At 71.4% G+C, this 112519-nt stretch carries 100 protein-coding genes, 1 tRNA gene and 1 pseudogene (2 of these 102 cut by a window edge); 46 read left to right on the top strand and 56 right to left on the bottom strand.

All coding sequences use genetic code 11. The features are described 5' to 3' along the window. The 4 genes in view from GXW74_RS10505 to GXW74_RS10490 are tightly spaced (at most 55 nt apart) and all read right to left on the bottom strand, a layout consistent with a single transcriptional unit that may run on beyond the window. Positions 1–985 carry the 5' portion of an FAS1-like dehydratase domain-containing protein gene (locus GXW74_RS10505; RefSeq protein ID WP_211846449.1) on the bottom strand. The gene continues 218 nt to the left of window position 1, outside the view, so the window shows 985 of its 1203 coding nt (coding positions 1–985); the start codon lies at positions 983–985; its stop codon lies off the left edge, out of view. Between the two features lie 45 nt (positions 986–1030). Further along, on the bottom strand, positions 1031–1924 hold the full coding sequence (locus GXW74_RS10500; RefSeq protein ID WP_211846448.1) for a succinate--CoA ligase subunit alpha: 894 nt from the start codon (positions 1922–1924) through the stop codon (positions 1031–1033). Then, on the bottom strand, positions 1921–3060 hold the full coding sequence (locus GXW74_RS10495) for an ATP-grasp domain-containing protein (RefSeq protein ID WP_211846447.1): 1140 nt from the start codon (positions 3058–3060) through the stop codon (positions 1921–1923). The genes GXW74_RS10500 and GXW74_RS10495 overlap by 4 nt, the downstream gene beginning before the upstream one ends. 55 nt (positions 3061–3115) lie before the next feature. Further along, positions 3116–3958, bottom strand: a complete 843-nt coding sequence (locus tag GXW74_RS10490; protein WP_272877261.1) for a Bug family tripartite tricarboxylate transporter substrate binding protein — start codon at positions 3956–3958, stop codon at positions 3116–3118. Positions 3959–4405: 447 nt separating this feature from the next. Here GXW74_RS10490 and GXW74_RS27970 point away from each other — a divergent pair. Beyond that, positions 4406–4829: pseudogene (locus tag GXW74_RS27970) on the top strand (transposase); the annotation flags it as partial. A 257-nt stretch (positions 4830–5086) separates the two neighbouring features. Here the strand turns inward: GXW74_RS27970 and GXW74_RS10475 are convergent. The 3 genes from GXW74_RS10475 to GXW74_RS10465 all read right to left on the bottom strand — a co-directional run bounded on the left by GXW74_RS10475 (position 5087) and on the right by GXW74_RS10465 (position 8132). Continuing rightward, positions 5087–6289: a GMC family oxidoreductase gene (locus GXW74_RS10475; RefSeq protein WP_211846444.1), complete on the bottom strand. Its 1203-nt coding sequence runs from the start codon at positions 6287–6289 to the stop codon at positions 5087–5089. Continuing rightward, the gene (locus GXW74_RS10470) at positions 6286–7146 is read right to left on the bottom strand and encodes a TauD/TfdA dioxygenase family protein (RefSeq protein ID WP_211846443.1); all 861 of its coding nucleotides are present in this window, start codon (positions 7144–7146) and stop codon (positions 6286–6288) included. The genes GXW74_RS10475 and GXW74_RS10470 overlap by 4 nt, the downstream gene beginning before the upstream one ends. Positions 7147–7226: 80 nt before the next feature. Beyond that, a complete protein-coding gene (locus GXW74_RS10465) occupies positions 7227–8132 on the bottom strand; it encodes a LysR family transcriptional regulator (RefSeq protein ID WP_211846442.1) in 906 nt (301 codons plus the stop codon). Positions 8133–8281: 149 nt separating this feature from the next. On the opposite strand from GXW74_RS10465, the gene GXW74_RS10460 reads away from it, so the two are divergent. From GXW74_RS10460 to GXW74_RS10440, 6 genes are all read left to right on the top strand, one after another. Beyond that, positions 8282–9991, top strand: a complete 1710-nt coding sequence (locus GXW74_RS10460; protein WP_211846441.1) for a cation:proton antiporter domain-containing protein — start codon at positions 8282–8284, stop codon at positions 9989–9991. A 25-nt stretch (positions 9992–10016) separates the two neighbouring features. Beyond that, the gene (locus GXW74_RS10455; RefSeq protein WP_211846440.1) at positions 10017–10724 is read left to right on the top strand and encodes a hypothetical protein; all 708 of its coding nucleotides are present in this window, start codon (positions 10017–10019) and stop codon (positions 10722–10724) included. A 166-nt stretch (positions 10725–10890) separates the two neighbouring features. After that, a complete protein-coding gene (locus tag GXW74_RS28820; RefSeq protein WP_456306974.1) occupies positions 10891–11307 on the top strand; it encodes a DksA/TraR family C4-type zinc finger protein in 417 nt (138 codons plus the stop codon). Between the two features lie 384 nt (positions 11308–11691). Continuing rightward, on the top strand, positions 11692–11817 hold the full coding sequence (locus tag GXW74_RS28365; RefSeq protein ID WP_272877259.1) for a hypothetical protein: 126 nt from the start codon (positions 11692–11694) through the stop codon (positions 11815–11817). 5 nt (positions 11818–11822) lie between these two features. Beyond that, on the top strand, positions 11823–12383 hold the full coding sequence (locus GXW74_RS10445) for a PAS domain-containing protein (protein ID WP_211846438.1): 561 nt from the start codon (positions 11823–11825) through the stop codon (positions 12381–12383). Beyond that, entirely contained in the window at positions 12362–12889 is a 528-nt protein-coding gene (locus tag GXW74_RS10440) for an MBL fold metallo-hydrolase (protein ID WP_211846437.1), read from the top strand. The genes GXW74_RS10445 and GXW74_RS10440 overlap by 22 nt, the downstream gene beginning before the upstream one ends. On the opposite strand, the gene GXW74_RS10435 is transcribed toward GXW74_RS10440, so the two are convergent. Continuing rightward, the gene (locus tag GXW74_RS10435) at positions 12849–13526 is read right to left on the bottom strand and encodes a TetR/AcrR family transcriptional regulator (protein WP_211846436.1); all 678 of its coding nucleotides are present in this window, start codon (positions 13524–13526) and stop codon (positions 12849–12851) included. The genes GXW74_RS10440 and GXW74_RS10435 overlap by 41 nt on opposite strands. Positions 13527–13676: 150 nt before the next feature. Here GXW74_RS10435 and GXW74_RS10430 point away from each other — a divergent pair, with 150 nt between their 5' ends. From GXW74_RS10430 to GXW74_RS10410, 5 genes are read left to right on the top strand one after another with little or no spacing between them, the layout of a single operon-like run. Further along, entirely contained in the window at positions 13677–14666 is a 990-nt protein-coding gene (locus GXW74_RS10430; RefSeq protein ID WP_211846435.1) for a Bug family tripartite tricarboxylate transporter substrate binding protein, read from the top strand. Positions 14667–14699: 33 nt separating this feature from the next. Next, on the top strand, positions 14700–15890 hold the full coding sequence (locus tag GXW74_RS10425; protein WP_211846434.1) for a M24 family metallopeptidase: 1191 nt from the start codon (positions 14700–14702) through the stop codon (positions 15888–15890). Between the two features lie 2 nt (positions 15891–15892). Further along, positions 15893–16384, top strand: coding sequence for a GAF domain-containing protein (locus GXW74_RS10420; protein ID WP_211846433.1), 492 nt, complete (start codon positions 15893–15895; stop codon positions 16382–16384). Beyond that, the gene (locus tag GXW74_RS10415; RefSeq protein WP_211846432.1) at positions 16381–17352 is read left to right on the top strand and encodes a Bug family tripartite tricarboxylate transporter substrate binding protein; all 972 of its coding nucleotides are present in this window, start codon (positions 16381–16383) and stop codon (positions 17350–17352) included. Before GXW74_RS10420 ends, GXW74_RS10415 begins: the two co-directional genes overlap by 4 nt. A gap of 35 nt (positions 17353–17387) precedes the next feature. Further along, positions 17388–18377, top strand: coding sequence for a Bug family tripartite tricarboxylate transporter substrate binding protein (locus GXW74_RS10410; protein ID WP_211846431.1), 990 nt, complete (start codon positions 17388–17390; stop codon positions 18375–18377). A 290-nt stretch (positions 18378–18667) separates the two neighbouring features. Here the strand turns inward: GXW74_RS10410 and GXW74_RS10405 are convergent, their stop codons facing one another. Continuing rightward, positions 18668–19690, bottom strand: coding sequence for an LLM class flavin-dependent oxidoreductase (locus tag GXW74_RS10405; RefSeq protein ID WP_211846430.1), 1023 nt, complete (start codon positions 19688–19690; stop codon positions 18668–18670). A gap of 402 nt (positions 19691–20092) precedes the next feature. Here GXW74_RS10405 and GXW74_RS10400 point away from each other — a divergent pair, with 402 nt between their 5' ends. From GXW74_RS10400 to cysG, 10 genes are all read left to right on the top strand, one after another. After that, entirely contained in the window at positions 20093–20662 is a 570-nt protein-coding gene (locus GXW74_RS10400) for an ANTAR domain-containing response regulator (protein ID WP_338148197.1), read from the top strand. A 238-nt stretch (positions 20663–20900) separates the two neighbouring features. Further along, complete coding sequence (locus GXW74_RS10395) at positions 20901–22052, top strand: CmpA/NrtA family ABC transporter substrate-binding protein (RefSeq protein WP_211846429.1); 1152 nt, start codon at positions 20901–20903, stop codon at positions 22050–22052. After that, positions 22049–23311, top strand: coding sequence for a CmpA/NrtA family ABC transporter substrate-binding protein (locus GXW74_RS10390; RefSeq protein WP_211846428.1), 1263 nt, complete (start codon positions 22049–22051; stop codon positions 23309–23311). Before GXW74_RS10395 ends, GXW74_RS10390 begins: the two co-directional genes overlap by 4 nt. Before the next feature lie 4 nt (positions 23312–23315). Next, positions 23316–24206, top strand: coding sequence for a nitrate ABC transporter permease (ntrB, locus tag GXW74_RS10385; RefSeq protein ID WP_211846427.1), 891 nt, complete (start codon positions 23316–23318; stop codon positions 24204–24206). A 14-nt stretch (positions 24207–24220) separates the two neighbouring features. Next, a complete protein-coding gene (locus GXW74_RS10380; protein ID WP_211846426.1) occupies positions 24221–25012 on the top strand; it encodes an ABC transporter ATP-binding protein in 792 nt (263 codons plus the stop codon). Then, on the top strand, positions 25009–26223 hold the full coding sequence (locus GXW74_RS10375; protein WP_211846425.1) for an NAD(P)/FAD-dependent oxidoreductase: 1215 nt from the start codon (positions 25009–25011) through the stop codon (positions 26221–26223). The genes GXW74_RS10380 and GXW74_RS10375 overlap by 4 nt, the downstream gene beginning before the upstream one ends. Beyond that, positions 26223–27956, top strand: a complete 1734-nt coding sequence (locus GXW74_RS10370) for a NirA family protein (RefSeq protein ID WP_211846424.1) — start codon at positions 26223–26225, stop codon at positions 27954–27956. The genes GXW74_RS10375 and GXW74_RS10370 overlap by 1 nt, the downstream gene beginning before the upstream one ends. After that, positions 27953–29512 carry a sulfite reductase subunit alpha gene (locus tag GXW74_RS10365; RefSeq protein ID WP_211846423.1) on the top strand — a complete coding sequence of 520 codons (1560 nt, stop codon included), beginning with the start codon at positions 27953–27955 and terminating at the stop codon, positions 29510–29512. Before GXW74_RS10370 ends, GXW74_RS10365 begins: the two co-directional genes overlap by 4 nt. Beyond that, positions 29512–32157, top strand: a complete 2646-nt coding sequence (locus GXW74_RS10360) for a molybdopterin-dependent oxidoreductase (RefSeq protein WP_211846422.1) — start codon at positions 29512–29514, stop codon at positions 32155–32157. The genes GXW74_RS10365 and GXW74_RS10360 overlap by 1 nt, the downstream gene beginning before the upstream one ends. A 1-nt stretch (position 32158) precedes the next feature. Further along, a complete protein-coding gene (cysG, locus tag GXW74_RS10355; protein ID WP_211846421.1) occupies positions 32159–33487 on the top strand; it encodes a siroheme synthase CysG in 1329 nt (442 codons plus the stop codon). Between the two features lie 251 nt (positions 33488–33738). On the opposite strand, the gene GXW74_RS10350 is transcribed toward cysG, so the two are convergent. After that, positions 33739–35073 carry an NAD(P)/FAD-dependent oxidoreductase gene (locus GXW74_RS10350; RefSeq protein ID WP_211846420.1) on the bottom strand — a complete coding sequence of 445 codons (1335 nt, stop codon included), beginning with the start codon at positions 35071–35073 and terminating at the stop codon, positions 33739–33741. A 413-nt stretch (positions 35074–35486) separates the two neighbouring features. Between GXW74_RS10350 and GXW74_RS10345 the strand changes: the two genes are divergently transcribed. The 4 genes from GXW74_RS10345 (at position 35487) to GXW74_RS10330 (ending at position 39342) form a co-directional block, all read left to right on the top strand. Beyond that, complete coding sequence (locus GXW74_RS10345) at positions 35487–36287, top strand: YggS family pyridoxal phosphate-dependent enzyme (protein WP_211846419.1); 801 nt, start codon at positions 35487–35489, stop codon at positions 36285–36287. Between the two features lie 364 nt (positions 36288–36651). Continuing rightward, on the top strand, positions 36652–37689 hold the full coding sequence (locus tag GXW74_RS10340; protein ID WP_211846418.1) for a histone deacetylase family protein: 1038 nt from the start codon (positions 36652–36654) through the stop codon (positions 37687–37689). Then, positions 37686–38600, top strand: coding sequence for an aminotransferase class IV (locus GXW74_RS10335; RefSeq protein ID WP_211846417.1), 915 nt, complete (start codon positions 37686–37688; stop codon positions 38598–38600). Before GXW74_RS10340 ends, GXW74_RS10335 begins: the two co-directional genes overlap by 4 nt. A gap of 79 nt (positions 38601–38679) precedes the next feature. Beyond that, positions 38680–39342, top strand: coding sequence for a TetR/AcrR family transcriptional regulator (locus GXW74_RS10330; RefSeq protein ID WP_246523155.1), 663 nt, complete (start codon positions 38680–38682; stop codon positions 39340–39342). Between the two features lie 469 nt (positions 39343–39811). Here the strand turns inward: GXW74_RS10330 and GXW74_RS10325 are convergent, their stop codons facing one another. The 6 genes from GXW74_RS10325 to GXW74_RS10300 form a co-directional block, all read right to left on the bottom strand. Continuing rightward, complete coding sequence (locus GXW74_RS10325; RefSeq protein ID WP_211846416.1) at positions 39812–41389, bottom strand: ABC transporter substrate-binding protein; 1578 nt, start codon at positions 41387–41389, stop codon at positions 39812–39814. A 32-nt stretch (positions 41390–41421) separates the two neighbouring features. Beyond that, positions 41422–42840: an amidase gene (locus GXW74_RS10320; protein ID WP_211846415.1), complete on the bottom strand. Its 1419-nt coding sequence runs from the start codon at positions 42838–42840 to the stop codon at positions 41422–41424. A gap of 385 nt (positions 42841–43225) precedes the next feature. Beyond that, positions 43226–43945: an HAD-IA family hydrolase gene (locus GXW74_RS10315; protein ID WP_211846414.1), complete on the bottom strand. Its 720-nt coding sequence runs from the start codon at positions 43943–43945 to the stop codon at positions 43226–43228. 136 nt (positions 43946–44081) lie between these two features. After that, entirely contained in the window at positions 44082–44573 is a 492-nt protein-coding gene (locus GXW74_RS10310) for an Lrp/AsnC family transcriptional regulator (protein ID WP_211846413.1), read from the bottom strand. A gap of 67 nt (positions 44574–44640) precedes the next feature. Beyond that, on the bottom strand, positions 44641–45567 hold the full coding sequence (locus GXW74_RS10305) for a 2-hydroxyacid dehydrogenase (protein WP_211846412.1): 927 nt from the start codon (positions 45565–45567) through the stop codon (positions 44641–44643). Beyond that, entirely contained in the window at positions 45567–46421 is an 855-nt protein-coding gene (locus GXW74_RS10300) for a GNAT family N-acetyltransferase (protein ID WP_211846411.1), read from the bottom strand. The genes GXW74_RS10305 and GXW74_RS10300 overlap by 1 nt, the downstream gene beginning before the upstream one ends. 223 nt (positions 46422–46644) lie before the next feature. On the opposite strand from GXW74_RS10300, the gene GXW74_RS10295 reads away from it, so the two are divergent. Both GXW74_RS10295 and GXW74_RS10290 read left to right on the top strand, forming a co-directional pair. Next, on the top strand, positions 46645–47313 hold the full coding sequence (locus GXW74_RS10295) for a haloacid dehalogenase type II (RefSeq protein WP_211846410.1): 669 nt from the start codon (positions 46645–46647) through the stop codon (positions 47311–47313). 7 nt (positions 47314–47320) lie between these two features. Next, positions 47321–48598, top strand: a complete 1278-nt coding sequence (locus tag GXW74_RS10290; protein ID WP_211846409.1) for an NAD(P)/FAD-dependent oxidoreductase — start codon at positions 47321–47323, stop codon at positions 48596–48598. Here the strand turns inward: GXW74_RS10290 and GXW74_RS10285 are convergent. From GXW74_RS10285 to GXW74_RS10245, 9 genes are all read right to left on the bottom strand, one after another. Further along, positions 48579–50384, bottom strand: a complete 1806-nt coding sequence (locus GXW74_RS10285; RefSeq protein ID WP_211846408.1) for an ABC transporter ATP-binding protein — start codon at positions 50382–50384, stop codon at positions 48579–48581. The two genes, GXW74_RS10290 and GXW74_RS10285, sit on opposite strands and share 20 nt — an antisense overlap. Continuing rightward, positions 50384–51208, bottom strand: coding sequence for an ABC transporter permease (locus GXW74_RS10280; RefSeq protein ID WP_211846407.1), 825 nt, complete (start codon positions 51206–51208; stop codon positions 50384–50386). The genes GXW74_RS10285 and GXW74_RS10280 overlap by 1 nt, the downstream gene beginning before the upstream one ends. Next, the gene (locus GXW74_RS10275; protein ID WP_211846406.1) at positions 51205–52149 is read right to left on the bottom strand and encodes an ABC transporter permease; all 945 of its coding nucleotides are present in this window, start codon (positions 52147–52149) and stop codon (positions 51205–51207) included. Before GXW74_RS10275 ends, GXW74_RS10280 begins: the two co-directional genes overlap by 4 nt. A gap of 18 nt (positions 52150–52167) precedes the next feature. Next, on the bottom strand, positions 52168–53790 hold the full coding sequence (locus GXW74_RS10270; protein WP_246523153.1) for an ABC transporter substrate-binding protein: 1623 nt from the start codon (positions 53788–53790) through the stop codon (positions 52168–52170). 57 nt (positions 53791–53847) lie between these two features. Beyond that, complete coding sequence (gene gabT / locus GXW74_RS10265) at positions 53848–55140, bottom strand: 4-aminobutyrate--2-oxoglutarate transaminase (RefSeq protein WP_211846405.1); 1293 nt, start codon at positions 55138–55140, stop codon at positions 53848–53850. Positions 55141–55269: 129 nt separating this feature from the next. Further along, positions 55270–56259 carry a Bug family tripartite tricarboxylate transporter substrate binding protein gene (locus tag GXW74_RS10260; RefSeq protein WP_211846404.1) on the bottom strand — a complete coding sequence of 330 codons (990 nt, stop codon included), beginning with the start codon at positions 56257–56259 and terminating at the stop codon, positions 55270–55272. Beyond that, positions 56256–57392 carry an NAD(P)/FAD-dependent oxidoreductase gene (locus GXW74_RS10255; RefSeq protein WP_211846403.1) on the bottom strand — a complete coding sequence of 379 codons (1137 nt, stop codon included), beginning with the start codon at positions 57390–57392 and terminating at the stop codon, positions 56256–56258. Before GXW74_RS10255 ends, GXW74_RS10260 begins: the two co-directional genes overlap by 4 nt. Then, on the bottom strand, positions 57389–58753 hold the full coding sequence (locus tag GXW74_RS10250) for an FAD/NAD(P)-dependent oxidoreductase (protein ID WP_211846402.1): 1365 nt from the start codon (positions 58751–58753) through the stop codon (positions 57389–57391). Before GXW74_RS10250 ends, GXW74_RS10255 begins: the two co-directional genes overlap by 4 nt. Continuing rightward, positions 58738–59037, bottom strand: coding sequence for a (2Fe-2S)-binding protein (locus GXW74_RS10245; RefSeq protein WP_211846401.1), 300 nt, complete (start codon positions 59035–59037; stop codon positions 58738–58740). The genes GXW74_RS10250 and GXW74_RS10245 overlap by 16 nt, the downstream gene beginning before the upstream one ends. 117 nt (positions 59038–59154) lie before the next feature. Here GXW74_RS10245 and GXW74_RS10240 point away from each other — a divergent pair, with 117 nt between their 5' ends. From GXW74_RS10240 to GXW74_RS10230, 3 genes are all read left to right on the top strand, one after another. Then, the gene (locus GXW74_RS10240) at positions 59155–60075 is read left to right on the top strand and encodes a LysR family transcriptional regulator (protein ID WP_211846400.1); all 921 of its coding nucleotides are present in this window, start codon (positions 59155–59157) and stop codon (positions 60073–60075) included. A gap of 90 nt (positions 60076–60165) precedes the next feature. Next, positions 60166–62208 carry a hydantoinase/oxoprolinase family protein gene (locus tag GXW74_RS10235; protein ID WP_211846399.1) on the top strand — a complete coding sequence of 681 codons (2043 nt, stop codon included), beginning with the start codon at positions 60166–60168 and terminating at the stop codon, positions 62206–62208. A 5-nt stretch (positions 62209–62213) separates the two neighbouring features. Next, positions 62214–64187, top strand: coding sequence for a hydantoinase B/oxoprolinase family protein (locus GXW74_RS10230; RefSeq protein WP_211846398.1), 1974 nt, complete (start codon positions 62214–62216; stop codon positions 64185–64187). 516 nt (positions 64188–64703) lie between these two features. Here GXW74_RS10230 and GXW74_RS10225 read toward each other — a convergent pair. From GXW74_RS10225 to GXW74_RS10175, 11 genes are all read right to left on the bottom strand, one after another. Next, positions 64704–65186: an RNA pyrophosphohydrolase gene (locus GXW74_RS10225; protein WP_211846397.1), complete on the bottom strand. Its 483-nt coding sequence runs from the start codon at positions 65184–65186 to the stop codon at positions 64704–64706. Continuing rightward, entirely contained in the window at positions 65183–65971 is a 789-nt protein-coding gene (locus GXW74_RS10220; RefSeq protein ID WP_211846396.1) for a divergent polysaccharide deacetylase family protein, read from the bottom strand. Before GXW74_RS10220 ends, GXW74_RS10225 begins: the two co-directional genes overlap by 4 nt. 479 nt (positions 65972–66450) lie before the next feature. Next, the gene (locus GXW74_RS10215; protein WP_211846395.1) at positions 66451–67851 is read right to left on the bottom strand and encodes a S41 family peptidase; all 1401 of its coding nucleotides are present in this window, start codon (positions 67849–67851) and stop codon (positions 66451–66453) included. 125 nt (positions 67852–67976) lie between these two features. Beyond that, positions 67977–69305 carry a murein hydrolase activator EnvC family protein gene (locus GXW74_RS28620; protein WP_211846394.1) on the bottom strand — a complete coding sequence of 443 codons (1329 nt, stop codon included), beginning with the start codon at positions 69303–69305 and terminating at the stop codon, positions 67977–67979. A 70-nt stretch (positions 69306–69375) separates the two neighbouring features. Further along, entirely contained in the window at positions 69376–70935 is a 1560-nt protein-coding gene (gpmI, locus tag GXW74_RS10205) for a 2,3-bisphosphoglycerate-independent phosphoglycerate mutase (RefSeq protein WP_246523151.1), read from the bottom strand. Positions 70936–71014: 79 nt separating this feature from the next. Then, positions 71015–71446: a 23S rRNA (pseudouridine(1915)-N(3))-methyltransferase RlmH gene (locus GXW74_RS10200; RefSeq protein WP_211846393.1), complete on the bottom strand. Its 432-nt coding sequence runs from the start codon at positions 71444–71446 to the stop codon at positions 71015–71017. A gap of 19 nt (positions 71447–71465) precedes the next feature. Beyond that, complete coding sequence (rsfS, locus tag GXW74_RS28615) at positions 71466–72206, bottom strand: ribosome silencing factor (protein WP_338148196.1); 741 nt, start codon at positions 72204–72206, stop codon at positions 71466–71468. A gap of 155 nt (positions 72207–72361) precedes the next feature. Next, the gene (locus GXW74_RS10190) at positions 72362–72988 is read right to left on the bottom strand and encodes a nicotinate-nucleotide adenylyltransferase (protein WP_211846392.1); all 627 of its coding nucleotides are present in this window, start codon (positions 72986–72988) and stop codon (positions 72362–72364) included. Further along, on the bottom strand, positions 72985–73836 hold the full coding sequence (locus GXW74_RS10185; protein WP_211846391.1) for a 2-keto-4-pentenoate hydratase: 852 nt from the start codon (positions 73834–73836) through the stop codon (positions 72985–72987). The genes GXW74_RS10190 and GXW74_RS10185 overlap by 4 nt, the downstream gene beginning before the upstream one ends. A 61-nt stretch (positions 73837–73897) precedes the next feature. Beyond that, on the bottom strand, positions 73898–74701 hold the full coding sequence (locus tag GXW74_RS10180; RefSeq protein WP_211846390.1) for a hypothetical protein: 804 nt from the start codon (positions 74699–74701) through the stop codon (positions 73898–73900). Between the two features lie 77 nt (positions 74702–74778). Continuing rightward, positions 74779–76044, bottom strand: coding sequence for a glutamate-5-semialdehyde dehydrogenase (locus GXW74_RS10175; protein ID WP_408903865.1), 1266 nt, complete (start codon positions 76042–76044; stop codon positions 74779–74781). 232 nt (positions 76045–76276) lie between these two features. Here GXW74_RS10175 and GXW74_RS10170 point away from each other — a divergent pair, with 232 nt between their 5' ends. Next, complete coding sequence (locus GXW74_RS10170) at positions 76277–76591, top strand: hypothetical protein (protein ID WP_211846388.1); 315 nt, start codon at positions 76277–76279, stop codon at positions 76589–76591. Positions 76592–76598: 7 nt separating this feature from the next. Here GXW74_RS10170 and proB read toward each other — a convergent pair whose 3' ends face one another. From proB to rplU, 4 genes are all read right to left on the bottom strand, one after another. Next, complete coding sequence (gene proB / locus GXW74_RS10165; protein ID WP_211846387.1) at positions 76599–77726, bottom strand: glutamate 5-kinase; 1128 nt, start codon at positions 77724–77726, stop codon at positions 76599–76601. Between the two features lie 34 nt (positions 77727–77760). Beyond that, positions 77761–78765, bottom strand: coding sequence for a GTPase ObgE (gene obgE, locus GXW74_RS10160; protein ID WP_211846386.1), 1005 nt, complete (start codon positions 78763–78765; stop codon positions 77761–77763). A gap of 70 nt (positions 78766–78835) precedes the next feature. Further along, entirely contained in the window at positions 78836–79105 is a 270-nt protein-coding gene (rpmA, locus tag GXW74_RS10155; protein ID WP_211846385.1) for a 50S ribosomal protein L27, read from the bottom strand. 19 nt (positions 79106–79124) lie between these two features. After that, entirely contained in the window at positions 79125–79442 is a 318-nt protein-coding gene (gene rplU / locus GXW74_RS10150; protein ID WP_211846384.1) for a 50S ribosomal protein L21, read from the bottom strand. A 224-nt stretch (positions 79443–79666) separates the two neighbouring features. On the opposite strand from rplU, the gene GXW74_RS10145 reads away from it, so the two are divergent. From GXW74_RS10145 to GXW74_RS10130, 4 genes are all read left to right on the top strand, one after another. Then, positions 79667–79756, top strand: a tRNA-Ser gene (locus GXW74_RS10145). An 808-nt stretch (positions 79757–80564) separates the two neighbouring features. Further along, the gene (locus GXW74_RS10140) at positions 80565–81329 is read left to right on the top strand and encodes a Crp/Fnr family transcriptional regulator (RefSeq protein WP_211846383.1); all 765 of its coding nucleotides are present in this window, start codon (positions 80565–80567) and stop codon (positions 81327–81329) included. 54 nt (positions 81330–81383) lie between these two features. Next, the gene (locus GXW74_RS10135) at positions 81384–82340 is read left to right on the top strand and encodes a D-2-hydroxyacid dehydrogenase (protein WP_211846382.1); all 957 of its coding nucleotides are present in this window, start codon (positions 81384–81386) and stop codon (positions 82338–82340) included. Continuing rightward, positions 82340–83110: an SDR family NAD(P)-dependent oxidoreductase gene (locus tag GXW74_RS10130; RefSeq protein ID WP_211846381.1), complete on the top strand. Its 771-nt coding sequence runs from the start codon at positions 82340–82342 to the stop codon at positions 83108–83110. The genes GXW74_RS10135 and GXW74_RS10130 overlap by 1 nt, the downstream gene beginning before the upstream one ends. A 630-nt stretch (positions 83111–83740) precedes the next feature. Here GXW74_RS10130 and GXW74_RS10125 read toward each other — a convergent pair. After that, a complete protein-coding gene (locus GXW74_RS10125; protein WP_211846380.1) occupies positions 83741–84781 on the bottom strand; it encodes an amino acid ABC transporter substrate-binding protein in 1041 nt (346 codons plus the stop codon). A gap of 2 nt (positions 84782–84783) precedes the next feature. Between GXW74_RS10125 and GXW74_RS10120 the strand changes: the two genes are divergently transcribed. Further along, positions 84784–84948, top strand: a complete 165-nt coding sequence (locus GXW74_RS10120) for a hypothetical protein (protein WP_211846379.1) — start codon at positions 84784–84786, stop codon at positions 84946–84948. A gap of 160 nt (positions 84949–85108) precedes the next feature. Here the strand turns inward: GXW74_RS10120 and GXW74_RS10115 are convergent, their stop codons facing one another. Genes GXW74_RS10115 through GXW74_RS10105 form a run of 3 tightly spaced genes read right to left on the bottom strand, consistent with a single transcriptional unit; the run spans position 85109 to position 88753 of the window. Continuing rightward, the gene (locus GXW74_RS10115) at positions 85109–86641 is read right to left on the bottom strand and encodes a coiled-coil domain-containing protein (RefSeq protein WP_211846378.1); all 1533 of its coding nucleotides are present in this window, start codon (positions 86639–86641) and stop codon (positions 85109–85111) included. Continuing rightward, positions 86635–87570 (bottom strand): DUF6384 family protein, encoded by a 936-nt coding sequence (locus GXW74_RS10110; RefSeq protein WP_211846377.1) that lies wholly within the window; start codon positions 87568–87570, stop codon positions 86635–86637. Before GXW74_RS10110 ends, GXW74_RS10115 begins: the two co-directional genes overlap by 7 nt. After that, entirely contained in the window at positions 87563–88753 is a 1191-nt protein-coding gene (locus GXW74_RS10105) for a hypothetical protein (RefSeq protein WP_211846376.1), read from the bottom strand. Before GXW74_RS10105 ends, GXW74_RS10110 begins: the two co-directional genes overlap by 8 nt. A gap of 516 nt (positions 88754–89269) precedes the next feature. Between GXW74_RS10105 and GXW74_RS10100 the strand changes: the two genes are divergently transcribed. Then, complete coding sequence (locus GXW74_RS10100) at positions 89270–91102, top strand: ABC transporter ATP-binding protein/permease (RefSeq protein WP_211846375.1); 1833 nt, start codon at positions 89270–89272, stop codon at positions 91100–91102. Positions 91103–91332: 230 nt separating this feature from the next. On the opposite strand, the gene GXW74_RS10095 is transcribed toward GXW74_RS10100, so the two are convergent. The 6 genes from GXW74_RS10095 to GXW74_RS10070 form a co-directional block, all read right to left on the bottom strand. Further along, positions 91333–92412, bottom strand: coding sequence for a malate/lactate/ureidoglycolate dehydrogenase (locus tag GXW74_RS10095; RefSeq protein WP_211846374.1), 1080 nt, complete (start codon positions 92410–92412; stop codon positions 91333–91335). Positions 92413–92570: 158 nt separating this feature from the next. Beyond that, the gene (locus GXW74_RS10090; RefSeq protein WP_211846373.1) at positions 92571–93329 is read right to left on the bottom strand and encodes an SDR family oxidoreductase; all 759 of its coding nucleotides are present in this window, start codon (positions 93327–93329) and stop codon (positions 92571–92573) included. After that, a complete protein-coding gene (locus GXW74_RS10085; RefSeq protein ID WP_211846372.1) occupies positions 93330–94430 on the bottom strand; it encodes an ABC transporter ATP-binding protein in 1101 nt (366 codons plus the stop codon). A 6-nt stretch (positions 94431–94436) separates the two neighbouring features. Next, positions 94437–95333 carry a carbohydrate ABC transporter permease gene (locus GXW74_RS10080; protein ID WP_211846371.1) on the bottom strand — a complete coding sequence of 299 codons (897 nt, stop codon included), beginning with the start codon at positions 95331–95333 and terminating at the stop codon, positions 94437–94439. Next, the gene (locus tag GXW74_RS10075) at positions 95333–96274 is read right to left on the bottom strand and encodes a carbohydrate ABC transporter permease (RefSeq protein WP_211846370.1); all 942 of its coding nucleotides are present in this window, start codon (positions 96272–96274) and stop codon (positions 95333–95335) included. The genes GXW74_RS10080 and GXW74_RS10075 overlap by 1 nt, the downstream gene beginning before the upstream one ends. Before the next feature lie 76 nt (positions 96275–96350). Next, entirely contained in the window at positions 96351–97712 is a 1362-nt protein-coding gene (locus GXW74_RS10070; RefSeq protein ID WP_211846369.1) for an ABC transporter substrate-binding protein, read from the bottom strand. 169 nt (positions 97713–97881) lie between these two features. Between GXW74_RS10070 and GXW74_RS10065 the strand changes: the two genes are divergently transcribed. The 4 genes from GXW74_RS10065 (at position 97882) to GXW74_RS28610 (ending at position 102705) form a co-directional block, all read left to right on the top strand. Further along, positions 97882–99003 carry an NAD(P)/FAD-dependent oxidoreductase gene (locus tag GXW74_RS10065; protein ID WP_211846368.1) on the top strand — a complete coding sequence of 374 codons (1122 nt, stop codon included), beginning with the start codon at positions 97882–97884 and terminating at the stop codon, positions 99001–99003. Continuing rightward, positions 99000–99980, top strand: a complete 981-nt coding sequence (locus tag GXW74_RS10060) for a threonine ammonia-lyase (RefSeq protein ID WP_211846367.1) — start codon at positions 99000–99002, stop codon at positions 99978–99980. Before GXW74_RS10065 ends, GXW74_RS10060 begins: the two co-directional genes overlap by 4 nt. 137 nt (positions 99981–100117) lie before the next feature. Beyond that, entirely contained in the window at positions 100118–101107 is a 990-nt protein-coding gene (locus GXW74_RS10055; RefSeq protein WP_211846366.1) for a Bug family tripartite tricarboxylate transporter substrate binding protein, read from the top strand. Next, positions 101104–102705: a GMC family oxidoreductase gene (locus GXW74_RS28610; RefSeq protein ID WP_211846365.1), complete on the top strand. Its 1602-nt coding sequence runs from the start codon at positions 101104–101106 to the stop codon at positions 102703–102705. Before GXW74_RS10055 ends, GXW74_RS28610 begins: the two co-directional genes overlap by 4 nt. 150 nt (positions 102706–102855) lie before the next feature. Here the strand turns inward: GXW74_RS28610 and GXW74_RS10045 are convergent, their stop codons facing one another. The 4 genes from GXW74_RS10045 to hemC form a co-directional block, all read right to left on the bottom strand. Next, positions 102856–104124: a heme biosynthesis HemY N-terminal domain-containing protein gene (locus tag GXW74_RS10045; protein ID WP_211846364.1), complete on the bottom strand. Its 1269-nt coding sequence runs from the start codon at positions 104122–104124 to the stop codon at positions 102856–102858. 9 nt (positions 104125–104133) lie between these two features. Further along, on the bottom strand, positions 104134–105339 hold the full coding sequence (locus tag GXW74_RS10040; RefSeq protein WP_211846363.1) for a hypothetical protein: 1206 nt from the start codon (positions 105337–105339) through the stop codon (positions 104134–104136). A gap of 114 nt (positions 105340–105453) precedes the next feature. Further along, entirely contained in the window at positions 105454–106161 is a 708-nt protein-coding gene (locus GXW74_RS10035; protein ID WP_211846362.1) for a uroporphyrinogen-III synthase, read from the bottom strand. Between the two features lie 148 nt (positions 106162–106309). Continuing rightward, a complete protein-coding gene (hemC, locus tag GXW74_RS10030) occupies positions 106310–107296 on the bottom strand; it encodes a hydroxymethylbilane synthase (protein WP_211846361.1) in 987 nt (328 codons plus the stop codon). Positions 107297–107319: 23 nt separating this feature from the next. Here hemC and tsaD point away from each other — a divergent pair, with 23 nt between their 5' ends. From tsaD to GXW74_RS10010, 4 genes are all read left to right on the top strand, one after another. Further along, a complete protein-coding gene (gene tsaD / locus GXW74_RS10025; RefSeq protein ID WP_211846360.1) occupies positions 107320–108372 on the top strand; it encodes a tRNA (adenosine(37)-N6)-threonylcarbamoyltransferase complex transferase subunit TsaD in 1053 nt (350 codons plus the stop codon). Positions 108373–108388: 16 nt separating this feature from the next. Next, the gene (locus tag GXW74_RS10020; RefSeq protein WP_211846359.1) at positions 108389–108745 is read left to right on the top strand and encodes a hypothetical protein; all 357 of its coding nucleotides are present in this window, start codon (positions 108389–108391) and stop codon (positions 108743–108745) included. Between the two features lie 15 nt (positions 108746–108760). After that, complete coding sequence (locus GXW74_RS10015; RefSeq protein ID WP_211846358.1) at positions 108761–109585, top strand: 23S rRNA (adenine(2030)-N(6))-methyltransferase RlmJ; 825 nt, start codon at positions 108761–108763, stop codon at positions 109583–109585. A gap of 136 nt (positions 109586–109721) precedes the next feature. Next, positions 109722–110702, top strand: coding sequence for an NAD(P)H-dependent glycerol-3-phosphate dehydrogenase (locus GXW74_RS10010; RefSeq protein ID WP_211846357.1), 981 nt, complete (start codon positions 109722–109724; stop codon positions 110700–110702). A 1-nt stretch (position 110703) separates the two neighbouring features. Here GXW74_RS10010 and GXW74_RS10005 read toward each other — a convergent pair whose 3' ends face one another. Together GXW74_RS10005 and GXW74_RS10000 are read right to left on the bottom strand one after the other, a co-directional pair. Beyond that, a complete protein-coding gene (locus GXW74_RS10005; protein WP_211846356.1) occupies positions 110704–110979 on the bottom strand; it encodes a hypothetical protein in 276 nt (91 codons plus the stop codon). Between the two features lie 392 nt (positions 110980–111371). Beyond that, positions 111372–112519: the 3' portion of a Hint domain-containing protein gene (locus GXW74_RS10000; protein WP_211846355.1), read on the bottom strand. The gene runs 1750 nt beyond the window's last position; only the last 1148 of its 2898 coding nucleotides appear in the window; its start codon lies beyond the right edge, outside the window; it ends in the stop codon at positions 111372–111374.

Genomic DNA, 112519 nt, shown 5'->3' with positions numbered 1-112519 from the left:
TGAAGCGCCGCATCTCGCTGCGCACGCGCTTGAGGAAGGCGGCATCGCCCATCCAGTTGGTGACCAGGCTGCACATCCAGGCCGAGCGCTGCGGACCGTAGTCGTAGGTGCCGGGCACGCCGACCTCCTTCGCGACGGAGTCGCGATGGTGGCCGATGCCGGTGTATTCGATGCCGCCACCGGCCTCCGGGTTGCGGAAGAAGTGGCCGGGGTGCTTGACCGCGTTCTTCAGCACGACGCCATGGGTGTGGCCGCGGCCGCAGCCGACCAGGAAGCCCATCGTATCCATCAGGGACAGGGGGCCGCGGACGATCGGCGGCAGCTCCTCGCCGACCTGCACGTCCTCGAAATAGCGGACCAGATTGCCGCGGATGTTCTTCTCCTCATTGAGGATGGCATCGTCGAGGCGCTCGAACTCCTCCGGCGTGTATTCGTAGGGGACGATGTCCTTGTACTTGCCGGCGTCGCGCGCTGCCTTGCGCTCATGCCGCGTGCACCAGCCGAGGCCGCGGGCCAGCAGCTCGCCGCGCTGGTTGAAGTAGCTCGCCTCGACATACTGCATGACCAGGCGGCCGGAGAATTTGCTCTCCTTCTCCTCGACGCCCACCACGCGCTCGATCGCGTTCACCCGGTCGCCGGGGCGGATGTGGCGGAACAGTTCCCAGTCATTACCGGCGTAGAAGCCGTGAACGCCCGACAGGCCCCAGCGGGTGCGGCCGATCCAGCCGAAGGCCATGGGGAACATCGGATGCGCGAGCTGCATACCGTGGCGCGACAGGCGACCGTGCTCAAGGTCGCGGTAGAGCGGGTTCAGATCGCCGATGCCGTTGCACCAGTTGCGCAGCGTATCGGGCGTCGCGTCCTGCAGGTACGGCCCCTCGGGGCGCAGCTGCATGCCGATCATCTTGCGCGCCTCGGCGACGGCGTCGTCGGTGATGCGCCCCTCGGCGGGGCGATCCTGCATCGTGATCTCGGCGGTGGTCATGCGGGGCGGTTCCTCTCGTGATCGTCTTGGGTGCGGTGGTGACGGTCAGGCGGCGGGCGCGAGGCCCGCGCGGGCCAGGGATTCGGCGGCGGCGATAGGAAGCTGGTCGAGGCTGCGGGCCACGTTGACCCCGGCGGCGGCGAGCGCCTCAACCTTCGCCGCCCAGCTGTCGGCGTAGCCGCCGACCAGCGCGGCGGCGTGGCCCATCTTCTTGCCGGGTGGCGCCGTGCGACCGACGAGCAAGGCGGTGACGGGCTTGGCATCCAGACGCCGGGCGTAGTCAGCGACGGCGTATTCATCGGTGCCGCCGATCTCGCCGAGATAGACAATGGCCGCCGTCTCTGGGTCCTCGTGGAACATGGTCACGGCCTCGGCAGCGGTAACGCCCTTCACCGGGTCGCCTCCGATGCCGATCACAGTGGATTGCCCAACGCCGGCGCAGGAGAGACGGTAGGACGCCTCGTAGGACAGTGAGCCAGAACGCGAGATCAGCCCGACGGGGCCGGGGCGGAAGCAGAAGCTCGGCATGAAGCCCAGCTTCGCCTTGCCCGGGGATATCAAGCCGGGCGAGTTCGGCCCGACCAGCCAGGCGCCGCGCGCGCGAGCGGCGGCACGCATCTCCATGGCGTCGGCCACCGGCAGGCCGTCGCCAGGATAGGCGACGAGCTGGCAGTCGGCATCGATGGCCTCGAGCACAGCATCGAGGGCGAGTGGCGCCGGCACGTAGATGAGGGCGCAGTCGGCGCCGGTGTCGCACACCGCCTGCTCTGCCGAGCCGAAAATGGGTACGCCTTCGACCTCGGTGCCGCCGCGGCCGGGCACCACGCCGGCCACTACCTCGGTGCCTGAGGCGCGAAGGTCGCGGATGGAGAACGTGCCGAAGCGGCCGGTGATGCCGAAGATGACGACGCGCGCGCCAGCGCGAAGAAGGATGCTCATGCCCGGGCCTCCGGGGCCCGCGTACGGGCGACGACCTCGGCGACGGCCTCTTCGAGCGAGGCGTGGTTCACACGGCCGGCGGCGGCGAGGATCTCGGTCGCCGCCTCGCTGCCGGTGCCCTGCAGGCGGAGCACCACCGGCTTCGCCCCGGGCCCGCGGGCCTCAAGGATGCCGACGAGTGTGCGTGCGACGCGGTCGGTGTGCAGCCCACCACCGAACATGCTGACCAGGATGGCGCGGACACCGGGGTTGCGATCGAGCAGTTCGAAGGCCAGGCCGAAGCCGGCGGGGGTAGGGTTGCCGCTGGTGTCGAGGAAGCAGGCCGGGGCGCCGCCGGCGGCCGCAATCGCATCCATGGCAGCCATGGTCATGCCGGCGCCGCCGGAAATCAGCCCGACCTCACCTTCGAGCCAGACCAGCATCAGGCTGGCGTCCTGGCAGCGACGGACATCCTCGACTTCGCGCATGCGTTCGGAGACCAGGGCGGCCTCGAGCTCCAGGTGGCGGAAGGCCGCGGCGTCGTCGCGCACCACCTTCGCGTCGCCGAGGACCAGATTGCCGTCCTGGAGACGGATCAGCGGATTGATCTCAACGGTTGTGCAGTCTTGTGCCGCGGCGACCTGCAGCAGCCTGCGCGTCAGCGCGATGACGCGCTCGCGCACCGCGCGATCGGCTTCCACCGTTTCGAGCAGGCGGCGGAACTCATGGGCGCGGAAGTTACGCGGCAAGCCGAACTCGTAGCGAAGCGGCGGCGGACCGGCTTCGATCTCAACGCCGCCCTCGGGCGCGTAGAGAGCGACAAAACCGCCAGCGCGGCCATCCACGACCACGGAGAGGTACATCTCCCGCGCGATGGGCAACCAAGGCTCCAGCAGCACGCCCGATGGGAGCTCGCCCCCGAAGCGTGTGCCGAGAATGGCGGCCACGGCGGCCTCGGCCTCGGCGGGTCCGTCGCAGCGGCGGACTCCGCCCGCCTTGCCGCGGCCGCCGCTGCGGACCTGCGCCTTGGCAGCCAGGGGAAAGGTGAGCGACAGGCCAGCCACGCCGGCGGCGTCACTGACGAGGTGCGCACCGGCCGGGATCGGGAGACCCGATCCGGCCAACAACGCCTTGCCTTCGGCTTCGAGCATCAACATCGAGGTAGAATGCATTTTCCATTCTTTGAGTCAACAACGCTCTCCAGCGCTACCCTCAATCCCCTGGCTGCACGCCCGTCTCCCGCAGCAGCCGGCCCCATTTCTCGCCGTCGCGACGAATGAGGTCGCCGAGATGCGCTGGGCTGCCTTCCTGGCCTTCCGGCAGGCGGGCGCTGAGCTGAACGAGGCGCGACCTCACATCGCTGTCGGTCAGGGCGGCGGTGAGCGCCGCGTTCCAGGCCGCGGCCACAGCCGGTGAGGACGCGGCCGGCAGCACTACGCCGTTCCAGACCTCGAAATTCACGGCTGGCAGCCCGGCCTCAGCCGCCGTCGGCACGTTTGGCAAGCCAGGTAACCTGGCGCTGCCCGTGACGAAGAAGGCGCGCGCCATGCCTCCCTGCTGGTTCGTGATGGCACTCGCGGCCTGCTCGACCAGCATGTCCACCACGCCCGCCAGCAGGTCGTTCACAGCCGGCGCCCCGCCCCGATACGGGATTAGGTCGGCCCGCCCACCGACGGCCGCGAGGAACTGCAGCGCCCCGATATGGAGCGTCGAGCCGTTCCCCGAGGTCGCGACCTTGAGGCGACCTTCCTGCGCCCGCGCGATCAGGGCCGCCAGATCCGGGATCCCGGAGCGCGTCGAGACCAGCAGGGCCATCGGATTGGTGCAGACTAGACCGACCGGCACGAAATCGCGTTCGGCGTCGAACGGCATGTTCCGGAAGAGGTGCCGGTTGATGGCTAGTACGCCGACATGGGCCAATAGCGCAGTGTGGCCGTCCGCGCCGGCGCGGGCGACGCGGGCCGCGCCGATGTTGCCGCTGGCGCCGGCCGCGTTCTCGACGACCACCGGCTGAGAGAAGCGCTGCCTCATCGGCCCGGCGATTAGCCGCGCCATCAGGTCCGTGGTCCCGCCAGCGGCAAAAGGTACGACCAGTGTGATCGGCTTTGTCGGCTGCCAAGGTCGCAGAGGTTGAGCAGGTGCGGCGCGCGCGGCTCCGAAAGACGCGGCCGCAGCCGCCGCGAGGCCCCAAAGATCGCGCCGATTCGAAAACATCGATTTCCTCCTGTGCTGCTCCGCCGCGCGTCGAGCGCTCGCTGCGGACCGCGCGCTTCAGCATGCGCACAGAAGGTAGAATGCACAATGTACTATTCGAGTCGCCTCTGCGGCGTGGAGGCGCTCCGTCACCTTGGATGCCATCGAATTGACGGCGCACCTCAGTTCTGAGGGTCGCGCCGCGGCAAAACCGCTATGCAGGATGCGCGATCGGTGAACTCAAGAGCGCTCAGTTCCCCTACGCCGCGACCAGCGTCGTGCCGCTACCGAGGAAGGGGTCGAGAGCCACATGCCGGCGACGGCCACCGCCGCTTCGTCTCGACCTGGATCGGCGCCGCCTTTGCCGAGGCCGATGCCGAGGGGGCGAAGAGGCAATGGCGCACCGTCGCCGACCAACTCCGCCCCAGGGTGCCGAAGCTCGCCGCCCTGATGGACCAGGCTGAGGAGGGCGTGCTGGCGTTCATGGCGCTCCCCAGGGACCACCGCGCCAAGATCCACTCCACCAACCCGCTGGAATGAGTGGTCTGCGATCAAGCGCCGCACCGACGTGGTCGGCATCTTTCCCAAAGAGGAAGCCGTCACTCGCCTGCTCGGTGCTATCCTGAACGAGCAGAATGACGAATGAGCCGTGCAGCCCCGCTCCATGAGCCCTGAGACGCTCGCCCCCATCAGCGATGCTCCCAACGTCAGCCTGCCCGCCGTGGCAATCTAACCCCGGCTCATACCCGCTCAGGTGACCAGCGCGCTCCTACACCATCACCACGGACACGGCCGCTACCGCGAACGGCGGGCGGCTCCCAAGCAATTCCTGGCAGCCGAATTCCCTGCGTGCCGTGCACTGTTCCCTGCAACGCGCTTGGAAATTCCCTGTTCGGGTCCGTAGGGAAATGCCGCGGAACTCCAGGATATCTGCGCACTACAGTTGCGACGGCGCCCCCGGATCGGACCATCTGGCGCCGATTTCCCTGTTCATTCCCTGCAGAACAGGGAAATCAGGCTAGCAGGCGGCAGAGAGGGGTTCGCGGGAGACTGCGACCACAACCACGCAGTCGCGGTGTCGCAGACGATTTCCGGGTCGGCGTGGCCGGCCTGCGAAAGGCCCGCCTTTGCTGCCAGACACGCGAGGCCAATGCGTGAATCGTACCTGAGAGACGCCCGTCCGCCGGCCCCAGCCGAGGAAACGCGGGGCCTGTCTCTCGGGGCCATTTCGGCATGTACGGATGGTGCCTGATGCCTCCGTCTGCAGAGTGCCGTAGGATTGGCCCCCCCCGCGGCTCCGGTACGTCTGATGTGGTAGGGCGGGTGTTGAATGCAGGCGGGCTGCTGTCCTCGCAGTGGCGCCCGCGACAGCGCCGCCGGGCCGAGGCCCGAGACCTGCAGCAGGTGCGGTGTCCCGATCGCGCCCGCGGCCAGCACGATGTCGCCCTTCGCATGCGCCGTCAGCGTGCAGCCGTCACGGGTGAAGGTGATGCCGGTGGCACGCCCCGCGGCCGTCTCGATGCGCAGCACCGTCGCGCCGGTGACGATACGCAGATTGGCGCGGCGACGTACCGGTGCGAGAAAGGCGCTCGCCGCGCTGAAGCGGCTGCCGCGGCGGATGCTGCGCTGGTAGGTGAAGACGCCCTCCTGCGCCGCGCCGTTGTAGTCCGGGTTGCGCGCCAGGCCGCATTCGGCGCCGCCCTCCAGGAAGTCGGCGACGATCGGATGCAACGCGGGGATGTCGGAGACATGCTGCGGCCCGCCGGCGCCGCGGTGCGCATCGTCGCGGCAGTCCTCAAGGCTGCGGAAATGCGGCAGCACATCCGCATGCGACCAGCCCCGGCAACCCGCCTGCGCCCAATCGTCGAAATCCCGCGCCGATCCGCGCACCCAGAGATGCCCGTTGATCGCCGAGGACCCGCCGAGCACCCGCCCGCGTGGCGTATGGATCGCCCGCCCGTCCACGCCAGGGCCGGGCTCGGTGACAAAGTTCCAGTTGAAGCGCGGATCGCGGAAGGTCTTGAGAAAGCCCGCCGGCACACGGAGGTACGGATGCTGTGCTTCCCCGCCGGCTTCCAGCAGCAGCACGCGGCGGCGCGGATCGGCCGAAAGGCGGTTGGCCAGCACGCAGCCGGCGCTGCCCGTGCCGGCGATGATGTGGTCCCAGTCGCCATCAAAAGTCTCCGCCGTCATGCCGCCACGGCGATGGTCGGTGCCGTGCCGGCGACGCAGGTGCGCACCATGGTGCGGCGTTCCGTCGTCGTCGCGAAGGGGGTCGCCCGATGCAGCACGGCACGATTGTCCCACATGACCAGGTCATGCGGCCGCCATTTGTGCGCGTAGGTGAAGGCAGGCTGCGTCGCCTGCGCCATCAGCCGATCGATCAGCGCGCGCGACTCCGCCTCGCCCATCCCCTCGATGCTGCGGGCATGCGCGCCGAGATACAGGGCCGGGCCATATGGGTTCTCCTCGAGCACCAGCGCCTGGCGCACCGGCGGGTGCTGGCGGCGTTCGGCCTCGGTCACCAGCGCCGGATCGACGCGGCTGCGCGACCAGCCGAAGTCATGGATGGCGACGCGACCCCGCAAGGCGTCCTGCTCGGCCCGGTCGAGCGCCGCGAAGGCCGTGCGCATGGAGGCGAATTCGGTATCCCCGCCGGCCGAAGGAATCTCCCGGGCCGACAGCAGCGAGGCCCGCGCCGGCACCGGCTTGAAGGAGGAATCATGGTGCCAGAACCGGTTCGCCTTGTTGTTCAGCACCTGCTTGTCGGTCGGCGGCGTGATCGCGCCGTCCTGGCCGATATTGGAGAGAATGATCACCGGGCTCCCGGCCCCGGGTGCGCCGGGACGGGTGCGTTCGAGCGGCCCGAACCCCTCGCTGAAGGCGATCTGCGCCGCGTCGTCGATCCGCTGGTCGGGAAAGACCAGCACCGAGAAGCGGTCGAGCGCATGGCGCAGCGCGGCCAACGTCGTCGCGTCGACGCCGCGGGCGATGTCGATGCCGGTGATGCGGGCGCCGAGAACGGGGGTGAGCGGGGTTGTCTCGATCATGGGGGCGTTTCCTCCTGCCCCCACCTTGGCGGCGCATCGCATTGCGGCGCCAGCCGGCATCTTCGCAAAACACTCTGCCGTCAGGCGGCAGGATCCGCGACGGCGAGCAGATGCGCGACGAAGGCCGCGATCTTGGCCGGAAGCCGATCGGCGCGGAGATGCACGGCGTGGATCTCGGCCTGGTAGGGGCCGGGCCAGGCAGGAAATCCGGGCAGCAGTGCCGTCAGGCGGTCGGCCGCGACATCGTCACCGACCATCCATTCGGGCAGCAGCACCAGGCCCATGCCATCCAGCGCGGCCTGGCGCAGCGCCTCCCCGCTGTTGGAGCGGAACGGCCCGGACACCGTGACCTCCCGCCGCGCGCCGTCGGCGGTGGTGAATACCCAGACCGGCGCCTCATCGGCCTCGCGATAGGTCAGGCAGGGGTGCTGCAGCACGGCGTCGGGCGAGGCCGGAGCGCCGTGCCTTGCGATGTAGCCGGGGCTGGCACACAGGATGCGCCGGCCCGATGCCAGCCGGTACCCGGTGAACGACTTTCCCGCCGGCAGACCCAGGCGGATCACCAGGTCCACCCCATGCGCGGGCACCAGCCCGGTCTGCTCGGTCAGCTCCAGATCGATCTCCACCCGCGGATGCGCGGCGCGGAAGCCGGCGAGATGCGGCACCACATGGCGCAGCGAATAGGAGCGCCGCGCGACGATGCGTAGCGTGCCGGTCGCTTCCTCGTGCATCTCGCGCGCCTCGACCATGGCGGCGTCGAGGCCCTCGAGCAGGGGCATGATGCGGGCGGCCAGGCGCCGCCCCGCTTCGGTCGGCGCGACATGGCGCGTCGTGCGGTCGAACAGCCGCAGCGCGAGGTCGTCCTCCAATTCGCGCAGCGCCCGCGACGCTGCTGTCGCCGACAGCCCGAGCGAGCGCCCCGCCGCGGCGATGCCGCCGCGATCGAGAGTCCGCAGGAAGAGCCGCAGCGCGGTCAGCCGGTCCATCGCGCAACGCTACGGCGGCCGCGCCTGCCCCGGAAGCAGGGTTGATCGCGACGCGGGCCCGACAGAAGCGCCTGCACCTCTGCTAAGGTGCATCCTTGTGCGGTGATAACCGGGGACAGCCTGCGATGGCCGACCACCTCATCCTCGAGATGCTCGTCATCGCCGCCGCCTCCTTCGTGGTCGTCGCCGCGCTCGTGCGGCTGAGCTTCTCGCCGATCATCGGCTACCTGACGGCGGGGCTGCTGGTCGGTCCGCATGGCTTCAACCTCCTGGGTGCCACCGAGGGCATCCGCTTTCTCGGCGAACTCGGCGTTGCCCTGCTGATGTTCATCGTCGGGCTGGAGTTCTCGCTGCCGCGCATGATCGCGGCGCGCACGGTGGTGTTCGGCCTGGGAGGCCTGCAGGTCGTCGCGACGACCGCGCTTGCCGCGACGGTGGCCTGGTTCGCGGGCGCCGGCTGGGTCGCCGCCCTCGTGCTCGGCGCCGCGGCCGCGATGTCCTCGACCGCCATCGCCGCCAAGCAGCTGTCCGACCAGGATGAGCTGAACAGCCGGCACGGCCGCATCGCGCTCGGAATCCTGCTGTTCCAGGACCTCGCCACGCTGCCGGTGCTCGTGGTGGTGGACGCACTGCACGGGAGAGGCGGCGAGGCTGACACGCTTCAGGGGGTGACGCGAAGCGCCGTTGCCGTCGTGCTCTTCGTCGCCACGGCCCTGCTGGCCCGCCGCGCGCTCGCCCGTGCCATCGAATGGGTTGCCGGCACCAGGTCCAACGAGCTGTTTCAGCTGGTGACACTCCTGCTGATCCTGGCCTCGGCCCATGCCGCGCACGTGGCCGGGCTGTCGCTGCCCATCGCGGCCTTCCTTGCGGGCATGCTGGTCGGCGAAAGCGATTTCCGCCACCAGGTCGAGGACGAGATCCGCCCCTTCCGCGATATGCTGCTCGGCCTCTTTTTCCTTACCGTCGGCATGTCGCTCGATCCTGGCGCGATCACCGCGAGCCCGCTGCTCGTGCTGGGCGCGGTGCTGCTGCTGGTCGGCTCGAAGGCGCTGATCGTCTTCGCCGTGGCGCGGATCGCCGGGTGGGCGGCGGCGCCTGCGCTGCGCGCCGGCCTGGTGCTCGCTCACGGGGGTGAGTTCGCGCTGCTGATCGTCGCCCAGGCGCTTGCGGCCGGGCTGCTTGATGCCGCGGCGGGTCAGCTCGTCCTCGTCACCGTCGCGCTCAGCATGGTGATAGCGCCCCTCCTCATACAGCGAAGCGGCCAGGTCGCCGCGCTCCTGGGCTGGGCCGAGGCCCGCACCAAAATCGACGAGGCCGCCATCGCCGAGTCCTGCGCGGGGCTTTCGGGCCACGCCGTCGTGTGCGGGTATGGTCGGGTCGGGCGCCTGGTGGCGGCAGCGCTCAGGGCGAGCGCCGTGCCCTACGTCGTGATCGAGCGGGACGTCGAGCGTCTGCGCCTGGCCCAGGAGCACGGCCACCGCGCCGTGTTCGGCGACGCCACGCGGCTCTCCATCCTGCGGGCCGTCGCCGTCGGGCGCGCGCGGATCGTTGCGACGACCCTGCCCGAGCACCCCACCGAGCGACTCCTGCGCCGCCTCCGGATCGCCGCGCCCAGGGTGCCGGCCATCGTGAGCACCGACGACGCCGTCGGGCTGCGGCCGCTCATCGAGGCCGGCGCGTCGCGCATCCTGCCGGAGAACCTCGCCGCGGGCCTGGCGCTTGCGGAGGAAGTGCTGATTGCGCTCGGCCTCCCCACGGACGAGATCGCGGCACGCATCACGGAGGTCCGCACCGGGTTGAACCCGGAGCTGCTCGGCCTGCCACGGCCGCCAGCGGACCACGCGACGGCACTGCCCTGATCATGCTGGGGCACCGGCTCGCCGCATGCAGCCGGAAAGCCTGTCCCCGCCTTGGCCGGGCAGCGACGCAATTTATTCCGGCAGCCGTGCCGCGCCGGGTTTGTCCGGTGCTAGGCTGCGCGCTGTCCGCCATCTCGATATTGCATGCAAGCTGCGCTGCCGGATCGCGCTGATCGCCGATCCGCAGTGTCGGGTGAGGAGGGCGAGCGAAGAACCGACAACCGGGAGTGCGGGCATGAGCGCAGATCGACCGCAGGCCGCCGCGCTCCTCGAGCGCTACCGGGTCGCGGCCTCCGGCACGCTCCGGACGACACGCAATGCCTGGCCGATGATGACCATCTACGAGCGGTTCGAACAGGTGGTGTGCCCAGCGCGATGCCTTCGGCGCCCTGACCTTCGCCATTGGACGACGACCAAGGCGCGCTCGATCGCCCGTGCGAGATCGCCCAGATGGTCGGGGATGTCGATCCTGCCGGCGCGTTCCAGCGCCAATCAGGGCCTGAGGTTCAGCAACCTCTCAGGGTCCACCCTGGCTGCAATCGCCATGCTCGAGGCTGGTGCCGTCAGGCTGACCCGCGTCCACTACCGCCTGAAGCAGGTCAATGAGCGCCTGGTGAACGCGTTCCGCGTCGATACGGCTCTCGGTCCATGCGGCGACCAGCACCTCCCGAGCAGCGACGATCACCTTGTTGGCAAGATCTGGCACCAGAGCAGCATCGGCTGCGTTCATTGATCGATCGTCGTAGATGAGACTCTCGAAGCACATCTTCGGCAAACGGGGATGCTCCCCGGCCAAACCAAGATTCCCCGCCCTCGGGGATCGGCCGGACGGTGTTGGTCTTGTCAGCAGCGGTCTAAGCTGGAAATCGACGATCCCCGGCGGTGCCGCAGCCTGAGGAATGCTTGTATCGGGATGCCTTGAGGCCCGATCGGCTTCGTTGGCACTGACCCTCGGCTCGAAGACGCATGGACGGGACACGACCCCATCGAGATTGAATGGTGCCGCTGCAAGACCATATGTCTTCCGAGCGAAAGCAACCTCGAGACGGACGATGGCAACGGGGTGGGCTCCTGACGGGGCGGTACAAACCCAGATCGAGGACACGGTGACAGACGGCGTGCTTCGCGCACGCGCGGCGATCCCAAGTGGCGCGAGCCAGACGCATTGCGTCGAATGCGGCGAGGAGATCCCCGAAGCGCGGCGCCGGGCAATCCCCGGCGTGCGAACATGCGTGCGGTGTCAGGCTGAGCGCGATCGACGCCCGGTGACTTTCGGAATCAACCGGCGCGGCAGCAAGGACAGCCAGCTCAAGTAGATCCTGGTCCGTCGGGCGGAGGACAGTGCCGTCGCTGCCCAGTCGCCAGGTCTCACAAGAGTGCTGAACTGAAGGACCTCAGCCACCCGTCGCGCCAGTGCGACGCGGGATGGTGAGCCATTCACCGCGTTCAGAAGCTTCGGGCTTGTCGTCCTCGAAGCGTGCGAAGACGCGATCCTTGTCGTCCATCCGCGGCACCAGGACGAAGGTCGCTCGCCGTGCGCAGGAGTCCGTCCCTCGGCATCCGGCACGCCCCGCCGCAGGTACGTCCGGGCCGTCTGCCGCCCACCGAATACCACGCCAAAGCCGCGGCAAAGGGTGACTTGCGCCTACCCGCGTCCAGGAAAATCAGTCAAGCTTTGTCGTTGGGGCAGGAGGGTAGCCATGGCCGGTGTCGCCCGGTTTCTGACGGGCGGCGGTGAGATGGGCGCCCGGGTGCAGGCGCATGACTGGGCCAAATCGCCGCTGGGCCCGACCGAAACCTGGCCGCAATCCCTGCGACCTCCCTGAGCATCATGTGGAACGCCGGCTTCCCGGGTTACCTGGCCGGGGGTGCGGAGCTCATCAGCCTCCATAACGATGCCTATCTGCCGATCCTCGGGAGCAAGCCGAATGCCCTGGGTCGGCCCCTTCAGGACGTCTGGTCCGAGTCCCGGGACATCGTCGGACCCATCGTGGCGCTTGCACTCGCCGGTAAAGGCAGTTCCTTGGAAGACCAGCCAATCGTCATGGAGCGCGATGGCCGCGGCGATGCGGGTTGGTGGACCTTCTCCTGCTTGCCGGTCCGCGACGAGACGGGCGACGTCGGTGGCGTTCTGTGCGTGCTGCTCGAGACCAAGGACCGGCGTCTTGCTGAGCGGCGGCTCCGCTTCCAGATCGACCTGGGCGAACGCCTGCACGGCTTGATCGAGCCGCGCGAGATCATGGCAGCCTCGGCAGAGCTTCTCGGGAGCTGCCTCGGCGTGGGCCGCGCCGGATGCCCCGATGCCCGTGGACCACTTCGTCTGGGCTATGGTGAACGAGGAAGCTGCACCATTCCTTCGAAGCGGAAGGCGTGGCGGGCATCGTCTGCATGATCTATCCGGGCCGCGCCGGGTTCTGCACGGGCGATGCCCACCTCACGCCCGCCATCTCCCTGCGCGCGATCGGCCGACATTCCATGGGGCTGCAGTGCGTCCGGGTGAACCCTGTGCGCGGTCGCGTCGTGCTCGCCTCCGACGTCACGCACTCGAACGGGCGCGTGGAGACCGGCCGGCCCCATGCGACCGCCTTTCACCTCGGCGCCATGCTGGAGCACCTCGACCACCTGCGCGCCATCGGGCCGAGCGCGCATCACATCGTCCCAGGCCACGATCCCGAGGGGATGTGCCGCAATCCGTCCGCACCAGTGTTCGACGGCACCGCCGTGGAACTGCACCGCAGCTCGGGCGGTTCATCGATTGGGGCAGAGGGTGGCGCACATGGCGGCAGGCGATCAGATGCCGTCAGCCGCTATCCGCCACCGTTGGCACCGTGGCAAGTCTCGAACAGGCGGAGGGGCTTCAGCGAACGGTGGTGTCGTCGGGCCGTTCCAGCGCGATGACCTTGCTCGCAAGTTCGATCCACGCGTCGAGAATGGCGTCGTTGACATCGTCGCTGCGATTGAAGCTGGTGTGGATCGCCATGCCGCGCAGCAGGCAGAGAGTCATGTGCTGGAACTGCTCCTCCTTCCTGACATCGGGAAAGCGGAGGATCTGGTGCCATCGGAGATTTCGCTGGCTCGCCGGCGAATCGAGCGCCCGGCGCAGCCTTTCGCCGAGCTCCTTGTCCACACGCGCGGCCAGCATCAGCTCCAGCGCAGCGATGTAACTCGGCTTGCTGAAGATCTCCCGCCATACGAAGCGCAGGTAGACCTCGAAGGGAACGTCGCGCAGGTCAGTTCCGCCGAAGGCCTCCTGCCGCGCCTCCTCCCAGTTCTGGAGCAGGTGCTCGAAGGCGGCGACCAGCATGTCGGCCTTGGTGGCGAAATGGTGCGTTTGCGCCCCGCGCGAGACACCGGCGCGCGCCGCGATCATGGACGTCGTGAGGGATTCGTAGCCGACCTCGCACAGCACATCCAAAGCAGCCTGGCAGAGGCGCCGACGCATCTCGGCCGACCGACGCGCCTGCTTGCCTGTGGCGGGCTCCCCCTGCGCCGCGAGGTGCGCGTCGGGCGCGTTCTTCGCCGGGGTCCTGTCCATCCGCTGCCGTCTTCCAGTTGTCGCGGCTCGGCGCGCTGCGATGCGCCGGCCGAGGTTAGGTAGGTTCGCGCCGGCTGGATGTTGACTCAAAATCCCAAACAGTCCAGCCTGTTTTTATCTAAAAGACACAGGGCGGAAGGACTCAGCACCATGAACAGGCGTGAGTTGGGCCGGCTCCTTGCCGGCACCGTCGCGGCCGTCGGCACGAGCAGCAGCCGTCCGGCCATCGCCCAGGTCAGGCAAGGCTTTCCGCACCAGCCAGTCCGCCTGGTCGTCCCGCTCGCCGCCGGCACCCTGACCGACATCATCGCGCGGCTGCTCGCCGAGCCCATGGCGCGCGACCTCGGACAACCCGTCGTCGTCGAGAACCGCGGCGGGGCCAACGGCAACATCGCCGCGGCCTACCTGAAGCAGCAGCGTCCGGATGGGCATGCGGTGATGCTCGCCGGCGTGTCGATGTTCGCCTTCAACCCCTTCCTCTACCCGAACCTGCCCTATGATCCGGCGCGCGACTTCACCTACGTCGCACCCGTCGTGAACACGCCCTTCATGCTGGTCGCGAGCCGGCAGATCGGCATCACCTCCGTCGCCCAGTTCCTTGAGCGGGCAAGGGCGCGGCCGGGCGAGATGACCTACGCCAGTGCCGGCAACGGCAATTCGACGCACCTGGCGATGGAGATGGTGGCCGACGCGGCGAATATCCGGCTCACCCATGTGCCCTACAGCTCGGTCTCGCCGCTCAACAGCCTGATCTCGGGCGAAACGGATTCGATGCTCAGCGTGCTGGGCAGCCTGATCCCGCATGTCCGCGCCGGTGCCGTCGTGCCGCTGGCCGTCCTGCTGGAGGCACGCGCGCCCGACCTGCCCGATGTGCCCACGCTCCGCGCCGAGGGCGTGGAGACGCCGACCATGCCGGGCTGGTACGCGCTCGTGGGGCCCGCCGGCATGGCCGAGGAGGCGACGCTGCGCGTGAACGCCGCGCTGCAGGCCGCGCTGCGGGATCCGGCGGTCCGCCGGCGGCTGCGTGAACTCCACCTCGACCCGATCGAGGGCAGCCCCGCGACGATCCGCGAGAGCTTCGAGCGCGACAGCGCCGTCTGGGGTGGCTTCATCCAGCGCCGCGGCCTGCGTCTCGGCTGACCATCCCGAACATCGACCAAGGAGCACGCCGTCATGGCCGTCCTCAGCACTGCCGTTCGCGACTATCGCCTCGGCGTCATGCATGCCGTGATGGATCGCGAAGGCTACGACGCCCTCGCCTTCACCCAGGCCGACTTCTTCCAGTTCGCGACCAACTTCGCGACGGACGTGCAGACCTGGGAACGCCCGATCGTCTGCGTGGTGCCGCGCAATGGCACGCCCTTCGCTATCCTGAACGAACTCTCCACCAATCACTGGCGCTTCGGCATCGAGGCGGGGAAGCTCTGGGTCACGGATGTGGAGTTCTATGCCGAGCATCCGCGCCTGACCCGCCGCGTGCCGCTCGCGCCGCAATGGCCGGAAATGGTGGCCGACCGGCTGCGCCGCGCCGGCCTGGCCCGCGCGCGCATCGGCACCGATGCGCCCGGCGGCATGCTGGGTCGCGCGGCGTCGCTGCTGCCTCACCTGAAGCTGGAGGGCGCCACGGCCGCCTGCCGCAGCCTGCGTTGGGTGAAGCACCCCGAGGAAATCCAGCTCCTCCGCGAGATCGCCGCGCTCACCGACTGGGTGCAGGACCGCTATCGCGAGGCGATCCGCCCCGGCCGGTTGGTGCAGGAGATGGACATGGCCATGGCCGCAGCCATGGCCGAGGAATCCGCCCGCCGCTTCCCCGGCGAGCACCTCGAGATCCTGCGCTGCTGGACGCTGTCGGGCCCCGCGAGCTGCGCGCCGCATGGCGATGGCCGCTCCTCCGGCCAGCGCATCGAGAAGGGCGACGGCCTCGTCAACATCGTCATCCCGCGCGTGAACGGGCTCGTGGTGGAGAACGAGCGCACCTGGTTCTGCGGCAAGCCCGGACAGCGCCAGGCATTCCTGTTCGAAACCGCGCGGGCGGCGAACGAGGCGGCGTGCGAGGCTGCGATCACGGGGCGGCCCGTCTGCGGCATCGATGCCGCCGCCCAGGCCGTCATCGAGCGCGCCGGCTGCGCGGATCTCATCCTTCACCGCACCGGGCACGGGATGGGTACGCTCGGCCACGAGTTCCCTGAGGACATGGCCTTCAACACGCGCCCGCTGCTCGAGAACGAGGTCTACTCCGCCGAACCCGGCCTCTATGAATGGGGTCTGGGTGGCTTTCGCCACGACGACACCGTGGTGGTCGGCGCAAAGCCCGAGGTGCTGACGCGCGCGCCGAAGGACCTCGCCTCCCAGACCATCGCGTGACCATGGAAGCGTTGCGCCACGTCGCGGCCGCGCTTGCAGCACCCGGCCAACCCATGGCCGGGCTGGCGGCGCTCGATACGGCGCTCGCGAGCGCCGTCGGGCATCGCCTCTTCACCGTGCTGGTGCTGGACGAGGCGCGGGACGTCAGCCGGCGCTTCTACAGCAACCGCCCGGATGCCTATCCCGTCTCGGGCGAGAAGCCGATCCGTCGGGAGTCCGAATTCTACCGTCTCGTCGTCGAGCAGGGGGCGCCGCGCATCTGCCGGGACCGGGCCGACATCATTCGAGCCTTTCCCGACCATCCGCTGATTCTCTCCCTCGGCTGCGAGGGCGCGGTGAATGTGCCCGTGCACTGGGACGGCCGCACGCTCGGCGCCATCAACCTGCTGCACGACGCGGGGCACTACACCGAGGCACATCTTCCCGTACTCTCCGTCTTCGCCGCGCTGGCCGTGGCGCCCATCCTCCGCATCCTGGAAGGCAGAACCGCATGACCTCGCAGATCACGCGCCGCCGTGCCGGCGCGCTGCTGACCGCCCTCGCCGCCGCGCCAGCCCTCGCGCAGGAAAGCGCGCAGCCGCTGCGCGTCATCATTCCGCAGCCGCCCGGCGGCGCGACGGACATCCTCGCCCGCCTGCTGATCGAACCCCTGTCGCGCGAACTCGGCCGGCCGGTGGTCGTCGAGAACCGACCCGGGGCGAACGGCATCGTCTCGATCAACGCGCTGAAGGCGTCGCGGCCCGATGGCAGCGCCGTGCTGCTCGGTGGCGTCTCGATCTTCAGCTTCAACCCGAACCTCTACCCCAACCTGCCCTACGATCCCTGGCGCGACTTCAGCTGGATCGCGCCCATCGCCGACACCCCGTTCGTGATGGTCGCCGGCCGCAGGACCGGCATCACCACATTGGCGCAGTTCATCGAGCGCGCGCGCGCGGAGCCGGAGCGCGTCACCTTCGGCAGCGCCGGCATCGGCAATTCGACGCATGTGGCAATGGAGATGATCGCCGAGCGCGCCGGCATCCGCCTGACTCATGTCCCCTTCGCGGGCTCCGCCCCGGCGATCACCAGCATCATCGCCGGCGACACGGATTCCATGGTGAACCCGCTCGGCAGCACGCTGCCGATGATCCGCAGCGGCGGCGTGGTGCCGCTGGCGACGCTCGGGCGCGAACGCTCCCCGGCGCTGCCGGAGGTGCCGACGCTGCGCGAGGCCGGCCTCGCCGACGTGACCATGCCCGGCTGGTATGCCTTCGTCGGCCCCGCCGGCATGCCGGCGCCCGTGGTCGAGCGGCTCAACCTCGCCGTGCGCGCCGTGGTGGACAGCCCCGCCGTGACGCAGCGCCTGCGCGAAGCCGTGCTGGAGCCCGTCTCCACTTCCGCCGCCGCGATCCAGGAACGCGCGCGAGCGGACAGCGACACGATCGGCACCTTCATCCGGCGTCGTGGCATCAAGGTCGAATAGCCCCCCTCGCGGCAACCTCCTGAGGAAGCAAACGCATGACGATCTCCCGCCGCAGCCTCGGTCTCGCAACGCTCGCCGGTGCTGCAACGCCGGTGCTCGCGCACGCGCAATCGACCGCTCCCTGGCCGCAGGCCCGGCCGATCCGCTTCGTGGTGCCCTTCGCGCCAGGCGGCACCACCGACATCATCGCCCGGATCCTGACAGGCGAGATGTCCCGCCGCCTCGGGCAGACGATCCTGGTGGACAACCGGCCGGGTGCAGGCGCGACCCTCGGCACCGGCCAGGTCGCGCAGGCGGCGGCCGATGGCTACACCCTGGTGCTGTCCGTCATCAGCGCGATGGTGGTCGGCAAGGTGCTCTACGGCGACCGCGTGACCTGGGATCCCGACCGGGACTTCGCGCACATCGCCACCGTGATGAGCACGCCGTATCTGATCCTCGTACGTCCCGACTTCCCGGCGCGCACGCTGGACGAGCTCGTGGCGGTGGCGAAGCGCGACCCGAATGCGTTGAGCTACGGCAGTTCCGGCATCGGCTCCATGCCGCACCTCGTGATGATGCGCTTCCAGGCGGCCGCCGGCATCACCATGACCCATGTTCCCTATCGCGGCGCCGCGCAGATCGCGACCGACATCGCCGGTGGCGTGCTGCCGATGATGGTGGACAGCCTGACGGGCGCCAGCGCCAACATCCGCAGCGGCGCGCTGCGACCGCTGGCACACACCTGGCCCGAACGGATCCCCGCCTTCCCCGACATTCCGACCTTCCGTGAGCTCGGTTTCCCGGACCTGGTCGTGGATGGCTGGTCCGGCATCGCGGCGCCGGCACGCACGCCGCGCCCGATCCTGGAGCGGCTGGCGGCCGTGACGCGGGAATCGCTGGAGGCGCCCAATGTCGTCCGACGCTACGCGGAAACCGCGACGGCTCCTGGCCGCCTCTACCTCGACGATGCGCAGCGCTACGTGCGCGAGGAACTGGCGGCCTGGACGCCCATCATCCGGGCATCCGGCGCCTCGGTGGACTGAAGCAAGTGCCGCGGCTGGCGAAGAGCCACGCCGCGGCATCTCGGGGATCAGGTCGCGCACCGCGCCAACGGTCAGCCCAATGGCACGACCGATGATCCGCTGCCCCGGTGCCGCGCCGCCGCCGACACCGGATCAGCAGGCCGGGCGGTGGCGTTTCCTGCCGCTCCGCCTGCCTCATCGGCCAGGCTCGGCCGCATGGCCGCGGGGCAGGTGGGGCGGAGGCGCGCGAAACCAAGACCCCGATACCGTGCCCGCCGAAGGGCTCGCCGGCATCAGGATCCCGTCCGCGATCAGCGCCACCCGAGTTCCGGGGCAACGTATTTCAGGATGCCCTCGATGACGTGGGCGCAGTACGCGACGCCGAGCTGGTTCGGGATGGTCAGCAGAAGGGTGTCCGCCTCGGCGATCGCCTCGTCGGTGCGAAGCTCCCTGATCAGGAGCTCCGGCTCGGCGGCATAGCCACGGCCGAAGATGGCGCGGGTCTTCTCGTCGATGAAGCCGACCTGGTCCTGCTCGCTGCCGCCATGTCCGAAGTATGCGCGGTCGCGGTCGTCGAGCAGCGGAAAGATGCTGCGGCTGACTGACACGCGTGGGGCGCGGTCATGGCCGGCCTCCTTCCAGGCGTCCCGGTAGACGCGGATCTGCCTGGCCTGCTGGATATGGAAGGGCTCGCCGGTCTCGTCGTCCTTGAGGGTGGAACTCTGCAGGTTCATGCCGTGCCTGGCCGCCCAGACCGCCGTGGCATTGGAGCCGGAGCCCCACCAGATGCGCTCGCGCAGGCCTTCCGAATGGGGTTCCAGGCGCAACAGGCCGGGTGGGTTGGGGAACATCGGACGCGGGTTCGGCCTGGCAAAGCCCTGGCCGCGCAGCACCTCGAGAAAGACCTCGGCGTGGCGCCGGCCCATCTCCGCGTCGGTCTCGCCCTCGGCCGGGGCGTAGCCGAAATGTCGCCAGCCATCGATCACCTGCTCGGGCGAACCGCGGCTGAGGCCGAGTTGAAGGCGGCCGCCGCTGATGAGGTCGGCGGCGCCGGCATCCTCGGCCATGTAGAGCGGGTTCTCGTAACGCATGTCGATGACGGCGGTGCCGAGCTCGATGCGGCTGGTCTTCGCACCCATGGCGGCGAGGAGGGGAAAGGGGGAGGCAAGCTGGCGAGCAAAGTGGTGCACGCGGACATAGGCACCATCCGCGCCCAGTTCCTCCGCCGCGACAGCGAGGTCGACGGATTGCAGGAGGGCATCGGCGGCGGTGCGGGTGCCGGACTGGGGCGACGGCGTCCAGTGGCCGAAGGAGAGAAAGCCGATCTTCTTCATCGCGGGTCTGGTCCAACTGGGCGGGGTGTCGCCCGCCGGTGATCGTGGGGGGCCCGGGATCAACAATGGGCCGTGCTTGCGCGGGACCATGCGACCTGGGTCGCATCCACTCCAATCACCGGGGGCGATGATGGTTATGCCAAGGGGGCACCTTCCCCACGGAATCCGGGCGAAGCCGGTCGGCAATGGCGGCGGTGCCGCCATCTCCCGACACCGTCCGTCGGGGGAGGCAGCGCTGGGCCTGCGACCGGGCAGGAACGCGGCGCGCGGGATCTCAACCGTTGCGCGCAGGATTGATCCGATGCCGGCGGGTCGGTTTCCTGTACGCTCTCCCTTCCGCGGCCCCCCTGCCGCAGTGCACAATGGCACGGGAGAAACGCCGCGGCGAAACCCGACTGCGGAGTGCGTCACCTGCGGGTGCTGCTGGTCGATGCCGATGCCGAACGGGCCTCCGCTGTGCGGGCGGGCCTGGAAGCGGCTGGCTGCAAGGTCGTCGCCGTCTCCTCGGAGGTGGTCGACCTGACGCGGCGCGTGCGTGAGGCGGATGCCGAGGTCATCGTCTGCGACCTTGACGATCCGTCGCGCGACGCGCTGGAGAGCATGCACGCCCTCAACCGCGACGAGCCCCGCCCCGTCGTGGTGTTCGCCAGCCGCGGCGAGCCCGACCAGATCGAGGCAGCGCTCGAAGCCGGTGTCGCCGCCTATGTCGTCGAAGGCTTGGCCCCGGCCCGCGTCCGCCCGGTGCTGGAGGTCGCCATCCGTCGCTTCCGCGCCCACCAGGCACTGCGGGCGCAATTGGAGGAAGCGCAGGCGACCCTGGCGCAGCGCGTGGTGATCGAGCGCGCCAAGGGCGTCCTGATGCAGCGCCGCCGCCTGTCGGAGGAGGAGGCCTATCGCCTGCTCCGGCGCTGGGCAATGGATCGCGGCCGCCGTCTGGTCGATGTGGCGCAGGATTTCTTGCGCGATTTTTAGGCAATACGTTGAATGATGATGCACTTCATGTCTGGAATGCCGATTTCGCCTTATTAGTGGGCTATTTTCCGCTACCTCCTGGCGGCGCCTTTGGTGTGAATTGGTGACATCTCAGCGCTGGCTGAGGTCCGGCGGGGCACAACGGCGTGCCCATGCCGCGCCGCCCACCTCCTCATCCTGCGGTCCAATGGCGGTCCGCTCTCTCGGGGTCCAACCGACCCCGCCGGAGCTTGACCGCGTGGTTTCTCGCCCCGCCTCGAACACCCCGCTCGGCACTCCCGCGATCACACTCGCCCCGCGCACGTTGCGCTTCGGCTACGTCCCGCTCACCGATGCGGCGCCGCTGCTGGTGGCCGATGCGCTCGGCCTTTTCGCCAATGCCGGCGTGCGCGTCGCGCTGTCGCGGGAGGCCGCCTGGGCCGCGGTGCGGGACAAGCTGGCCTTCGGGGCGCTCGATGCCGCCCACCTGCTTGGCCCCGTGGCGATCGCGCTCGCCGCCGGCGCCGGCGGCTTCCGCCGCAGCCTGACGGTGACCGCCGGGCTGGCACGCAACGGCAACACCATCACCCTGTCCCACGCCTTGGCTTCGCAGATCGGGGCATTCGAGGCGCCGCTCGAACCGTCGCTCTTCGCCGCCGCCCTGCACCGCCGCGCCGAGGACGGGCTGCCCCCGCCGACCCTCGCCGTGGTCTTCCCGCATTCCTCGCACAACTACCTGTTGCGCCACTGGCTGGCGGCGGGCGGGCTCGACCCCGACCACGACGTGCGCCTGGTGGTGGTGCCGCCGCCGCAGATGGCCCGCGCCCTGGCCGAGGGCGCCATCGAGGGCTTCTGCGCCGGCGAGCCCTGGGGCAGCCAGGCCATTGCCGCCGGCGCCGGGCGCTTCGCGCTGGCCAGCGGCGACATCTGGCCGGATCATCCCGAGAAGGTGCTCGCCTTTGGCGAAGCCGCCGCGCAGCGCGACCGCGATGCGATGATCGCCGCGACGGCCGCCGTCATCGAGGCGGCACGCTGGCTCGATGAGCCCGCCAACCGCAACGCCGCGGTCGCCCTGCTGCAGGAACGCGCCTTTCCCGGCCTCGCGCCCGCCACCATCGCCGCCGCGCTGGCCGGGACGGTGGCGGCGGCACCGGGCGGCGCGCCACGACGCCTGGCCGCGCCCATGCGCTTCGCCGCCGCCTCCTGCCCCCGGGCGGAGGAGGCCGGCTGGTGGTTCGATGCCATGCGCCGCTGGGGCCACCTCGGCCCCGAAGCGTCGCGCCATGCCGCCCTGGCGCCCTGGCGGGCCGACCTTTGGCACGCCGCCGCCGCGCGGCTCGACCCGCCGCCGTTCATCGGCCGCGCCGCGACGTCCCCGCCTCAGCCAACATTCCAGGAGCCCGACGCATGACCGTGCCCCCCATCGGCCGCCGTGCCGCACTTGCCGGCACCGCCGCACTCTTCGCCGCCGCCCCGCGCGGCATCTTCGCCCAGGGATCCACCGTGCCCGAGGTCCGCAAGGCGTCGCTCGGCTACATCGCGCTGACCGACAGCGCGCCGCTGATCATCGCCAAGGAGAAGGGCTTCTTCGCCAAGCACGGCATGCCCGAGGTCGAGGTGGCGAAGCAGGCGAGCTGGGGCGCGACGCGCGACAACCTCGTCCTCGGCGGGGAACGCGGCGGCATCGACGGCGCGCACATCCTCACGCCCATGCCCTACCTGATCCACACCGGGCGCATCGTGCAGAACAACCAGCCGGTGCCGATGGCCATCCTGGCGCGGCTGAACACCAACGGCCAGGCGATCTCGGTGGCGAAGAAGCACCAGCCGCTGGGCGCACGGCTCGATGCCTCCCCACTGCGCGGGGCGCTGACCGCCGAGAGCAAGGTCGCCATGACCTTCCGCGGCGGCACCCACGATCTTTGGATCCGCTATTGGCTCGCCGCCGCCGGCATCGACCCGGACAAGGATGTGCAGACCATCGTCGTGCCGCCGCCGCAGATGGTCGCCAACATGCGCGTCGGCACCATGGACGCCTTCTGCGTGGGCGAACCGTGGAACGCACAGCTGGTGAACCAGAACCTCGGCTACTCGGCGCTCGTCACCGGGGAATTGTGGCGCGATCACCCCGAGAAGTCCTTCGCCATGCGCGCCGACTTCATCGCCAGGCACCCGCGCGCGGCCGAGGCGCTGACCGCAGCGGTGATCGAGGCCGCGCGCTGGTGCGACACCCCGGCCAACCGGCCCGAGCTCGCGCAGATCCTGGGCCGGCGCGCCTGGTTCAACGTGCCGGCCACCGACATCATCGGCCGCACCCAGGGCACCATCGACTATGGCGATGGCCGCCGCGTCGAGAACTCGCCGCTGGTGATGAAGTTCTGGAACGACCATGCCTCCTACCCCTTCCGCTCGCATGATCTCTGGTTCCTGACCGAGGACATCCGCTGGGGCGTTCTGCCGGAGGACACCGACACGACGAAGCTGATCGCCGAGGTGAACCAGGAGGCGATCTGGCGTGCCGCCGCCGCGCGCGCCGGCGTGCCGAATGCCGAGACACCCTCCTCCACCAGCCGCGGCCGCGAGGCCTTCTTCGACGGCAAGGTCTTCGACCCGGATGACCCCGCCGCCTATCTCGCCTCCCTCGCCATCACCAAGACGGCGCGGGCGTAAGGCGATGAACGCCGTCACCCCGCCCCCCGGCCTGGGCGCCGCACCCGCCGCCGCCAGCGTGGCGCAGGCCCTGCCGGCCGCGCCGTCGCGCATCATCGTGCGCCTGGTGCCGCACCTGCGCGGCCTGGCGGCGACGCTGCTGCCGCCGCTCATGGTCCTCGCCGCGCTGCTCGGCATCTGGGAATGGGCCGCCTCCGGCCCGGCCGCCACCCTGCCGCCTCCGTCCAAGGTCTGGGCGGACAGCGCGGAGCTGATCACCAACCCCTTCTACGACCGCGGCGGACTCGACAAGGGGCTCGGCCTGCACCTCGCCGCCAGCCTGCAGCGCGTCGCCGTCGGCTTCTCGCTCTCGGCCATCGTCGGCATCGCGCTTGGCATGCTGGTGGGCAGCTCGATGCTCGCCATGCGGGGGCTCGACCCGATTTTCCAGGTGCTGCGCACCGTGCCGCCGCTGGCTTGGCTGCCGCTGTCGCTGGCGGCCTTCCGCGAAGCGCAGCCGAGCGCGATCTTCGTCATCTTCATCACCGCGGTCTGGCCCATCATCATCAACACCGCGGTCGGGGTCCGCAACGTGCCGGCGGACTACCGCAATGTCGCGCGCGTCATCCGGCTTTCGCCGATCGACTGGTTCCTGCGCATCGTCGTGCCGGCGGCCGCGCCCTACATCTTCACGGGCCTGCGCATCGGCGTCGGGCTCTCCTGGCTCGCCATCATCGCCGCCGAGATGCTGATCGGCGGCGTCGGCATCGGCTTCTTCGTCTGGGATGCGTGGAACTCCTCCAACCTCTCGGACATCGTCGTGGCGCTCGTCTATGTCGGCCTCGTGGGCTTCGCGCTCGACCGCGCCATGGCGCTGGTCGGCCGCGCCGTCACGCGCGGCACCGCGGCGCAGTGAGAAGGAACGCCCCCATGGAACGCCCCTTCCTCGAGATCTCGCGCGTGTCGGTATCCTTCGGCGCCGCGGCCGTGCCCGTCCTGAACGGCGTCGACCTCAAGGTCCGGCAGGGCGAGTACGTCGCCGTCATCGGCCATTCGGGCTGCGGCAAGTCCACCTTGCTGAATGTCGTCGCCGGCCTGCTGCCCGCCACCCTCGGCGGCGTGCTCCTGGAAGGCCACGAGGTCCGGGACCCCGGCCCCGACCGCGCCGTGGTGTTCCAGAACCACAGCCTGCTGCCCTGGCTGACCTGCGCCGAGAATGTCCGCCTCGCCGTGGACCGCACGGTCGGCCGCGGCATGTCGCGCGCCGAGCGCGCCGAATGGACGCGCGAGAACCTCGCCCTGGTGCGCATGGAGGCCCATGCCGACAAGCGTCCGCACGAGATCTCCGGCGGCATGAAGCAGCGCGTCGGCATTGCCCGTGCCCTCGCCATGCGTCCCAAGGTGCTCCTGCTGGACGAACCGTTCGGTGCGCTCGACGCGCTGACGCGCGCGCATCTGCAGGACCAGGTGATGGCGATCCATGCGCGGCTCGGCACCACCGTCATGATGATCACCCACGACGTGGACGAGGCGGTCCTGCTCTCCGACCGCATCGTGATGATGACGAACGGCCCCAACGCCACCATCGGGGAAATCCTCGACATCGACCTGCCGCGCCCGCGCGACCGGCTGGCGCTGGCCTCCGACCCGCGCTTCCTCGCCGCGCGGGAATCGGTGCTGCGCTTCCTGCACGAGCGCCACGCCCTGCCGGCGGCGGCATGACCGTGGCGGGCCCGGCCATGCGCGTGCTCGTCATCGGCGCCGGCCCTGCCGGGATGCGCTGCGCCGAGCGCGCCGCGCAGGCCGGCCTGGAGGTCACGCTCGTCGGCGCCGAGGCGGCGCTGCCCTATGACCGTGTCGCCCTCGGCCGTGTGCTGTCCGGCGAGGCCGAGGTGCCGGCGCTGATCACGCACGACCTGCGGCGGCTGCGCGCGCTCGGCATCGGCTACCGGCCGGCGACGCCGATCGCGGCGCTGGATCGTGCGGCGCGCGTCGCGGTGACCGCGCGCGGTGAGGCCATCTCCTGGGACCGCGCGGTGATCGCCACAGGGTCGCGCGCCACCCGCCTGCCGCTGCCGGGCGCCGAGCTTCCCGGCGTCTTCGTCTATCGCACCATCGACGACGTCCGCGCCATCCACCGTGCGGCGGCAGGCGGCGCGCGGGCCGTGGTGATCGGCGGCGGCCTGCTCGGCCTGGAGGCCGCCGCCTCGCTCTCCGCCATCGGCGCGAAGGTGACGGTGGTACATGCCGTCGACTGGCCGATGGAGCGCCAGCTCGACGCCGCCGCGGGCGCGCTGCTGGCGCGGAGCCTCGGCGCCACGCGCGGCCTGCGCTTCGCCATGCCGGCGGCGACCACGGCCATAGAGGGCTCGGCCTGGGTTTCTGGCGTCCGCCTCGCCGATGGCCGGCGCATCGCCTGCGACATCGTGGTGATGGCCGTCGGCGTGCGTCCGGTGACGGAGCTGGCGCGCGATGCCGGGCTCGCCGTCGCGCGCGGCATCGTCGTCGACGACGCGATGCGCACCGACGACCCCGCCGTGCTCGCCATCGGCGAATGCGCCGAGCATCGCGGCGTCGTCTGCGGCCTGGTCGCACCCGCGCTCGCCATGGCCGAGGTCGCCGCCGCGACGCTCGCGGATGCCGAGGCGGTCTATGCGCCACGGCCCGATCCGACGGCACTGAAGGTCTCGGGCATCGCCGTCTGGTCGGCGGGCGAGGTGGCGCCCGCGGATGCCGAGGCGGTGACGCTCACCGACGAACAGGCCGGCCGGGCGCGCCGCCTGTGGCTGCGCGACGGGCGCCTGGTGGGCGCGGTGTTGTACGGCGACACGGCGGATTCGCCCTTCTACCTCGACCTGATCTCCTCCGGCCGGCCGGTCGCGCCGCATCGCGCGACGCTCGCCTTCGGTCCCGCCTTCCAGGACGCCGCGTGATGCACGACACCGCCTTCGACGTCACCCAGCAGGAATACCTCAAGGGCTTCATGGCCGGGGTCGAGGCGCGCCGCGGCAGCCTCGCGCCCGCAGGCGGCGGTGGCGGCGCACCGCCCGATGCGCTGCGCGCCGCACAGGATGCGGCCATCGCCGCCGGCGGCACATTGACGCCGCAGGAGCAGGCGAAGCGGGAGAAGCACCCGCTCGACCGCTGGGACGAGATCGCCACCCGCGCCGAGGCCGGCACCTTCCCCAAGCCGATCGACGACTTCCTGGGGCGTTTCCACGGGCTCTTCTTCGTCGGCCCGGCGCAGGACGCCTTCATGTGCCGGCTGCGCATCCCGGGCGGCATCCTGTCCTCCCACCAGGCCGACGGCATCGCCGCCATCGCCGAGGACTGCGCGGGCGGCTACGCCGACGTCACCACCCGTGCCAACCTGCAATTGCGCGAGATCCCGGCCACCAAGGGCGCGGAAGTGGTCATGCGCCTCGGTGACCTCGGCCTGCTGCCGCGCGGCACGGGGGCCGACAACGTCCGCAACATCACCGCAAGCCCGACCGCCGGCATCGACCCGGCCGAGCTGATCGACACGCGACCGATCCTGCGCGCGCTGCACCACCACATCCTTCACACGCGCGACCTTTTCGCCCTGCCGCGCAAGTTCAACATCTCGGTCAGCGGCGGCGGTGCGGTGGAGGTTCTGCAGGAGACCAACGACATCAGCCTGACCGCGGTGGAGACGGATCTCGGCCTGCGCTTCCGCCTGACGCTGGGCGGCATCTCCGGCCACCGGGACTTCGCGCGCGGCACCGGCGCGGTGGTGGCGCCGGACGAGGTGGTCCGCGTCTGCGACGCCATCCTGCGCGTCTTCATCGCCGAGGGCGACCGCACCGACCGGCGCAAGGCGCGGCTGAAATACGTGCTCGACCGCATGGGCGTCGAGGCCTTCCTCGGCCTGGTCGAGGCCCGGCTCGGACAGCCGCTGGAACGCATGGCGGAGGAGGCGATCCGCCCCGGCGCGCCGCCGGCCAAGCACGGCCATGTCGGCGTGCATGCGCAGCGCCAGCCGGGACTGTCCTACATCGGCGTGGTGACGCCGGTCGGGCGGCTCACGGCGATGCAGCTGCGCGGGCTGGCGGAGGTCGCGCGCCGCTTCGGCAGCGCCACGCTGCGGCTGACGGTGTGGCAGAACCTGCTCATCAGCGACATCCCCGAGCCACATGTGCCGGAGGCGCTGGCGGCGATCGCCGCGCTCGGCCTGACGCATGAGGCGAGCGCGCTGCGCGGCGGCCTGGTGGCCTGCACCGGCAATGCCGGCTGCAAGTTCGCCGCCAGCAACACCAAGCGCCACGCGGCACAGCTCGCCGACTACCTCGAGACGCGCATTTCGATCGATGCGCCGATCAACATCCACCTGACCGGCTGCCACCATTCCTGCGCGCAGCACTACGTCGCGGACATCGGTCTGCTCGGCGCCAAGGTCGAGCGCGGCGAGGACCTGCTCGAAGGCTACGACCTGCATGTCGGAGGCGGCGCGGGGCCGGAGCAGAAGATCGGCCGGATGATCGTGAAGGGTGTGGCGGCGGACGAGCTCGGCCCGGCCGTGCTCGCGCTGCTCACCGCCTGGATGGCGCAGCGCCGGCAGGGCGAATCCTTCCAGTCCTTCACCGCACGGCACGACGATGCGGCGCTCGCGGCCCTCGCCGCGGCACGCGAGGAGGCCTTCGCATGAATGCGATCATCCAGCAGGCCTTCCCGGGTGCTGCCCCCGTGCCGATCATCCCGGAGACCGCGCCCTTCACCCCGGCGCAGCGGGCCTGGCTGAATGGCTTCCTCGCCGGCCTCTATGGCGGCTCCGCCGGCCCTGCCAATGCCTCCGCCACGCCGCCTGCGCCGGCTGAGGATTTCCCCTGGCACGACCCTGCGCTCGAACTCGGCGAACGGCTCGCGCTGGCGGAAGGGCGACCGCTGCCGCGACGGCTGATGGCGGCGATGGCGCAGCTCGATTGCGGGCAATGCGGCTACCTATGCAAGACCTACGCCGAGGCCATCGCCTCCGGCGCCGAGAGCTCGCTGGCGCTGTGCGTGCCCGGTGCCAAGGCGACCCAGAAGGCGCTCAAGGCATTGCTGGCCGAGGCGCCGGCCGCCGTGGCGAAGCCGGCACCCTCGGCCCCCGCGAAGCCGGCGGGCGTGCCGGTCCGCTTCGTTTCCGCATCGCGCCTGACCGGCGCGGCCTCGGACAAGGACGTGCGCCACGTCGTGCTCGACCTGTCCGGCAGCGGCCTCGCCTACGAGCCAGGCGACAGCCTGTCCGTCGCGGCGCCGAACGACCCGGCGCTGGTGGCGGCGGTGATCGCAGCGCTGCGCGCCGATCCGGAGGCCGAGGTGCAGGCCGCCGGCGCCGCGCGCCCGCTGCGGGAGGCGCTGGCGCACCATCTCGACATCGCGCGCCCGCTGGACCGCACGCTCGACCTGCTCGCCGGGGCGGCGACGCATGCGCCGCACGCCGCGGCGCTGCGTGCGCTGGCCGATGGCGATGACGGCGCGCAGCCGGACAGCGCCGACCTGCTCGACCTGCTGGAGGCCTTCCCCTCCGCGCGGCCGCCGCTGCAGGCATTGCTCGACAGCCTGCCTGCGCTCAAGCCGCGGCTCTATTCCATCGCCTCCTCGCCGCTCGCCGTGCCGGACCGGGTCGATCTCTGCATCGGCGTGGTGCGGGAGGAACGGCGCGGGCGGTGGCGTGACGGCATCGCCTCGACGCATCTCGCCTACCGCGCGACGCCCGAGGCGCCGCTGATGGCGCAGGTGCAGACGAGCCATTTCCGCCTGCCGGCCGACGCCGCGACGCCGGTGATCATGGTCGGGCCGGGGACGGGCATCGCGCCCTTCCGCGCCTTCCTGCAGCACCGCGCCGCGCTCGGCCAGACGGGCCGGTCATGGCTGTTCTTCGGCGACCGCCACCGCGCGACGGATTTCCTGTTCGCCGACGAGATCGAGGGCTGGCGCGGCGCCGGCGTGCTGACGCGCCTGTCGCTCGCCTGGAGCCGTGACGGCCGGGCGAAGGACTACGTGCAGCACCGCATGGCGGAGGAAGCCGCGGACCTGTGGCGCTGGCTGCAGGACGGCGCCCATTTCTACGTCTGCGGCGATGCCTCCCGCATGGCGAAGGATGTCGACGCCGCGCTGCGCGCCATCGCGCGGTCCGAGGGCGGGCTCGACGCGGACCAGGCGCGCGACTGGATCGTCGCCCTGGCACGCCAGGGCCGCTACCAGCGGGATGTCTACTGATGGACGGCTCCCAGGCCCCGCGCCGGGGCGTCCGCACCACCTGCCCCTATTGCGGCGTCGGCTGCGGCGTGGTGGCGAGACCCGACGGCGCGGGCGGCACGGCGATCGCGGGCGATCCGCGGCACCCGGCCAATGGCGGGCGTCTGTGCAGCAAGGGCACGGCGCTGGGCGAGACGCTTGGGCTCGAGGACCGGCTGCTCCATCCCGAGATCGACGGCAGGCGTGCCTCCTGGGACGCCGCGCTCGATGCCGTGGCGGAGGGCTTCGCACGCGCGCTGGAGAGAGGCGGGCCGGAGAATGTCGCGCTCTACGTCTCCGGCCAGTTGCTGACCGAGGACTACTACGCCGCCAACAAGCTGGCGAAGGGCTTCCTCGGAACCGGCAACATCGACAGCAATTCCCGCCTCTGCATGGCGAGCGCGGTGGCCGCGCATCGCCGCGCCTTCGGCGAGGACGTGGTGCCCGGCATCTACGAGGACCTGGAGCAGGCCGACCTGGTGGTGCTGGTAGGCTCCAACCTCGCCTGGTGCCATCCGGTGCTGCACCAGCGCCTGCTGGCGGCGAAGGCGGCGCGGCCCGGGCTGCGCATCCATGTGGTCGACCCGCGCCGCACCGCGACCTGCGGCAGCGCGGAGCTGCACCTGCCGCTCCGCCCTGGCTCCGACGTCGCGCTCTTCGCCGCCCTGCTGGTGCATCTGCACGAGCACGGCCATGCCGACACGGCCTGGCTCGCCGCGCATACGGAGGGTGCCGGGGCCGCGCTCGCCGCCGCGCGCCCCATCGCCGCGCAGGCAGCCGCGCTGACCTCGCTCGATCCCGCGCTGATCGCGCGCTTCTGCGCCGAATGGGCCGCGGCACCGCGCGTCGTCACGCTGTGGAGCCAGGGCGTCAACCAGAGCAGCGCCGGCACCGACAAGGCCAGCGCGATCATCAACTGCCACCTGCTGACCGGGCGCATCGGCAAGCCCGGATGCGGCCCCTTCAGCATCACCGGCCAGCCCAATGCGATGGGCGGGCGGGAGGTCGGCGCGCTCGCCAACATGCTGGCCGGCCATCTGGACTGGGACCAGCCGGGGGAGGCCGCTGCGCTGGCCGGCTACTGGGGTGCACCGCGGCTCGCGCAGCGGCCAGGGCTGAAGGCGGTGGAGATGTTCCGCGCACTGGGCGATGGCCGCATCGGCGCGATGTGGGTGATGGCGACCAACCCCGCCATGTCCCTGCCCGAAGGTGAGGCGGTGCGCGCCGCGCTCGCCGCCGCCCCGTTCCTGGTGGTCTCGGAAACCACGCGGCGCTCCGACACCGCGCGCTACGCCCATGTGCGCCTGCCCGCACTCGCCTGGGGGGAGAAGGACGGCACCGTCACCAACAGCGAGCGTGTGATCAGCCGCCAGCGCACCTTCCTGCCGGCGCCGGGCGAGGCGCGGCCCGACTGGTGGATCGTGGCGCAGGTGGCGGCGCGCCTCGGCCATGGCGCGGCCTTCGCCTGGGACGGGCCGGCCGCCATCTTCCGGGAACATGCCGCGGTGACGGGCCTCGCCCGCCCGGCAGCGCGAGCCTTCGACATCTCGGGCCTCGCGGGGCTCGATGACGCCCACTATGCCGCGATGCCGCCGACGCGCTGGCCCGTGCCCGAAGCGGGTCCGGGCACCGGCCGCTTCTTCGCCGGGGGCGGCTTCCCGGCGGGCCGGGCGCGGCTGGTGCCCACGCCCTTTCGCGCCCCCGCCGCCGCACCCGACGCTGACTTCCCGCTCCGCCTGCTGACCGGACGCCTGCGCGACCAGTGGCACAGCATGACGCGCACCGGCGCCGTGCCGCGCCTGATGGCGCATGTGCCGGAACCATGCCTGACTCTGCACCCGGAGGATGCGGGCACCCTGTCCGCCGGCGAACTCGTGGTGGCGGAGACGCCGACCGGCAGCGCGGTGCTGCGCCTGGCGCTGGATCAGGCGCAGCGCCGCGGCACCGCCTTCGCGCCGATGCACTGGACCGCCGAATTCGCCCCCGCGGCGCGGATCAACGGCACGCTGGCCGCGGTGACGGACCCGGTCAGCGGCCAACCGGAGCTGAAGCATGCGGCGTTGCGCGTGCGCGCCTACGCCGCCACCTGGCACGGCTTCCTGCTGGCCCCGCGACGCCTTGCGCCGGACCTCGCGCCCTGGTGCGCGATCGCGCCGCTCGAAGGCAGCGCCTGGCGGCACGAGTTGGCAGGCACCGGCACGCCGGCCGAAGCCTTCGCGCGGCTGTGCGCGTTGCTGGACGGGCCCGGCCTCCATTGGGCGCGGCTCGAGGATCCGGCAGCCGGGCTGTTCCGCGGTGCCGCACTGCTCGACGGATCCCTGGTCGGCATGGTCGCGGTGGCGCCTTCGGCCGACCTGCCGCCACGCGCCTGGGTCGGTATGCTCATGGCGAGCGGCGTGCTCGCCGCTGCGGATCGCGCCGCGCTGCTCGCCGGCAGACGGCCCGACGGCCCGCCACCCTCCCCGCTGGTCTGCGCCTGCCACGGCGTCACCGCGGCGGCGATCCGCGCCTGCGGCGCCGACAGCGTCGGGGCGGTCGGCGCCGCAACGCGCGCCGGCACGGGCTGCGGGTCCTGCCGGCCGGAGATCGCGGCGCTGCTCGCCGCACGCACGACGGAGCCCGCCTGAGATGCGCCACTTCCCCGCATTCCTGGAGCTGTCCGGCCGCATCGCCCTGGTACTCGGCAGCGGCGAGGTCGCCGAGCGCAAGGCCGAGCCGCTGCGCCGCGCCGGCGCCGCCATCCGCCACGCCGCGCTCTTCGCGCCGGAGCTGCTGGACGGCATCGCGCTCGCCATCGGGGCCGATGCGCCCGAGGCGGAGCTGCGTGCCCTCTCCACCGCGGCCCAGGCGCGCGGCATCCCGGTGAACATCGTGGATCGGCCGGAGCTGTGCTCCTTCATCATGCCGGCGATCGTGGACCGCGACCCGGTCACCATCGCCATCGCCACCGGTGGTGCGGCGCCGGTTCTGGCGCGCATGCTGCGCCAGCGGGTGGAGGCGGTGCTGCCGCCGGGCCTCGGCCGCCTCGCCGCGCTCGCACACAGGTTCAAGGACGCGGTGCGGCGCGCGCTGCCGGACCTCGCCGCGCGGCGCCGCTTCCTGGACCGCGTGCTGGCAGGGCCGGTCGCGGACCTCGCGCATGCCGGCCGCATGCGCGAGGCCGAGGCGGCCTTCGGCCGGGCCCTGGCCGGCAGCGACGCCACGCCGCCCGGCATGGTCCACCTGGTCGGCGCGGGGCCGGGCGCGGCGGACCTGTTGACGCTGCGCGCCCTGCGCCTGCTCGGCGAGGCGGACGTCATCGTGCATGATCGGCTGGTGCCGGAGGCGGTGCTCGACATGGCGCGCCGCGATGCGGAGCGCATCTTCGTCGGCAAGGCGCGCGCGAACCACTGCCTGCCGCAGGAGGAGATCAACGCCCTGCTGGTGCGCCTGGCGCGGCAGGGCAGGCGTGTGGTGCGGCTGAAGGGTGGCGACCCCTTCGTCTTCGGCCGCGGCGGAGAGGAGGCGGCGGCGCTCGCCGAGGCCGGCATCGCGCATGAGGTGGTGCCCGGCATCACCGCGGCGCTGGCCTGCGCGGCGGATGCCGGCATCCCGCTGACGCACCGCGATGCGTCGCGGGCCGTCACCTTCGTCACCGGGCACACGCGGGAGGGGCGGCTCGACCTCGATTTCGCGGCGCTGGCGCGGACGGGGCACACGCTCGCGGTCTACATGGGCCTGACGACCCTGCCGGCGCTGGAGGAAGGGTTGGTGGCGGCCGGCCTCGATCCCTCCACCCCCGCCGCGATCATCGAACGCGGCGGCACGCCGGGGATGCGCAGCCTGTGCGGGACGCTGGGCTCCATCGTTGCCGAGGCGCCCGCCTGGTCGAGTGGCGGACCGGCCCTGGTGCTGGTGGGAGAGGTGGTCGCGATGGGACGGACGCCGCACGCCTTCTCGGCCGCCTGCGCAACCTGACCGCGTGGGCGCCGTGTGGCGCAGCGCCGGCGCATTCCTCGGCGCCTTGCCCGGCGAACTCCGACGACCACGACACCCTGCTGACGGTGCCGCGCCGGCGATCGGCCGAACTGCCGAAGCCGGAGAGCCGCGCCAGCGCCTCCATCCCGACGAAGGGCGCGAACTCCGCCTTCGCCCGATGCAGCCCTTCCTTCAGCCGGGCGAGGCGAGCATCGATCTCCTCCCCCCTCGGCATCGGGGATGATCGCACCTCACGGCTCCTCCGGCGTGAGGCGCCACCCATCCAGCCGGTCACGAAGCTGGTAGGCGGTGCCGACCGCCGGCATGAACCAGGGATTGCCCGTGTAGAAGGGCCGTGTCGGGAAGGAGAGCCGCGCGAAGGCCGAGGGCCGATTGTCGCCGCCGAGGATCTGATGTGCAGCGGCCTTGCCGAGATGCGTCATTGTCACCACGCCACTGCCGTTGCAGGCCATGGCGTAGTGCACGCCCTCATGCACGCCGACATGCGGCATCATGTCGAAGGCGAAGGCGACATTGCCCTTCCAGGAATGCGTCAGCCGCACGCCGCGCAGATCCGGGATCAGGTGCGTCAGGAAGCGATGCAGCGTGGCGGCCGTTCGCCGGGTATCGGCATCGACGAAGCTCGCCCTGCCGCCGAACAGGATGCGCCGGCAGTCGGGCGAGGGGCGGAAGTAGTAGAGGATCTTCTTCGTGTCGCCATAGACGCGCAGCTTCGGCAGGGCGCGGCGCACGCGCTCCTCGCCGATCTCCTCCGTCGCGATCATGTAGCTCGCCACCGGCACCAGGCGGCGCCGGTGCCAGGGCATCGCCGTGCCGGTATAGCCATTGGTGCCGAGCATCAGATGCCGCGCGCGCAGGCGGCCGCGGCTGGTCTCCAGCACGAAGCCGCCATCGGCCTCGCGCTTGTAGGACAGCATCTCGACGCCGCTCGCCAGCGCCGCGCCTTGCGCTACCGCCGCACGCGCCAATGACCGCACATACTTCGCGGGATGCAGCGCGCCGGCACGCAGCAGCAGCATGCCGCCGTGATAGTGCGGCGTCGCGATCTCCTCCTGCACGCGCTCGCGCGGCAGGACGAAGGCCTCCTCCCCGCCGGCCTTGTTGATCATCTCGGCCCGGCGCTTCAGCCCGTCCATCGCCTTCGCCGCGTGCGCGCCGACGAAGCGGCCGCAACGCACATAGTCGCAGTCGAGGCCTTCGCGCTTCACCAATGCCTCGAAATCCTCGAAGGCCTGCTCGCCTTCCTCGGCCAGCTCGGCGACGAACTTCGCGCCGAAGGCCTCCTCCAGATCCGAACGCACCTTGCCCAGGCTGCCCGCGCCGCTCAGCGCGCCGCCATTGCGGGAGGAAGCGCCCCAGCCGATCGGCTCGCGATCCAGCACCAGCGCCTTCATGCCGTTGCGGCCGAGTTCCAATGCGGTGGAGAGGCCGGCGATGCCTCCACCGATCACCACGACCTCGGCGCTATCGGGCAATCGCGTCTCGGCGGGCGTGGGCGGCGCGGCCTCCCACCAGAATGGACGCTCCACGAAGCCGGGGGCGAAGGGCGTGCCTGTGTCGGTCATTTGAAGGCCGAGGCTGCCACGCCGCGTCGGCCCTGCCCATATCCATCCGACATGCGGGCGATGCCACCCGCATGACGCGGCAGCGCGCTTCGGATCCTGCCCGGCCGGGGATCGGACATCGCTTTGGATTCCGTGCTCGGACATGGTGCGGCCGAAGCTATGCCGCGCCTTCTCCGGCCCGATCAGGCGGCTGTCGAGGGTGATAGAGCCGCGACTGCCATGAGGCGGGTGATGCCGACCTCCGCGCCTCGCTCGCCCCCCCCCCGCCCGCGGGGAGCCCGTTTGGAAACGCGGCTCGCGGCGCGTCTCCGGCATCGGCCTGCGGGCCCTGGTGCCGGGCCGGGCTGATGCGATACTCCGCCGGCGCGGCCTTGCGGAGCACCCATTCGATGGACGAACGGCGGAACCCAGCCATGCAGGTCGAACGGCACGACACCGCGGCGGAGGCCATCCGCCTGCGCTTCGGCGACGATCCCCTCGACACGCTGCGGCAGAGGCTGGCGCGGGTGAACGACCGCATCGCCGCCGCCTGCCGGCGCGTCGGGCGTGATCCGGCCGATGTTCGCCTGCTGCCGATCACCAAGACCGTGCCGGCCGAAATCCTGCGCCTGGCCCATCAGGCGGGAATGTCGGCATTCGGCGAGAACAAGGTGCAGGAAGCGGTCGCGAAGCACGCGGTTCTTTCCGATCTGCCCGTGAGTTGGAGCGTGGTGGGGCATCTGCAAACCAACAAGGCCAGGTTCCTCAGCGGCTTCGCGTCGGAGTTCCATGCGCTCGACAGCCTGCGGCTGGCGGACTTGCTCGACCGCTTCTTCGGGGCGGCCGGGCGGACGCTCGATATCTATGTGCAGGTCAACACCTCGGGCGAGCAGAGCAAGTACGGCCTGCCTCCTGCCGATCTCCTGCCGTTTCTCGACGGGCTGGCACGGTTCCGCTCGCTCAGGCCACGGGGGCTGATGACGCTGGCGGTCCTTCATCCGGATCTCGCGCGCGTCCGTCCTTGCTTCGCGTTGCTTCGATCCCTGCGCGACCGGGCGCGCGCGCATCATCCGGGCATCGCCGAGCTCTCCATGGGCATGTCGGGTGACTTCGAAGCGGCGATCGAGGAAGGCGCGGACGTCGTCCGCGTTGGCCGATCCCTCTTCGGCGAGCGGCCGACACCGGCCGGGCACTACTGGCCGGGAGAGCCGGTGGAGTTGGGACCGCTCCAGTGATTCATCGGCGCGCGCCCTCCGGCGCGGGACTTGGGTTCCCTGCCGGTGGCGGCGCGCAACATGTCATCTGCCAAGCGGCGCGACAGCAGGACTCAGCCTGCGGGCTCGGCTCAGGAGGCGATGCTGAGGCGGAAGAAGGCGTGACTGCAAGGCTGGCGCCGCCGACCGGGCGTCTGACGCGGCATTCGTATCCGGCTGCGGCGCCGCGGACGGGACCGAGCGAACGGGGGCTGGCTCTTGCCCATGCCCGCATCGATGTAACTCGAATTTCCTTCAATTCAGATGGTGTTGATGGCGCGATGCCGGCCTGTCATCGTCATTGAATTCGAATTTTGACGACTATGAGCCAATCAGGATGCTGCCCATGCAGGTCCTTTTCTCCCCGCACCACGCCGGGCATCGACCCGGCCAGACCTTCCGGCATGGATGCCTGGTGCGGAACCGCGACCTGCCGGCGCGGGCGGACAACATCCTCACGGCGCTGCGTCAGGATGGTCACGCTCTGCTCGAGGCGCCCTGGCACGGGATGGCGCCGATCGCGGCGGTGGACACGCCGGAATACCTCGATTTCCTCAGGACCGCCTGGGGCGAATGGCGAAAGATCGAGGGCGCCTCGGAAGACGTCTTCCCCGACATCTTCCCGGTCCGCGGCATGGACAATGGCTATCCGGCCTCGATCGTCGGCCGCGCAGGCTACCACATGCACGACGCCTGGGCGCCGATCGGAGAGCACACATGGAAGGCGGCGATCGATGCGGCCAATCTCGCGGTCGAAGCCGCGGAGCGCGTCCTGAAGGGCGAGCACGCCGTCTATGCGCTGTGCCGCCCCTCCGGCCAGCATGCCTTCCCCGACATGGGCGGCGGCAACTGCTTCCTGAACAACGCCGCGATCGCCGCGCAGCATCTGCGTCAGGGCTTTGGCCGTGTCGCTCTGATCGACGTGGATGTCCATCACGGCAACGGCTCGCAGGGCGTCTTCTACCGTCGCGACGATGTCCTCTTCGTCTCGCTGCATCGCGACCCGATCGACTACCATCCCCATTTCGCCGGCCACGCGCAGGAACGCGGTGAGGGAACCGGCCTCGGCTACAACCTGAACCTGCCGCTGCCGGCGCGCTCGGGGGACGATGCCTTCCTCGCGGCGCTCGAGACCGCCTGCACACGGATCGCCGCCTTCGAGGCGGATGCGCTGGTCGTCTCCCTCGGCGTGGATGCGCATGAGGCCGACCCGATGGCCGGCCTTGCCGTCACCTACGACGGCTTCCGCCGCATCGGCGCGCGGCTCGCCGCGCTCGGCCTGCCCACGGTGCTCGCGCAGGAAGGCGGCTACAACATGGACACCATCGCGCGCTGCGTCGCCGGCACGCTTGCCGGCTTCGAGGGCAGGGAGGCAACGGCATGAACGCGATCGACGAACTGGCCGCCGTCAAGGGCGTCGCCTACATGGACGGGCGCTACATGCCGCTCGCCGAGGCCGCCGTCCCGATCGTCGATCGCGGCTTCCTGCGCTCCGATGTCACCTATGACGCGCTGCATGTCTGGAAGGGTCGCTTCTTCCGCCTGCAGGACCATATCGACCGCTTCCGCGCCTCCATCGCGGGGCTGCGCATGTCGCTGCCCCACACGGATGAGGAATTGCGCGGCATCCTGATGGAATGCGTCCGTCGCACCCGGCAGCGCGACGCATTCGTGATGGTGATATGCTCGCGCGGCGTTCAGCCGCCCGGCACGCGCGATCCGCGGCTCTGCCGCAACCGGCTCTACGTCTATGCCCAGCCCTTTCTCTGGATCGCCAACGAGGAACAGCGGCGCGACGGCTTCCGCATGATCCTGTCGAAGACCCAGCGCATCCCGCCGGAATCGCTCGACCAGCGGATCAAGAACTTTCACTGGCTCGACCTGACCATGAGCCTCTTCGAGGCCTACGACCGCGACGCCGCGGTGACCGTCCTGCCGCTGGCGGACGGCACCGTGACCGAAGGGCCGGGCTTCAACATCTTCGTCGTCAAGGACGGCGCGCTCGCCACCCCGAACCGCGGCCTGTTCGAAGGCATAACGCGGCGCACCGTCATGGAGATCGCCGCCGACCTGCAACTGCGCTGCGAGGTGCGTCCGGTACGTGCCGAGGAGGTGGCGGCGGCCGACGAGATCTTCACCAGCACCACCGCCGGCGGCATCACACCCGTCACCTGGTACGAGGGCCGTCCGGTCGGCGACGGCAAGCCGGGAAAGCTCACCATGCGCATCCACGACCTCTACTGGCAACGCCACGAGTACGACGCGTTCTGTACGCCGGTGGCCTATCACGACTGATGCGTCCGGATTCACCGGCGTGCAGGATCGGCGCCGCTCGGAAGCCCGCCTGCGCGACGGGCATGAGGGGCCCTGAAGCATGAGCGAGGGTCCGCAGGACATGCCGAAGAAACCAGGCCCGCAACGCCAGGCGCGGGGCAGGCAGAGGATCGAGAAGATCCTGGATGCCGCGGATCAGGTGATCCAGCGGCAGGACGCCATCGAACTCAGCCTGCAGGAGGTCGCGCAGCAGGCACAGCTGCCGCCTGCCTCGCTCTACCACTACTTCCCGACCAGCCAGTCCCTGCTGATGGAACTGGCCCGGCGCTATCATGCGGCTTTCGAGGTGCTGGCGGCGCGCAGGATCGACCATGACCGGCTGACGCACTGGAGCGATCTTTGCGCCTTCCACGCCGATCTCTCGCTGCGCTTCTACCATGCGCATCCCGTCGCCATGCGGCTGTTCCTCGGGACGCAGGGCGGATGGGAAATCCGTGCGGCGGACCTCGCGACCAACCGGCGCATCGGCAGTCTCTACTACCGCAAGCTGGTCCAGCATTTCATCGTTGCCGAGAGCCGCGTGCTGGAGGACGCCTTCGACGTCTCGGTGACGATCTCGGACGCGATCTGGGCGCTCTCCTTCGCACGCAGCGGCGCCGTGGAACCCAGGATGGCGGCCGAGGCGCTGCGCGCGCGGCTCGCCTATCTCCGTCTCTATGTCGGAGAATACGCCGAGAAGCGCGCGAGGCCGCTGGACGGCTGAGAACCGGTCCCGGAGGCTGGCCTGCGATGGCGGAGCGCACCACCGGCGCCTTCGCCCGGTCGATGGAGCATGACGCGGATCGCCCAGGCGGCGACAGGCGCCCTCCCGCGCCAAGACCGGCGGGGACAAGGGATCGACGGCCGACTGCACGCGACGGATTTCCGTCGGCATCGTCCCGGTCAGCACCATCTCCGGTGGCCGATCGCCAACCTGGAGACCCCGGTCAGCACCCTCGGACGGTCGGCAAGGCGCGCCGCCGCGCTCAGATCCTGCAGCGTCAGGATCACGAGCATCCCAACCTCCCGCGCAGGGCCGGCGTACCCCATGCGCGGATCCGGCCGGCCGGCGCGGTCTCGATGGCCGTTGCGCTGGCGGGGGTGAACATGGACCGCAGAGCGGTCAGCCCCCGCTCGGCAACAGGATGCCCGCAAGGATCGCCTGCGCATCGCGTGGGGGGGGGCGCCCCGCCTCACCCCTTGCGGATGTTATGGAACAGCGGGAAGCCGTTGAGCATGCCGGTGATGTTCCTGCGGAACGCGAAGGGCTGCATCCACGCCCCGGTCGGGATGTAGGGCACGTCCTGCCAGGCCTGGATCTGGATGTCGCGGGCGATACGCTGCTGGTCGGGAAGCGTCGCGGCATCCATGAACTCATCGCGCAGCGCCTCGATGCGCGCCGAGGTCGGCCAGCCGAATGGCCCGCTGCGCCCGAGCCCGCGCACATAGGATTGCGTCGCCGGCGAGGTTGCGATGATGCCGGGGATGTAGTTGCACCAGACGGACCAGCCGCCTCGGTCCAGCCCTTCCCGGTTGTTCAGCCGCGGCAGCACCGTGCCCCAGTCGAGCGCCTGGTAGTCGAGGTTGATGCCCACCTTGCGGAACATGTCGGCCGCGAGCTGGCTCATCGCATTCAGGGATGGCAGGTCGGTCGGCACGACGAAGACGACCCGCTCGCCACTGTAGCCAGCGGCCTCCAGATCGCGCTTCACCTTGTCGAGGCTGCGCGGCCCGGTCATCACTTCCAGCCCGGCATCGGTCGCAACCGGGCTGCCCGGCAGGAAGAAGCCGCAGCGGTCGTTCCACAGCGACCGCTCCTCCCCCATCACCGCCTGCATGTATTCGGTCTGGTGGACGCCGGCGAGGAAGGCACGGCGGATCGCCGCATTGTCGAAGGGCGGGACCAGGTGGTTGAAGCGGATCATGCCCATCAGCCCGCCGCGTTCCTTCGCCTCGACGCGGATGTCGCGGTGGCGGCGCAGCAGCGGCAGCAGGTCGGGCTGGGGCTGTTCCCACCAATCCACCTCGCCCGCCTGCAATGCGGCGGCGGCGGTGGCAGCATCGGGCAGCGTCACCCATTCGACGCGGTCGATGTGCACGAGCTTCGGTCCCGCGGCGAAGGAGGGCGTGCCCGAGGAGCGCGGCACATAGCCCGCGAACTTCTCATAAACGTTGCGCGAGCCGGCGACGCGCTCGGCGGCGATGTAGCGGAACGGGCCGGAGCCGACCATCTCCGTCACCTGCACATTCACCGGCGTCGAGGCGAGGCGCTCCGGCATCACCGGGCAGAAGGCGGAAGGCTTGGCGAGTGCTGCGGGCAGCAGCGGAAAGGGCTTCTTCAGCCGGAACTGGATCACCTTGTCCGAGGGGGCGGAGAGGTCCTCGGTCGCGGCGCGCAGCGTCTGGCCGAAGGCGTCGGTCTGCATCCAGCGGCTGATCGAGGCGACCGCGTCGCGGGCCAGCACGGGCGTGCCGTCATGGAAGCGCAGGCCGTCCCGCAGCGTCAGTTTCCAGGTCCTGCCGTCATTCTCGATGACGTGGCCCTCGACCATCTGCGGTTGCGGCATGAAGTCGTCATCGAGGCCATACAGCTGGTCGAAGACCAGGAAGCCGTGGTTGCGGGTGACGAGCCCGGTGGTGAAGACCGGATCGAGCAGCGCAAGATCGGCCTGCGGCACGAACCGCACCACCTTGCGCTGCTGCGCACCCGCCGGGACGGAGAGCGATGCGGCGCCGGCCGCTGCGGTGGCAAGGAAGTCACGACGCTTCATGGCACACACTCTCCGTGGATGATGGGGTTGAGCTACTGCGCGAGGGGTGGCCTGTGCTGGACCCAGGGCCGGGCTTCCTCGAAGGCGGCGGAGGCCTGCAGCACGCCGAGGTCGTCGAAGCGCCGGCCGACGATCTGCAGCCCGACCGGCAGGCCGGCGGGCGTGAAGCCGCAGGGGATGCTCGCCGCCGGGCTGCCGGACCAATTGAAGGGGTAGGAGAATTCCGCCCACATCAGCCAGTCCCACTCATGCTGCGGCCAGTGTTCCGGCTGCAGCCGGTCGGCAGGGAAGGCGGCGACGCTCACGGCAGGGGAGAGCAGGAAGTCGTAGCCCTCCATGAAGTCGTGGATCTGCTGGACGTAGTCGAAGCGACGCAGGCGCATCTGCATGAACTGCGGGGCGGTGAAGCCGGAAGCATATCTGATCATGGCGACAAATCCGGGATCCATCCGGCTCTCGAACTCCGGCAGGCTGTCGATCCGCCCGCTGAAGGTCGCCGGCCAGAAGAAGCGCGCGAGTTCCGGTCCGCGCGGTCCCCAGGCGGGTGTCACCTCCTCGACATGCGCACCCATCTCCTCGAAGGCCTCCACCGCGCGGGCCACGACGTCGGCCACCTCGGGATCGACGCGCGCATGGCCCAGGTCGCGCGTGAAGCCGATCCGCTTGCCCTTCATGCTCGCCGCCTTGAGCTGGCCAGCATAGTCCTGTGGCGGCGTCTCCAGGGACGTGTAGTCCCAGACATGCGGCCCGGCCATCGCCTGGGTCATCAGCGCGGCATCCTCCACCGTGCGCGCAAGCGGCCCGATATGGGTCGCAAGATCATTGTTCGACATCGGCCAGTTCGGCACGCGACCATGCGTGGGCTTCAGCCCATAGACGCCCGAGAAATGCGCAGGCATGCGGATCGACCCCGCCCCGTCGCCACCCTGGTGCAGCGGCCCGTAGCCGCAAGCGGCTGCGACGCCGGCGCCGGAGGAGGAAGCCCCCGCATTCAGCCCCTTGCCCCAGGGATTGTGCGTGATGCCGGAGATCGGCGCCTGGCTGACGCCCTTCCAGCCCCACTCGCCGGCCGAGGTCGTCTTGCCCATCATCATCCCGCCGGCATCGAGCAGCCGGCTGACGCAGGGCGCATCCACATCCGGGATGGTTCCCTGCAGGACCGCCGTGCCGAAATCCGTCTGCACGCCCTTGGTGTGCTGCAGGTCCTTGATGGTGACGGGAATGCCCTCCAGCAGCCGCGGCGTTCCTCTCTGCATGAACACCGCCTCGGACCGCCTGGCCGCCGCCATCGCCTGCTCCGGGGTCAGGCGCATCATGGCGTTCACCCTGGGCTCCACCCTCTCGATGCGGTCGAGCACCGCCTTGGCCACTTCCACCGGCGAGAGCTGCCGTGCCCGGTACAGCGCACCGAGGTCCCTGACGCCGAGATAGCCGATCTCATCGATGTCCATGGTCCAGCCCCTGCTCCTTCCTGCCATCTTCGGATCGCTCTCGCCGATCACGCAAATCCGGGGCCAATGGCGGACGCATCGCACCCATGCTGGCGCGCCGGCGCGATGATGCCCACCCGCCGCGCCGCCTCGTCTTCGATCGGCGGAGTCTTCGATCGGCGGAGGCGCCACGCGTCGCGTCGAGCTATGCCGGCCCGGCACGATGCAAGCACGGCGGCCGCAGACGCCCGACCGTGCAGCGAGATGCCGGATGCAGGTCCGGCGGTGGCCCGCGCCGCCTCGCCGACCGGACGGGCCGCGGGCGCCGCGCTTCCTCTGCCCCGGGGCATTCGACGGCGAACACCCCGCGGCACCACCGGATGCCATGGATGAACAACCGGAAGCGTCAGGTCCGCATCAGGAGGCCGCCCGCTTCAGCAAGCTCCGCAAGCTCGGCGAGGTTCGCGAGATGGTAGTCCGGTTCCGTCTGCCGCGCGGCGGTGATAGTGCCGCCCGAGCCCGCCAGGCCCTTGCGGCGTTCGATCCAGCACACCGTGTAGCCGAGCGCCTTGGCCACGCCGATGTCGTGGTACTGGCTCTGCGCGACATGCAGGATGTCGCGCTGCGCGTAGCCGTCTCGGCTGAGACGGCCGCGCGTGAAGGCGAAATACTGGGGGTCCGGCTTCTCGCACAATGCCTCGTCCACCGTGACCGTGTCGTGGAACGGGTTGCCGAGGCGCGGCGCCATCAGGTCGAGCGCCCAGCGCGCCGCATTCGTCATCGCCACCAGCTTGTAGCGGCGGCCAAGGCGGCGCAGCGCATCCACGGAATCGGCAAAGGGCGGCCAGTCGCGCGCGCTCTGGGCGAAGCCCCTGGCGATGGCTGGATCCCGGGGCAGGCCGAGTTGCGGGGCGATCGCTTCATAGACGCGCTCGAGATCGTCGGGGAAGCGCGAGGCCCCTTTCGTGCCGCGGGCGGCGCGGTAGGCGTCGAGGATGGCGCCGTCCGCCAGCTTCGCCGCGGCCTCCCCGCAGGTGCGGCGGAGATAGGCGAGCAGCCCGGTCTCGAAGTCGATGATCGTGCCGACGATATCGAAGGTGAGGACCTTCGGTTCGCGCTCTGCCATCTCGGTGCTCCCTCTCGGCTGCGGTGTCCAAGGACGAATCTGCGCGCGTCCGTGCGGCAGCCTCGCCGAGAAGGGCTCCGCTTCGCGGCGCATGATCCCGTATCGCCGGCCGGCGACGGCAGGATCGCCCGCCGCGTCAGGTCTCGAAGAACTTCTCGAGCGGATAGTGCCGCTTGACGAAGACCGACTTGATGACGACGTAGCTGAAGTATTTCTCGATGCCGATGTTGCGCGCCAGCAGCTCCTCGATGATCTCCTGGTAGTGCTGGATGCTGCGCGTGACGAACTTCAGCATGTAGTCGTAGCCGCCGCTGACCAGGTGGCATTCCAGCACCTCATCCACCGCGCGGATCGCGTTCTCGAAGCGCACGAAGTCCTGCATCCGGTGGTCGGCGAGCGTCACCTCGGTGAAGATGGACGTCGTGTCGCCAAGCTTGCGCAGCTGGATGTCCGCGCCGTAGCCGGTGATGTAGCCCGCCTTCTCCAGCCGCTTGACGCGCACGAGACATGGGCTGGCCGAAAGCCCCACCGCGTCGGCGAGTTCGACATTCGTCACCCGCGCATTCTTCTGCAGATGCACGAGGATGCGCAGATCGATACGGTCGAGCTTCGGCAGGCCCGGATCCATCGTCGTGAAGGTCCCTTGCGGTTCACGGTAGGATCTGCGGCAGGTCTGTGACAAGCGCCGTCGGCGCTCAATAGCCCAGGCGCCGGTCCACCAGGCCGACCAGCCCCTCGCCCCGCGCGTGCCGGTCGAGGTTTTCGAGAACGGCCTCCACCGCCGTTTCCGGCTGGGTCATGCTGGCCACGTGCGGCGTCAGCCAGATGCGCGGATGCGACCAGAAGGGATGCCCGGGGGGCAGCGGTTCGGGCTCCGCCACGTCCAGGATCGCGGCCGAGAGGCGCCCCGAACCGAGTGCATCCAGCAGATCCTGCTGCGCCAGGTGGCCGCCCCGCCCGGCATTCACCAGCGCCGCCCCTTCCGGCAGGTGCGCGAAGAGGTCACGGCGAAGAATGCCCCGCGTTTCCTCCGTCAGCGGCAGGAGACAGACGAGGATGTCGCAGCCCGCCAGGAAGGCAGGCAGTTCCGCCGCCCCCGCGTGGCACGTCACGCCGGGGATGACGCGGCGCGACCGGCCCCATCCCGACAGGGCGAAGCCGAAGGGCGCAAGTGCGGCGAGCACCGCGCGCCCCAGCTCGCCGAGTCCGAGCAGGCCGACCCGCCGCCGCGCCGCGGGGCGGACGCGGATGGGCTTCCAGACCTCCTCGCGTTGCTGCCCGAGATAGGCCGGAAGGTCGCGATGCAGAGCGAGCACCGACATCGTCACGTACTCGACCATGCCGCCGATGATGCCCGGCTCCACCATCCGTACGAGCGGCAGATGCGGCGGCAGCGCCGCGAGGTCGAACTGGTCCACCCCCGCGCCGACCGAGAAGACGACCTCGAGATTGGGGAAGCGCGTCGCGAGATCCGCGGGCGGCACCCAGGCGGCCAGGAAGCGGACCGCGGCCGGGTCGCCGGTCTCGGGCCAGACATGGAAGGGCAGGTCGGGGCGGCGTTCGGCGAACAGGCGCGCCCATTCCGCCCCGCGCACCGGATCCGCCTTGTAGAGAAACGCCATCAGCCGAACGCCTGGCTGACGAGGGCGAAGGAGCGCACGGCGGCCGGCGCCGGCGGCTGGCCGCGCACCATGCGCGTCGCATCGTCCACCGCAGGCAGCCCCGCCTCCTCCAGCCAGGCGGAGAGGGCGGAGTCCTCGGTGACGTCGATGCGGAGGAACTCCCCCTGCCGCTGGCCGAGCCAATGCGCGACGAGCAGCCGCGCCGCCTCGGGGTCCGGTGCGACGACCGGCCCGATGACCTTGCCGCGGCCGAAGCGCCGCAGCATGGCGAAGCCGCTCGCCACGCCGTCGCGGTCCAGCACGATTCCCTCCGCCTCCCCGATCAGCGCCTCGAGCAGGGGGCCGCGCGCCATCCCGGTCGCGGCGGCGTCGAGCGCGGTGAGCACCGCGAGGTCGGCGCGCCCCGCCGGGCGCAGGCGCTCGCCGGTGCGCGGCGCATGGAAGCCGACGCAGTAGGCCGCCCCCTGATGCTGCCGGATCGTCGCTACCGGCGCGAAGCCGAGCTTGCGATAGAGCGGTTCCCCCGCCTTCGTCGCATGAAGCTGGACTCCGCGTGTCCCGAGACGCGAGAGCATCGTCTCCATCAGCCGGCCGCCGAGACCGCGGCCCTGCATCTCCGGCGCCACGATGACCATGCCGAGCGTGCCCCAGCCCGGCCCGAAGGCCCAGCTCATGGCAGTGCCGACCAGGCGACGCCCGCTCTCGAGCGCGACACCTTCGCCCAGCGAGAGCGCGAAGTTCCAGTCCTCCAGCCGATGCGGCCAGGACAATGCTGCCGACAGCGCCTGCGCCGCCCCGAGATCGGCCGGATCCAGCGCCCGCATGATCGGTTGTCTGGCGTCGCGCTCCGTCATCCTCTTCCTCCGTCCGGCCGCACGAGCGTGGCCCGGGTCGCGAAGCATGGTCTTCCGAAGATCGGCGCGATTCGGGATATTCCACTTCGAAGGGGCAGGCAGCCGCTGCCGTCGCGCGGCGCGCAAACGGCAGGATCTGCCTCGCGCGACCCCGTGCAGCGCCTTCCCTGCGCCGGAGCACCGCCTAGCATGATGACCCCGTGCAGCCCAGCGAGGTTCCGCCATGTCCGAACTCCGGCCGAAATACGTCACCTTCGATTGCTACGGGACATTGACCTGGTTCCAGGTCGGCGAGGTGACGCGCGGCCTGATGGCCGACCGCATCCCCGCCGAGCGGATGCAGGACTTCCTCACCGACTACGGCTGGTACCGCTTCGATGAGGTGCTCGGCGCCTGGAAGCCCTATGTCGAGGTGCTCAAGGCCTCGCTGGAGCGCACCTGCAGGCGCCACGGTGTCCCGTTCCGCGAATCCGACGGCCAGGTGATCTACGACGCCGTGCCGACCTGGGGGCCGCATCCGGACGTGCCCGCGCCGCTGAAGCGCGTCGCCGCGCGCTATCCGCTCGTCATCCTCTCCAATGCCTCCGACGACCAGATCATGAGGAACGTGGCGCTGCTGGAAGCGCCCTTCCACAAGGTCTGCACGGCGCAGCAGGCGCAGGCCTACAAGCCCCGCATGCAGGCCTTCGAGTACATGTTCGATACGCTGGGATGCGGGCCGGAGGACGTGCTGCACGTCTCGGCGAGTTACCGCTACGACCTGGTCCCGGCCTATGGCCTGCGGGTGAAGCACAAGCTCTATGTGAACCGCGGCTACGAGCCCGCCATCCCCTATTACGGCGCGCACGAGACGACGACGATCGAAGGCCTGGCCAGCCTGCTCGGGGTGTGAGGCTCCGATGAAGCTTGCCTCCTACTGGCTCGAGACCGCCACGCCCTTCGCCGGCGCGGCGGCAGGCCCCATGGAGGGGCGCGCGGATGCCGTCGTCGTCGGCGGCGGCTTCACCGGCCTGTCGGCGGCGCTGGCGCTGGCGCGGCAGGGTGCCTCGGTCGTGGTGCTGGAAGCAGGGCGCGTCGCCGCCGGTGCCTCCGGCCGCAACGGCGGGCACGTCAACAACGGGACCTCGCACGACTTCGCGGCGCTCGCGGCGCGCTTCGGCACCGATCATGCCCGCGCCCTCTACCGCGCCTACGACGCCGCGGTGGACACGGTCGAACGCATCGTGCGGGAGGAGCAGATCCAGTGCGACTTCCGCCGCAGCGGCAAGATCAAGCTCGCGGCCAAGCCGGCGCACTACGACAAGCTCGCCCGCAGCTTCGAGATCCTGCACCGCGACTGCGATCCGGACACGGACCTCGTCCCGCGCGAGCGCATCCGCGAGGAGGTCGGATCCGACGCCTTCTTCGGCGGGCTGCTCTATCGCAAGAGCGCGATGATGCACATGGGCCGCTTCGGCGCGGGCCTGGCCGAGGCGGCCGCCCGGGCAGGGGCGCGCATCTTCGAGGATGCGCCGGTCACCGCGCTCACCCGGCGCAACGGCCATGCCCATGCCGTGACGACGGCGCGCGGCACGATCGAGGCGGCGCAGGTGCTGATCGCCACGGGTCCGAGCCGCGAAGGCCCCTTCGCCTGGTTCCGCCGCCGCATCGTGCCGGTCGGCAGCTTCATCGTCGTGACCGAGCCGCTGACCCCCGGCCAGCTCGACAGCATCATGCCGACGCGGCGCACGGCGACGACGACGAAGCATATCGGCAACTACTTCCGCATCTCGCCGGACGACCGGTTGATCTGGGGTGGCCGCGCGCGCTTCGCCATGTCCAACCCGACGGAGGACGCGAAGAGCGGCGACGTGCTGCGCGCGCAGTTGCGTGCGACCTTCCCGCAGCTCAAGGAGGTGCGGCTGGACTACTGCTGGGGCGGCCTGGTGGATATGACGGAAGACCGGCTGCCGCGCGCCGGAGAGCATGAGGGCCTCTTCTACGCCATGGGCCTGTCCGGGCACGGGGCGCAGATGTCCGTCCATCTCGGCCAGCAGATGGCGAAGGTGATCGCCGGCGATCCGACGGCCAACCCCTTCGGGAAGCTCGACTGGCCGGCGATCACCTTCAACTACGGCACGCCCTGGTTCCTGCCGCTGGTCGGCGCCTGGTACAGCCTCAAGGACCGCTTGGAATAGCGGCGCGCATCAGCTCCGCCTCCTCCCGGTGGCAGAGGATCTCCGCGCCCTTCGACAGCCTGCGCCGCGGCGGCGCGACGACGTCGCAGGTGCCCGGGATGGCCTGGCCGCAGCGCGGGAAGAAGGCGCAGGCGGGCTTCCTCGTATCCTGCGCTTCCGGCCCGCGCACGCTGCCACGCTCCTCGAGCCAGCCCTGGCGCAGTTCCGGCACCGAGGAGATCAGCAGTTCCGTGTAGGGATGCCAGGGCGCCTCCTGGATGCCGCGGCGGCTGCCGGCCTCCACGCGCGCGCCGGCATAGAGGACCATCACCTCGTCGCAGACGGAGCGCACCGTGTGCAGGTCGTGGCTGATGAACATGGTCGACAGCCCGAGTTCCCGCCGCAGCCCATCCATCAGGTCGAGGATCGCCGCACCCACCACCGTGTCGAGCGCCGAGGTGACCTCGTCGCAAAGGATGAGGTCGGGCTCGGCCGCGAGCGCGCGCGCCAGGTTCACCCGCTGCTTCTGCCCGCCCGAAAGCTCCCCCGGCTGTCGGTCGGCGAGCGCGGCCGGCAATTGCACGAGGTCAAGCAGGCGCTTCATGCGGCGGTCGCGTTCCGCACCTTTCGCGCCGTGGAAGAAGGTGATCGGGCGGCCAAGGATGCCCGCGACGCTGCGACGCGGGTTGAGCGCGGTGTCGGCGCTCTGGAACACCAGTTGGATGCGGCGAAGCTGCGCCGGTGTCCGCTGCGCGAGTGCGGGCGGCAGCGCCTTGCCGTCCAGCAGCACTTCCCCGCGCGCCGCGGGGAGCAGCCCGGCGATGACGCGCGCCAGCGTGCTCTTGCCGCTGCCGGACTCGCCGATGACGCCAAGGGAGGAGCCGCGACGGATGGTGAAGTCCACGTCGCGCAGGACGGGTACTGCCGGCAGGCCTCCCGAACCGCCGCGGCCGTAGCCGGCGAAGAGCCCCTTGACCGTCAGCAGCGGAGGCGCGTCCGGGGCGGCATCGGCGCCACGCGGCATGGGGGCGGCCGCGGCAAGCAGGCTCCTCGTGTAGGCGTTGCCGGGCGCGGCGAGGATGCGCGCGGTCGACCCGGTCTCCTGCATCTCGCCGTTGCGCAGGACCAGGATTCGGTCCGCCATCTGCGCCACCACGGCAAGGTCGTGCGAGACATAGACCGCCGTGGTGCCGCTGCCCTTCACCACCTGCTTGAAGGCGCGCAGCACCTCGATCTGGGTGGTGACGTCGAGCGCGGTGGTGGGCTCGTCGAGCACCACGAGCTCCGGCTCGGCGATCAGCGCCATGGCCGCCATGAGGCGCTGCAACTGCCCGCCCGAGACCTGGTGCGGGTAGCGCGCGCCGATGCCCTCCGGGTCCGGCAGGGCGAGGGAGCGGAAGAGGTCCACGGCGCGGCGTTCGGCGGCCTCTCGGCTCGCGGCGCCATGCAGCAGCGCCATCTCCGTCACCTGCGCCATGATGGTGCGGGATGGGTTGAACGCCGCCGCGGCGCTCTGCGCGACGTAGGACACGCGGCGACCACGGAATTCGCGCAACTCCCGCCTCGACAGCGCGAGCACGTCCGTCTCTCCCAGGCGGATGCTGCCGCCGGCGATGCGGCAGCCCGGCCGTGCATAGCCGAGCAGCGACAGCGCGATCGTCGTCTTGCCGGAACCGGATTCGCCGATGAGCGCCAGCACCTCCCCCTTCGCCAGCGAGAAGGAGGCATCGCGCACGATCGGCACTTCCTCCCCCGCCGCGTTGCGGGCGCGGACCTCGAGATTGCGGACTTCGAGCTGTGCGGCCATCAGCCGGCCTCGCCGCTGCGGCGGCCGCCGCTCAGCACGTCGATGGCGAGATTCACGCCGATGGTGAGCGAGGCGATGGCGAAGGCGGGCATCAGCACCGCGGGCGCGCCTTCGTGCAGCCCGGCCATGTTCTCCCGCACCAGCGAGCCCCAGTCGGCGTTCGGCGGCTGGACGCCGAGGCCGAGGAAGCTCATCCCGGCCAGCAGCAGCACGATGTAGACGAAGCGCAGGCCGAAATCCGCCAGCACCGGCCCGAGGATATTGGGGAGGATCTCCTCCCGCACCAGGTAGAGCGTTCCTTCGCCGCGCGCCCGCGCGACCGTGACGAAGTCCTGCGCATTGACCGTGACGGCAAGCGACCGCGCGATACGATAGGCGCCGGGCGTGTAGATGACGCCGGCCATCAGGATCAGCACCGGCACGGAGGACCCGAAGGCGGCGACGACGACGAGCGCGAACATCTTGCTCGGGATGGAGATGAGCGTGTCGAGGGTGCGGCTGATGATGCCGTCCACCCAGCCGCCCCAGACCGCGGCGCACATGCCGAGAAGCAGGCCCGAGCCGCTGGCGATCAGCGCGGCGATGAGCGCGACGCCGACCGTGTAGCGCGTGCCGTGCAGCACGCGGCTGAACATGTCGCGGCCCAGATAGTCGGTGCCGAAGGGGAACTGGGCGCTGACCGGCAGGAACACCTCCATGTCCACGATAGCTCCCGCTTCGTGCGGCGCGACCACGGAGCCGAACAGCGCCATCGCCACCCAGAAGACCAGGATGGCCAGGCCGACGATGCCCCCGGCGGAGAGGCGGCGCAGCACCCCGCTCATCGGTGGCGCAGCCGCGGGTTGGAGAGGATCGCCACGACATCCGCCGTGGTGACGAGCGCGAGATAGGCCGCGCAGAAGACCATGGCGCAGGCCTGCACCACCGGCAGGTCGCGCGTGGAGACCCCGTCCACCATGAGCTTGGCGATGCCCGGGTAGTTGAAGATGGTCTCGATGATGATGACGCCGCCCAGCAGGTAGGAAAGGCTGAGCGCGACCGCATTGGCGATCGGCCCGATGGCGTTCGGCAGCGCGTGGCGCAGCACCACGCGGAAGGGCCCGACACCCTTGAGCACCGCCATCTCCACATAGGGCGCCCGCAGCTGATCGATGATGGCCGCGCGCGTCATGCGCACCATCTGCGCGACGATGACGCAGCAGAGCGAAAAGACCGGCAGGGCGAACACGCGGAAGAACTGCCCGACGGAGGTGATGTCCGTCGCCGCCGACAGCGCCGAGAGCCAGCGCAGGTGGACGGCGAAGACGATCACCGCCGCGGTGGCGACCAGGAACTCCGGCACCGAGACGACGGACAGCGTCAGCATCGAGACCGCACGGTCATAGGTGCTGCCGCGCCACATCGCCGCCGTGATGCCGATGGCGAGCGCCAGCGGCACCGACACGGCAGCGGTGGCCGCCGCGAGCATCAGCGAGTTGGGCAGCCGCGACCCGATGAGCTGCGCCACCGGCACGTTGTTCGCCAGCGACCGGCCGAAATCGCCCGTCAGCAATCCGCCCAGCCAGTTCAGGTAGCGGAGATGCCCCGGCAGATCGAGGCCAAGCCGGGCGCGCAGTCCCTCCACCGTCTCCCGCGTCGCGGCCTGGCCGAGCAGTTCCTCCGCCGCATCGCCCGGGAGCAGGCTGGTGATGGCGAAGATCGCGAGCGAGACCAGCAGCAGCGAGACGATGCCGAGGCCGATGCGGGCGGCGACCAGCTTCAGCACGGGCGCCGCCCGTCCATGTCAGGAGTCCAGCCAGACATGCTGGGCGAAGTCGAAGCCCATCAGGTTGCCCACCGGGATGGCCCCGAGACCTTTCAGCCGGGAGGAGTGCCCGTCGAGCAGGCTCTGGAAGACCGGGATGCCGATGCCCGACTCGTTGTGGATCATCACCTGCATGTCGGCGTAGTGCTGGCGACGCTTGGCCTCGTCCGTCTCGGTCCGCGCCGCGACCAGCTTCTGGTCGAATTGCGGGTTGCGCCAGGCGCTTTCGTTCCACGCCGCGTCGGACTTGAAGAACAGGGTCAGCAGGATATCGGCCGAAGGCCGCGGGTTGATGGCGCCGAAGCCGATCGGATGCTTGAACCAGTGGTTCGACCAGTAGCCGTCCGAGGGCACGCGCCGCACCTCGAGGTTCATGCCGATGCGGCTGCCGGTCTGCTGCAGCACCTGCGCCATGTCGACCGAATTCGGCGCCGCCGGGGAACAGACCACCGGCAGCGTCGTGCTGCCGACGCCGGAGCGCTGGAAGTGGAAGCGCGCGCGGTCGAGGTCGAAGGGCCGCTGCGCCAGGCCCGGGAAGAAGAATCGGTTCGACGGGTCGATCGGCTGGTCGTTGCCGATCACGCCATAGTTGCGCAGGATGGCGGTGCGCATCTGCGCGCGGTCGAACATGTACTTCATCGCCAGGACGAAGTCGGGGTTGTTCCCCGGCGCCTGGTCGAGCCGCATGATCAGGTTGGTGTAGTAGCCGGACTTGGTCTCGAAGACCGAGTAGCCCTGGGTCTGCTGGATTCGGCGCACCGAGCGCGGATCGACGCCACCGATCAGTTGCACATCGCCCGAGAGCAGCGCGTTGACGCGCGCCTGCTCGTCCGGGATGCCGATGAACTCGACCTCGTCGAGGTAGGGCTTGCCGTTCTGCCAGTAGTTCGGGTTGCGCACGGAGATGGAGCGAACCCCCGGCTGGAATTCCCGGCAGAGGAAGGGCCCGGTGCCGATCGCGGTGGTGAAGTCCGTCGTGCCGGCCCTGATGATGTGGAAGTGGAAGGTGCCGAGCACGACGGGAAGGTCGGCGTTCGGCGCTTCGAGGGTGATCCTCACCTCCCGCGGGCCGGTGGCGACGATCTCGCTCATCTGCATCGCGAGCGAGCGCGCACGCGATGCCGTGGCGGGGTCCTTGTGGCGCGCGAGGGAGAAGACGACGTCCTCGGAGGTCAGCGGCTTGCCGTCGTGGAAGGTGACGCCGCTGCGCAGGCGGAAGGTCCAGACCTTCGCGGCTTCGTTGTCCCAGGATTCGGCAAGCGCGGGCTGCGGCGTCAGGCTGCCGTCCAGTGTCGTCAGGCCGTTGTAGAACATGTTGCAGCGCGCATAGTCGGTCGACAGCGACTGCTTGGCCGGATCGAGCGTGTCGGCCGTGGATGTCGATGTGCCGGAGACGCGGATCCGTCCGCCGCGCCTCGGCGCCTGGGCGGCCGCCTCCTTCGCCGTGCCGAGGACGCCACCGGCGGCCGCCGCGGCCATGCCGCCGGCGCCCAGCATCGCCATCAGCTCGCGCCGCGTGGCGCCGCGCCTGATCGCGTCCATCACCCGCGCGGTGTCGGCGGTGTCGAGCGCCGCGATCGGGTCATTCTTCGTGTTCGCCATCCCTGCCTCCTCTGTCGGTCCCGGCCTTGCGCCGGCTCCGTTACCTGAGCCGCGTCATCATGGAGCGGTCCTCGCCAGCGCGCGGTCGAGCATCTCCAGCCCCTCCCCGAGCTGCTCATCGGTCGTGACCAGCGGTGCCAGGAAGCGGACGACGTTGCGATGCACGCCGCACTTGATCACCAGCAGCCCTTCGTCCCGTGACGCGTCGATGATCCGCTGGGCCATGTCGGCATCGGGCTTGCGGGACCGGCGGTCGGCGACGATCTCGATCGCCAGCATGAAGCCGAGGCCGCGCACCTCCCCGATCGCCGCGTGGCGCTGCTGCAGCGCCTTGAGCCCCGCGCGCAGGCGCGCGCCCAGCACCTCGGCGCGGGCCAGCAGCCCGTCCTGCTCGAAGGCGTCGAGCACGCCGAGCGCGGCCGCGCAGGCGAGCCCGTTGCCGCCATAGGTGCCGCCCAGCCCGCCGGGTGCCGGCGCATCCATGATCTCCGCGCGCCCGACCACGCCCGAGAGCGGCAGGCCGCCGGCGAGGCTCTTGGCCACCGTGACCAGGTCGGGGAGCAGCCCCGCATGCTCGAAGGCGAAGAGGCGGCCGGTGCGGCCGAAGCCCGTCTGGATCTCATCCGCGATCAGCACGATGCCGTGCCGGCGCGCGATCGCCTGCAGCTCCTGCAGGAAGTCCGGCGGCGCGGGCAGGAAACCGCCATCGCCCTGCACCGGTTCGATGATGATCGCGGCGACGCGCTCCGGGGCGACCTCGGTGGCGAAGAGATCCTCCAGCGCGGCGAGCGCATCCGCGCTGTTCACCCCGCGATACGGGTTGGGGAAGGGCGTGTGGAACACCTCGGGCGCGAAGGGGCCGAAATTCTGGCGGTATGGCGCGCTCATGCCGGTCAGCGTGGTGCCGAGCAGCGTGCGGCCGTGGAAGGCGCCGCGGAAGGCGATGACGGCGGGGCGGTTGGTATGCGCACGCGCGATCTTGACCGCGTTCTCCACCGCCTCGGCGCCCGACGTGAAGAAGGCGGCCTTGCAGGCTTCGCCGCCGCCCACCAGCGCCGAGAGCCGCCGCGCGAGGTCGAGATAGGGCGGATAGGCCGCGACCTGGAAGGCCGCGTGGGTGATGCGACCGAGCTGGTCCTGCACCGCCTTCACCACGCGCGGGTGGTTGTGGCCGAGGTTGAGGACGCCGATGCCGCCGACGAAGTCGAGATAGCGGCGCCCGTCCACATCCCAGGCCTCGGCCCCCTGGGCGCGTTCCAGCACGACGGGGTGCGCGGTGAGCACGCCGCGCGGCACGTGGCGCGAGCGCTCCTCGATCAGCGTTGCCGTCCTGTCGCGCGTCTCGAGCATGGTGCCACCGGTCCTTCCTGGTCCGGAAAGCCTAGGGGGACGCTGTCGGCGCGATCCGCTTCAATGGCCCCCGCGCGTGGGAGAGTCACGTGTTGTGTGGCGTGTCGCCGGCAGAATCATCTGCCGCGCTCAATCGGCCTCGGCGCCGGAGGCTCTCACCAATGGCCCCCACAGCGCGGTTTCCGCCCGGACATAGGCGGCGAAGCGGTCCGGCCCGTAGCCTGGCATGGCGGGGGTGCCGAGCGCGGCAAGCCGCTCGGCGATCGTCGCGTCGGTCAGGGCGTGCTGCACCGCCGCCGCCATGCGGTCCTGGATCGGCCGTGGCGTCCCGGCGGGGCCGAACAGCCCGAACCATGAATAGGCCGGGTATTCCGGCACGCCGGCCTCCTTCATGGTCGGCACGTCCGGCATCACCGGGGAGCGCTGCTCCGAGGTGACGAAGAGGCAGCGCGCCGCACCGGACTGGTGGTGCGGCAGCAGCAGCCCCGTGATGTCGTGCATGAACTGGATCTGCCCGGCGACGAGGGCGGTGATGGTCTCAGCCCCGCTGCGGTAGGGCACGTGCAGCGCGCGCGCCCCGATGCGGGTGACGAAGTTCGCGCTGGCGAGATGCCCTGTCGCGCCGATGCCGTTGCTGCCGAACTGGTAGCGGTCGGGGCTGGCGCGCAGCGTGGCGATCAGCTGCTCGGCGGTGCCGACGTCCCAGCCGCGGGCGGTGACGGCGAGCACGAGCGGCACGAAGACCGTCGCGGCGATCGGCGCGAGGTCGCGCAGCGGATCATAGGGCAGGCGGCGGTACAGCGCGGCGGCGATGCCCGTCGAGGAGAGTGTCGCATGGACGAACACCGAGCCGTCGGGCGGCGCCTTCGCCACCATGTCGGTGCCGATGGTGCTGCCGGCGCCGGGGCGGTTCTCGATCACCAGCGGCTGGCCGAGGAAATCGGTCATCTTCGGCGCCAGCAGCCGCAGAGTCACGTCGGTGCCGCTGCCGGGGCCGAAGGGGATGACGATGCGCACCGGCTGGGTGGGCCAGGCGCCCTGGGCACGTGCCGGGCATACCAGCGCCGGCAGGGCGGCGGCGGCGAGCAGCGGACGGCGTCCGAATCCTGGGCTGGTCATCGCGTGTTTCCTTCGGCGGTCGCAAAGCGGGAGATGTGGAAGGGCTCGATCGGCACGCCCGTGCCGCCGGTGGCGATCAGCTCCGCCATGGTGGCGCCGACGCCGGGGCCGAGCTGGAAGCCGTGGCCGCAGAAGCCGAAGGCGTAGAAGAGGCCGGCGACCTTGGCGCTCGGCCCCATCACCGGGATGTCGTCCCGCATGTAGCCCTCGACGCCGCTCCAGCTGCGGATGACGGAGAGCGCGCGCATCGCGGGCAGCAGCCGGGCGACCTGCGGCAATTGCCGCAGCGTGTTCAGCGGATCGAGCCTGGCGCGCTTGGTGTCGAGCGAGGCCTCGCTGCGCACCCCGCCGCCGAAGACGATGTTCCCGCGCTTCACCTGGCGGAGGTAGACGCCTTCCTCGACCACCTCGCTGGCGATGCCCATGACCGGCTCGATCCGGTAGCGCACGGGCTCGGTGACCGCCATCTGCGGGCCGTGCGGGGTGATCGGCACCGGCTCGCCGAAGGCAGCGGCGAGCCGCCCGCCCCAGGCCCCGGCCGAGACCTGCAGCAGCGGCGCGCGGAAACGGCCGATGCTGGTCTCGACCAGGAAATCCTCGGCGGATTTCGTGATGGACAGGACCTCCGCATTCTCATGCACGATCGCGCCCTCGCGCCGCGCGGCACGCGCGAAGGCGGGGGCGGCCAGGCGCGGATTGGCGTGCCCGTCATGCGGCGAATAGGACGCCATCCGCGCCTCGGGCGACAGGAATGGGAAGCGCATGCGCAGCGCATTGCCGCTGACGAGCTCGAGCTCGAGGCCATGCGGCCGCGCTTCGCGCGCATAGGCTTCGAGCCGCGCGGCATCGGCCTCGCGAAAGGCGACGCGGATGTGCCCGCTCGGCAGGAACTCCGCGTCGTCGCCGATGAGGTCCGGCAGCCGTCCCCAGATCTCGCGCGACAGGTTCGCGAGCGGGAGTTGCGGCAGGAACCGCCCCTGGCGGCGGACATTGCCGAAATTCGTCCCGCTCGCGTGGCTGCCGACCAGGTCGCGTTCCAGCAGGACGACGGACAGGCCGCGCCGGCGGAGGAAGAATGCGGTCGCCGCCCCCATCAGCCCGCCGCCGACGATCGCGACATCGGCCGCGGTCATGGCGCCGCCTCGGTCAGCACGGGCAGCGGCTTGACCGGTGCCGCGCCGCGCAGCCTGCCGGCGGCCTCGATCGGCATGCCGCGCGCGGCGGCGAGGATCTCCGCCGCCGCCGGGCCGCACATCCTCCCCTGGCACCGCCCCATGCCGGTGCGCGAGAAGGCCTTGGCCCGGTTCACCTCCGGCGCGCCGTATTCGCCCCCGGCGCGGCGGAGCTCGCCGGCGGTGATCGCCTCGCAGCGGCAGACCAGCGCCTCGTCCGGCAGGGCGGCGGCGAGGTGCGCTGGCCAGGGGAAGGCGCGCTCCAGGCCGCGGCGGAAGCGCGTCATGGGCATGAGGCGGCGGCGCAGATGCACCATCTCCGCCTCATCCACCGCGACCCCGAGATCACGCAGCGCGGCGCAGGCGGCGAGCCGTCCGGCGAGCTCCGCCGCATCCGCGCCGCGCACCTGCGCGCCATCGCCGGCGAGATAGACGCCCTGGACGCTGGCGCGGCCGTCCTCATCCGTCACCGGCAGCCATTGCCGCGCGCCGGCATCGAAGGCGAAGTCGCAGCGGGCGAGGTCGGCGAGCTGCGTCTCGGACCGCAGCCCGTAGCCGAGGCCGACCGCATCGCAATCCGTGCGGCAATCCCGACCCGCCGCGTCGCGCCAGCGCAACGCGGCGACGCGGTCCTCGCCTTCGACGGCGATCGGCGTGACGCCGGTCGCGATGCGCACGCCTGCGCGCCGCAGCGCCATCGTGTAGGCGGCGCCACGCGCGACCAGCGCGGGCCGCGCCATCATCCATGGCAGGGCCGCGACGCGGCTCGCGAAGGGGCTGGTGTCGAGCACCGCCTGCACCGCGGCGCCCGCCTTCACGTACTGCCAGGCCACCAGGTAGAGCAGCGGCCCGGTGCCCAGGAAGACCGGCCGCGCGCCGATGGTGCAGGCCTGCGCCTTCAGCGCGATCTGCGCGCCGCCGAGGCTCGCCACGCCGGGCAGCGTCCAGCCGGGCAGCGGCATGACCCGGTCCGTGGCCCCGGTGGCGAGGATCAGCGCGGCATAGGGCAGGCTTTCGCCGCGGCCGGCGCTGTGGACCAGCAAGGCGCCGTCGCGCACGGCCCAGACCAGGGTCTCGGGCCGCCAGTCGAGGCGCGGGCGCAGCGCCTCCGCCGCCGCATGCAGCGCCGTCGCCTTGGCGGCCTCGGAGCCGTAGAGCGCCTCCGGCCCGCGGGTGAAGCCGGGCGGCTGGCGGCGGTAGATCTGGCCGCCGTCGCGCGCGCCTTCCTCGACCAGCACAGGGCACAGCCCGGCTTCGACGAGGCGTTCGGCGGCGCGGATGCCGGCCGGACCGGCCCCGACCACGACTACGGGCGCGGCCATGGCGCCCCCCGGGTGACCACGCGCATCCCGCTCGCGACCGGCGTCGAGCAGGCGCGCAGCCTTCCGCCCTCCTCGGTCCAGACCCAGCAATCCTGGCAGGCGCCCATCAGGCAGAAGCCGGCGCGCGGACCGTCGCCGAATTCGCTCTCGCGCAGCCGCGCGCCGGCGGTGAGCAACGCGACGAGCAGCGTGTCGCCCTCCAGCGCCGCCACCTCCGCACCGTCCACCACGATCCGCACGGCACTCCGGCCGGTCTCTCCGACGCGATGCAACAACCCTGTCATGGGGAAAGGCTCGTCGCCTGGTGCGCGCCCTGTCCAATCGGGTTTCGGCCGTGGTGTATAAGGCGAGCCTATCGGCCGGCATTGCAAAGGCCCGGCCCATCGGCGGAGGATCGCTGCATGAACGCCCGCCAGATCGAGGTCTTCCGCACCATCATGCGGCTCGGTACGCTGACCGGCGCGGCGCAGGCGCTCAACGTCTCCCAGCCCGCGCTGAGCCAGATGCTGCTGCATGCGGAGGACCGGCTCGGCTACAAGCTCTTCCGCCGCCTGCGCGGCCGCCTGGTGCCGACGCCCGAGGCGCTGCAACTCTACCCCGAGGCCGAGCGGCTGCACCGTGACCTTGAGAGCTTCCGCCGCTTCGCCACCGGCCTGCGCGACGGTGCGGCGGGCTCCGTGAGGCTTGCGGCCTCGGCGCCGCCCTCGCTGTCCTTCCTGCCCCGGGCGCTGAGGGATTTCCGCTCCGCCATGCCGGGGATGCGGCTCTCCGCCTTCGTCGTTCCCGTGCAGATCGCGACCGAGATGCTGGCGCGCGGCGATGCCGACCTCGGGGTCGCGATGAGCGACGTCTCGACGCCGCTGGTCCAGGCCGAGACGATCGGCCATGTCGAGACGGTCTGCGTGGTGCCGTCAGGACACCGCCTGGCGCGGCGCAAGGCGGTAACACCCGCGGAGCTGATGGAGGAGACGCTGATCTCCTACCGCCCGGACAGCCTGCCGGGACAGTTGCTCGATCAGGAGTTCGGGCGCGCCGGCCTGTCCTACCGCACGCAGGTGGAGATCGACGTGTCGATCATCGCCCTGTCCTTCGTGCAGCAGGGGATCGGCGTCGCACTGGTGGACGGGCTGATCCCCTGGGGAGGCCATCCCGGCCTGGTGGTGCGGCCCTTCCGCCCGGTGGTCCGGCTGCCGATCGCGGTGCTCACCGGCACGCGCAGGCCGCTGTCCCACCAGCAGGACCTGCTGCGCCGCGGGCTGCGTGCGGCCTTTGCCGCCTATGCGGCCGACCCCGCGGCCCGCGGGCTGCTGAGCCCGGCATAAGCGACCCTTATCCCTGGACGCCGATTTCCTCTTGGACATGGGGAGCGCGCGCAGGCGTGCTTGCACTGCACGGCTAAGGGAAAGCGGCGCATGGGCTGGCGCATCGGCGTCGATATCGGCGGGACTTTCATCGATTTCTGCGCGCTCGAGGAATCCTCCGGGCGGATGCATACGCTGAAGGTGCTGACCACGCCGGAGGAACCGGGCCGGGAGGTGCTGGAAGGCGTCGCGCTGCTGCAGGAGCGCCACGGCCTCGACCCTGCTTCGGTGACGGCCTTCGTGCACGGCACCACTGTCGGCATCAACACCGTCATCCAGCGCAAGGGCGCGCCGCTCGCGCTGGTGACGAATGCCGGCTTCGAGGACGTGGTGGAACTCGCCCGCCTGCGCATGCCCGAGATGTACAGCCTGTTCTGCGCGCGGCCCGAGCAGCTGATCCCGCGCGACCGCATCTTCGGCGTCGGCGGGCGCATCCTGTCCGATGGCTCGGAGGCGGAGCCGCTGGACGAGGAGGCCGTGCGCCAGGCCGCCGCGAAGGCACGCGCCGCGGGGGCGGAAGGGATCGTCGTCTCCTTCCTGCACGCCTACCGCAACCCGGCACACGAGCAGGCTGCGAAGGCCGTGCTGCGCGCCGCCGCGCCCGACCTCTTCGTCTTCTGCGCGGCCGAGATCTGGCCGGTGATCCGCGAATACGAGCGCACCACCACCGGCATCCTGAACGGCTACGTCCACCCGCGCGTCGATCGCTACCTCGGATCGCTGGAGCAGGCGCTGGCGGCGCGCGGCGTGCGCGCCACGCCGATGATCACCAAGTCGAATGGCGGCATCATGCGTGCGGGGCTGGGGCGCACGGCCTGCGTCTCCATGCTGCTGTCGGGCACCGCCTCGGGCGTGATGGGCGCGGCCTTCCTGGCGCGCAAGGCGGGCGTCGCGCGCGCGCTGACGCTCGACATCGGCGGCACCAGCGCGGATGTCGCGCTGATCCTGGATGGCGAACCGCAATTCGGCACCGGAGAGCTGATCGGCGAATTCCCGCTGCATGTGCCGAGCGTCTCGGTCTCCTCCATCGGCGACGGCGGCGGCTCGATCGCGACGGTGGACGGCTTCGGCATGCTGAAGGTCGGGCCGGAGAGCGCGGGGTCCACACCCGGCCCGGCCTGCTACGGGCGCGGCGGGGAGCATGCGACCATCACGGACGCCATGGCGGTGTGCGGCCTGCTCGGCCACGTGCCGCTCGCCTATGCCTCGGTCGCGATGGACCGCGCGAAGGCGGCGGCGGTGGTCGGCCGGCTCGCGGCGCAACTCGGGCGCAGCCTCGAGGAAACCGGCGAGGCCATCGTCGATGTCGCCATCTCCTCGATGTTCGCCGAGGTGAACAAGCTCGTCGCCCGCTACGGCGTCGATCTGCGCGACTTCACCCTGCTGCCCTTCGGCGGCGCCGGGCCGATGCTCGGCTGCCTGCTGGCGCGGGAGCTCGGCATCGGCCGGGTGATGATCCCGCGCCGCCCCGGCGTGGTCAGCGCGCTGGGCGGGCTGGTCGCGGACGCGAAGAACGACGTGGTGCGGACGCTCTTCCTCGACCTCGAGCCCGCCAACCTGCCGGCGCTGCGCCGGGCGCTCTCGGAACTGCGCGCCGAAGGCGAGCGCTGGTTGCGCGAGGACCAGCGCTTCGCAGGACCCGCCGCCATCCGGCTGACCGCCGACATGCGCTACCGCGGCCAGTCATTCGAGATCGAGGCGCCACTCGATCCGGCCTGGATCGAGGACGGCGACCTCCCTGCCCTGCTTGGCGCCTTCCACCGCCGGCACGACGCCATCTACGACTTCCACGACGCGGAGGCGGCGGTGCAGGTGGTGAATCTCCGCCTGGTGGTGATCGGCGCGACCGACCCGCCCGAGCTGCCGGAGGAGCCGCGCGTCGAGGGCGGGCCGATACCCGAACGCATGGTGCGCGCCTGGCTCGACGGCGCCTGGCGCGAGGTGCCGCTCTTCCTTCGGAGCTCGCTGCACCATGGCCACGCGTTCCACGGCCCCGCCATCGTCGCGCAGGAGGACTCGACGGCCTGCATTCCCGGCGGCTTCGCCGCGTCGGTGGACGCGCAGGGCAATCTCCATCTGACGGCCGAAGGTTGAGCGCCATGGACAAGGTCACGCTGCAGGTCTTCGCCAACCACGCCCGAGCGGCGGCCGAGAACATGGCCTACACGCTGTACCGCACGGCGCATTCCACCTTCGTCAAGGAGACGGAGGACTTCACCGTCCAGATCCTCGAGCCCGGCGGCACGGTCGCCGCCGTGCCGATGGATTTCGGCGCCACCTGGTATCCCGGGATCGACTACAGCGCGGCCATCGGCATGATCGGCGACTACGAGCCCGGCGACATCGGCTTCACCAACGATCCCTACAGCGGCTACCTCGCGACCCATGTGCCGGACCTGCACATGTGGAAGCCGATCTTCGAGGATGGCGAGATCCTCGCCTGGGCCTGCGGCCATATCCACAACACCGACATGGGCGGCGCGGTGCCGGCGAGCCTCTCGCGCTCCCTGACCGAGGTGCACCAGGAGGGCATCCGCTTTCCGCCGATGAAGATGGTCCGGCGCGGCGAGGTGAACGAGGAGGCGCTGCGCGTCATGCTGCTCAACGTGCGCAAGCCGGAGCAGAACCTCGGCGACCTCAAGGCCTTCACCGGCGCGCTGAACACCGGCGAGCGCAAGCTGCGCGCCATGGTCCGCAAGTTCGGCGTCGACGGCTTCCGCGCCGGACTCGCCGGCGTGCTCGACTACGCCGAGCACCAGGCGCGGGAGGTGCTGCGTTCCATCCCCGACGGGGAGTACAGCTTCTCGGACTATTGCGACGAGGACGGTCCGGACGGGAACCCGGTGCGCCTCGCGCTGCGGCTGGTCATCAAGGGCGACGAGGCGGTCCTCGACTTCACCGGCACGGATCCGCAACTGACCTCCGCGCTCAACGTGCCGACCGGCAGCCATCCGCGGCACACGCTGCTGCTGGTGGGCGTCTTCTACGTGCTCTACACGCTCAACCCGCAGATCCTGCTGAATGCGGGGCTGACGCGCCCCTTCACCTGCATCGTGCCGGAAGGCACGGCGCTGAACCCGCGCTTTCCCGCCGCCGTCGGCATGCGCAGCCTGACCTGCGCAAGGCTGCGCAGCCTGATCTTCGGCACCTTCGGCCTCGCGATACCGGAGCGCATGCCGGCCGCACCGGCGGGCAGTTCGTCGATCATGAACGTGATGACGACGGACAACCGCACGCAGCGCAGCGTGCTCGCGGCGATCAACCCCATCGTCGGCGGCGGCGGCGGGATGCCGACGCGGGACGGCACGAACGGCTCGGGCGCCGACAGCGCCTACCTCAAGAACACGCCGGTCGAGATCACCGAGACCGAGGTGCCGATCCGCATCCTGCGCTATGGGCTGATGCCAGACACGGGCGGCGCGGGGCGGTGGCGCGGCGGGCTCGCCACCGCGCTCGACTTCACCGTCTTCGCGCCGAACTCGCGCGTCACCGCGCGCAACCGGGACCGCTGCCGCTTCCGACCCTGGGGCATCCTTGGCGGCAAGGCGGGCGCGCCTTCCGATTTCGTTCTGAACCCCGGCACGGCACGGGAGAAGGTCCTGGGCAACATCGACCTGGTCACCATGGACCCGGGCGATGTGCTGCACATCCATTCCCCCGGCGGCGGCGGCCGCGGCGACCCGCTGGCACGGGAACCGGCGCGCGTGCTGCTCGATGTGAAGCGCGGCTATGTCTCGGCCGCGGCGGCGCAGCGCGACTACGGCGTGGTGCTGCGCGACGGCGCGGTGGACGAAGCGGGCACCGAGGCCTTGCGTGCCGCCCTCCGCGCCGCCTGCCCGGCCAACGGCGCGCATTTCGACTTCGGCCCCGAGCGGGAAGCCCATGAGCGGGTCTGGACGGCCGAGGGCTATGCAGCGATGACGGAGATCATGACCGCGCTGCCGACCCATTGGCGCTTCTTCGTCAAGACGCGGCTCTTCGCCATGCTGAAGGACCCGGCCGCCGACAGCGCCGCCGCCGTGCGCCACGCCTTCGGACGGCTGCGGGAGGACTATCCCGGCCTCGCCGCCTGATCGGTCGGCACTGGCTGCGCGCCGCCGCTGAAGGCGACGCGACGCTGCAGGGAGTGCTGGCCCAGGCCTGGGCCGGCAATCTCATGGACCTCATCTTCCGCGTCAGGACTGGCTGCCATCACCGCCGGCCAAGAGCCTCAGGCGCCGGCGGTGGCCGTGCGGCGCGGCAATCCTGCCGCATGTCGTGGGTGCCGATGTCGGCGAGAGGCCATGCCCGGACGCGTTCCCAGCAGGCGCGGGGATGAACCACAATGGATGCACGCGGCCGGCGACGAGTCGGCCCCTTCTTCCCGGGCTTGGGGATCAAGCGCCCGCCCGGGCCGCGGTGACGATGCGCCCCTCGAAGTTGCGCGACATCGAGCAAGGGTCGGCAACGAGGGACACATCCCCTCGAACTCCCCGTCCCAAAGGCATGCGCTCTCCCGCCAAGGTGACTCAAGTATCGGCTTCCGGAGACCCTGCTCCCTTTGGCGGGATTAGTCCGCGAGGGGCGGCGCCCCTCTCGGCCGGCGCAGGCTACCCCGCGAAGCGCGCGAATTCCTGGGCGAGATCCTCATAGATCGCCCGCTTGAACTCCACGGCGAGCCCCGGCAGCTCCGCCAGCCTTACCCAGCGCCAGGCATCGAATTCCGGGTGCGGATCGAGATCGAGCCGGATATCCGCATCCGTCCCGAGGAAGCGCAGCGCGAACCATTTCTGCCGCTGCCCACGGTACTTGCCCCCGAGCGCCTTGCCGATCAGGTGCTCCGGCAGGTCGTAGGTCAGCCAGCGGGGGTGTTCCGCCAGGATCTCGGCTCGGGCGGTGCCGATCTCCTCTTCCAGTTCGCGGAAGACGGCAAAGGCGGGGTCCTCACCCGCGTCCATGCCGCCCTGCGGCAATTGCCAGCCGCCCGGCGCGCCTTCGGCATTGGGCAGGTCGGCGCGACGGGCGACCAGGATGAGCCCGGCGTCATTGAACAGCACGGCGCCGACGTTGTCGCGGTAGGGCAGGTTCTTCATGGCGCGGCAGGTCGTTGCGCAGGGGTGTCGGGGGTGGTCGCTTCGGGACGGCGGATCATCGCCGAAACCGGAGCCAGCACCAGCCCGCGCTGGTCGAGCGTGGCGGCCCAGGCAGCCAGACGCTCCACCAGCACCGGAGTCGCTGCCCCGGCCAGGCCGAGCGCGGCGCCGCGGTCGCGGGCGATCTGTTCGAGTTCCGCCAGCCGGCGTTCGATTTCGCCGCGCGTGCCGGCGGGCTCATCGAGGATGACGTCGATGCCGCGCCCCCAGGCGCGCGCCGGCGCCGCGGCGCCGGGCCGCGGATCGAGGTAGAGCAGCCCGCGGCGGAACAGCACGTCCTGCACGGGCCCGATCGTCTCGGGCAGGGCGGCGAAGCGTTCGCCCCGCATGCCGCCGATGGCGCCGATGGCGCCGACATAGCCCTGGCTGCGGGACAGCACCCAGTCGAGCAGGTCGAGGTTCTCGGCCATCGGCCGCCCGGTCAGCAGGGCGCGGTCGCCCGGGTCGTTCAGCGGGTAGCCGGCGGGCTCCATGGGAATGGAGATCAGCGTCTCCATGCCGCGTTCGCGCGCGCGTTCGGCCGCCTGGCCGGGGCGCGCGGCATAGGGGGACAGCGCCAGCGCGACGGCGGGTGGCAGGCGGCGGATGGCTTCCTCGGTCTGGGTCGCGGAAAGGCCGACATCGGCGACGACGATGCCGATGCGCGGGCGCGTGTCGCGGCGGTCGAAATCCCGTCCATACGCGCGGATGGAGGTCCGCCCCTCAGGCCCCAGTCGCGGCAGCATGCCATGCCGCCCCTGGTCCAGCAGGGCGGGATCGGGTGGCGGTATGGGACGATCGGCGGCGCGGCTCGGCAGGCTGGCCGAGGCGAGGGGCGGAGGCTCGGGCGCGGCCGGCGCCGAGACGACGGGGGCCGGCGGTGATGGCGCGCCTGCGGCCGGCGCCGGGGGGGGCGGCGTGGCGGCTGCCGGTGCCGCCGGCGCGGTGGCCATGGAATCGCCGGACGGCGAGGCTCCGTTCCTCGCCGCGTCGGCCACGGGAGGCAATTGGGGTGCGCCAATACGCGACGGCTCGGCCGACGGCCGCGTTGCCTCCGTGACCGTGGCCGGCGCTTCCGCTGGTACCTGAGAGGTCGAAACCTCCGGCGGCCCGAGTTCGTTCAGCCGCAGCACCGTCCCACCCGTTGCGAGCAGCACGACCGCCCAGAACGCTCCGAGCGCCCGCCAACCCGGCACGCGCATGCGTCGTGGCGCCTTGTCGCCGCTCAGCGCGCGGCGCGCCGCTGCGGATTCGGCACCGCGGCCATGCTGCGCAGCAGCGACAGCGCCTGCTGCAACTGGTGGTCGGTCTCCGGCTTGGTTGGGTCGAAGGCCGCAGCGCCTTCGGCGGGCTGGCGCTGCACACGCTCGACCAGCCCGGCCGGCAGGTTCAGCGGCGGCAGCGGCGGCGGGGCGGCCTGCTGCTGCTGCTGCTGCTGCTGCCCGCCATTGTCGTTGCGCAGCGCACGCCGCAGGTCGGCCTCCCGCTCGCGTCGCGCGACCGCGGCGGTGGCCGTGTCCTCCCGCGTCGCCAGCACCTCGATGTCCGGCTCGATGCCGGTCGCCTGGATGGAGCGGCCCGACGGCGTGTAGTAGCGCGCCGTGGTCAGGCGGATCGCGCCATTGCCCGGGATGGGCATGACGGTCTGCACGCTGCCCTTGCCGAAGGACTTCACGCCCATGACGATGGCGCGGCGATGGTCCTGCAGCGCGCCGGCGACGATCTCGCTGGCGGATGCCGAGCCGGCATTGATGAGCACCACCATCGGCAGGCCCTGGGCGATGTCGCCGGCGCGCGCGTTCCAGCGCTGCGCGTCCTCCTGCCGCCGGGCGCGGGTCGAGACGATCTCGCCCTGCTCGAGGAAGTCGTCCGAGACCTGAACCGCCTGGTCGAGAAGCCCGCCGGGATTGTTGCGCAGGTCGAGCACGATGCCGCGCAGGTTGTTGCCGCCCTGCTGGCGGAGCTGCTGCATGGCGCGGCGCAGCCCGGCCTCGGTCTGCTCGTTGAAAGAGGTCAGGCGGATGTAGCCGATATCGCCGCCTTCCAGCCGGAAGCGCACCACCTGCGGGCGGATGACGTCGCGCGTGATGGACAGCTCGATCGGCCGGTCGGCGCCTTCGCGCCGGATCGTCAGGCGGATCGAGGTGCCGCGTTCCCCGCGCATCTGCTCGACCGCTTCCTGCAGCGAGAGGCCCTGCACGGAATTGCCGTTGAGGTGGGTGATCAGGTCGCCCGGCTTCACCCCGGCGCGTGCCGCCGGCGTATCGTCGATGGGCGAGATGACCTTGATGTATCCGCCTTCCTGCGTGACCTCGATGCCGAGGCCGCCGAACTCGCCGCGTGTCTGTACCTGCATGTCGCGGTACATGCGCGGGTTCATGTAGGAGGAATGCGGATCGAGGCCGGTGAGCATGCCCTGGATGGCATTCTCGATGGCGTCGCGGTCATTCACCGGCTCGACATATTCGGCGCGGATGCGCTCGAACACGTCGCCGAACAGGTTCAGAAGGCGGTAGGTTTCTGCCCGCCCGCCGTCCTGCGCCCATGCGGCGACCATCGGACCGACCACGATGCCTGCCGCGAAGGCCGCGCCCACAGCCGCGAACGTCCCGCTCCTGCGCCGCATCCGAATTCCTTCCTTTCCCATCCCGGACGCCACAGGCCCCGGCGAGGTGTTGCACTCTACAGCCCATCGCGGCCGGGCGTGCAGCCCGAAACCGCGCAGAAACACGGCCGTTACCTTCCGGGAACCTATCCGGTCCCGGCACGACCCGCGCCGAGCCAGGGCCGTGGGTCCACCGTATGCCCGTCCCGCCGGAGTTCGAGATAGAGCCGCCCCCGGCTGCCCTCCCCCTCGCCGACCACGCCGACCGGTTCCCCGGCCAGCAGCCTGGCCCCCGTCGCGGCATCCAGCCGCCCGAGTCCTGCCAGGACCACATGGTGCCCGTCGGCGCATTCGACAATCAGCAGAAGGCCATAACTTCGGAAAGGACCGCTGAACACTACCCGGCCGGCGCAGGGGCTCACCACCCGCGCGCCCGCGGGGGCGGCGATGGTCTGGCCGCGCGCCACGCCGCCCTCCGCCTGGTCCCCATAGGCACGGACGACCCGCCCCGCCACCGGCAGCACCCGTGTCCCGGCCGGCGCGGCGGCCACCGCCGGCGTCTGCGATGGCGGGGGCGGTGGCTCCGGGGTTGGGCGGCCGGCGCGGCGGGCGGCGCGTTCCTCGCGCGCCCGGGCGGCCGCCTCGGTCCTTTCCCGGGCGGCCTCGGCGGCCGCTTCGCGGGCGCGTTCCCGCTCCAGCCGGGTCAGCATCTCGGCGAGGTCGGCGGCGCGCGCGAGCGCGGCCTGCGCGCGGCGGCCGGCTTCACGCTCGGCCTGGCGCGCCTCGGCCTCCCGCATGCGGGCGGCGGCAATCTCCGCATCCAGCGCGCGGGCGGAGGCCAGCGCATCCTCCCGCGCAGCGGCGACCACCGCCGCCTCGGCCGCAGCGATGCGGGCGCGGCGGGAGGCCTCCTCATCCGCAGCGCGCAGCGCCTCCATCTCCCGGCGCACCTGGCGGGCGATCCCCTGGAGCACGAGCACGCCGCGCAGGGCCTCCTCGGGCGATACCGGCACGGCGAGCAGCGTCTCCGCCGGCCAGAGCGACAGGCGGCGCATCACCGGCATCATCGGGGCGAGGGTCGCGGCCTGGCGCGCGGCATCGTCGCGCGCGGCGATCGCGGCGGTGACGGCCTCGCGCTCGCGCTCCTGCGCGGCATCGAGGATGGCCTCGGCGCGTTGCACGCGCTCGGCCATGGCGACGCGCTGGCGGGCCAGGCCGCGCTCCAACTCGGCAGCCTCCTGCGCGAGGCGGCCGGCCTCGGCGGCGGCGGCACGCTCGGCCTCGGCGGCGCGGCGGGCGTCCTGGACGGATTCGCGGGTGGGCTGGGCGTGGGCGGGGAAGGCGAGCAGGGTGAGGAGGAAGAACAGGGGGGCTCTTCCCCCCTGGCCCCCCGCCGAGGGCTTAAGGCCCTCGGAACCCCCGACTTTGTGGTGGGAAGGCGGGGAGAGGCAGCGCTCGTCAGGGCGGGGGGGCACGGCCAAGTGACGGGGGCCCGGGGGCCTTTCGGCCCCCGGCGGGGGTCCTAGGGGGCGGAGCCCCCTAGCCTTACTCCGCCGCCACCGCCGCACGCGTCGTCCGCAGCAGCGACTGCCCTGTCATCGCCGCCGGCTGGGCCACGCCGAGCAGCGCGAGCAGCGTCGGCGCGATGTCCGCAAGTCGGCCATCGGCCAGACTCGTACCCTCTGGCGCCCCAAGCAGCATGGCCGGCACCGGGTTGGTGGTGTGCGCCGTGTGCGGCCCGCCGGTGGCGGGGTCCCGCATCATCTCGGCATTGCCGTGGTCGGCGGTGACGAAGAGTGCGCCGCCGGCGGCGCGGATCGCCTCGGCAATGCGGCCGAGGCCGGTGTCCACCGCTTCCACCGCCTTGGTCGCTGCCGCGAGGCTGCCGGTGTGCCCGACCATGTCGGCATTGGCATAGTTCAGCACGATCAGGTCATAGGCGCCGGAGGCGATGGCGGCGACCGCCCTGTCGGTCAGTTCGGGCGCCGACATCTCCGGCTGCAGGTCGTAGGTCGCGACCTTGGGCGAAGGGACCAGGATACGGTCCTCGCCGGGGAAAGGCGTCTCCTCGCCACCGTTCAGGAAGTAGGTGACGTGCGGGTACTTCTCCGTCTCCGCCATCCGGAGCTGCCTGAGCCCCGCGGCCGCGACGACGGCGCCGAGGATGTCCGCCATCGACTGCGGGGCGAACAACGTGGCGAGGCGGGCATTCAGCGCCTCGCTGTATTCGGTCATGCCGGCGGCGGCGGCGAAGCGGACCTCGCGCTTGCGGACGAAGCCGCTGAAGCCGGGGTCGAGGAAGGCGGTGAGGAGCTGCCGCACGCGGTCGGCGCGGAAGTTGAAGCAGAGCAGCGCGTCGCCATCGCGCATGCCGGCATAGTCGCCGATCACGGTGGCGGGGATGAATTCGTCCGACTTGCCGGCTTCATGGGCGGCGGCAATGGCGGCCTGTGCGGTCGCCGCGCGCGCGCCCTCGCCCGAAGCCATGGCATCATAGGCTTGGCTGACGCGGTCCCAGCGGTTGTCACGGTCCATCGCGAAGTAGCGGCCGATCACGGTCGCGATGCGCACGCCCGGCAGCGGGGCGATGTCGGATTCGAACTTCGCGAGGAAGTCCGGCGCCGCCTTGGGGGCGGTGTCGCGGCCATCGGTCAGGGCATGGATCGCCACCGTGATGCCGGCGGCGGACAGGATGCGCGCGAGCGCCACCGCATGGTCCTGGTGCGCATGCACCCCGCCGGGGGAGAGCAGGCCTACCAGGTGGCAGGTGCCGCCGGAGGCCTTGAGCGCCGCGATCAGCCCGGTCAGCGCCGGCAGGGCCGCGATCGACCCGTCGGCGATGGCGCTGCCGATGCGCGGCAGGTCCTGCATCACCACCCGGCCGGCGCCGATATTGAGGTGCCCGACCTCCGAATTGCCCATCTGCCCGTCCGGCAGGCCGACATCGCCGCCGGAGGTGCGCAGGAAGGCATGCGGGCAGGAGGACCACAGCGCATCGAAGGCCGGGGTGCGGGCCTGGCGCACGGCGTTGTCCGCCGTGTCCTCACGCCAGCCCCAGCCGTCGAGGATGACGAGCATGACGGGACGGGGGCGGCTGGCGGACATGGCGGGTTCCTCGGTCTCGGGGCGGGATAGCCCCCGGCGGAGGTCCGCCGCAAGGCCGTGCCGCGCCTGCTGCCCGGCGCTATGGCCGCCAGGCGCGATGGTAGGGATGGTTCCGGCGGATCGCCTGCGCCCGGTAGAGCTGTTCCGCCAGCATCCCCCGCACCAGGAAATGCGGCCAGGTCATCGGGCCGAGGGCGATCCGCCGGTCCGCCCGCGCCAGCACGGCGGGGTCGAGCCCCTCCGCACCGCCGATCAGGAAGCAGGGCGTGCGGCCGGAATCGTCCCACCGCGAGAGCATGGCCGCGAAAGCCTCGCTGTCCGGCGCGTCACCGCCGAGGTCGAGCGCGACGGCCATTGCATCCGTCGGCAGGGCGGCGAGCAGCGCGGCGCCTTCCCGGCGCCGCACCTCCGCCGCGCTGCCGCGGGCCTCGGGGATTTCCGTCACCTCGGGCGGTGGGCGGAGGCGGGCGGCATAGTGCGCGTAGAGCGCCGCCTCCGGTCCCGGCTTCATCCGCCCGACGGCGATGATCCTAACCGCGCGGGGCGTCGGTCGGGCCCCCGGCCGGCGGGCTCTCCGGGCCCCACATGCGCTCGAGCCGGTAGAGTTCGCGCGACTCGGGGCGGAAGAGGTGGATCACCAGGTCGCCAGCATCGATCAGCACCCAGTCGGGCGAGGACTGGATAGCATCGCGACGCAGCGACAGCCCGGCCTTGCCCAGCGCCTCATCGAGGTGCGTCGCCATCGCCTGGAGCTGCCGCTCGACCTTGCCGGTGGCGATGATCAGGCGGTCCGCATAGTCGGCGCGGCCGGTGACGTCGAGCAAGATGATGTTCTCGGCCTTGTCGTCCTCGAGGCTCTTCATCGCCGCCTCGACCAGCAGGGCCAGGCGATCCGGGGTGAGCTTCTCCCGCTTCTTCGAACGGGCCGGGCGCGGGGCGGCGGGCGCGGCGGCGGCGCGCGGCTTCGCCGAGGCCTTGGCCTTGGCCGTCGCGGCAGGCTTCGCCTTCACGGCGGCCGTCGCCTTCGCGGGCGGTGCGGCCTTGGCCTTGGCGGCGGTCTTCGGCGCGACGCTGGCCTTCGGCTTCGCGGGTGCCTTGGTCTTCGGGGCCGGCGCGGCCTTGGCCTTGGTGGCCGTCTTCGGCGCGACGCTGGCCTTCGGCTTCGCCGCGGCCTCCGCCTTGGTCGCCGTGGCCGGCTTCGCCTTTCCGGCCGCCGCGACCTTGGTCCTGGTGGCAGCCTTCGGCGCGGCCGCGGCCTTCGGCTTCGCCACGGCCTTCGACCTGGCCGCCGGTGCGGCCTTCGTCGTCTTGGCGGCCGGCTTTGCGGCCTTGGCCGCCGGCTTCGCCGCCTTGCGCGTGGCTGTCTTCGGCGCCGTGGCCTTCGCCTTCGGTGCCGTCTTCGTTTCGGTTGTCTTCGGCGTGCGGGCTATGGCCCCCTCCTCTCGCCCGTGTGGTCATCGGCCTTCGCAGCGCGGATGGCGCTGGCCGATGCAGCATGCTCCCGCGCCGGAACCAAGCACCAAGCCGCGTGTGGCGCAAAGGATTCCGTCAGGACACCCCCCGGTGCCCGGCGGTACCGCCGCAGCACCTGCGCCGCCCGGCCCGCCAGCGCGCGGCGTGTCCAGCCCGGCCGCGGCAGCACCGCGAGCGCCGCGTCGCGTGCGATGCCTCGCCAACCTTTCCAGCGCGGCAATTGCACCAGGTTGTCGGCGCCGATGACGAAGACGAAGCGCGCCCGGGGAAAGCGGCGCCGCAGCGCAGCGAGCGTGTCGGCCGTGTAGCGCGTGCCGAGGGCATGCTCGATGTCGGTCGCGATGATCCGCCGCCCGTCCGCGATCCGCTGCGCCGAGGCCAGGCGCGCGGCGAGCGGCGCCATGCCGGCCACCGGCTTCAACGGATTGCCCGGCGAGACCATCAGCCAGATCTGGTCCAGCCGCAGCGCCCGTCGCGCCATGCGCGCCACATGCGCGTGGCCATCATGCGCCGGGTTGAAGGAGCCGCCGAGCAGCCCGATGCGGACTGCGCGCGAATCGCCGAAGCGGGCAGGTGTCACCGTGTGCGGACACTCACGCTGACGGGCTGCGCGGCGAGCCCCTCGTACCGCACCGTGTAGGTCCGGCCGGGTTCGAGCGGCATCGTCGGCGAATAGCCGGCGACCGAGATCACCTGCCCCGCCTCCAGCCGCCGCCCTGCACGGGCCAGGTCCTCGACCAGGAAGGCGACGACGTTCAGCGGATGGCCGAGCGCGGCGGTGCCCGGGGTCCGCGCGCGTTCCTGCCCGCGGTCGTCCACCATGGTCACGGTCATGTTCGCGAGCCGGTCGGCGAAGGCCTGGCTGGCCTCGACCGGGATCGGCGTGCCGACCACGCCGAGCCGCGCGCCGACATTGATCGCCAGCAGGTTCGGCCCGTCGAAGCCGCCCGAGAGCACCAGGTCCGGCAGCTCGATGTAGGGGATCACCGCGTCGAGGTGGCGGAGGATGGCGACATGGTCGCGCCCGGCGCCGTTGATGCCCCCGTCGCGCACCCGCACGAGGAAATCCGATTCGATGACCGGCACGGCGCCGAAGCGGGCCGGGATCTCGGCGCCGTCGCGCAGGCTGACGCTGCTTTCCAGCAGCACGCCGCGCACCGGATGGCTCACGCCGAAGCGCTGCTGCACCGGCGCGCTGGTGAGCCCGACCTTGTAGCCGACCGGCGCCCCCCAGCTCCGCCGCAGCAGCGCGACCAGGCGGTCCTGCGCGCAGAAGCCGTCCTCGAGCGAGGTCATGCCGGTGAAGGCGGGGCTCGGCCGGTTGTCGACCAGCGCTTCCGCGACGCGTCCGACCGCCGCCTCGTCCGGGCAGGCGGCCTGGGCGGTGACCGGCAGGGCAAGCAGGGCGGCGAGCAGGGGTGCGCGCATGGTTCGTTCCTCCGCGATGCGGCGATGCTACCGGCGGCGCGGCCCGGGCGGGAAGGGTGCCTCAGCGGAACGCCACGCTGACCGCGCCAAGACCGGCGACGGAGAGCCGCCAGGTCTCTCCCGCGCGCGGCGCGAAGGGCGCCGGGGCAGCGAGCAGCGCGACATGCTCCCCCGCGCGCAGCGGTCGTCCTTCGGCGGCGAGCTCACGTGCGAGCTGCGCCAGGAGGTCGAGCGCCGGCGCGGCGAGGCCAAGCGCGGAAAGGCTTGCCACCACGCTGCCATCTGCCTGCAGTGTCGCATCGGCGGCGAGCGCCGCGGCATCGGTCACCGGCATGGCGGCGCCGACCACGCCGAGCCGCAGCCCGAGATTGCCGGCGATCCGCGCCATGGTGCCGCCGCCCTCCGGCATCGCCGCCAGGTCGAGCAGTGCCAGGTACGGGCCGGCCGCTTCGACATGCGCAAGCATGGCGGCGGGCGCGGCGGCCTCGATCCCATCCCGTCCGAGGCGCAGCAGAAGGCCGGGGGCGACCGCCGGGCGGGCGCCGAAGCGGGCATCCATCGTCGCGCCCGAGCGCTCGCGCAGCGTCGCGTGGAAGAGGGCGCCGCGCAGCGGTGGCGTCGCCTCGCCGGCGATCGCGAAGCCCTCCACGTCGCCCCAGGGCTGGGCGAGGGTCGCCACCAGCCGGTCTCGCGCGCAGAGCGCCTCGGCCAGGGTCGTGACGCCGAAGGGTGCGGGCACGCGGCGTTCGATCAGCGCCTGGCCGAAGCGCGCGACGGTCGCCATGTCCGGGCAGGCGGCGAGGGCCGGCGCCTGCACGAGGAAGGGCGCGCCGGCGGCGGCGAGGCGAAGGAGCCTGGCGTTCATTCGGTCGACCTCCTCCTTCGCTCGACAGGGCGGCCGCCGATAGCCGGCGGCGCGCCCTCGTCGCATCGGCGCGGCGGTCAGGGGCGCGTCTGGCCGGTCCCGATGACGTGGTAGCGATAGGTGCAGAGCTGCTCCACGCCCACCGGCCCGCGCGCATGCAGGCGGCCGGTGGCGATGCCGATCTCGGCGCCGAAGCCGAATTCGCCGCCGTCGCAGAATTGCGTCGAGGCATTCCACAGCCCGACGGCGGAATCGATGCCGTCGAGGAAGGCTCGCGCCGCGGCTTCGTCCTGCGTGACGATCGCTTCCGTGTGCTCGCTGCCGTAGCGGCGGATATGCGCGACGGCGTCCTGCACGCCGTCCACCACCTTCACCGAGAGGGTGGCGTCGAGCCATTCGGTGGCGAAATCCTGCTCCGTCGCGGGCGGCAGGTCGGCGACGATGGCGCGGGCGCGTTCGTCGGCGCGGAAGTCGCAGCCGAGCGAACGCAGGTCGGCGATCAGCAGCGGCAGCAGCGCGGGCGCGATGGCATTGTCGATCAGCAGCGTCTCGGTCGCGCCGCAGACGCCGGTGCGGCGCATCTTGGCGTTGGCGAGGATGCTGCGCGCCATGTCGGCATCGGCGGCCGCATGGATGTAGGTGTGGCAGAGGCCCTCGGCATGCGCGAGCACCGGCACGCGCGCTTCCTCCATCACGCGCGTCACCAGCCCCTTGCCGCCGCGCGGCACGATCAGGTCGATCAGGCCGGAGGCGCGCAGCATGGCGCCGACGAACGCGCGGTCTGCGGTGCGGGCAACCTGCACCGCCTCCTCCGGCAGGCCGGCGGCGCGCAGGCCTTCGACCAGGCAGGCATGGATGGCGGTGGCGGAGCGCGTGCTCTCCGAGCCGCCGCGCAGGATCACCGCATTGCCGGATTTGAGGCACAGCGCGGCGGCATCCGCCGTCACGTTCGGTCGGCTTTCGAAGATCATGCCGATGACGCCGAGGGGCTGGGCGATGCGGCGGATCGTGAGGCCGTTGGGCCGCGTCCATTCGGCCAGCACGCGGCCGACGGGGTCGGGCAGAGCGGCTACTTCCTCCAGCCCTGTCGCCATCGCCTCGATGCGGCCGGGCGTCAGGGTGAGGCGATCGCGGAAGGCGGCGCTCAGCTCGGGCGCGGCTTCGAGGTCCGCCGCATTGGCGGCGAGCACAGTCTCGATCCGGGCCCGCAATGCGGCGGCGGCGGCGTGCAGCGCGGCGTTCTTCGCCGGCGCCGGGGCGCGCGCGATCGTGCCGGCGGCGGCGCGGGCGGCGCGGGCGGCGGTCTCGAGCTGGCGGGCGGCGTCCTGGGCGATGGCGTTCACGAGGGGGTCCTCCTGCCATGGAGGCTTATCGCGGCTGCGGGGCTGGGGGAAGCGGAAGCTCGCGGGCGGGGCGGACGCCGTGGTCCTGGGCGGCGCGGAGGCCACCATTCGCGATGCGCATCACGACCATTCGCCCCGGCAGTTGGAAGGCGGGGCGTAACCCGCCCACCTGGGCTGGCGAAGTGATGGGCACGACGAATTCCCGTCACGCAGCACAAAAGGAGATGCCATCATGGCGCACTTCGCCACTCGTATCGCCGCGGCCGCGTTCCTCGGTTTCGCCGGCATCCAGGGCGCGTCGGCCTACGAGACGATCGACACCGCGCTGCCCTACGTTGCGGGCGGCGGCGAGAACCGCACCGTCGCCTACATCGGCATGCCGCGCGGCGTCCCGGTGGATGGCCGCGTCGTCGTCACCGGCAGCGGCGAGAACATCTCGGTCCGGCCCATCGATCCGCCCACCCCGGCACCGCAGACCTACATCGCGGTGATCGAAGGCTCGGGCGAGAACCAGTCCGTGCGGCACATCCCGGTGCCGCGGGGCTGACCAGCGCCTACAGCAGGACGAGATCATCCCGGTGGATGATCTCGTCCCGGCCACGCCAGCCGAGGAGCGATTCCAGCTCCTCGCTGCGATGGCCGGCGATCAGGCGCGCGGCCTCGGCATCATAGGCCGACAGGCCGCGCGCCAGTTCGCGGCCTTCCTCGTCGCGCACGCTGACGGGATCGCCGCGCGAGAAGTCGCCCTGCACGCCGCGCACGCCCGCCGGCAGCAGGGAGGAACCACGCCCGAGCGCGCGTGCCGCCCCCGCATCCACCACCAGCGCGCCGAGCGGCGCGAGGCTGCCCGCGATCCAGCGCTTGCGCGCGGTGCGTCCTTCCGGCGTGGGCAGGAACCAGGTGCTGCGCGCGCCATCGACCAGCGCGGCCAGCGGATTGTCCCGCTTGCCGAGTGCGATCGCCATGGCGCAGCCCGCACCGGTCGCGATGCGCGCGGCGATCAGCTTGGTGCGCATGCCGCCCGAGGAATAGCCGGGCGGCGGTTCGCCCCCCATGGCCATGATGTCGTCGGTGATGCGGTCCACCACCGGGATATGCTCGGCCTGCGGGTCCTTGCGCGGGTCGGCGGTGTAGAGGCCGTCGATGTCCGACAGCAGCACCAGCGCATCGGCGCTGATCATCTCCGCCACGCGGGCGGCGAGGCGGTCATTGTCGCCGAAGCGGATCTCCGCCGTCGCGACCGTGTCGTTCTCGTTGATGACCGGCACGCAGCCGAGGCTGAGCAGCGTCGCGATCGTCGCGCGCGCATTGAGGTAGCGACGGCGGTCCTCGGAATCCTCGAGGGTCAGCAGGAGCTGCGCGGCGTTCATGCCGTGCGCGCAGAGCGCTTCCTGCCAGGCACCGGCGAGGCGGATCTGGCCGACGGCGGCGGCGGCCTGCTTTTCCTCCAGCCGCAGCTTGCGGCGCGTCAGGCCGAGCGCGCGGCGCGCCAGCGCGATGGCGCCGGAGGAGACGAGCACGACTTCCGCGCCGCCTGCGCGCAGCGCCGCGACATCGGCAGCGACCGAGGACAGCCAGTCGGCACGCGGCATCGCCGTCTCTTCATCCACCACGAGGGCGGAGCCGATCTTGACGACGATGCGCTTGGCGCTGGCGAGGCTGGGGGCGGCCGGGTCGGACATGGGTGGCGCCTGTAGCACGCGGCGCGGTGCGCGTTCAGTCCCCGCGGCGATGCTCGGCGATCGTGTCGGCGAGCATGCGCAGCACCTCCGGCACGCCATCGCCCGTGGCGCCGCTGACGGCCAGCACCTTCTGCCCGCAGGCGCGTTCGAGCGCCTTGATGCGGGAGGCGCGGGCCTGCGGCGTCATCGCATCAGCCTTGTTCAGTGCGACGATCTCGCGCTTTTCCGTCAGGCCATGGCCGTAGCCGGCAAGCTCCTGGCGGATGGTGCGGTAGGCGCGGGCCGGGTCGGCCTGGGTGCCGTCGACCAGGTGCAGCAGCACGGCGCAGCGTTCGACATGGCCGAGGAAGCGGTCGCCGAGGCCGGCACCTTCATGCGCGCCTTCGATCAGGCCGGGGATGTCGGCGAGAACGAACTCCTCGGTGGCGTTGAGCCGCACCACACCGAGTTGCGGGTGCAGCGTGGTGAAGGGATAGTCGGCGATCTTCGGCCGCGCGGCCGAGACCGCGGCGAGGAAGGTGGACTTGCCGGCATTCGGCAGGCCGACCAGGCCGGCATCGGCGATCAGCTTCAGCCGCAGCCAGAGCCAGCGTTCTTCGCCCGGCCAGCCCTTGTCGGCGCGGCGGGGGGCGCGGTTGGTGCTGGTCTTGTAGTGCGCGTTGCCATAGCCGCCATCGCCGCCGCGCGCGACCACCACACGCTTGCCCGGGGCGTCGAGGTCGGCGAGCAGCGTTTCCTTGTCCTCGGCGAGGATCTGGGTGCCGACGGGGACCTTGAGGATGACGTCCTCGGAGCCCGCCCCGGTGCGGTCGGACCCGGCGCCGTTGCCGCCCTTGCGCGCCTTGAAATGCTGGGCGTAGCGGTAGTCGATCAGGGTGTTCAGCCCTTCGACCGCCTCGGCGACGACGTCGCCGCCCTTGCCGCCATTGCCGCCATCTGGGCCGCCGAACTCGATGAACTTCTCGCGCCGGAAGGCGACGACGCCGTCGCCGCCGTCGCCCGCCTTCACCCAGACCTTGGCTTCGTCGAGGAATTTCATGGTTCAGGGTGCCTGAAACGGAAACGGGGGCCGCGAGGCCCCCGCCAGCGCACGACGCGGGTGCGTGCGGCTACTCGGCGGCCTGGGCTGCCGGGACGACCGTGACGTGCACGCGGTCCTCGCCCTTGCGGACGAACCGAACGCGGCCGGAGACGGCGGCATGCAGGCTATGCTGGCGGCCGGCATAGACATTGTCGCCCGGGATCATCTTCGTGCCGCGCTGGGTCACGATGATGGAGCCGGCGTTGACGGTCTGGCCTCCGAACAGCTTCACGCCAAGGCGCTTGCCCTCGGAGTCGCGGCCGTTGCGGGACGAGCCGCCTGCCTTCTTGTGTGCCATGGCTTCTCTCCTTCGCCGCTCAGGCCGCGGTGATGGCGGCGATGCGCAGCACAGTCTGGTGCTGGCGGTGGCCGTTCTTGCGCCGGCTGTTCTGGCGACGGCGCTTCTTGAAGATGAGGACCTTGTCGCCGCGGTTCTGGGCCATGACCTCGGCGGTGACGGAGGCGCCGGCCACGGTGGGCGCACCGATGGTCAGGCCGGCCTCGGTCGCGACGGCGAGCACGTCGTTGAAGGTGATGGTGGTGCCCGGGGCAGCGTCCAGCTTCTCGACCGCCAGGGTGGCGTTCGGGGTGACACGGTACTGCTTGCCGCCGGTGCGGATCACTGCGTAGGTCATGACAGGTCCTGATGCCTTCCCGCCGCCCCGGGGGACCGGAAACGAACGGGCAAAACGCTTGCGGCGGAGCATGCACCCCGCCGGGAGCGGGGCGTATAGCGGCGGGCGGGGGCGGGCGTCAACGGGCGAGAGGGAGGATTCCCTCCTGAACCGGCCTCGGCCCGAATTGACTGCGGTGGGGCGTTGCCTCCGGGCCAGGTTGGCATTATAGGCGCGGACCCCGTGGAGAGGTGCCGGAGCGGTCGAACGGGTCGGTCTCGAAAACCGAAGTACGGGCAACTGTACCGTGGGTTCGAATCCCACCCTCTCCGCCAGTTGCCTGAGGCGTCCAGCTCTCCGTCAGACTGACCGTCGCGCCGAGTGGCAGGTTTCCTGGCGTTATCGGGGTGGACCTGGTGACCGGAGCGAGGCGGGCGGCGCTGAGGTCGCCCTCGAATGGCCGCATCTCTGCGGACCTGATCACTTGGCCGATCGAGTTCGGGACTCAGGATCGCAGGTCAGGAGCCGGTTTCAGCGCGTTCGGCATTTGCCTCGCTTCGCATGCCGCTGACCCGAAGTCCCTACCTTGGGAGCGAACCGCGAGGCGCGCTCCTTCTGAACGCCGAGCATGGGGCAGCAATCGGCCGTGGGAGGAGCCGGCAGCCTCCTCCCTGGGAAGGACGCCGTCACCATCGGCGCCCTCGATGCCATGGCGTCCGGTTCAGCACAGGGGGACCGGGGGCCAAGGCCCCCTGATCCGCAGAATGCCGGCGCGCCGCCACGCAGCCCTTCGGCCACCAGGCTCGGCATTCCTGCAACATTACCGGACAGGCCAAGCTTGGCCGGGCATTTTCCTCTTTTGTTCCATCGCAGTGACGTTGATTTCACGAAACACGCCGGGAGTGCAAGGATATGCGCGTGCGGCGAACGGAGACCTGATTGATGACACTGGAGGACGGTCAGGAGCGGCCCGCAGGGCCGGTGTGGCGAAAGTCCAGGGGCCGACGGATCCCGGACGACCACACCATGTGGATACGTCGCGCCAGGGTGCTCGTTCCGTGATTCCGGTCACTCGCAAGGATTCGGAAGTGGCGGCAGGTTCCGCCCCGCCGGCGCGCAAAGCCGTCGGCGTGGAGGTTGCCGATGCGCGCGATCCAGGACCCGGACTTCCCGCACCTCGTTTGGCTGCGACCGATCATGGCTGACCCCGTCCGCCCGCCGGCGCTGAACGACCTCGCCTTCTTCCGCGGTGGCGATGCGACGGCCATCGCCAAGGCCACCGCCGCGGCCCGCTGGCGCACGGTGGAACCCGGCCAGGTGGTGGTGGACGAGGACGAACCCTCCACCGACATCTTCTTCGTGGCGAGCGGCGCGGTGCGCGTGCAACTCCGCGCCGCCTCCGGCCGCGAGGTGCTGCTGAACGAATTCGGCCCGGGCGAGTTCTTCGGCGAGCTCGCCGCCATCGACGGCGCGCCGCGCGCGGCGAACGTCACCGCCGTGGCGCGCTCGCGCCTCTGCATCCTGCCGGCCCAGGCGTTCCTCGACTACATCTTCGCGACACCCGCGGCCTGCCACGGGCTGCTGAAGACGCTCGCCGGCAAGCTGCGCCTGCAGACGGAGCGCACGCTGGAACGGGAGGCGCTGCCGGTCCGACTGCGCCTCTTCTCCGAGTTGCTGCGCCTGTCGCGGCCGCGGACGGGGGCGCCCATGGAGCGCGTCGTCTCCCCGCCGCCGCCGCATCACGAACTCGCCGCCCGCATCGGCGCGCGGCGGGAAGTCGTCTCACGCGAGCTTTCGGAGATGACGCGCGAAGGCTGGCTGGCGCGCGACCGCCGCGCCATCCGCATCCTGCGCGTGGCCGAGATGCAGCGCCTGGTGGCGGCGGAGCTACGCGCGCCGGCGGCCTGATCTGGACGCATCCCCCGACCTGCCGCAGGCTTCGCGGCGGATGGAGGGAATGCCATGACCAAGCCGCTCTTGCTGCTGTGGACCGATGGGGCCGAGCCCTATGCGCGCGCGATCGCCGAGGCGGGCCTGTCGGATCGCCTGCGCGTGGAGATCGTGCCGCGCGCGGCGACGCCCGACGATGCACAACTGGCCGAGGCCGAGGCGCTGCTCTCCTGGGGGCCACCGCCGGGGACGCTGACGCGCATGCCGAAGCTGCGCTTCGTGCAGGCGCTGACGGCAGGGGTGGAGCACTGGCTGGCGCGTCCGGACCTGAAGGAGGAGCTGGCGCTCTCCTGCGCACGCGGCACGCATCGCGTTCAGATGCCGGAAAACATCCTCGGCGCGCTGTTCCACCTCACCAAGCCCTACGCCGCGATCGTAGCGGACAATGCGGCGAGGCGCTGGACGCGGCGTGTTTCCTCGACGCTCGCCGGGACGACGCTCGGCATCCTGGGCCTCGGCGCCATCGGGGCGGAGCTCGCGCGCAAGGCCGCGGCGCTCGAGATGCGCGTGATCGGCACCAAGCGCGGCCAGGCCGAGATCCCGCATGTGGCGCAGGTCTTCGGCCCCGAGGGCACCGACCAGGTGCTGGCGGAAAGCGACTTCGTCGTGCTGCTGCTGCCCGCGACGCCGGACACCGAGAACTTCATCAACGCCGCCCGGCTGGCGCGCATGAAGAAGTCCGCATGGCTGCTGAATTTCGGACGCGGCGCCCTGGTCCGGGACGAGGATCTCGTCGCCGCGGTGCATGCCGGCACCATCGCCGGCGCCGTGCTGGACGTCTTCCGCACCGAGCCGCTGCCGTCGAACCACCCCTTCTGGGGCGAGGAGAAGATCATGGTGCTGCCGCATATCGGCGGGTTGCACCCGCAGCGCGATTCCATGGTGGCCGAACTGCTGGTCGAGAACCTGCGCCGCTTCGTGGACGGCAGGCCTCTGACCCAGCTCGTCGACCGGAAGGCAGGCTACTGATGGCCTACGGGGCTTTCGACCTGGGCGGAAAGGTCGCGCTCGTCACCGGCGGCAATTCCGGCATCGGCCTCGGCATGGCGCAGGCGCTGGCGGAAGCCGGCGCGGACGTCGCGATCTGGGGCACCAACGCGGCGAAGAACGCGGAGGCTGTCGCGGCGCTCGCCGCAACCGGCGTGCGCACGCATGCGGAGGTCTGCGACGTCGGTGACGAGGCGGCGGTGGAGCGCGCCTTCGCGAATACGCTCACCGCACTCGGCCGCGTCGATGCCTGCTTCGCCAATGCCGGCACCTATGGGCGCAAGGGGAAGTTCGTCGACCTCGACAGCGCGGAATGGCACCGCGTGACGCGGGTGAACCTGGACGGCGCCTTCTACACGCTGCGCACCGCGGCGCGGCACATGGTGGAGCGCGGCGGCGGCGGATCGCTGGTCGGCACCGCCTCCCTCGCGGCGATCGAGGGCGCGGCGCACAACACGCACTACGCCGCGACCAAGGGCGCGATGGTCGCGGTCATCCGCGCCCTGGCAGTGGAACTCGCCCGCCACGGCATCCGCGCCAATGCGGTGCTGCCCGGCTGGATCGAAACGGCGATGACCGCCCGCAGCGTCGCCGACGAGAGGTTCGCGGGTGCGGTTCTGCCGCGCATCCCGGCGCGGCGCTGGGGGACGGGCGCCGACTTCGGCGGCATCGCCGTGTATCTGGCAAGCGATGCCTCCACCTATCACAGCGGAGACTGCCTGGTGATCGACGGCGGCTATTCGTTGTTCTGACGCCGGCCTCACACGGGCGCCGGCGATGACCCAAGCGTCGAGCGCCGACGCCCGACCTGCCATGCCGGCCAGCCTTTCGGCTGGCTCAGTATCATGCCAACGGCCCTTTGGACTGACCGCTGAGGGCGGAATTGCAGAGGCTGAGCCCCTCCATGCCACCCCGCCAAAGACCCGAGGCCTTTGGAAGCCATCATCTGCTGCCGCGCGGTTCAGACAGCCCAAACGCTTCGGGCGGGCTTCGTGCGCAAGGGCGGGTTTCGGCCCTGATCCTGACAGTGGCGCTCGGCGCCAAGTATCGGTTTCCAAAGGCCGTGGGCCTTTGGCGGGGAGAGCCCGAGAGGGGCAAAGCTCCTTTCGGTTCCACAGGTCAGGCAAACGGGCCATTGGTATCGGGCGCCGGGCGCAAACCTCCGGTTTGCCTGGCTTCGCCGGACCACCGGCGGGCCGCATTCCGAATCCCCAGTCACGTTGCAAGGCAAGGTGACCGGGTGTCCGTCGCGGCCTCGGCACGAGTCAAGAACTCGTGCCGCTCGTATCAGGGCCTCGGCTTCGCGCGCGGCCACCGCGCCGCGCCGTGCGCGGATGCCGTTCGCCTTGCCGGCGAAAGATCATCGCCGAGGTTCGGCGTCGTCAACGCACCGGCGGCGCATACATCAGGCCGCCGCGGTTCCACAGGTTGTTCACCCCCCGCTCGAGTCCGATCGGCGAACTGGGGCCGAGATGGCGCTCGAAAATCTCCCCGTAGTTCCCGACGGCGCGGATGGCATTGTAGGCCCAGCGACGGTCAAGGCCCATCGCCGGCCCGTGGTCGCCACTTTCACCAAGCAGCCGGCGGATCTCCGGATTGGTGCTCTGGAGCATCTGTTCGACATTGGCCTGGGTGATGCCGAGCTCCTCCGCGAGGATCAGCGCGTAGATGGTCCAGCGCATGATGTCGAACCATTGCGGGTCGCCCTTGCGCACGGCGGGCGTCAGCGGCTCCTTGCTGATGATGTCGGGCAGGATGATGTGCTCGCCGGCCGGCAGGCTGGTGCGGAAGGCCGCGAGCTGGCTGGCATCCAGCGTATAGGCGTCGCAACGGCCGGCGGTATAGGCCTTGCGCGTGTCCTCATTGCTCTCGAACACCAGCGGCTGGACGCGGATGTTGTTGGTGCGCGCCCAGTCGGCGAGGTTCAGCTCGTTGGTCGAGCCCGCCGTCGCGCAGACCGTCGCGCCGTCGAGCTGCGCCGCCCGCGTCACGCCGAGCGCGCGCCGGACGATGAAGCCCTGGCCGTCGTAGAAGGTCACGGGGCCGAACTGCAGGCCGGCATTCACCTCCCGCGAATGGGTCCAGGTGAAGGTGCGGGCGACGACGTCCACCTGGCCGGACTGCAGGGCCGGGATGCGTGCCTGGCTGGTCAGCACCGTCCAGCGTACCCTGCTGGGATCGCCAAGCACCGCCGCGGCGATGGCGCGGCAGATATCGGGATCGAGTCCGCGCTGCTCACCGCGGCTGTCCGGCACGCCGAAGCCGGGCGAGCCCTGGTTGGCGCTGCAATCCAGGATGTTCTTGGCGCGCACGGCGGCCAGGGTGGGCCCGGGCTGCGCGCCCTGGCCGAAGGCGGCGCTGGTCGGGAGCGTGGCGGCGACGGCCAGCGCGACGGCAATGCCGGTGTTTCGGAGAACCTGCATGGATGCTTGTCGTCCTGTCGATCGGGGGAAAGGACGCCATCGACGATGGGCGCCCGGCGGCAGGCATCGTCACCCGATTGTCGGGGATCGACAAGGCGCGGCCCGGCCGGCGGGCCGCGGCTGCGCCGCGTCATACCAACCGCCGCTATTCGCGGCCGCTGGCTTGAGCCTTTTCGAGCCCTCGGACGCCGGGGGCAAACCTCCGGTTTGCCTGGCTTCGCCGGATCGCCGGCGGGCGGCATTCCCGATCCCCAGTCACATTGCAAGGCAAGGTGACCGGGTGCCCGTCGCGGCCTCGGCACGAGGCAGGAACTCGTGCCGCTCGTATCAGACCGACCCGCCGGTGCGGAAGCCGCCGCCCGCGTCGCTCTTGCCGCCGGTGGCGAAGCCGCCGCCCGCATCGCTGGCGGCGCCCCAGCCGCCATCGTCCTTCGCTCCGCCACGGCCCGAGCGCTTGCCACCCCAGTCCGGCGCCGGATCGATGTTGCCCCAGGCGCCACCCGAATCGCCGGCCCAAGGCCCCGGCGCAGGCTTGCCCCAGGGGCCCGGCAACGACTTGCCCCAAGGCCCCGGCGTCGCCGTGCCCGTCATGCCGCCGGAGCGGCGCTCGCGCTCCATGCGGTCCCAGAAGCCGTCGCGCGACAGCACGCCACGCAGCACTTCCCCGACCAGCACGCCGACCAGGGCGCCGCTGGCGAAGCCCCAGTCGCTGCGCTCGACGCCGCGCCCGCGCATCTCGTGGCGCAGGGACTGCAGCTCCGTGAGGCGCCGGCGCGCGCCCTCCGCCTGGGCCTGGGCTTCCGCCAGCGCGCGCTCCAGGCGACCGCGCTCCGCGGCGGCGACCTCCAGCCGGGCGACGATCGCATCGTCGTCGCGCGTCGGCGTGCGGGCGGCCTCCTCGCGCAGCGTGCGGAGGGACCGCGCGCCGATCGCGGCTTCCAGCGCGCGGATCGCCTCCTGCGAGGCGGCGTCGTCGCCGGAGGCGAGTGCGCTGCGCTTCGCCTCCGCCGCGGCGAGCGCGGCCTGCGCAGCCTCGACCGCGTCCTCGGCGGCCTCCAGCAGCGCGGCCGGGGGCGCAGCGGCCTCCGCCGGCAGGCCGGCGAGCGACCGCCGCCGCTCCACCATCCCGCGTACCGCCGCATCGGCGGCCGCGCGCATGCGCTGCGCATGCGCCGTCATGTGGCCGGGCAGTTCGGCAAGCAGCGCGTAGGAACGCCGCGCCGGCTCGAACTCGATGAGCCGCGCGACCCAGCCGTCGATCATGCGCACCAGCGGGAAGGCACGATAACGGCCTGTGCCCCAGCCGCGGTCCCAGAGATAGGCGAAGAGCGGATCGGCCCGGTAGGGCCGGCCCTTCTCCTCGAAATCCTGCTGCGCGAAGGCCGCCTTCTGCTCGGCGTGCTGGGCGACGCGCTCGGCCTCCTCCGCCAGCGTGGCGAGGCGGCGGAACTCGGTGTCCTCACCGGCCCGGGCGTCCGCCGCCCGGAGCGCCGCGGCCTCGGCCTCCTGCGAGGCGCGCAGCCGCGCGGACTCGGCGTCGCGCTTCGCCTCGGCGGCGGCCAGCGCGTCACGCGCATCGAGGATGGCGCGCTGCGCCGCCTCCAGCGCGGCGGCGCGCTGGCGCAGGCTTTCCTTCACGCGCGCGCCGGCGGCATCCAGCGCGTCGACGGCGGCCTTGCCCTCGGCCATTTCGAGCAGCCGGAGGCGCGCCAGATCGCGCAGCGCCTCGGCCTCCTCCGTGCGCAGCCCTTCGCGGCGGGCAGCCAGGCGATCCATCTCGGCCTGCGAGGCGGAGGCCTCCCGCTGCGCCTCGGCCAGATGCGCGTCCATCTCCTGCAGGACGGCGACGCCGCTCACCATGACAGGATCGCCCCCCCGGTCGTCTGAACCGTCCATGTCGTTGCGAGCGACCCGGCCGCCTTCTGCCCGATGACGGGCTGGTCGACGATGCCGTCGGCGAGCTTGTCGCGGCGCACGCGCTCGAATTCCGCTTCCGGCACGCGCAGGCCCCAGCGGGAGACGCGTGCCGTGCGGCCGTCCTCCTCGCTGGTGACCGGCACCTCGACGGGCCGGCCGTCGCGGTCCACCGCCTCGACGATCAGGTAGTAGTTGCGGGCGCGAGGGTTCGCGGCCGGCACGCGCCAGACGGCGGATGGCTCGCCCGGGCGGTTGACGATGCGCACGGAATAGGCGGCGGCGAGCCGCGCGGCGAGGTCCGCCAGCGCGGTGCGGCGCGCCCGCGCCTCGGCAAGGTTGCCGGCGCGCGCGGCGGCTTCGCCCTCGGCCAGCAGCCGCGCGGCGTCGGCGCGCACGGCGGCCTCCTGCGTGCCGGCAAGGACGCGGTCGTGCTCGGCGCGCAGCGCGCGCGGCAGGTCCTGCTGCAACTCGCGCGTGATCGCGGCCGCCTCGCGCTGCCGCGGTGCGACAACGGTGAAGTGATAGACGCCCCAGAGGACGACGATGCCGCCGAGCCCGGCCAGCGCGAAGCGCACCCAGCGGCCGCGCGTCGCCCAGGCCTGGGCGAGGCTGCGCCGCCACCCCTCCCCCTTCGGCGTATAGGCGAAGCGCTGTTCCTCGAGCGCGGCGATGCCGGCGTCGAGGACATGGTCCGCGACCTCGATGCCCTGCGACTTGTAGATCTCGCGCAGGCGTTCGCGCAGGCGCGCCTGGCGGTCGGTGCCGGCAAGCTCGCGCTCGACCAGGCGATCGGCGTGGCGGATCGTGTCCACCACGTCCATCGCGAGCATCGTCTCGTCGAGCGCGGGCGCGCCCGCGGCGGGCTCAGGCATTCGTCTGGGCGACCACCGCGGCGCGCTGCGCGAGCTTCGCCATGCGCTGCTTGGCGTCTTCCACCGAGCGGCGGATCTCCTCGCTGTTCTGCGTCGCGGCGGTGCGCATCTCGTCGATGATCTCGAGCGAACGCTCCTGGTAGTTCACCACGGAATCCACCAGCTTCTTCACGGCATCGGCCTGGATGGTCGGACCATAGCCGGCCTTGAGCGCGGCTTCCTGCACCTTGCCGCCGATCTCGGCGAGCACTTCCAGCGACTGGTTCACGCCCGCCTTCATGCCCTCCAGCGTGCGGGTGCTCTCGTGCAGGCCGTGCATGCCGGTGAAGGAGGCGGTCAGCGCCGTCAGCACCGCCTCGTTGGTCGAGAAGAAGGAGACCGACTGCTGGTAGACGCGTTCCTTCGCCGTGGTGGTCTGCACCAGCCGGGCCATGATGACCTCGGAGGTGTTGTAGGAGACGGTCAGGTTGTCCGCGAGGTCCTTGGCGATCTGGTACTTGCCGTCCTCGGCCTGGAGGTGGCGCAGCGCCTCGTCGCGGGCGAGTTCCAGCTTGGCGCGCTCGGCGGGCTCCGCGGCCGCCGCGGCCTCGGCCGCCTTCACCGCCGCATCGGTCGCCGCCTTGGCGACGTTGAGGCGGCCCTCGCCGGTCTTCAGCACCTCGAGCGCCAGCACCTCGGCCTGCTTCAGCGCGCCGCGGAAGTCGCGATAGGCTTCCAGGATGGTGTGCTCGCGGTCGATGTTCTCCTTCGTGTCCTTCGAGACCTCGAGATAGGTGTCGCGGATCTTGTCGAAGCGGGATGCGATGTCGCCGCGCGTCGCCTTCTGCCAGATGTTGGACAGGCGCTCCATGGTGGAGATCTTGCCGTCCTCCATCTGCGCGACCATGGCGCGCGCATCGTCGCGGATGGAATTGAAGGCGGTGGTGATGGTCTGGTAGCGCTCGCCCACCTCCATGGCCTTGATCTGTTCGCGCACCACCTCGTTGAAGGTGGTCGCCTGGTTCAGCACGCGGGCGATCAGCGTCACGCGGTCCTGGTCCACCTCCATGATCTTGGAGAGCAGGCCGGTGATGGGGCTTTCCTCCGCGGAGGGCGTCGGCAGGGGCAGACCCAGATCGCGCAGCGCCCCCATCGCCTTGTCGAGGTAGCGCATAGGCTGCACGGTGACGGCGGTGTCGCTCATCCGGTCAATTCTCCTGCCCTGGTCTGGCCGCCCCAGTGATAGCGCGGCGGGGCTGCCGGAGTCAGCCGGTCATGTCACATCCGGGACATCCCTCGCGGGCACCTTCACGGAACCGCCATCTCCGCGCGATGCGGACCGCCGCGCCCCTTCGAGCCGGCACCCCTGCGGCACGCCGCCCCACCGCAGGCCCCGGCCTGTCGTCGATGCCACGGCCACGATCGGCCGGTCGGATGGTGGGCATGCGAACACTCCACGTCCTGCCGGCAGGAGGCCTTCGGCACGGCGGGCGGGGCCGCCCGCCAAGCACGCGCCGGCTCCTGCCCGCCGCAGGCGCCTCCGCCGGAGAAAGGCAAGGCGGGCTTTGCCTGCCCGGCGGTGGCAGTTCCGGGCTTGGAGTCCGCGCGCCGCCGGTCCACGTTGCGACGCTCTCGGTCCCGTCGGAAGAGGAGGCAGGATGCGGAGTCCGGCAATCGCCCCCGTCAGACCACGGGCCGTCACGGGGCGCGAGGTGCCAGCATGACGGCGACCTCCGGCGCTCCACGTCCGACACGCTTCTTCCGCGACTTCCTGCACCTCGCCGGTCCCTTCTGGCTGCACGGGCGGCAGCGGTGGTCGGCGCGCTTCTGGACCGCGGCGATGGCGCTGCTCTGCGCCGCGCAGGTCGCACTCGCCGTTCGCCTCAACTACTGGAGCGCCGACCTCTTCGACGCGCTGGACCGGCGGTCGATGGACCGCTTCATGACGCAGATCGGCATCTTCGCGCTGATCGTCGCCGGCAACGTCCTTGCCAACGCCGTTCACATGGTCGCGCGCCGGCGGGTCAACCTGGCCTGGCGGGACTGGCTGACACGCCGCGTCATCGCGGACTGGATGGTCGAGGCGCGCCACTACCAGGTCGCGGAGATCCCGGGCGACCACGACAATCCCGACGGCCGCATCGCCGAGGACATCCGCATCGCCACCGAATACGCCGTCGACCTCGCGCATACGCTGCTCTACGCGACACTGCTGCTGGTCACCTTCATCGACGTGCTGTGGCGTCTCTCCGGCTGGGTGACGCTGCTCGGCGTCGCCGTTCCGGGACACATGGTGGCGCTGTCGCTCACCTATGCGGTGGTCGGCTCGATGGTCGCCTTCCTGCTCGGCCGGCCGCTGGTGCGCGCGACCGACCTGCGCCAGACGCGCGAGGCGGATTTCCGCTTCGGCCTGGTGCGCGCACGCGAAACCGCCGAGCCGATCGCGCTGGCGCGCGGAGAAGCGCGGGAGCGCTCGCGCCTCGCCGTGCTGTTCGATGCCATCGGCCCGGCCTGGGCGGCGCAGACGCAGGGCCTCTCGCGCCTCACCGGCTTCGCCGCCGGCTACATCACGCTCGCGCCGGTCTTCCCGATCCTGGTGGCGACGCCGCGCTACATCGAGGGCGTGATCTCGCTCGGCGGGCTGATGCAGACCGCGCAGGCCTTCCAGCAGGTGACCGCCGCGCTCTCCTGGCCGGTGGACAACCTGCAGCGCATCGCCGAATGGCGTGCCTCCGTGGAGCGCGTGCTGGCACTCGAGGAGGGCATCCACACCGTCGCCGCGGAGGCCGCGCGCAGCGGACCGGACGCCATCGTGCTCGACCGCGCGTCCGGGCGCGGGCTCGGCGCGCGGGATCTCTGCGTCGCGGCGCCGGACGGCACGGCGCTGCTGTCCGGCATCACGCTGCACGTCGCGCCGGGCGAACGCGTCCTGGTGGACGGCGACCCCGAGGCCGCGCAGGCGCTGTTCCGCGTGCTTGCGGGCATCTGGCCCTGGGGCCAGGGCATCGTGGACCTGCCGCCGGAGGAGGATATCGCCACCGTGGGCGCACGGCCGCATCTGCCGGAGGGCACGCTGCACGATGCCCTCACCTTCCCCGCGCCTGCCTTGCGCCATTCGGCCGAGGACGCCGCCCGGGCCCTGTCGGCAGCGGGCCTCGCGAGCCTCGCTCCGCGCCTTGCGGAGTACGCGGACTGGGAGCGCGTGCTCGGCGTCGTCGAGATGCAGCGCCTCGCCTTCGCGCGCCTCCTGCTGCACCGGCCACGCTGGATCCTGCTCGGCGACACGACCGCGGCGCTGGAGCCGGCCGAGGCCGACCGGATGATCGACCTGCTGGCGGCGGAACTGCCGGAAGCGGGGGTACTCGTGCTCGGTCGGCATCCGGGTGCCGCGGAACGCTTCGCTCGCCGCCTCACCTTGCGCCGCCTGCCGGACGGGGAGGTCCTGCTGCACGAGATCCACGCGCGGAGGCAGGCCGCGCGGGAACCGCGCCGGCGTCCGCTGCCGCTGGTGGACTGGCTCCGCCAGGGCTACGAACACCGGAACACCTGGTGACTCATGCCCTCAAAGGCCGGGGCGCGAACCTCCGGTCTGCCTGGTTTCGCCGGACGATCGGCGGGCCGCGCCCGCCGCCTCCGCACGGGTCGGGAACGCGTGCCGCAGGCATCATGCCGGACCGCCAAGGCTTCGAGCCTTGACGACCCGACAGGGCGCCTGCGGCCGGCGGGGCGGCTGCGCGCAAAACAAGGACCCTGATACCGGGTCGGCCGAATGGCTGGCCGGTATCACACCGGGCTCGCGACCCCAAGCCGCGTCGCGGTGGCGAGGATGTTCGCCCAGGTATCCGCCGGCAGCGGCACGCCATTCGCCGTGCGGTCGGCGCGGCGCTGCGCCTCGGGTTCGCCCGGCAGCAGCACCGGCTGGGCCGGGTCCGCCGGGCGGCAGGCGGAGATCCATTCGGCATAGACGAGGCCCATGCGCTCGAACTCCGCCTGGGTGCCGAAATGCTTCGGCGAAAGGAAGATCGACAGCATGCCGTTGGCGATGCGCCCACGTTCATCAACCGGGCCACTGGTGCCGCCCGCCGTCAGGCAACCGGCCAGCATCTCGCACATGAAGGCGAGGCCCGACCCCTTGTGCTCGCCGAAGGCGCGGATCGCACCCTGGCCATTCGCGGGATTGCGTGGGCCAACAGCGTCGTAGGGGCCGTAGAGCGTGTGCGGGTCGGTGGAAAGCCGGCCATCAGGCTCGATGAGCGCGCCTTCCGGCAATTTCTTGCCGCCGCTCGAGGCCACCAGCACCTTGCCCTCCGCGACGAGCGAGGTCGCGAAATCCAGCACCAGCGGCTTGCCCGGCAGCGGCACGCCGATCGACACGGGGTTGGTGGAGAAGCGCCGTTCCACGCCGCCGAACGGCGCCACCAGCACGCTGCCCGCAACGTTGACGAAGTGGATGGAGATCAGCCCGGCCGCGATCGCCTGCTCGGCATAGTCGCCGACGCGGCCGATATGGCCCGCATTGCGCAGCGCGGTGATGCAGACGCCGTGCTGCAGCGCCCGGCCGATGCCCAGCGCCACCGCCTGCGGCGCCACGGTCTGGCCAAAGCCCCACTTGCCGTCGAGCACGGCGAAGGACCCGCCATCGGTGACCACGTCCGCCGTCTGGCCCTTGAGCACGAAGCCGGCCTCTAGCCACTCCACGTAGCGAGGCACGCGCACCACGCCGTGGCTGTCATGGCCGGCAAGATTCGCGCCGACGAGATGCGTCGCGATGCGGTCGGATTCCGCGGCACCGCAGCCGGCGGCGACGAAGACATCGCGCACAAGGGTGGTGAGCGCGTCGACAGGGATGTGCAGCATGTCCATGGGAGGGCGTCCTTGGAGAAGGAAAGAACGGCGGGAAGAGAACTTCCCCCCGAGCCCCCCAACCTTCTTTGGCACCTGGAGACCGACCTCCCCGGTCAGTTCCAAATTCCCAAAGAAGGGAGGGGGTTCGGGGGAGGTTCCCCTCCCCCGACCTCCGCCTACATCGCGGCGATCTTCTTCGCCTGCGGCGCCAGCAGGCGCATGTAGGTCGGCGTCACCAGCATCTCGGTGATGTTCGCCCGCGCCGGCATGGTGGCCACGAACACGGCCATCGCGGCGATGTCCTCCGGCTGCAGCAGGCGTTCGATTTCTTCCTGCGGCACGGGTTCGGGCCGGTTCTTGAGTATGTCGGTCGCCACTTCCCCCGGGCAGATGCAGCAGGAGCGGATGTTGTGGATCCCGTTCTCCTGGTTGATCGCCTGGGACAGCGCGACGAAGCCGTGCTTGGCCGCGGTGTAGCCTGGCCCCGAGAGGAAGGAGATGCCCTTCCCCGCCATGGATGCGATCTGGATCAGCTGCCCGCCGCCGCGCTTGCGCATGCCCGGCAGCACCGCGACGGAGGTGAGGAACGGCGCGGTCAGATTGCCGTCGACCAGGCTGCGGATCGCCTCCGGCGTGAGCTGGTGCAGATAGCGCTTCGGCAGGTTCACGCCGGCGTTGTTCACCAGGATGTCGGGACCACCGATGGTGGCTTCCACCTTCGCCAGCGCCGCGGCGACCTGCTGGTCATCCGTCAGGTCCGCCGGCACGATGATGGCGGCATCGCCGATCGCCTTCGCCGTCTCCTCGAGCGGCGCGGTGCGACGGCCTGTCAGAGCGACCTTCGCCCCTTCCTGCGCGAAGGCGATGGCGATGGCGCGGCCGATGCCGCTGCCCGCCCCGGTGACCCAGGCGGACTTACCTTCCAGGCGATTCATTCACAGCACCCTGTCGGTCGTGGGATCGATGAGGTGCATCTGATCCATGTGCGCGATGAGGCGCAAGGGTGCGCCCACCGATGCCGGCGTCGCGGGATCGAGGCGCGCGGAGATCTCCGCGCCGTCGAGCTTGAAATGCGCGAGCGTCTCCATGCCCATCGGCTCGATGACTTCAGGCGTCAGGGACAGCGGCGCGGGGTTGGTCTTGTCCGTCGGCTTGTCGTCGGTCAGGTGCTCGGGCCGGATGCCGAACAGCACCGGCTTGCCGGCGTGCTGGCGATAGCGCGCCGTGCGTGCTTCCGGCACGTCGAGCACGATCCCCTGCGGCAGTTGCAGCCGCAGAGCGCCGGATGCCTCCTCCAGCCGCGCCGGGATGAAGTTCATCGCCGGGCTGCCGATGAAGCCGGCGACGAACCTGGTCGCCGGGTTGTGGTAGAGTTCCTGCGGCGGGCCGACCTGCTCGATCACGCCGTGGTTCATCACCACCACCCGGTCGGCGAGCGTCATCGCCTCCACCTGGTCGTGGGTGACGTAGACCGTGGTGGTGTTGACGGTCTGATGGACCTTCTTGATCTCGGTGCGCATCTGCACGCGCAGCTTGGCATCGAGGTTCGACAGCGGCTCGTCGAACAGGAACACCTTGGGGTCGCGCACGATGGCGCGGCCCATCGCCACGCGCTGCCGCTGCCCGCCCGACAGCGCCTTGGGCTTGCGTTCGAGCAGCGGGGTGATGTCGAGGATGCGCGCCGCCTCCTTCACCCGCTTGTCGATCTCGGCCTTCGGGAACTTCCGCAGCGTCAGGCCGAAGGCCATGTTCTCGTAGACGCTCATGTGCGGGTAGAGCGCGTAGTTCTGGAACACCATGGCGATGTCGCGGTCGCGCGGCGGGATGTCGTTGACGATCGTGCCGCCGATCGCGATCTCACCGTCCGTGATCTCCTCCAGCCCCGCGATCATGCGCAGCGTGGTCGACTTGCCGCAGCCCGACGGCCCGACGAGGACCACGAATTCGTGGTCCGCGATCTCGAGGTCGATCCCCTTGACCGCCTGGACGTCGCCCTCATAGGCCTTGACGATCCTGCGAAGAGAAACCTGCGCCATGCGTGTTCAGCCCTTTGTCGCGCCGGCGGTCAGGCCGGCGATGTAGTAGTCCATGAGGAAGGCGTAGATGACGACGGGGGGAAGCGCCGCCATGAGCGCGCCCGCCATGATCTGGCCCCAGGCGAAGGTGTCCGCACGCACCAGCTGGGAGACGACGCCGATGGTCAGCGGCATGTTGTCCGGCGTGGTGACGAAGGCGGTGGGATAGACGAAGGCCGCCCAGGACACGGTGAAGGCGAAGATCGTCGCCGCGATGATGCCGGGCAGCGCCACCGGGATGAAGATCTTCAGCAGCATCTGCGGCCAGGATGCGCCGTCGATCAGCGCCGCCTCGTCCAGCTCCTTGGGGATGGAGGCGAAGTAGCCGATCATGATCCAGGTGCAGAAGGGCACCGTCAGCGTCGGATAGACCAGCACCAGCCCCCAGATCGAGTTCAGCAGCCCGAGCCCGCCGACGATCTGGTACAGCGGGATGAACAGCAGCGTGTCCGGCACCAGGTAGGTGAGGAAGACGCCCGTGGCCAGCACCTGGCTGCCCCAGAAGCGCATCCGCGCCAGCGCGAAGGCGGCGAGGATGGAGATCACCATCGTCAGCGCCACGACGCAGGCGGTGACGATGATGCTGTTCAGCATGAACTGGCGGAACAGCGGGTTCCCGAGGATCGCCCAGTAGTTCTCCAAGGTCGGGTCGCGCACCAGCCAGGGATTGCCGGCCATGCCCGCGATCTCGCCGCTCGTCTTCAGGCTGGTGATCAGCATGTAGAAGGGCGGGGCGAGGAAGATCACCGCAGCGAAGATGAGCGAGGCATAGGCGGTCCAGAGCGCCCAGCGCCTCTCGGCCCGCAGGCTGCCGGCCTTGTGGTAGATGCCGGGCGTGTCCCGGCCGGCGGTGGTCGCCGACATCACATCTGCTCCTTGTTGCGCCGTGTGACGCTGCGCAGCACGAAGAAGGCGCAGATCGCGAGGATAGGGAACATGAACAGCGACACCGCGGCGCCGCGCGGGATGTTCCCGGACAGGATGCCGACCTGGAAGGCGTAGGACGCGAAGACGTGCGTCAGGTCGCGCGGGCCGCCATTGGTCAGCACGCGCACGATGTCGTAGTTCGCGAAGGTGACGATCAGGCTGAACAGCACCGTGATGGAGATGATGTTCGCCATCATCGGCAGGGTCACGTAGCGCAGCCGCTGCCATGATGTCGCACCATCGATCGCCGCCGCCTCGTACAGCTGTTCCGGCACGGATTTCAGCGCGGCGAGGTACATGATCATGAAGAAGGGCGCGCCGATCCACACGTTCACCATGATGATGGCGATGCGCGCCCACCAGTGGTGACCGAGCCACGGCACCTCCGGCACGGAGATGATCGACAGCAGCCAATTGATCGAGGAGTAGGAGGGATCGAACATCCACCACCAGCCGAGGGTGGACAACGCCGGCGGTATCACCCAGGGCACCAGCAGCATGCCGCGCCACTTGCGCTGCCTGTTGTTGGGTATGTGATGCAGCATGTGCGCCAGCCAGAAGCCGATCGACGCCTTCAGCAGCACCGCCGTGATGGCGAAGAAGCAGGACTGGAACGCCACCATCCAGAAGGTTTCGCTCTCGAACAGCAGCTCGAAGTTCAGCGTCCCGGCGAAGGCCGTCATGCGCCTGTTGAGCATCGAGAGATAGATGCCGAAGGCCGCCGGATAGGCGACCAGGCCCACGATGACGACGAGCAGCGGCAGCGTCATCACGAAGGCGATGGTGGACCGCCGCCGCGCGAAGCGCTGCAAGGAATTCGCGCGACCCGCCGAGACTCCGGCGGTGCCGCTCATGGCCAGGCTGCCATCGGCTGCCATCGTGACCTCCCCCAGTTTCATGGGCCGGGCGGGCGGCCCGAGGCCGCCTGCCCGCGCCAGGTTCCGGCCGCCGGCCTCAGCCGCCGCGGCGGATGGTGTTCAGCTCGCGCTCGAGCCAGCCGAGCGCCTGATCCACCGTCTCGCCCGCCTGCGAGATGCGGGCGATGGTCTTGGTATTGAGGCCCTGCTGGTAGGCCTGCACGGCGTATTCGGCCGGCGCCGGCGCGAAGGCCACGGACGCCGTCGCATTGTGATGCGGCTTGATCGGGTAGTTGAAGATCGTCCCCGTCGGCGGCCCCTCATTCGCCCACACGGCGAAGTCGTTCATGCTGACGAAGGGCGGGATGTCGTAGCCGTTGGAGGTCGTGGTCATCTTCTCGGCGCTGGTCCGCTCGGACATGAACTCGAGCAGGGCCTTCGCCGCGGGCTTCACGCGGCTGAACGACCAGATCCCCCAGAAATACGGCAGGTAGGGCGTGAAGCGCCCCTCGGGCCCGGACGGCGGTGGCACGGTCCAGCACTTCTCCGCCACCTGCGGCGCGTCACGCTTGGCGACAGCCCAGGCCGAGGGCGGGTTGAAGATCAGCGCCGAGCGGCCGGAGATCAGCGCGCGGTTGTTGGCGCCGTCGTCCCAGGCCCAGACGTCATTGGGCAGGAAGCGCGACAGGCGCACCATGTACTCCACCGCCTGGCGGAGCTTGGCATTGCCCTGCACGGTGACGTTGCCGCGCGCATCCATCACGCTCGCGCCGTAGGCGGCGAAGACGCAACCCACCGTGTCCACCGCGTCCGAGAAGGACCCCATCGGAATGCCGAAGGGAACGCCCGCGGCGTGGCACTTCTCGGCCGCGGCCAGAAGGGTGTCCCAGGTCCAGTTTTCGGCGCCAGGACCGCGCTGATTGGCCGCCGGCCACATGGCGCGGATGTCGATGCCGGCATGCTGCTCCATCAGGTCGAAGCGAACGCAGGCCGGCTTGAACTGCGTGCCGGACACGGCGGGGATTGCCACCCACTTGCCGCCGATCTTGCCGAGATACTCCGCCGCCGCGTTCACCGGGCCGTACTTCTGCGTCAGGCGCCCCATGACATCATCGACCGGCTCCAGCATTTCAGCCTTCGAAGCCGGCTCCCAGGTCGGGAAGGACAGGATGTCGTGTCCGGAACGCGACTGCGCCTGGGCGGCGATGGTCAGCAGGTTCTGGTTGCCGACCGAGGTGATGAAGTCCACCTGCACATTGACGCGATTCCTGGTGCCCCATTCGGCGCAGAGTTCGCGGATCGCGTTGTTGCCGACCGGCACCCAGTGGTCCCAGAAGCCGCAGCGGATCGTCCCGCCGGTACCCTGCGCGTGCACCATCGGCGCACCGAGCGCGCCCGCCGCGAAAACCCCAGCCCCGTTGCGCAGCACCTGGCGCCGGGTGATCCCGTTCCTGGACATGCTTTCCCTTCCGTTCTCTCCCCGGGGCGAGCCTCGGATAGCGGGCCCGCTTGTCGGTAACCGGAAGGTTAGTCAGGGAAAAACCTGCATGGCAACCCGTTATGACCCTTAAGTAACCCATGGTAACCACGGCTTGCATGCCGCATGCACGCGCCGCAGGCTGCACATCATGGACCTTCAAGCCTTCGATGCCCTCGTCATCGGTGCCGGCATCGCCGGCGCCACCGCCGCCGCGCATCTTGCCGCCACGCGTCGCGTCGCCCTCCTGGAAGCGGAGGACAGCGCCGGCTATCACGCCACCGGCCGCTCCGCCGCGATCTGGATCCGCAACTACGGCAGCCCCGATGCGCGCATCCTGACCGCCGCCTCGCGCGCCTTCTTCGAGATGCCGCCCCCCGGCTTCGCCGAGGCACCGCTGATGCGCCCCCGCCCGGTCATCCATCTGGCGCCGCCCGGGCAGGTCGATCACCTGCGGGAGATGATCGCTGAGGGCGACGACATGGAGGAGATCGCGCTCGCCGAGGTCCGCGCCATGGTCCCGGCCCTGCGCGAGGGCTACGCCGCGATGGCCGCCGTCGAAGGGGACTGCTTCGACATCGACGTCGCCGCCATGCACCAGGGCTTCCTGCGCCAGGCGCGCGCGGCCGGCGGGACGCTGGCGCTGCGCCATCGCGCCGGACGCATCTGGCGGCAGAACGGCGTCTGGCATGCCGAAACTTCGGGCGGCGCCGTCTTCACCGCCCCCGTCATCGTCAACGCCGCCGGCGCCTGGGGCGACGAGGTGGCGCGCATCGCCGGGCTCGACCCGATCGGGCTGCAGCCCAAGCGCCGCACCGCCTGCATCGTCGATCCGGGCGACTACGACTGCGCCGAGTGGCCGCTCATCGGCGATGCCGGCCACACCTGGTACGCGCGGGCGGAGGCGCGACGGAAACTGATGGTCAGCCCGGCCGACGAGACCGAGAGCGCCCCCTGCGACGCGCAGCCGGACGAATACGACGTGGCGATCGCGGTGGACCGCATGCAGCAGGCGCTCGACATCCCGGTCTCCCGCATCGAGCACCGCTGGGCAGGCTTGCGCACCTTCACGCCGGATCGCGGCCTCGCCATCGGCGAGGGCATGGAAAGGGGCTTCTTCTGGATGGTCGGACAGGGTGGCTACGGCATGCAGACGGCACCGGCTGCAGGCGCGCTGCTCGCCGCGCTGGTGGCGGGCGAGGATCCCGGCGCGCTGGCCGCCGCCGTGCCGCTCTGCGACCCGAGGCGCTTCGCGCGGAGGGCGGCGGCATGACCGACACCCTGCCGACCTTCGAGGATGTCCGCGCCGCCGCGGCGCGCCTGGCCGGGCGCGTCCTGCACACGCCGATGCTGCGCCACCCTCTGCTTGACGAGATCACCGGCGCGACGGTGCTGGTGAAGCCGGAGCCGCTGCAGCGCACCGGGTCGTTCAAGCTGCGCGGCGCCACCAACGCGGCCCTGCTGATGTCCCGGCAGGAGCGGCACGGCGGCATCGTCACCCATTCCTCGGGCAATCATGGCCAGGCCTGCGCGGCTGCGGCGCACATGCTCGGCATGCGGGCGACCATCGCCATGCCGTCCGACGCGGCGGCGATCAAGGTCGCGGCGACGCGCCGCTGGGGGGCGGAGATCGTCCCCTTCGAACGCCACGGCGTCGACCGCGACGCGCTGGCGAGCGTGCTGGCAGCCGAGCGCGGCGCCACCATCATCCCGCCCTACGACCACCCGCACGTCGTCGCCGGCCAGGGCACCGCAGCGCTCGAATTGCTGGAGGATGCGGCGGCGCTCGGCCTGGTACCGGATGCCTTCGCGGTCTGCACCGGCGGCGGCGGCCTGACCGCGGGCAGCGTGCTCTCCCTCGAGGCGCTGGCGCCGAAGGCCGCGGTCTGGGCGGTGGAACCGGAGGGCTGGGACGACACCAGGCGCTCCCTCGACGCCGGCCATATCGTCGCCAATGGCGCGCCCGGCAGCGGGCTGTGCGACTCCCTGCTGTCGAAGCAGCCCGGTGCGCTGACCTTCGCCATCAACCACCGCCACCTGGCCGGTGGCGTGGTGGTGACGGAGGCCGAGGTGTTCCGCGCCATGCGCTTCGCCTTCGACCACCTGAAGGTGGTGGCCGAACCCGGCGGCGCGGTGGCGCTCGCCGCCGTGCTGGCCGGCAAGGTCGCGGCGAGGGGCGGAGTGATCGGCGTGCTGATCAGCGGCGGGAACGTCGATCCGGCGGTCTTCGCCCGGGCGCTCGCCGCCTGAGGGCCATTCGGGACTGACGGCACCGGACCGGGAATGCGCCGCGCGGCGCATTCCGAACATTCCCTGAGGCCCTTGCCGGCGCGCGGTTTCGGCGCTTCCCTGCAGGTTGAACGACAACCGCCCTGGGAAACGTCCGCATGCATCGTCGCAGCCTGATCGCCCTTGCCGTCCTCGCCGCGCCCGCCGTGGCGCGCGCGCAGTCCTTCCCCGACCGCACCATCACCCTGGTCAGCGGCTTCGCGCCGGGCGGCTCGACCGACATCACGGCACGGCTGCTGGCCGACCGCATGCAGGGCTTCCTCGGTCCGAACGGGCGGGTGGTGGTGGAGAACCGGCCCGGCGCCTCGGGCACCGTCGCCGCCGAATGGCTGCGCCGCCAGCCGGCCGACGGGCACGTGCTGATGCTGAACGAGGCCTCCTCCCACGCGCTGATCCCTCACGCCATGCAGGGCGGCACGCGCTACAATCCGATGGACGACTTCACCCATGTCGCCGTCGTCGCCAACGGCCCGCTGATCATGATCGCGAAGCCGGACTTCCCGGCGGCGAACGCGGAGGACGCGGTGCGGAAGCTGCGCGCGGGGCCGCAGGACGACCTGCCCTATGCTTCCTCGGGCGTCGGCTCCATCCCGCACTTCGCGGCCGAATCCATCGCCGTCTCGCTCGGCCTCGGCGGCAGGTTCGCCCATGTGCCCTACCGCTCCGGCGGGCTGATGGTGGAAAGCATCGCGCGCGGGGAAACCGCCTGGGGCGTGGCCGTGCTAGCCTCCGCCGCGGCGCAGGTGCGCGACAACCGCGTGCGCGGTATCGCCATCACGGGCCTCGATCGCTTCCCCGCCTTCCCGAACATCCCGACGCTCGCCGAATCCGGCATGCCCGGCTTCGACATCGGCAACTGGTTCGCCGTGGTGGGCCCGCCGCGCATGCCCGCGCCGGTGACCCAGGCGCTGAACCGCGCCATCAACAGCGCCCTGCGCGATCCGCAACTCGGCGAGCGCTTCCTCGTCGCCGGCATCACGCCTTATGCGCGGGCGAACACGCCGGCCGATGCGCGCGCCTTCTTCCAGGCGGAGCTCGACAAGTTCAAGGGCGTGGTCGAGCGCACCGGCGTGCGGATGGAAGCGTGACCGACACGAACACCGCCGACGTCGTCATCGTCGGCGGCGGGTCCGCCGGATGCATCGTGGCGGCGCGGCTGTCGGAGGACCCGTCCTGCCGCGTCGTGCTGCTGGAAGCCGGGCCGCCCGACCGCGACATCTGGATCAGCCTGCCGGCGGGCTATGCGAAGCTCTACGCCAGTCAGAAGTACGACTGGAACTACCAGACCGAGCCGGAGCCGAACCTCGGCGACCGGCGCATCCACTGGCCGCGCGGCAAGGTGCTGGGTGGGTCGGGCAGCGTGAACGGGCTGGTGTTCCTGCGCGGCTCGCCGCACGACTACGATCGCTGGGCACAGTCCGGTGCCACGGGCTGGTCCCATGAGGAAGTCGCGCCCGTCTTCCGCCGCATCGAGCACTGGGACGGCGCGCCCGATCCCGCCCGCGGCAGCGCCGGCGCCATCCATGTGCGCGAGCCGCGGCAGCTCGCCCCCGCCGCGGCCGCCTTCGTCGAGGCCTGCATCGCCGCCGGCCTGCCGCGCAATGCGGACTGGAACAACGGCCAGCCGATCGACGGCGCCGGGCCGGTGCAGCTCAACGTCAACGGCGGCACGCGATCCTCGACCGCGAAGGAATACCTCCGCCCTGCCATGACGCGCGGCAACCTGCGCGTGGAGACCGGCGTGCTGGCGACGCGCATCCTGGTCGAGAACGGCCGCGCCGTCGGCGTCGAGGCGCGGCAGAACGGCCGGCCCGTCACCTTCCGTGCCGCGCGCAGCGTGGTGTGCTCGGCCGGCGCGATCGAGACGCCGAAGCTGCTCATGCTGTCCGGGATCGGCGACGGCGCGGCGCTGCAGGCGCTCGGCATCCCCACGGTCCACCACGCCCCGGGGGTCGGAAAGAACCTCCAGGACCACCTGATCGCCAAATTCATCTACCGCTCGAAGCCTTGCGGCACATTGAACGAGATGCTGCTCTCGCCGTTCCGCAAGGCGAAGATGGGCCTCGACTACCTGCTCTCCCGCAAGGGGCCGCTCGCGATCGGCGCGGGGGAGGCCAACGCCTTCGCGCGCGTGACACCGGGCGCGGAGGAGGCCGAGGTGCAGTTCCTCTTCGTGAACTTCTCCACCTTCGACTACATGAAGGGCCTGCAGGACTTCCCCGGCTTCATGTTCAACTACGGCGTCTGCCGCCCGGACAGCCGAGGAGAGGTCTTCCTGAAATCCCCCGAGATGACGGAGAAGCCCGGCATCCGCGCCAACTACCTCGATCACCCGAACGACGTGCGGGTGATGCTGGGCGCGGCGCATCTCGCGCGCAGGATCGCCGCACAGGCACCGCTCGCCGCGTTGATCGAGGAGGAACTGCGCCCCGGCCCTGAGGCGGCGACCGACGAGGCGATCCTCGAGAACATCCGCGCCACCGCCGGCACCGTCTTCCATCCTTGCGGCACGGCGAAGATGGGCACGGACCCGATGGCGGTGCTGGACCCCGAGCTGCGCGTGCGCGGCATCGAGGGGCTGCGCGTGGCCGATGCCTCGGCCTTTCCGCTGATCCCTTCCCCCAACATCCAGCCGGCGGTGATGCTGGTGGCCGAGCGCGCGGCGGAATTCCTGCGACGCGGATAGACCGCGTTCCGAGAGGGGCCCTGCCCCTCTCGGGCTCACCCCGCCAAAGGCCGAAAGGCCTTTGGAAACCAATACTCGAGTTCACACGGATGCAGCGGACCGTGTCCCCTGCTGCGGGAGTTCGAGGGGGGGCGAAGCCCCCTCGGTCCTCTACCCCCGCGCCGGCACGCTCTCCGGTGCCGACCAGGCGATCCGCCCCACCGTCCCGCAGGCCGCGCATTCCGCCTTCCAGGCATTGTGCTCCGCCCCGCAGGCCGCGCAGCGCCAGCGCGGCGCACCCTGCGCATTCGCCGCCGCGCGCAGCCACTTGGCCTGGGCCGCGCGCGCATCGGCCGTGTCGCCGTGCTCCACTTCCTCGAGCTCGGCGAGCATCAGATAGCAGCGCCGGTCGGCCGAGCCGGCCGCCACCAGCGCCTCCAGCTCCGACCGCGCGCGCCCCGTGAGCCCGGCGTCGATCGCCGCACGCGCCATCAGCAACCGGCTCTCGGGATGTTCGCGGTTGCGGTGGATCAGGTCCTCCACCGCCTTCACCCGCGCCAACCGATCCTTCTCCCCAGCGATCCAGGCGGCGCCGACATCGGGATGCGGCGCCGCGAGCCAGGATTGCTCCAGCACCGCCCGCGCCCGCCGTGCCACGCCGGCGGCCGCGAGCCGCTTCGCATGCGCCAGCGCCGCCGGCGTGAAGGCGGGGTCCGCGGTGAAGGCCTGCTTTTCGAATTCGGCGGCGCGCGCCGCGTCCTCCTCCTGCATCGCGGCGGCGAGCGCCAGCGCCGCGCGCGGCCCGGCCGGAGGCGACAGGGCCAGCGCCTCCCGCCAGTCCTGGGTGCGCAGCGCGAGCACCTGCCGCTCCTCCCGCAGCCAGGCGGCGCCGGGGTGGACGGCCTCGGCCTCCTTCGCCAGGCGCTGCGCCGCCGCCCAGTCCTGCCGCTGCATCGCCTGGCGCAGAAGCCCGCGCAGGCCGAGGAAGCGCGCGTCGCCGCGGTCGGCGAGCTGCTTGAACACCGCCGCGGCGGCATCCTCCCGCCCGGCCAGGCGCTCCGCCTCGGCGGCGAGCAGCAATGTCTGCGGCGTATCGCCGAGCAGCACGCGCGCGCGCCGCACCTCGACGCGCGCGGCGTCCGGCGTGCCGGCGGCCAGCGCCACCAGGGCACGCGTCACCGCGGCATCGCCGTCGGACCTCCGCTGCTCGCGGCGCGCGGCGCGGCGGCGGGCCGGCAGGTGCCGCAGCCAGCGGAAGACCGACAGGACGCCGTGCAGGACGATGAAGGCGATGGCGAGTCCCATCATCGCGACGGGGAAGGTGATGCCGATCCAGACCTCGCCGACCTGGACCTCGACCGTCCCGCCGATGCGGGCGAGCCACAGCGCGAGGCCGGTGACGGCGCTGAGGGTGATGAGCAGCAGGAGCGCGCGACGCATGAGACGGCCTCAGCCCGCGGCCAGGGCGGCGAGCGCGGCGCGCGCCGCGGTCAGGGCGCGCGCCTGGGCAGCCCACGGGCGCATCGCCTCCTGCGCCGCCGGCGGCAGGCGGGACAGGCGCGCAAGGGCGCCATCGATATCGCCGGCCTCGACGGCGCGGCGCGCGGCTTCGATCTCGGCCGCGGCGGCGTCGCCCCAGACCACCTCCTGCCCTCGGCGCACGGTGACCAGGCCGGACAGGCGCGTGACGGCGGAATCCAGCACACCCTGGCCCTCGCGCGACGCCTCGCTGGCCGCACGGCCGGCGCGGGCCGCCTCCTCGAAGGCCAGGCGCAGCGCCGCCTCGGTCGGCGGCGCCGCCTCGGCGAAGCGCGCAAGCGCCGGCGCCACGGCGGGGAAGGCCGCGAGCGCGGTGCCGAGCGGCTGCCCGGCCTCGAGCCGCTGGCGCAGGGTCGCCAGGGCCGCCTGGCGCGCCGACCGCGCCTCCAGCGCCGCGATGCGGGCCTGGGCCTGTTCGAGCGCCGCGATGCGCATCATCAGCGCGGATTCGGAACCACGCAGGCGCTGCTCGAGCGCGCTGTTGGCGGCGGCGATGCGCTCCGCCTCGGCCCGCTCGGCGGCGGCGAGCCGCTCGGACACGCTGCGTGCCAGGTCCTCGTTGCGGCGGATCGACTCGGTATCACTGGCCTGCTGGCGGGTCGCGACGGCATCGAGCCGCTCGGAGAGGCGGTCGGCGCGCGTGGCAAGCGCGTCCACCGACGCACGCGGGGCGAAGGCGGCACTGTCCGGAATCGGGCGGGCGAGCGCCTCGGCGGCGCGGGCCTCCGCGGCGGTCAGCCGGGCAAGGATACCCTCGATCCGCTGCTCGACCGGGCGGAGGTCGCCGGCCGGAGGCAGGGCGGCGATGCGCCGCTCCAGCGCCGAGAGATCGGCCGGCGGACGGGATTCGAGGGCGGCAAGCCGCGCCTCCAGCGAATCGAGGTCGGCGCCGCGGCGCTGCTCGACGCCGGCGAGGCGCGACTCGAATCCCTCCAGCGCCGCGATCCGGCGTTCCAACGCGGCGACGGCGGCGGCGGTCGGGTTGGGCGGGGGCGCGGGGCGCGGCGTGGCCCAGAGCCAGGCCGCGGCCAGCACCAGCACCGCCCCGCCCGCAAGGAGCGGGATGGCGGCGGGGTCCAGGAACCGGCGGACGGGTGGGGTGGGCGTTTCGGTCATGCCGATCCTCATACAGCGACGCGGCGGCGCGGGCGGGACGTATAGCAACCAGCGCGGCGGATGGCGCCATCGCGGCACGATCACGGCCGCCCGATCGGTTGCCCCGGGGGCAGATCAGTTCGGCGGCGGTCCGAGAAGCCCCGGCAGCAGCGCAGGGTCCGGCCGCGGCGTGACCTCGATGGCGGACCAGGTCAAGGGCGACAGGGCGGCGGCGATGCGGGCGCTGATCGCCAGGGCGCGGATGCCTCGCGTCGCATCCGCGAGGCCGGCGCGGCGCAGCAGCGCGAGGGTGATGCGGACGCCGCGCGGCGAGGTGAAGAGCGCCGCCGCGACACGCCCCTGCGCCAGGGCGTCCATCGCCTCCGGGGGCAGGACATCGGCCGGAATGGCCTCGTAGACGACCCGCCGGACGACGCGGAAGCCGAGGGCGCGCAAGGCGGCGGCGAGCTCGGCCCCATAGCCGCGGCCGGTGGCGAGAAACAGCGGCCCGGCTGCCGGATCCAGCCGAGCGCCGACGAGGGCGGCGAGCGCCTCGGCGTCGCCCTCGGCAGCAGCGACGTTGGGAAAGCCGCGGGCACGGGCCTCGGCGGCGGTGCCGGCGCCAACGGCGAAGACCGGCATGGCCAGTGGCGGCAGGGCGCGGGCTGCGGCGCGGGAAGGCAGCAACAGGGCCTGGGCGGGGGGAAGCCCGGCCGGCGGGGTGGCGCGCAGGACCAGGGCGGGGGCGAGAAGCGGGCGCCAGCCGAGGGCGGCCACGGCAGCGGCGGTTTCGGCGGCGCCGGGGTCCGGGCGGGTGATCAGGACGGTGTCGGGCCTGGTCACTGCCGCAGGAAGGTCGGGGGAGGAGAACCTCCCCCGAACCCCCTCCCTTCTTTGGCCATTTCGGGGGGGCGCACCTGGCGCGCCGGATGCGGCCCTGGTGACCGACGGAAGAAGGAGGGGGTGCGGGGGAGTTTCCTCCCCCGCCCTACTACGCAAAGAGATCAGCGGGACCGTCCCGCCGAAGCGCCCGCCCCATCTCCGCGCCCAGCCGCACGGCATCGGCCGCCGGCCCTTCCTCCGTCCTGCGCAGCAGAAAGGACCCATCGGCCCGCGCGACCAGTCCGGTCAGCCGCAGCCGCCCGTCCGGCAGCATCCGTGCATGGCCGCCGATCGGCGTGCGGCAGGACCCGTCCAGCGCCGCGAGCAGCGCGCGTTCGGCCGAGGACACGGCGCGTGCCTCCGGATCCTCGATGGCGGCGAGGAGTTCGTGCAGTTCGGTGTCGTCGGCCCGCACGGTGACGCCGACGATGCCCTGGCCGGCGGCGGGGACCATCACCTCCGGATCGATGGCGACGCTGCCCGCGGGCTCCAGGCCCAGGCGGCGCAGGCCGGCGAGGGCGAGCAGGGTCGCCGCGGCCTCCCCCTCGGCCAGCTTGCGCATCCGCGTCTGCACGTTGCCCCGGAACATGACGACCTGGAGGTCGGGCCGCATGTGCAGCAACTGCGACTGCCGGCGGACCGAGGAAGTGCCGATGACGGCGCCCTTCGGCAAGGCGGCGAAGGGCTCGACGGGATCGCAGGGCGGCAGGCCCGGGCCGGGCAACAGGCAGTCCCGCGCATCCTCCCGCTTCAGGGTGCAGGCGAGGACGATGCCGGGCGGCATCTCGGTCTCGAGGTCCTTGAGCGAATGCACGGCGAAATCGACGCGGCCATCGAGCAGGGCCTCGTGGATCTCCTTCGCGAACAGTCCCTTGCCGCCGATCTCGGCGAGCTTGCGGTCCTGGATCCTGTCGCCCGAGGTGGCGATCGCATGCTCCTCGAAGGCCTTGGCGTCGCGCAGCACGGGGCAGAAGCGCGTCACGCGGTCGAGGAAGTCCCGCGTCTGCCACAGGGCGAGCGGCGAACCGCGGGTGCCGACGCGCAACGGCAGGGACCGGCGGTGCTGCGGGACAGAAGCGGGGTGGGCAGGCGACATGCCGCCGTCATAGAACCCCGCCCATGGACGCGGAAGGTGCGATGGGGCCGAGAGGGCCGGTGCTGGGGCTGGAGAGCAGCTGCGACGAAACCGCGGCCGCCGTCCTCGCGCCCGATGGCCGGATCCTGGCCGAGGCGGTGCTGAGCCAGGAGAGGGAGCACGCCGTCTTCGGCGGCGTGGTGCCGGAGATCGCCGCACGGGCGCACCTGGCCGCGCTGCCGGGGCTGACGGAGCGGGTGCTGGCGCGGGCCGGGCTCGGCTTCTGGGACCTCGCCGGGGTGGCGGCCACCTCCGGCCCCGGGCTGATTGGCGGGCTGATCGTCGGCGCCTGCTTCGGCAAGGGCGTGGCGATCGCCCACGGTCTGCCCTTCGTGGCGGTGAACCACCTGGAGGCGCATGCCCTGACCGCGCGGCTGCCCGGGCTGCTGGAGAGCGGCGCGCCGGCCTTCCCCTATCTGCTGCTGCTGGTCTCGGGTGGCCATTGCCAATGCGTCGCCGTGGAAGGCCTCGGCCGCTACCGCCGGCTCGGCTCCACGCTGGACGACGCGGTGGGGGAGGCCTTCGACAAGGCGGCGAAGCTGCTCGGCCTGCCCTGGCCCGGCGGGCCACACCTGGAACGGCTGGCAGCGCAGGGCGACGCGCGGGCCGTGCCGCTGCCGCGGCCGCTGCTCGGACGGCCAGGCTGCGACTTCTCCTTCAGCGGGCTGAAGACAGCGGTGGCGCGGGCGGTGGCGCAGGGGGCGGCATCGCCCGCCGACATCGCCGCTTCCTTCCAGGCCTCGGTTGCCGCAGTGCTTGCGGACCGCGCCCGCCACGCGCTGGAGATGCTGCCGGATGCGACCGGCATCGTCGTCGCCGGCGGCGTCGCGGCCAATGGTGCGGTGCGGGCGGCGCTCACGGGTGTCGCCGGCATGGCGGGCGTGCCGATGCTGGCGCCGCCGCTGCGCTACTGCACCGACAATGCCGTGATGGTCGCCTGGGCAGGGATCGAGCGGTTGCGCGCCGGCCTGGCCGATCCGCTCGGCCACAATCCACGGCCGCGCTGGCCCCTCGCCGAGTTGGCGCCGGCCGGCTGACAGGGAGAGACACCGCATGCGCGTCACCGCCGGCGAAATCCATCAGTTCGACGACGACGAAGGCTGGTTCCACCTGCCCGGGGCGCCGGAGGGGGTAACCGTGAAGGTCATCGCCAACTCCCTCGACCCCACCACGCGCCAGGGCGCGCGGGTGCAGATGCTGCGCCTTTCGCCCGGCACCGCATTGCCGGAAGCGCCGCTGACCACGGGAGACTACTGGCAGGAGTTCCTGCTGCTGCGCGGCGTGGTCGAGATCGCGGGCCAGGCGGAGCCGCTGCACGCGCCGGCGGCGCTGACCGTCGCGCATGGCGCGCGGCTGGCCACGCTGACCAGCGCCGGGGGCTGCCTGCTTGTGGAGGTGGCGCATTACTGAGAACGGCCGCCGCGCGTGAACTACCGCCACGCCTTCCATGCGGGCAATCACGCGGATTGCCTGAAGCACGCGCTGCTGCTCGTGCTGCTGGACGCGCTGCGCCGCAAGGACGCGCCCTTCGCCGTGCTCGACACCCATGCCGGGCGGGGAATCTACGACCTTGCGGCAGAGGAGGCCGCGCGCACCGGAGAGGCGGCGCGCGGCGCGCTCCGGCTGCAGGGCGTCACGGACGGGCCGCTCGCCCCCTTCGTCGCGGCGCTGCGCGCCCAGGGCTTCCCGGCGCGCTATCCGGGATCGCCCGCGCTGATCCGCGCCGCGCTGCGCCCCCAGGACCGGATGGCTTGCTGCGAGTTGCACCCCGAGGACCATGCCGCGCTGCGCGCGCTGTTCCGCGGCGACCGCCAGGTGGCGGTGCACCGACGCGACGCCTATGAGGCGATCCGCGCCCTCACTCCCTTCCCCGAACGCCGTGGCCTCGTGCTGATGGACCCGCCCTTCGAGGAGGAGGACGAGTTCGGCCGGCTCGCCGAGGCCGTGGTGGAGCTGAACCGGCGCTTCCGTGCCGGCCTCATCGCCGCCTGGTATCCGGTGAAGCATCGCGCGCCGGTGCGCGACTTCCACGATACGCTGCGCGCTTCCGGGGTGCGTGACGTCATCGCCGCCGAGCTGTGGCTGCGCGAGCCGACCGACCCGCGCCGGCTGAACGGCAGCGGCCTGCTGGTGGTCAATGCCCCCTTCGGCTTCGGGGCAGCGGCGCAGGACATTCTCGCCGCCCTGCTTGCCGCACTCGAGACCGAGGAAGGCGCCGGCATCGGCGTGACGCAGGTGGTGCCCGAATGAAACCCTCCCCGAACGGCCCCGAGGGCATCGAGCCCCGCATACCCTCATCGCCCCTGCCTGATTGCGAGGGCGAAATTCCAAAGAAGGAGGGGGGTGCAGGGGGGAGTTCCCTCCCCCCGGCCCCTATCATCGACCGATGACAAAGATCGCCGTCCTCGGCGCCGGTGCCTGGGGCACCGCGCTCGCCATCCAGGCGTCGCGCGCCGGCCGCGACGTGGCCCTCTGGGCTCGCGACCCTGCGCGCGCCGCCGCGATCGCCGCCGCACGCGAGAACACCCGCTACCTGCCCGGACATGCCCTGCCCGCTCCGGTGACCGTCACCGCCGATGCCGGGGCCGCGCTCGACGGCGCCGCCCTGGTGCTGATGGTGGTGCCTGCCCAGGCCCTCGGCCGCGTGCTGGCCGCGCTGCCGGCGTGCGGGTCGCCGGTCCTCGTCTGCGCCAAGGGCGTGGAGGCCACCACCCTGCGCCTGCCGCTGGAGGTCGTCGCGGCGGTCCGGCCGGGCCTCGTCGCCGGCGTGCTCTCCGGCCCCAATTTCGCGCATGAGGTCGCCGCCGGCCTGCCGGCTGCGTCGGTGGTCGCCGCCGAGGATGCGGATCTGCGCGCGGCGGGCCTGGCGCTGCTCGGAACGCCCGGCTTCCGGCTCTATGAGGGCGAGGATCCGATCGGCGCCGAGGTCGGTGGCGCGGCCAAGAACGTGATCGCCATTGCCGCCGGGGCGGTGATCGGCGCCGGGCTCGGCGAGAATGCCCGCGCGGCGCTGGTCACGCGCGGCCTGGCGGAGATGGCGCGGCTCGTGGTGGCGCTCGGCGGCCGGGCGGAGACGGCCTCGGGCCTCTCGGGCCTCGGCGATCTGCTGCTGACCTGCTCGGGGACGGGCAGCCGGAACATGTCGCTCGGCATGGCGCTCGGGCGCGGGGAGAGGCTGGCGGAGGTGCTGGCCGCGCGCGCCGGGGTGACGGAGGGGGTGGCGACCGCGCCGGCGCTGGTGGCGCGCGCCGCGACGGTCGGGGTGGAATTGCCGGTCTGCGCCGCAGTGGCGGACCTGGTTGCCGACCGCATCACGGTGCGGGAGGCGATGACCCGGCTGCTCGCGCGCCCGCTGCGCGCGGAATAGGTCAGGCGCTGCGTTCGAGTTCGAGCTCGTGCAGATTGCGCACGGCGGTCACGTAGCCGACCTCCGTGCCGCTGATCAGCGCCTCGTTCAACTGGCGCAGCAGGCGCTCAAGGTCGTCGGTGCGGCAGAGTTCGAGCGTCCCCGTCCCGGCCCGGTGAGTCGCCCGGTAGGACCCGTCGCCGAGGCGGTCGATCTCGATCGTGCTGGCGCAATGGGCCGCAGGTCGCAGCGTGATGATGACGTCCTCGGCCGGAGGGCCGGTTTCAGCGGGAACCATGGGCAAGGCATCCTTCCCCGAGATCGGTGACCGACGCCGCCGTCCTGGCGACTTCGTCCAGTGGCGCGCGCCGGCATTCGGCCACGACTCGTTCTATTGTCCATAAATAGGCTTCCGCCGTGACCGGAACCACCGACCAGCGGTAGCGCCGTGGCGCGCCGGACGTCGCGGCGCGGGGTCCAGGCCGCGCGGCAGCCGCAGCCCAGCGGGGCGCCATGCTGCGCAATGCCCGGATTTCCAGGGTTTTCGCCCGATGATGGGCCTTCCACGCTGCTTGACACTGCTCGTGATGGGCGAGATTACCGAATTTTAGAATTATCACGTTTTCGTGAATCTCGATGGCAGCGCAGGCGTACCGGGGTGGCGATGGTCGCCACCCCGGCCGCCGGTCGTCACGCGCGCCGGACGGCGTCCGCCAGTTCGGCCGGGATGCGCGCCGCGATCCGGGCGCGGATGCGGCCGAGCACCGCATCGCCTTCCTCGGACACCGGCGCGCAGGCCGCCGCTGCATAGCGGCCGTTGCGGCGCATCGCCTCGAAATCCACCGCCAGGGCGGCGACCTTGGTATTGTCGAACAGGTGGCGGTTGCCGTCGTCGAAGTAGGTCTCCGTCACCGCACCTTCGCTGACCACCAGGCCGTGGTGCTCGAGCTCGACGTGGTAGTAGGTGACCTCGCGGCACCACAGCTCCTGCACGATGGTCGTGCCGTTCACCAGCAGCCGTGCCGGCACCAGGCGGCCTTCGAGGAACACCGCGTGTTCCGGGCTGACGCGCAGGTCGCGGAACGGCACGCCGTCCGCCAGCGCGCCGGCGCGGATCAGCACCGGCGCCGCCTTTGCCCTGTTGCGCTGGCGCGCGACATCGACCTGCGTCCGGCCGACCCAGACCAGCGGCTGCAGCGGCGCGCCGCCATGGGCCGCCACCACCAGGTCGCCGACGCGGAGATCCTCCACCGCCACCTCGCCGCGGGCGGTCGCGATGCGCGTGCCCTCGGCGAAGCAGGTGATGTCGTCGTCGTCCGGGTTGTAGCCGTAGACCGTCAGCGTGTCGTTGCCGTTGGTGAAGATGGTGGGCGTCGAGTCGTCGCCGCCACCCGACAGGGTCCAGGGATTGCCCTCCCCATCGGTCCAGCCGGACAGGTCCAGCGTGTCGTTGCCGCCGCCGAGGTAGATCGTGTCGTTGCCGTCGCCGCCCTGCCACGAATAGCTGTCGTCGCCGTCGCCGAGGTCGATGGTGTCGTTGCCGCCGCCGCCGGTGACGGTGTCGTTGCCGTCGCCGCCGAACAGGCTGTTGTCGCCGCTGCCGCCGGAGATGGAATCCCCGCCGCTGCCGCCCAGGATGTTCTCGATGCCCGAAAGCGTGTCGTTGCCCGCGCCGCCGGTCGCCGTGCCGTCGCCATTGCCGTCGATCGAGACGGTCACGCCATCCGTGGTGCCGGCATAGGACGCCCAGTCATTGCCGGTGCCGCCGATCAGCGTGTCGTTGCCGCCGCCGCCGGTCAGCGTGTCGTTGCCCGCGCCGCCATCGAAGAGATTGTCGC

It is taken from the genome of Neoroseomonas eburnea (assembly GCF_018129005.1).
Classification (GTDB): Bacteria; Pseudomonadota; Alphaproteobacteria; order Acetobacterales; family Acetobacteraceae; genus Neoroseomonas; species Neoroseomonas eburnea.
The sequence above is the reverse complement of the archived record's forward strand: the minus strand, read 5'-3'. Positions and strand labels throughout refer to the sequence as shown.

Excerpts from the sequence above, each read along its gene's own strand:
- GXW74_RS10500 (WP_211846448.1), bottom strand. The coding sequence starts at position 1,924 with ATGAGCATCCTTCTTCGCGCTGGCGCGCGCGTCGTCATCTTCGGCATC.
- GXW74_RS10495 (WP_211846447.1), bottom strand. The coding sequence starts at position 3,060 with ATGTTGATGCTCGAAGCCGAAGGCAAGGCGTTGTTGGCCGGATCGGGT.
- GXW74_RS10490 (WP_272877261.1), bottom strand. The coding sequence starts at position 3,958 with ATGGCGCGGCTAATCGCCGGGCCGATGAGGCAGCGCTTCTCTCAGCCG.
- GXW74_RS10475 (WP_211846444.1), bottom strand. The coding sequence starts at position 6,289 with ATGACGGCGGAGACTTTTGATGGCGACTGGGACCACATCATCGCCGGC.
- GXW74_RS10470 (WP_211846443.1), bottom strand. The coding sequence starts at position 7,146 with ATGATCGAGACAACCCCGCTCACCCCCGTTCTCGGCGCCCGCATCACC.
- GXW74_RS10465 (WP_211846442.1), bottom strand. The coding sequence starts at position 8,132 with ATGGACCGGCTGACCGCGCTGCGGCTCTTCCTGCGGACTCTCGATCGC.
- GXW74_RS10460 (WP_211846441.1), top strand. The coding sequence starts at position 8,282 with ATGCTCGTCATCGCCGCCGCCTCCTTCGTGGTCGTCGCCGCGCTCGTG.
- GXW74_RS10455 (WP_211846440.1), top strand. The coding sequence starts at position 10,017 with ATGCAGCCGGAAAGCCTGTCCCCGCCTTGGCCGGGCAGCGACGCAATT.
- GXW74_RS28820 (WP_456306974.1), top strand. The coding sequence starts at position 10,891 with ATGCTTGTATCGGGATGCCTTGAGGCCCGATCGGCTTCGTTGGCACTG.
- GXW74_RS28365 (WP_272877259.1), top strand. The coding sequence starts at position 11,692 with ATGGCCGGTGTCGCCCGGTTTCTGACGGGCGGCGGTGAGATGGGCGCC.
- GXW74_RS10445 (WP_211846438.1), top strand. The coding sequence starts at position 11,823 with ATGTGGAACGCCGGCTTCCCGGGTTACCTGGCCGGGGGTGCGGAGCTC.
- GXW74_RS10435 (WP_211846436.1), bottom strand. The coding sequence starts at position 13,526 with ATGGACAGGACCCCGGCGAAGAACGCGCCCGACGCGCACCTCGCGGCG.
- GXW74_RS10430 (WP_211846435.1), top strand. The coding sequence starts at position 13,677 with ATGAACAGGCGTGAGTTGGGCCGGCTCCTTGCCGGCACCGTCGCGGCC.
- GXW74_RS10425 (WP_211846434.1), top strand. The coding sequence starts at position 14,700 with ATGGCCGTCCTCAGCACTGCCGTTCGCGACTATCGCCTCGGCGTCATG.
- GXW74_RS10420 (WP_211846433.1), top strand. The coding sequence starts at position 15,893 with ATGGAAGCGTTGCGCCACGTCGCGGCCGCGCTTGCAGCACCCGGCCAA.
- GXW74_RS10415 (WP_211846432.1), top strand. The coding sequence starts at position 16,381 with ATGACCTCGCAGATCACGCGCCGCCGTGCCGGCGCGCTGCTGACCGCC.
- GXW74_RS10410 (WP_211846431.1), top strand. The coding sequence starts at position 17,388 with ATGACGATCTCCCGCCGCAGCCTCGGTCTCGCAACGCTCGCCGGTGCT.
- GXW74_RS10405 (WP_211846430.1), bottom strand. The coding sequence starts at position 19,690 with ATGAAGAAGATCGGCTTTCTCTCCTTCGGCCACTGGACGCCGTCGCCC.
- GXW74_RS10390 (WP_211846428.1), top strand. The coding sequence starts at position 22,049 with ATGACCGTGCCCCCCATCGGCCGCCGTGCCGCACTTGCCGGCACCGCC.
- ntrB (WP_211846427.1), top strand. The coding sequence starts at position 23,316 with ATGAACGCCGTCACCCCGCCCCCCGGCCTGGGCGCCGCACCCGCCGCC.
- GXW74_RS10380 (WP_211846426.1), top strand. The coding sequence starts at position 24,221 with ATGGAACGCCCCTTCCTCGAGATCTCGCGCGTGTCGGTATCCTTCGGC.
- GXW74_RS10375 (WP_211846425.1), top strand. The coding sequence starts at position 25,009 with ATGACCGTGGCGGGCCCGGCCATGCGCGTGCTCGTCATCGGCGCCGGC.
- GXW74_RS10370 (WP_211846424.1), top strand. The coding sequence starts at position 26,223 with ATGCACGACACCGCCTTCGACGTCACCCAGCAGGAATACCTCAAGGGC.
- GXW74_RS10365 (WP_211846423.1), top strand. The coding sequence starts at position 27,953 with ATGAATGCGATCATCCAGCAGGCCTTCCCGGGTGCTGCCCCCGTGCCG.
- GXW74_RS10360 (WP_211846422.1), top strand. The coding sequence starts at position 29,512 with ATGGACGGCTCCCAGGCCCCGCGCCGGGGCGTCCGCACCACCTGCCCC.
- cysG (WP_211846421.1), top strand. The coding sequence starts at position 32,159 with ATGCGCCACTTCCCCGCATTCCTGGAGCTGTCCGGCCGCATCGCCCTG.
- GXW74_RS10350 (WP_211846420.1), bottom strand. The coding sequence starts at position 35,073 with ATGACCGACACAGGCACGCCCTTCGCCCCCGGCTTCGTGGAGCGTCCA.
- GXW74_RS10345 (WP_211846419.1), top strand. The coding sequence starts at position 35,487 with ATGCAGGTCGAACGGCACGACACCGCGGCGGAGGCCATCCGCCTGCGC.
- GXW74_RS10340 (WP_211846418.1), top strand. The coding sequence starts at position 36,652 with ATGCAGGTCCTTTTCTCCCCGCACCACGCCGGGCATCGACCCGGCCAG.
- GXW74_RS10335 (WP_211846417.1), top strand. The coding sequence starts at position 37,686 with ATGAACGCGATCGACGAACTGGCCGCCGTCAAGGGCGTCGCCTACATG.
- GXW74_RS10330 (WP_246523155.1), top strand. The coding sequence starts at position 38,680 with ATGAGCGAGGGTCCGCAGGACATGCCGAAGAAACCAGGCCCGCAACGC.
- GXW74_RS10325 (WP_211846416.1), bottom strand. The coding sequence starts at position 41,389 with ATGAAGCGTCGTGACTTCCTTGCCACCGCAGCGGCCGGCGCCGCATCG.
- GXW74_RS10320 (WP_211846415.1), bottom strand. The coding sequence starts at position 42,840 with ATGGACATCGATGAGATCGGCTATCTCGGCGTCAGGGACCTCGGTGCG.
- GXW74_RS10315 (WP_211846414.1), bottom strand. The coding sequence starts at position 43,945 with ATGGCAGAGCGCGAACCGAAGGTCCTCACCTTCGATATCGTCGGCACG.
- GXW74_RS10310 (WP_211846413.1), bottom strand. The coding sequence starts at position 44,573 with ATGGATCCGGGCCTGCCGAAGCTCGACCGTATCGATCTGCGCATCCTC.
- GXW74_RS10305 (WP_211846412.1), bottom strand. The coding sequence starts at position 45,567 with ATGGCGTTTCTCTACAAGGCGGATCCGGTGCGCGGGGCGGAATGGGCG.
- GXW74_RS10300 (WP_211846411.1), bottom strand. The coding sequence starts at position 46,421 with ATGACGGAGCGCGACGCCAGACAACCGATCATGCGGGCGCTGGATCCG.
- GXW74_RS10295 (WP_211846410.1), top strand. The coding sequence starts at position 46,645 with ATGTCCGAACTCCGGCCGAAATACGTCACCTTCGATTGCTACGGGACA.
- GXW74_RS10290 (WP_211846409.1), top strand. The coding sequence starts at position 47,321 with ATGAAGCTTGCCTCCTACTGGCTCGAGACCGCCACGCCCTTCGCCGGC.
- GXW74_RS10285 (WP_211846408.1), bottom strand. The coding sequence starts at position 50,384 with ATGGCCGCACAGCTCGAAGTCCGCAATCTCGAGGTCCGCGCCCGCAAC.
- GXW74_RS10280 (WP_211846407.1), bottom strand. The coding sequence starts at position 51,208 with ATGAGCGGGGTGCTGCGCCGCCTCTCCGCCGGGGGCATCGTCGGCCTG.
- GXW74_RS10270 (WP_246523153.1), bottom strand. The coding sequence starts at position 53,790 with ATGGCGAACACGAAGAATGACCCGATCGCGGCGCTCGACACCGCCGAC.
- gabT (WP_211846405.1), bottom strand. The coding sequence starts at position 55,140 with ATGCTCGAGACGCGCGACAGGACGGCAACGCTGATCGAGGAGCGCTCG.
- GXW74_RS10260 (WP_211846404.1), bottom strand. The coding sequence starts at position 56,259 with ATGACCAGCCCAGGATTCGGACGCCGTCCGCTGCTCGCCGCCGCCGCC.
- GXW74_RS10255 (WP_211846403.1), bottom strand. The coding sequence starts at position 57,392 with ATGACCGCGGCCGATGTCGCGATCGTCGGCGGCGGGCTGATGGGGGCG.
- GXW74_RS10250 (WP_211846402.1), bottom strand. The coding sequence starts at position 58,753 with ATGGCCGCGCCCGTAGTCGTGGTCGGGGCCGGTCCGGCCGGCATCCGC.
- GXW74_RS10245 (WP_211846401.1), bottom strand. The coding sequence starts at position 59,037 with ATGACAGGGTTGTTGCATCGCGTCGGAGAGACCGGCCGGAGTGCCGTG.
- GXW74_RS10240 (WP_211846400.1), top strand. The coding sequence starts at position 59,155 with ATGAACGCCCGCCAGATCGAGGTCTTCCGCACCATCATGCGGCTCGGT.
- GXW74_RS10235 (WP_211846399.1), top strand. The coding sequence starts at position 60,166 with ATGGGCTGGCGCATCGGCGTCGATATCGGCGGGACTTTCATCGATTTC.
- GXW74_RS10230 (WP_211846398.1), top strand. The coding sequence starts at position 62,214 with ATGGACAAGGTCACGCTGCAGGTCTTCGCCAACCACGCCCGAGCGGCG.
- GXW74_RS10225 (WP_211846397.1), bottom strand. The coding sequence starts at position 65,186 with ATGAAGAACCTGCCCTACCGCGACAACGTCGGCGCCGTGCTGTTCAAT.
- GXW74_RS10220 (WP_211846396.1), bottom strand. The coding sequence starts at position 65,971 with ATGCTGCCGCGACTGGGGCCTGAGGGGCGGACCTCCATCCGCGCGTAT.
- GXW74_RS10215 (WP_211846395.1), bottom strand. The coding sequence starts at position 67,851 with ATGCGGCGCAGGAGCGGGACGTTCGCGGCTGTGGGCGCGGCCTTCGCG.
- gpmI (WP_246523151.1), bottom strand. The coding sequence starts at position 70,935 with ATGTCCGCCAGCCGCCCCCGTCCCGTCATGCTCGTCATCCTCGACGGC.
- GXW74_RS10200 (WP_211846393.1), bottom strand. The coding sequence starts at position 71,446 with ATGAAGCCGGGACCGGAGGCGGCGCTCTACGCGCACTATGCCGCCCGC.
- GXW74_RS10185 (WP_211846391.1), bottom strand. The coding sequence starts at position 73,836 with ATGCGCGCACCCCTGCTCGCCGCCCTGCTTGCCCTGCCGGTCACCGCC.
- GXW74_RS10180 (WP_211846390.1), bottom strand. The coding sequence starts at position 74,701 with ATGAACGCCAGGCTCCTTCGCCTCGCCGCCGCCGGCGCGCCCTTCCTC.
- GXW74_RS10170 (WP_211846388.1), top strand. The coding sequence starts at position 76,277 with ATGGCGCACTTCGCCACTCGTATCGCCGCGGCCGCGTTCCTCGGTTTC.
- proB (WP_211846387.1), bottom strand. The coding sequence starts at position 77,726 with ATGTCCGACCCGGCCGCCCCCAGCCTCGCCAGCGCCAAGCGCATCGTC.
- obgE (WP_211846386.1), bottom strand. The coding sequence starts at position 78,765 with ATGAAATTCCTCGACGAAGCCAAGGTCTGGGTGAAGGCGGGCGACGGC.
- rpmA (WP_211846385.1), bottom strand. The coding sequence starts at position 79,105 with ATGGCACACAAGAAGGCAGGCGGCTCGTCCCGCAACGGCCGCGACTCC.
- rplU (WP_211846384.1), bottom strand. The coding sequence starts at position 79,442 with ATGACCTACGCAGTGATCCGCACCGGCGGCAAGCAGTACCGTGTCACC.
- GXW74_RS10140 (WP_211846383.1), top strand. The coding sequence starts at position 80,565 with ATGCGCGCGATCCAGGACCCGGACTTCCCGCACCTCGTTTGGCTGCGA.
- GXW74_RS10135 (WP_211846382.1), top strand. The coding sequence starts at position 81,384 with ATGACCAAGCCGCTCTTGCTGCTGTGGACCGATGGGGCCGAGCCCTAT.
- GXW74_RS10130 (WP_211846381.1), top strand. The coding sequence starts at position 82,340 with ATGGCCTACGGGGCTTTCGACCTGGGCGGAAAGGTCGCGCTCGTCACC.
- GXW74_RS10125 (WP_211846380.1), bottom strand. The coding sequence starts at position 84,781 with ATGCAGGTTCTCCGAAACACCGGCATTGCCGTCGCGCTGGCCGTCGCC.
- GXW74_RS10120 (WP_211846379.1), top strand. The coding sequence starts at position 84,784 with ATGCTTGTCGTCCTGTCGATCGGGGGAAAGGACGCCATCGACGATGGG.
- GXW74_RS10115 (WP_211846378.1), bottom strand. The coding sequence starts at position 86,641 with ATGGTGAGCGGCGTCGCCGTCCTGCAGGAGATGGACGCGCATCTGGCC.
- GXW74_RS10110 (WP_211846377.1), bottom strand. The coding sequence starts at position 87,570 with ATGCCTGAGCCCGCCGCGGGCGCGCCCGCGCTCGACGAGACGATGCTC.
- GXW74_RS10105 (WP_211846376.1), bottom strand. The coding sequence starts at position 88,753 with ATGAGCGACACCGCCGTCACCGTGCAGCCTATGCGCTACCTCGACAAG.
- GXW74_RS10100 (WP_211846375.1), top strand. The coding sequence starts at position 89,270 with ATGACGGCGACCTCCGGCGCTCCACGTCCGACACGCTTCTTCCGCGAC.
- GXW74_RS10095 (WP_211846374.1), bottom strand. The coding sequence starts at position 92,412 with ATGGACATGCTGCACATCCCTGTCGACGCGCTCACCACCCTTGTGCGC.
- GXW74_RS10090 (WP_211846373.1), bottom strand. The coding sequence starts at position 93,329 with ATGAATCGCCTGGAAGGTAAGTCCGCCTGGGTCACCGGGGCGGGCAGC.
- GXW74_RS10085 (WP_211846372.1), bottom strand. The coding sequence starts at position 94,430 with ATGGCGCAGGTTTCTCTTCGCAGGATCGTCAAGGCCTATGAGGGCGAC.
- GXW74_RS10080 (WP_211846371.1), bottom strand. The coding sequence starts at position 95,333 with ATGTCGGCGACCACCGCCGGCCGGGACACGCCCGGCATCTACCACAAG.
- GXW74_RS10075 (WP_211846370.1), bottom strand. The coding sequence starts at position 96,274 with ATGGCAGCCGATGGCAGCCTGGCCATGAGCGGCACCGCCGGAGTCTCG.
- GXW74_RS10070 (WP_211846369.1), bottom strand. The coding sequence starts at position 97,712 with ATGTCCAGGAACGGGATCACCCGGCGCCAGGTGCTGCGCAACGGGGCT.
- GXW74_RS10065 (WP_211846368.1), top strand. The coding sequence starts at position 97,882 with ATGGACCTTCAAGCCTTCGATGCCCTCGTCATCGGTGCCGGCATCGCC.
- GXW74_RS10060 (WP_211846367.1), top strand. The coding sequence starts at position 99,000 with ATGACCGACACCCTGCCGACCTTCGAGGATGTCCGCGCCGCCGCGGCG.
- GXW74_RS10055 (WP_211846366.1), top strand. The coding sequence starts at position 100,118 with ATGCATCGTCGCAGCCTGATCGCCCTTGCCGTCCTCGCCGCGCCCGCC.
- GXW74_RS10045 (WP_211846364.1), bottom strand. The coding sequence starts at position 104,124 with ATGCGTCGCGCGCTCCTGCTGCTCATCACCCTCAGCGCCGTCACCGGC.
- GXW74_RS10040 (WP_211846363.1), bottom strand. The coding sequence starts at position 105,339 with ATGACCGAAACGCCCACCCCACCCGTCCGCCGGTTCCTGGACCCCGCC.
- hemC (WP_211846361.1), bottom strand. The coding sequence starts at position 107,296 with ATGTCGCCTGCCCACCCCGCTTCTGTCCCGCAGCACCGCCGGTCCCTG.
- tsaD (WP_211846360.1), top strand. The coding sequence starts at position 107,320 with ATGGACGCGGAAGGTGCGATGGGGCCGAGAGGGCCGGTGCTGGGGCTG.
- GXW74_RS10020 (WP_211846359.1), top strand. The coding sequence starts at position 108,389 with ATGCGCGTCACCGCCGGCGAAATCCATCAGTTCGACGACGACGAAGGC.
- GXW74_RS10010 (WP_211846357.1), top strand. The coding sequence starts at position 109,722 with ATGACAAAGATCGCCGTCCTCGGCGCCGGTGCCTGGGGCACCGCGCTC.
- GXW74_RS10005 (WP_211846356.1), bottom strand. The coding sequence starts at position 110,979 with ATGGTTCCCGCTGAAACCGGCCCTCCGGCCGAGGACGTCATCATCACG.